Source organism: Streptomyces zaomyceticus (genome assembly GCF_014656215.1).
Classification (GTDB): domain Bacteria; phylum Actinomycetota; class Actinomycetes; order Streptomycetales; family Streptomycetaceae; genus Streptomyces; species Streptomyces zaomyceticus.
The window spans coordinates 342,334-457,676 of the sequence record NZ_BNBZ01000001.1 but is presented as its reverse complement, the minus strand read 5'-3'; the positions used below and the strand labels follow the sequence as shown (position 1 = coordinate 457,676).

Here is a 115,343-nt window from a genome sequence, read left to right as displayed (position 1 = left end):
TCCAGATCGAGGCCGACGCCGGAAAGCTGGAGTCCAACCACCCGGCGCTCGGCATCCACGCCGACGCCCGCCTCGCCCTCCAGGCCCTCCTGGAGACGGCCCCGGAGCGCCGGGACCCGACGGCCCCGGAGCGGGTCTCGGCCGTCCTCACCAAGGTGCGGGACCGCATCGCCGCCCAGGACCTGGACCTGGAGCAGCAGATCGTGGCAGCCGTGCGGGCAGCGCTCCCGGACCGCGCCCCGAGCTTCTGGGACATGACGATCCTGGCGTACTGGGCCTGGTCCGCCTTCGACGCCAGGCACCCGAACACCATGCACTCCGCCCAGGGCGCCGGCGGCCTCGGCTACGCCTTCCCCGCCGCCCTCGGCGCCGCCGCCGCCGACCCGAGCCACCCGGTCCTCGCGGTCTCCGGCGACGGCGGCGCGATGTACTCGATCGCGGAGCTGGCCACGGCGAAGCAGTACGACCTCGACGTGACCTGGCTGATCGTCGACGACGGCGGCTACGGCATCCTGCGCGAGTACATGACGGACGCCTTCGGTGAGGCCACGGCCACCGAGCTCGCCCGCCCGGACTTCGTGGCCCTGTCGGAGTCCTTCGGCGTGCCCGCGACCCTCGCCACCCCGGAGACCCTGACGGCGAACCTCGCGAAGGCCCTCGCCACCCCCGGCCCCTCCGTCGTCGTCCTCCCGGCGCTCCTGAGGATGTTCGAGCCGACGCACCTGTGACGGGCCCGGGCGCCGCGCCCCTCTCCCGGGAGGGGCGCGGAACCCGCGTCAGGGCACGATGCTCTCCCACGCCTTCCGGTACTCGGCGACCTGATCCGCGTGCCCCCGCCGGAACTCGGCGATCTGCCGCTCGTCCAGGCTCTTGTCGTACATCCGCTGCGGGCCCGTGAGCCGCACGATGTCCCCGAAGACCGCCTCGACGGCCCTGGCGTGGTCCCCGCCCTTCTCCCGGGTGACGAGCAGCAGCAGCCCGGCTCCCCGCAGCAGCTCCACGAAGTGGTTGCGCGGGGTGTTCGTCGTCCTCCTCAGCCCCGCCGGAGTCCCCAGAACGGTCCGCCCGACCGCCAGCACCTCCAGTACCTGAAACGCCGCGTGCAGCCGCCCCCACCCGTACGGCGTCCCGCTCTCGACCCGTGTCACACGCTCTCCGTCCGCTCGGCAACCCGGGCCCGCCCGGCGGCGGCCCCCGGATTCCCTACCCACCGCCGCACGCCCCGAGCCCGCCCGGCGGGTCCTAGGACCACGGTCCCCCCCACCCGGGACCTCCGGCCGAACCCGCGTGCGGATCTGTTGCGGCGGGATGAAATCGCAGCCCAGCCGTGTTGGGGCTTCCGGTAGAGCAGGACGAACGGGAGGCCACTCGTGGCGGCGGTCGGGGAGAAACAGCAGGGCTGGGCGCGCAGGCTGGCCGGGTACGCGTGGCGGTACAGGACCAACACGGTGCTCGCGCTCGGGTCCTCGCTCGTCGGCATGGCCGTGCTCGCCCTCGTGCCGCTGGTCACCAAGGTGATCATCGACGACGTCATCGGGACGAAGACCCGCGACCTCGGCGTCTGGACCGGGCTGCTCATAGCGGCCGCCGTGCTCGTCTACGCGCTCACCTACGTCCGCCGCTACTACGGCGGCCGCCTCGCCCTCGACGTCCAGCACGACCTGCGCACCGACATGTACGCCACCATCACCCGGCTCGACGGGCGACGGCAGGACGAACTGTCCACCGGGCAGGTCGTGGGGCGGGCCACCAGCGACCTCCAGCTGATCCAGGGCCTCCTCTTCATGCTCCCGATGACCGTCGGGAACGTGCTGCTCTTCCTCATCTCGCTGGGCGTCATGGCCTGGCTGTCCCTCCCGCTGACCCTCGTCGCCCTCGCCGTCGCCCCCGCCCTCTGGTTCATCGCCAAACGCAGCCGCACCCGCCTCCACCCCGCCACCTGGCACGCCCAGCAGCAGGCCGCGGTCGTCGCCGGGGTCGTCGACGGGGCCGTGAGCGGCGTCCGGGTCGTCAAGGGCTTCGGCCAGGAGGACCAGGAGACCGGCAAGATCCGGGAGGCCGGGCGGAAGCTCTTCGCCGGACGCCTGCGCACGATCCGGCTGAACTCGCGGTACACCCCGGCCCTCCAGGCCGTCCCCGCCCTCGGCCAGGTCGCGGTCCTCGCCCTCGGCGGCTGGCTCGCCTACCGCGGCCAGATCACCCTCGGCACCTTCGTCGCCTTCTCCTCGTACCTGGCCTCGCTCGTCGGCCCGGTCCGGATGCTCGCCATGGTCCTCACCGTCGGCCAGCAGGCCCGCGCCGGCGTCGAGCGGGTCCTCGACCTCGTCGACACCGAGCCGGTCATCAAGGACGGCACCAAGGAACTCCCGGCCGACGCGCCCGCGACGGTCGAGTTCGACGACGTGTCCTTCGCGTACGACGAGGGGCGGCCCGTCCTCGACGGGTTCTCGCTGGAGATCCGGCCCGGTGAGACCGTCGCCGTCGTCGGTTCCTCCGGCTCCGGGAAGTCCACCGTCTCGCTGCTCCTGCCCCGCTTCTACGACGTCGGCCACGGCGCCGTCCTCGTCGGCGGCCACGACGTCCGCGAACTCACCCTCGACTCCCTGCGCGCCGCCGTCGGACTCGTCCCCGAGGACTCCTTCCTCTTCTCCGACACCGTCCGCGCCAACATCGCCTACGGCTTCCCGGACGCCACCCAGGAGCAGATCGAGACCGCCGCCCGCGCCGCCCAGGCCGACCGGTTCATCGCCGAGCTGCCCGAGGGCTACGACACCAAGGTCGGCGAGCACGGCCTCACCCTCTCCGGCGGCCAGCGCCAGCGCGTCGCACTGGCCCGGGCGATCCTCACCGACCCCCGGCTCCTCCTCCTCGACGACGCCACCTCCGCCGTCGACGCCAAGGTCGAGCACGAGATCCACGAGGCCCTGAAGTCGGTGATGGCGGGCCGTACGACCCTGCTGATCGCACACCGCCGCTCCACCCTCGGCCTCGCCGACCGCATCGCCGTCCTGGAGGACGGCCGGCTCGCCGACATCGGCACCCACGCCGAGCTGGAGGAGCGCTCACCGCTCTTCCGGCGGCTGCTCACCGACCCCGAGGAGCTGGGCGCCGTCTCGCCCGGCCACGTCACGCCGCCCGAGCTCCCCGAGGACCGCACGCTGCGGGCCGAGCTGGACGCCGAGTTCGACGCCGAGCGGGGCATCACCCCCACCCTGTGGGTACGGGACGGGAGCGCCGACCGGGAGAGCGAGGCGCCCGGGGCCACCCCCGAGCTGCTCGCCGCCGTCGAGGCCCTGCCGCCCGCCGTCGACACCCCCGGGATCGACGAGGCCCGCGCGGTGTCGCCCGAGGACGCCTACGGGCTGCGCCGGCTGCTCCGCGGCTTCGGTGTCCCGCTGCTGATCAGCCTCGGTCTGGTGGCCCTGGACGCGGGCGCGGGGCTGCTGCTGCCGGTCCTGATCCGGCACGGTATCGACGAGGGCGTGAACCGGCTCGCGATCGGGGCCGTCTGGGCGGCCTCCGCGCTGGCCCTGGTCACGGTGCTGGTGCAGTGGGTCGCGCAGACCGCGGAGACGCGGATGACCGGCCTCACCGGCGAGCGGGTCCTCTACGCGCTGCGCCTGAAGATCTTCGCCCAGCTCCAGCGGCTCGGCCTCGACTACTACGAGCGCGAGCTGACCGGCCGGATCATGACCCGGATGACCACGGACGTGGACGCCCTGTCCACCTTCCTGCAGACGGGCCTGGTCACCGCGTTCGTCTCGGTCGTGACCTTCTTCGGGATCATGGTCGCGCTGCTGGTGCTCGACCTCCAGCTCGCCCTGGTCGTCTTCGCGACGCTGCCGGTCCTCGCCGTGGCCACGTACTACTTCCGCCGCTCCAGCGTGAAGGCGTACGAGCTGGCGCGCGAGCGGATCAGCGTGGTCAACGCCGACCTCCAGGAGTCGGTCGCCGGTCTCCGGATCGTGCAGGCCTTCCGCCGCGAGCGGTCGGGAGCGGCCCGGTTCGCCGAGCGCAGCGACCACTACCGCGAGGCGCGCGTCCGGGGCCAGTGGCTGATCTCGGTCTACTTCCCGTTCGTGACGCTGCTGTCCTCGGCCGCCGCCGCGGCCGTCATGATCGTCGGCGCGAACCGGATCGAGGCGGGCACGCTCACCACCGGCGCGCTGGTCGCCTACCTCCTCTACATCGACCTGTTCTTCGCCCCCGTGCAGCAGCTGTCGCAGGTCTTCGACGGCTACCAGCAGGCCGCCGTCTCGCTGAAGCGGATGCAGGAGCTCCTCCAGGAGCCGACGTCGACGGCCGCCGCCGACGCGCCGCTGGACGTGCTGTCGCTGCGCGGCGAGATCGCCTTCGAGGACGTCTCCTTCGCGTACGGGGGAGAGGACGGCACCGCGAAGGACGAGACCGCCCTCACCGGTATCGACCTGCGCATCCCGGCCGGCCAGACGGTCGCCTTCGTCGGCGAGACCGGCGCGGGCAAGTCCACCCTGGTCAAGATGGTCGCCCGGTTCTACGACCCGACGGCCGGGCGGGTCACCGCCGACGGCGTCGATCTGCGGGACCTCGACCTCACCGCGTACCGGCACCGGCTCGGTGTCGTCCCGCAGGAGGCGTACCTCTTCGCCGGGACGGTCCGCGACGCGATCGCCTACGGCCGTCCCGACGCGGGCGACGCCGAGGTGGAGGCGGCGGCCCGCGCGGTCGGCGCCCACGACATGATCGCGACCCTGGACGGCGGCTACCTCCACGAGGTCGCCGAGCGGGGCCGCAATCTCTCCGCCGGTCAGCGCCAGCTCATCGCGCTGGCCCGCGCCGAACTCGTCGACCCGGACATCCTGCTCCTCGACGAGGCGACGGCGGCCCTGGACCTGGCCACCGAGGCGCAGGTCAACCAGGCCACCGACCGGCTGGCGGGCCGCCGGACGACGCTGGTCGTCGCCCACCGGCTGACCACGGCGGCCCGGGCGGACCGGGTGGTCGTGATGGACCACGGCCGGGTCGCGGAGGACGGCACCCACGAGGAGCTCCTCGCTCTGGGCGGCCGGTACGCGACGCTGTGGAGCACGTTCATCGGGGAGCCGGTGGACGAGGAGGAGCCGGAGCGGGTGTGAGCGGCGGGGCCGCGGCGGTGCGAGCCGTGGGGGCCCGGCGCGGCCGCCGGGCGCCGGAGTGAGTACGGGCCGCCCGGCGGACTGAGTACCCGGGCGGATGTCCGGACCGCCGCCGGGCGGCTGGGATGGGGCCATGAGCGACGACTCCCGTACCCACGTCCGTACCCGCGCGGCCTCTCCCGTGCCCATCACCCCGCCGGACGTCGAGGGTGCCCGGCTGCGGAAGCGGTCCATGGTCTGGGCGGGGATGTTCCTGCCCGCGAGTCTGCTCGCCGGCGTCCTGGTGCTCGCCCGTGAGAACACCGCCGACTGCCTCACTCACGGGCAGTCCTGCGACGGCACCCCCGGCTTCGTGTACGTCGCCGCCCTGGTGGTCCTCGTCGCGGCCCTGGTGACCGTGCAGAGCACCTCCCGGCCAGGGGTCCGCCGGGTGGCGTTCCGGACCCAGCTCGGTGCCGAGGGCGTCTTCCTTCTCCTCCTCCTGACGGCGTTCGCGTAGCGACCCACAGCGGAAGCAACCATTCCGGAGGCGGGTGCGTCGTACGTCCGTACGCCGGTACACCCGTACGGCGCTCCACGCGGGAGGGGAACACATGCCCACGGACACGAAGGACGCACGACGTGGCCGCCGGCGGCCGGCCCGTGTCCTGGCGCCACTCCTCGCCGCCCTCGTCCTGCTCCTGACCCCCGCCACCCTGGTGCCCGGTCTCGGCGCCGCCACCGCCGAAGCGGCCTCCGTCTGCCAGGGCCGCCCCACCCGCACGATCCCCTTCGCCACCGGCGAGCTGCGCCTCTACAAGACCCGCCACTACGCCTGCGCCGTCACCGTCGCCAAGCGTCCCGGCGCCCGACGGGCGATGTCCGTCTCGCTCCAGCCACGCGGCGCCAGGCCCGCGGTCCGGGCCGGACGCTTCGACCGGCAGGCCGGTCCCGTCACCGTCCACGCCCTCAACCGCTGCGTCCGGGCGGCCGGTTCGGTGGCCGGCCGGGGCACGACCACCGGCTGGATCCTGTGCTGATACGAAGGAAAGTCCAAGGGTAAGGACCAACTGGGTCTGGCGGTCCACACGTTGCCCCCGCTAGGTTCGCGTGACCGTTGTGAACCAAGGGGAGGGTGAATGCGCAAGTCGCTGAGATGGGCGCTGTCGCTTTCGGTGCTCATAGGCACCGTGGCACCGACCGGCGTGGCTACCGCCGCGGAAACGGACACGGGCAGCACGGCCGTCGTCGACTCGCAGAGCACGGACATCAAGGACCGCATCCTGGCGATCCCCGGGATGAGCCTGATCGAGGAGAAGCCGTACGCGGGCTACCGCTTCTTCGTCCTGAACTACAAGCAGCCGATCGACCACCGGCGCCCGTGGGCCGGTACGTTCGACCAGCGGATCTCCGTCCTCCACAAGGACACGGGCCGCCCCACCGTCTTCCGCACCAGCGGGTACTCGCTCAGCACCACCCCGAGCCGTGCCGAGCCGACCCGGATCATCGACGGCAACCAGGTCTCCATGGAGTACCGCTTCTTCACGCCGTCCCGGCCGCAGCCCGCCGACTGGTCCAAGCTCGACATCTGGCAGGCGGCGAGCGACCAGCACCGGATCTTCACCGCCCTCAAGAAGATCTACGGCGAGAAGTGGCTCTCCACCGGCGCCTCCAAGGGCGGCATGACCGCCACCTACTTCGAGCGCTTCTACCCGCGTGACATGGACGGTGTCGTTGCCTACGTCGCCCCGAACGACGTGGTCAACAAGGAGGACTCGGCCTACGACCGGTTCTTCGCGACCGTCGGCACCAAGGAGTGCCGCGACCGCCTGAACAACCTCCAGCGCGAGGCCCTCGTCCGCCGCGCGCCCCTCGAGGCCAAGTACCAGGCGTGGGCCGAGTCGGAGGGCGCCACCTTCCATACGGTCGGCACGCTCGACAAGGCCTTCGAGGCCGTCGTCCTCGACTTCGTGTGGGGCTTCTGGCAGTACTACGGCGAGGACGTCTGCGACCAGATCCCGGTGGCGAAGACCGCCACCGACGACGAGGTCTACAACACGATCGACGCCTACTCCGGCTGGGCCGCCTACACCGACCAGGGCCTGGAGCCGTACACCCCGTACTACTACCAGGCGGCGACCGAGCTCGGCTCGCCCACCATCCAGCAGCCCCACCTCAAGGGCCTGAGCCGCTACGGCTACCAGCCGGCGAGCAACTTCGTGCCCCGCGAGATCCCCATGAAGTTCAAGCAGCACGCCATGCGCGACGTCGACAACTGGGTTCGCAAGAACGCGAACAAGATGCTCTTCGTCTACGGCGGCAACGACCCGTGGGGTTCCGAGAAGTTCCACCTCGGCAAGGGCGCGCGCGACAGCTACGTGTACGTGGCCCCGGGCGCCAACCACGGCGCGAACGTCGCCGGGCTCGTCGAGGCCGAGCGGAACAACGCCACCGCCCGCATCCTCGCCTGGGCCGGCGTCCCCGCCCCGGCCGTCCAGGCGGCGCAGCCGCTGGCCCGCTTCGACGCGCGGCTCGACAAGCCGGTCGACGAGGACGCGACGAAGGAGCACGGCCTGCGGCCGTGACGCCCCGAGACGGCTGAGGTGGGGTGCGTCCGGCGCGGACGCACCCCACCTCCGCGTCAGCGGTACGACAGACCGTGACCGACCGGGTAGAGCACCTTCGCGGGATCGTCCGCGTGCTGTACGGGGACCGGCAGCCGGCCACGGGGCCGCGCCCGCCCGGCCAGGACCCGTACCGCCGCCCGCAGTTCGACGTCGGTCCAGGAGTAGGTGGCGAGCGTCGCCCGCTGGCCGCCGATCCGGGCGATGTCGTACGGGTTGCGGATCGCGAGCGTCACCACGGGCACCCCGGTCGCGACGAGCCGGGCCACCAGCGTGCGCTGCGGACTGGTCGCGGTGACGTTGTACGTACCGACGACGACCACGTCCTTGCCCGCCGCGGCCGCCACCGCCTCCTCGATCCGCGCGGCCGTCGGGGTGATCCCGGTGGAGAGCGCGGTCGCGGTGAAGCCCAGCTCCGTCAGGGCGGTCGCGAGCGTCGTGGTCGGCGGACCCGTCGTCCCCGACGGCGAGGCCGGATCGGCTCCGACGACGAGCACCGAGCCGTGGCGTGCCGGGCTCAGCGGCAGGAAACCGCCCTCGTTGAGCAGCAGGGTCGTGGTCGCCTCGGCGATCCGGTCGGCCTGGGCGAGGTGGGCGGCGGTGCCGACCTTCCGCTCGACGCCGGCCCGGGTGACGTACGCGTTCCGGAACAGGCCGAGCTTCGCCTTGAGCCGCAGGATGCGCAGGATCGATTCGTCGAGCCGGTCCTCCGTCAGTTCGCCGCTCCTGACGGCCTTCAGGACCGCGTTCCACGCCACGTCCAGCTTCGGCGGGTTGAGCAGCTGGTCCACACCCGCCTTCAGGGCGAGGACCGGGACGCGCTCGTCGCCGTACTTGGTGCGCACCCCCTCCATGCCGAGCGCGTCGGTGACCACCACACCGTCGTAGCCGAGCTCCTCGCGCAGGATGCCGGTGAGGATCGGCCGGGACAGCGTCGCCGGGTCCTCGCTCGGATCGAGCGCGGGGACCACGATGTGCGCGGTCATGATCGAGTCGATCCCGGCGGCGACCGCCGACCGGAAGGGCGGGGCGTCCAGCTCGCTCCACTCCGCCCGCGTGTGGGTGATCGTCGGCAGCCCGTGGTGACTGTCGACGGCGGTGTCGCCGTGGCCCGGGAAGTGCTTGGAGGTGGCCGCGACCCCGGCCCGCTGATAGCCCTTGACCTGCGCGGCGACCAGACCGGCGACCGCCGCCGGGTCGGAGCCGAAGGACCGGACGCCGATGACCGGATTGGCCGGGTTGACGTTGACGTCCGCCACCGGGGCGTAGTTCTGCCGGATGCCCACGGCCGCGAGTTCCTCGCCCGCGATCTGCGCCGCCCTGCGGGCGTCCGCGTGCGAGCCGCCGGCGCCGAGGGCCATCGCCCCGGGCACCAGGGTGGCGGGCTCGCCCACCCGGCAGACGATGCCGTGCTCCTGGTCGGTGGAGATGAGCGCGGGGATCGGCGTGGGCTGCGCGAGCGCCGCCTGCTGGATGCCGTTGGAGAGCGCGGCGATCTGCTGCGGGTCGCGGGTGTTGTGGGCCCAGGTGAAGTAGATGACACCGCCCACGTGGTAGCGCTCGACCAGCTCGGCGGCCGTACGGACACCGATCTCCTGGAGGTTGGCCTCGATGTCGGCCTGGTCGGGTGCGGTCGCGGAGTGGCCGTACACCCGCATCACGAAGAGCTGGCCGACCTTCTCCTCGAGGGACATGCGGTCGATGATCCGCCGGAGCTTCCGGTCGGCGTGCCGGTCCTTCTCGGCATGGGCGGGGGTGCCCACCCCGGTGACGGCGGCCGCTGCCGCGGCGGCGGTCACCGTGAGGAGGGTGCGTCGGGAGGGGGCGGGGGCGCGGTGGTGCACTGATGCTCCTTCCGGCCGTGCGAGGTTGGAGGAAACGTGCGGAAGAACCCTTCCGACCCTTCTGAAGGAAACTTCCAAGGAGTCACGGATAGCCCGAAAGTAACTGCCAGGTCAAGGACCCGCGCACGAATCACCCACGGCGGCGATTCCGGGCCAGAGCTCCTGGAGCGTACGGACCGTCTCCCGGATCGCCGGGCGCCGCGCCGCCCCGGTCCGCCACATGGCGTGCAAGCGGCGCATCGGCATCGGGTCGAGCCGCACCGGCACCACCTCCGGCGGCAGCGCCCCCCGCCCGAGACGCGGTACGAGCGCGATCCCCAGGCCTGCCGCCACCAGGGCCAGCTGGGTGTGGTTCTCCTCCGCCTGATGCACGATCAGCGGCTCGAAGCCCGTCGCCCGCAGGGTCCGTACCAGCCAGTCGTGACAGACCGTCCCCGGCGGCTGCGAGATCCACCGCTCCGCCGCCAGCTCCTCCCGGCGCACCGCCGACCGCGCCGCGAGCGGATGGTCCCGGTGCACCAGGATGTCGCACAGATCGTCGCCGATGACCACCTGCTCCACCCCCGGCGGCACCGGCAGCGGCGCGATGTCCCAGTCGTGCGCCACCGCCAGATCGATCACACCCCGAGCCACCAGATCGACCGACAGATGCGGGTCCACCTCCGAGAGACGGGCGTCGAGCTCGGGATGGAGCCGGGTCAGCTCGGCGAGCGCCCGGGGCATCAGACCGCGCGCCGCGCTCGGGAAACAACCGATCGCCAGCCGCCCGGCGGGCCGCCCCCGACGCTCCTCCAGCCGCACCTCCGCCGCCTCGACCAGGGCCAGCAACTCCTGGGCCGTGGCGGCCAGCTGACGGGCCTCGTCGGTCAGCCGGATGCCCCGGCCGCTGCGTTCGACCAGGGTCGTCCGGGTCTCGCGCTCCAGCTTCGCGATCTGCTGGGAGACCGCCGACGGGGTGTAGCCGAGGGCGGTGGCGGCGGCGCCGACACTGCCGTGGACGGCGACGGCGTGCAGGGCGCGCAGACGGCCGAGATCCAGCACGGGTTCCTCCTCGGGGCGATCGCGGTGAGGCGAACGAAGCGGTGCTCCCTCCCGCCGTGATGCCCCGCGGGCGATCGCGACGGGATGAGTGAAGCGTTGCTACATCCCACCATGAAGAAACCCGTGCTGGTGCTACACGGTCGGCGGCGGCGATGCTCGACCCATGCGCCCCGCCCACCTCGCCCTCGCCGCCCTGGTCGCCGCCGTCTGGGGAGTCAACTTCGTCGTCATCGAGATCGGCCTCGACCACTTCCCGCCGCTGCTCTTCTCCGCCCTCCGCTTCCTCGCCGCCGCCCTGCCCGCGGTGTTCCTGGTGGGCCGGCCCACCGTGGCCTGGAAGTGGATCCTGGCGGTCGGGCTCGTCCTCGGCGTCGCCAAGTTCGGGCTGCTCTTCACCGGAATGGACCTCGGCGCCCCCGCCGGACTCTCCTCCCTCGTCCTCCAGGTCCAGGCCGTCTTCACCGCCCTCTTCGCCTTCGCCGCCCTCGGCGAACGCCCCGGCCGCCTCAAGGTGGCGGGCATGGGCGTCGCCCTGGCCGGCATCGGCGTCGCCGCGGCCGACGAGGGCGGGACCGGCTCCCTCACCGGCTTCGCCCTCGTGATCGCCGCGGCGGCCTGCTGGGGCGTCTCCAACGTCCTGACCCGCAAGGCCTCCCCGCCCGACGCGCTCAACTTCATGGTCTGGGTCAGCACCGTGCCCGTCCTGCCGCTGCTCGCCCTCTCCCTCCTCCTGGAGGGACCGGAACGCGACCTCGCCGCCCTGCGCGCACTCGACTGGACCGGCGCCGGAGTCATCCTCTACGTCGCCTGGGTCACCACCGTCTTCGGCTTCGGCGCCTGGGGCTGGCTGCTGCGCCGCTACCCGGCCTCGTCCGTCGCCCCCTTCTCCCTCCTCGTCCCCGTCTTCGGCATGTCCTCGGCGGCGCTCTTCCTCGGCGAGGGGGTGAGCCCGGCCCGCTGGTGCGCGGCGGCGCTCCTGGTCGGCGGAGTGGCCCTGACCTCCTTCGCGCCGGGCCGCCGGGCGCCAGGGAATTCCCTGGCGCCCGCCGAGCCCGTGGCCGTATCGTCGACCGGCCCCATCGGCGAGGAAAGGCCCGCATGACCTTCGAGAACATCACCGTCGACGCCCCCCGGCCCGCCCCCGGCGCCGTGCTGCTGGCCGGGATCCCCGGCAGCGGCAAGTCGACCGTCGCGGCCGCCCTCGCGGCCCGCTTCGACCGCTCCGCCCACATCGAGGTGGACCGGCTCCAGGAACTGATCGTCCGGGGCTGCCACTGGCCCACCCCGGACGGCGATCCCGAGGCGGACCGCCAGATCCTGCTGCGCGCCCGCAACGCCTGCCTCCTCGCGGACAGTCTCGCCGCGGCCGGCTTCCTCCCGGTCCTCGACGACGTGGTCGTACGCCGCTCCCACCTGGACTTCTACCGCGCCCACGCCAAGGCGGTCCCGCTGCACGCGGTGATCCTGGCCCCCGGCCCGGAGAAGGCCTGGGAACGCAACAACGCCCGCCACAAGCGGCTGACGACCAACTGGGCCTTCCTGGACGAGGCGATGCGGTCGGAACTGTCGGGCGAGGCCGTCTGGATCGACAACGCGGACCAGACGGTGGAGGAGACGGTGGAGGCGGTCCTGACGGCGACGGGCCTGAAGCCGGAGAAGTAGCCCCGGCCCTCAGCCCTCGGAGCGGGGGAATCCGTCGGTCTTGACGACGATCTCCCGCCCTTCGAGGGCGAGGATCAGGTCCTCGCCGAAGGCGATCTGCTCCTGCTCGTCGTAGGTGCCGCGGCGGGTGGGGCGGCTGTGGATCGTGCAGGTGTCGTCGGACGGGTCGATGATCACGTAGACCGGGATGGCGCACTCGGCGTACATCCGGAACTTTTTCGCGAAGTCGTTGTCGCGAGTGCTCTTCGAGATGACCTCGATGGCCGCTTCCAGTGTGTGCCACTCGAATCGTCCGCGACCGTTGCGTTCGGATCCGGGGGCGATGATGGCCAGGTCCGGAGCGTACCCGTAGAGGCTCGAAGGAAAGTCGATCATGACGTCCATGAGCAGCTTGCCGTGACCGGCGAGCTGCTTCTTGATCTGCGGCGCGGACTCGACGAGGATGTCCGACCGGCTCTCGCCCCGCGGCGTCATGATGATCTTTCCGTCCGTGATCTCCACGCGATAGCCGCCAGGCAGGTTGGCGTCGTCCAGCGCGTCCCAAGCGCTTCGAACGTCCATCTCTATGGTCGTCATGCCGGCCTCCGTGTGCCGTTGGTCACCACGATAGCCGTCCACTACCCCCGCGGACGCCCCGTCGACCCCCGTACCACCAGCTCCGCCGGGACCCGCTCCAGGCCGCCGGTGCGGGGTTCCTCCGTTCCCATCGCCAGGCGGCCCGCCCGCACCCCCGCCTCGTGCAGGGGGAGGTGGACCGTCGTCAGGGACGGGACCGCGTCGATCGAGAACGGCAGGTCGTCGAAGCCCGCCACGGACACGTCGCCCGGGATGTCGAGGCCCCGCTCCCGAAGGGCCGCGCAGACGCCGAGGGCCACCGTGTCGTTGGCGGCGACGACCGCCGTGAGGTCCGGGTCGCGGGCGAGGAGCTCGGCCGTGGCCGCGTGGCCGGCCTGCCGGTCGTAGGCGCCGTGGACCGTCGGGCCCTCCTCGACGCCCGCCGCCGCGAGCGCCGCGCGGTGGCCTTCGAGGCGGTGCCGGGTCGTCGTCCGGTCGGCCGGACCCGCCGCGTAGCCGATGCGCCGGTGGCCGAGTTCGAGGAGGTGCTCGGTGAGGCGTCGCGCGCCGGTCCGGTTGTCGAAGACGAGCGCCGCGGTGTTCGCGTCGCCGGTGACGGGCGGGCGGCCGCACAGCACGACCCGGGTCCCGGCCTCCGCCAGCTTGGCCAGCTTGGCCGCGGTGGCCGCCAGGTGTTCGGGGTCCTCCAGGGAGCCGCCCATGAGGACCACGGCCGCGGCCCGCTGCCGCTGGAGCAGGGTGAGGTAGGTCAGTTCGCGTTCGGGGGAGCCGCCGGTGTTGCAGACGACGGCGAGCTTCTCGCCCCCGCCGCGCCCCGAGCCGCCCTCTCCGATGGCGCTCTGCGCCGCGCTCGCCATGATCCCGAAGAAGGGGTCGGCGATGTCGTTGACGAGGACGCCGACCAGGTCGGAGGTGGCGGCGGCGAGCGAGCTCGCGGGGCCGTTGAGGACGTAGTCCAGCTCGTCCACGGCGCGCAGGACCCGTTCGCGGGTCGACGCGGCGACCGGGTAGTTGCCGTTCAGGACGCGGGAGACGGTGGCGGGGGAGACCCGTGCGCGGGCGGCCACGTCCGCCAGGGTGACGGTCATCGTGTGCGTACCTCCAGGGCCCTTGTCGACGGCGATGTCGGCAGGCTAGCGTCATCCGTGATGGAAAGCGCTTTCTATCGGAGCGCGGCACACCGCGGAGAGGAACCTTTCGTGACACGCAGGACAGTCCGCATCGCCATGAACGGCGTCACCGGACGCATGGGATACCGCCAGCACCTCGTCCGTTCGATCCTCGCCCTGCGCGAGCAGGGCGGCCTCGACCTCGGCAACGGCGAGACCCTCTGGCCCGAGCCGGTCCTCGTCGGCCGCCGCGAGCCCGCCCTGCGCGCACTCGCCGAGCGCCACGGCCTCACCGAGTGGTCCACCGACCTCGACGCCGTCCTCGCCGACGACACGATCGACATCTACTTCGACGCCCAGGTCACCTCCGCCCGCGCCGAGGCGATCACCAAGGCCGTCCGGGCCGGCAAGCACGTCTACACCGAGAAGCCCACGGCCGCCGACCTCGCCGGCGCCCTGGAGCTCGCCCGGCTCGCCACCGAGAAGGGCGTCAAGCACGGCGTCGTCCAGGACAAGCTGTTCCTGCCGGGCCTGCTCAAGCTCAAGCGCCTCATCGACGGCGGCTTCTTCGGCGAGATCCTCTCCGTACGCGGCGAGTTCGGCTACTGGGTCTTCGAGGGCGACTGGCAGGACGCCCAGCGCCCCAGCTGGAACTACCGCGCCGAGGACGGCGGCGGCATCGTCGTCGACATGTTCCCGCACTGGGAGTACGTGCTCCACGAGCTCTTCGGCCGGGTCACCTCCGTCACCGCCCAGGTCGCCACCCACGTCCCGCGCCGCTGGGACGAGCAGGGCAAGCCGTACGAGGCCACCGCCGACGACGCCGCCTACGGCATCTTCCGGCTGGAGGGCGGCGCCATCGCCCAGATCAACTCCTCCTGGACCGTCCGCGTCAACCGCGACGAACTCGTCGAGTTCCAGGTCGACGGCACCCACGGCTCCGCGGTCGCCGGACTCCGCAACTGCCGCGTCCAGCACCGCTCCGCCACCCCCAAGCCCGTCTGGAACCCGGACATCCCGGCGACCGAGCCCTTCCGCGACCAGTGGCAGGAGGTCCCCGACAACGCCGAGTTCGACAACGGCTTCAAGGCCCAGTGGGAGCTCTTCCTGCGGCACGTCGCCCTCGACGAGGCGTACCACTGGGACCTCCTCGCGGGCGCCCGCGGCGTCCAGCTCGCCGAACTCGGCCTGAAGTCCGCCGCCGAGGGCCGCCGCCTCGACGTCCCGGAGGTCGGCCTGTGATCCGCCTGCCCGAGATCGGCGGAGGCGTACGGGAGTACGCGCCCCGCGGCGAGCCCCTGGCCCCTGCCGGGGGCGGCGCCCTGACCTCCCGTACGGTCTACTCCGCCGCCCACGTCGTCGCCGACCCTTACGCCGACACCACCCCCGACTCGCCGGCCGCCGTCGACTGGGACGCCACCCTCGCCTTCCGCCGCCACCTGTGGTCCCACGGCCTCGGGGTCGCCGAGGCCATGGACACCGCGCAGCGGGGGATGGGCCTCGACTGGACGGGAGCGGCCGAGCTGATCCGCCGCTCCGCCGCCGAGGCGAAGGCCGTCGGCGGGCGGATCGCCTGCGGCGTCGGCACCGACCAGCTCGCCGAACCGGAGCGCCTCACCGGCCCCGCCGGCCTGGCGGCGGTCCGCAAGGCGTACGAGGAGCAGCTCGCGCTCGTCGAGGAGACCGGCTCCCGGGCCGTCCTGATGGCCTCCCGCGCCCTCGCCGCGGCGGCCTCGGGCCCGGAGGACTACCTGGACCTGTACGGACACCTCCTCCGCCAGGCGAGCGAGCCGGTGATCCTGCACTGGCTCGGCCCGATGTTCGACCCGGCGCTCGACGGGTACTGGGGATCGGCCGACCTGGACACCGCGACCGAGACCTTCCTCGAGGTCATCGCAGCGCACCCCGACAAGGTCGACGGCATCAAGGTCTCCCTCCTGGACGCCCGGCGCGAGGTCGAACTGCGCCGCCGCCTCCCGGAGGGGGTGCGCTGCTACACGGGCGACGACTTCCACTACCCGGAGCTGATCGCGGGCGACGAACAGGGCTTCAGCCACGCCCTGCTGGGCATCTTCGACCCGCTGGCACCCCTCGCGGCGGAGGCGGTCCGCACCCTGGACACCGGCGACACGGACGGCTTCCGCGCGATCCTCGACCCGACGGTCGCCCTGTCCCGGCACCTCTTCCGGTCGCCCACCCGCTTCTACAAGACGGGAGTGGTCCTGCTGGCCTGGCTCGCCGGCCACCAGGACCACTTCACGATGGTCGGCGGGCTGCAGTCCGCGCGCTCGCTTCCGCACCTCGCGAAGGCGTACGAACTGGCCGACGGCCTGGGTCTGTTCCCCGACCCGGCGCTCGCGGAATCGCGCATGCGCTCCCTCCTGACGGTCCAGGGGGGCCTGGGATGAACCTCGACCGCTTCAGCGTCAACCAGATGACGGTCAAGCAGCTGTCCCTCCCCGACCTCGTCGCCCACTGCGTGCGGCTCGGCATCCCGGGCGTCGGACTGTGGCGCGAGCCGGTCCAGGAGTACGGGGTCGAGGCGGCGGCCGACCTGGTGCGGGACGCGGGCCTCACCGTCACCACCCTCTGCCGCGGCGGCTTCTTCACCTCGGACGGCTGGGAGGCGGAGAACCGGGCGGCGATCGACGAGGCGGTCGCGCTCGGCACGGACACCGTCGTGCTGGTCTCCGGCGGCCTCACCCCCGCCTTCCCGGACCTGCCCTCGGCCCGCGCCCGCATCACCGAGGCGATCGGCGAGCTGGCCCCCTACGCGGGCGAACGCGGAATCCGGCTGGCCGTCGAACCCCTCCACCCCATGTACGCCGCCGACCGCTGCGCGGTCTCCACCCTGGACCAGGCGCTGGCCGTCGCCGAGCGCTTCCCGCCCGAGCAGGTCGGCGTGGTGGTCGACACGTACCACCTCTGGTGGGACGACCGGGCCCCGGCGGCGGTGGCACGCGCGGGCGCGTCGGGCCGCATCCACTCCTTCCAGCTCGCCGACTGGACGACCCCCCTCCCGGCGGGCGTCCTGACCGGCCGGGGCCAGCTGGGCGACGGCGCGATCGACCTCCGTGCCTGGGCGGACCTGACGGAGAAGGCGGGCTGGACGGGCCCGGTGGAGGTGGAGATCTTCAACGACGACCTGTGGTCGAGGGACGGCGCCGAGGTCCTGGAGGAGACGCTGGAGAGGTTCCTGGCGGTCTGAGGACCTGCGGCGGCCGGCCGGTCACTCGCCCAGGTGCCGCACGTCCTGCTGCTCGACCTCCTTGAGGACGCGGGCGACCGCGGCGAAGTCGTTGTCCCGGTGCAGGAGGGTCAGCCCGTGATGGACGGCGGTGGCGCAGAGCAGCAGGTCCACGACACCCGCCGCGCGGTGCTGTCCCCTCTGCGTCAGCTTGTACTGGGCGGTTTCCACCCATCGCCACGCGTCCTTCGGGACGCGCACCGGCGCGAACATGGCAACGAGGTCCTCATCGATCTCGTCGCGGTCCTCCGCGTTCACGGCACTGAAAAGGATCTCCGTCCGGGTGGCCTCGCACATGCCGATAGCGCCTGTCTCGATCTCGGCGTCCCAGCGCCGCTGTGCGGCGGGATCGGTGCCGAGGTGGACGTACGCGCCGGTGTCGATGAGGTACGTGATCACTCGCCGTCCCCAGCCCGCTGGGCGGCCTTGCGCGCTTCCCAGTCCCGGCGGGTGCGCTCCAACGCCCCGCGCGCGCCACGCTCTGCGAGCCGCTGGAACGCCTCCCGGCGGTGATGCCGCCTTATGACCTCTTCCAGGGCCGTGTTGATCGTGTCCTTCTTCGTGGTCGTACCGAGGAGCCTCGCGGCCTCGGCGAGCACATCGTCGTCCACATCCACGTTGGTCACACCCATGATCACCCTCCATGTGGGTCATGTGGGAAGAAAGCACACCTCTCATACATCGTAGCCCCGTGCAGCGTCCCCGGCGCCGCGAGCGCTCCGCCCGCCGGCCCCGCCCCCGGCGCCCCGGAGGGGAGTTGTCCACGGGGCCGCCCGCGCTGTCCGACCGGTTCGCTACCTTCGGGGCATGTCCAACGAAGGTCGCGGGCCGGGGTCGGCCGTGCTCGAAGGGGTCCTGGAGCGGATCACCTACGCCAACGAGGAGAGCGGGTACACGGTCGCCCGCGTCGACACCGGGCGCGGGGCCGGGGACCTGCTCACCGTGGTCGGGGCGCTGCTCGGGGCGCAGCCGGGGGAGTCGCTGCGGATGGAGGGCCGTTGGGGCTCGCATCCGCAGTACGGCAAGCAGTTCACCGTCGAGAACTACACGACGCTGCTGCCCGCCACGATCCAGGGCATCCGCCGCTATCTCGGCTCGGGTCTCGTCAAGGGCATCGGCCCCGTCTTCGCCGACCGCATCACCCAGCACTTCGGTCTGGACACCCTCCAGATCCTGGAGGAGGCCCCCGGCAGGCTGATCGAGGTCCCGGGCCTGGGTCCCAAGCGCACGAAGAAGATCAGCGCGGCCTGGGAGGAGCAGAAGGCGATCAAGGAGGTGATGGTCTTCCTCCAGGGCGTCGGTGTCTCCACCTCCATCGCGGTCCGGATCTACAAGAAGTACGGGGACGCCTCGATCTCGATCGTGCGGAACCAGCCGTACCGGCTCGCCGCCGACGTCTGGGGCATCGGCTTCCTCACCGCCGACAAGATCGCCCAGGCCGTGGGCATACCCCACGACAGCCCCGACCGGGTGAAGGCCGGGCTCCAGTACGCCCTCTCGCAGTCCAGCGACCAGGGGCACTGCTTCCTCCCCGAGGAGCGGTTGATCGCCGACGCGGTGAAGCTCCTCCAGGTCGACACCGGGCTCGTCATCGAGTGCCTCGCCGAGCTGGCGGAGGATCCCGAGGGGGTCGTACGGGAGACCGTTCCCGGCCCGGAGGGGGCGCCCGTCACCGCCGTGTACCTGATCCCCTTCCACCGGGCCGAGCTGTCGCTCGCCGGGCAGCTCAGGCGGCTGCTGCGGGCCGAGGAGGACCGGATGCCGGGCTTCCGGGACGTGGCCTGGGACAAGGCCCTCGCCTGGCTCGCGGACCGGACGGGGGCCTCGCTCGCGCCCGAGCAGGAGGAGGCCGTACGGCTCGCGCTCACCCGGAAGGTCGCGGTGCTCACCGGCGGCCCCGGCTGCGGCAAGTCGTTCACGGTTCGCTCCATCGTGGAGCTGGCCCGCGCCAAGAAGGCCAAGGTGGTCCTCGCCGCCCCCACCGGCCGGGCGGCCAAGCGGCTCGCGGAGCTGACCGGCGCGGAGGCGTCCACCGTCCACCGCCTCCTCGAACTCAAGCCGGGCGGCGACGCGGCCTATGACCGGGACCGGCCCCTGGACGCGGACCTGGTCGTGGTCGACGAGGCGTCCATGCTCGACCTGCTGCTGGCGAACAAGCTGGTGAAGGCGGTGGCGCCGGGGGCCCACCTGCTCCTCGTGGGCGATGTGGACCAGCTTCCGTCGGTCGGCGCGGGCGAGGTCCTCGGCGATCTGCTCGCCCCGGGAAGCCCCGTGCCGGCGGTCCGGCTGACCCGGATCTTCCGCCAGGCGCAGGAGTCCGGCGTCGTCGTCAACGCGCACCGGATCAACGCCGGCACCCCGCCGAAGACCGAGGGACTGCCGGACTTCTTCCTCTTCGTCGAGGAGGAGACCGAGGACGCCGCCCGGGTCGCCGTGGATGTCGCGGCCCGGCGGATTCCGGCCAAGTTCGGCCTCGACCCCCGCCGTGACGTGCAGGTCCTCGCCCCCATGCACCGGGGTCCGGCCGGCGCGGGCTCGCTGAACGGACTGCTGCAGCAGGTCATCACCCCGGCCCGCCCCGATCTTCCGGAGAAGCGGTTCGGCGGCCGGGTCTTCCGTGTCGGCGACAAGGTCACTCAGATCAGGAACAATTACGACAAAGGGGCCAATGGTGTCTTCAATGGCACCGTGGGCGTCGTGACGCAGCTGGACCTCGTCGAGCAGAAGCTGACCGTACGGACGGACGAGGACGAGGAGGTGCTCTACGACTTCGACGAGCTGGACGAGCTCGCCCACGCGTACGCGGTCACCATCCACCGTTCGCAGGGCAGCGAGTATCCGGCCGTGGTGATCCCGGTCACCATGAGCGCCTGGATGATGCTTCAGCGGAACCTGCTCTACACGGCCGTGACCCGCGCGAAGAAGCTCGTGGTCCTCGTCGGCTCCCGCCGGGCGATCGCCCAGGCGGTCCGTACGGTCTCCGCGGGCAGGCGCTTTACCGCACTCGCGTTTCGGCTCACAGGGACGGCCCTCGTGTGAAAGATCACGGAGGACTACCGGAACCGGGGCGAAGGGGGCAGGATATGAAGGTTGGCGGCACTGAGTGCCGCCGATTGGCCCAATGGTCGACCCCGAGTGCACTCTCCTGAGCCAAATGGGGGATGGTAGAGACAGTCAGGGCACCTCGAAGAAGAGGCACTACGTCGGTGAGGGATGACGTGAGCGACAACTCTGTAGTACTGCGGTACGCGGACGGTGAATACACCTACCCGGTGGTCGAGAGCACCGTCGGCGACAAGGGCTTCGACATCGGGAAACTCCGAGCCCAGACCGGTCTGGTCACCCTGGACAGCGGATACGGCAACACCGCCGCCTATAAATCCGCGATCACCTACCTCGACGGTGAGCAGGGGATTCTGCGGTACCGCGGTTACCCCATCGAGCAGCTGGCCGAGCGCTCCACCTTCCTTGAGGTGGCGTACCTGCTGATCAACGGCGAGCTGCCCAAGGTCGACGAGCTGGCGACCTTCAAGAACGAGATCACGCAGCACACGCTGGTCCACGAGGACGTCAAGAACTTCTTCCGCGGCTTCCCGCGGGACGCCCACCCGATGGCGATGCTGTCCTCGGTGGTCTCCGCGCTGTCCACCTTCTACCAGGACAGCCACAACCCGTTCGACGAGGAACAGCGCCACCTCTCCACGATCCGGCTGCTCGCCAAGCTGCCGACGATCGCGGCGTACGCGTACAAGAAGTCGATCGGTCACCCCTTCGTCTACCCGCGCAACGACCTCGGGTACGTCGAGAACTTCCTGCGCATGACCTTCTCGGTCCCGGCGCAGGAGTACGACCTGGACCCGGTCGTCGTCAACGCGCTCGACAAGCTGCTGATCCTGCACGCGGACCACGAGCAGAACTGCTCGACCTCCACCGTGCGTCTGGTCGGCTCCTCGCAGGCGAACATGTTCGCCTCGATCTCCGCCGGCATCTCGGCCCTGTGGGGCCCCCTGCACGGTGGCGCCAACCAGTCGGTCCTGGAGATGCTCGAGGGCATCAAGGCCAACGGCGGCGATGTCGACTCCTTCATCCGCAAGGTGAAGAACAAGGAGGACGGCGTCCGCCTGATGGGCTTCGGCCACCGGGTGTACAAGTCCTTCGACCCGCGCGCCAAGATCATCAAGGCGGCGGCGCACGACGTCCTCTCGGCCCTCGGCAAGTCCGACGAGCTGCTGGACATCGCGCTCAAGCTGGAGGAGCACGCGCTCTCCGACGAGTACTTCGTCTCGCGCAACCTCTACCCCAACGTGGACTTCTACACGGGTCTCATCTACCGCGCGATGGGCTTCCCGACCGAGATGTTCACCGTGCTCTTCGCGCTCGGCCGGCTGCCCGGCTGGATCGCCCAGTGGCACGAGATGATCAAGGAGCCCGGCTCCCGCATCGGCCGCCCGCGCCAGATCTACACGGGTGAGGTCCTCCGCGACTTCGTCCCGGTCGAGGCCCGCTAGTCACGACCGCGTTGACGCAGGGGCATCCCTGGTCGGTTACCTCTCGACCGGTGGTGCCCCTTCCGCGTCCCCGGAGGCGAGCCGCGCCTCGGCGGAAATGCGAGAAGCGCCCCGCTACCGATCCCCCCACGGGTCGATAGTCGGGGCGCTTCCCATATCCCGGTGCGGATTCCCCCCACGGGATCCGGGCCGGGCGTCTGCCGTGTCAGCAGAAGCTACGCGGGTCGGGCGCGACGCGGTCTGCCGGGGTACGTACGGGAGGGCCGCTCAAAGCTCCCCGGTGCACGTGCCCCGGCCAACGCTTGCCTGGAACATCCCCCAAGACATTCCATGAACGTCCCCCAAGACGTTCTCGGCATCGCCCACTTAGACTCGCGAACAGCCCAGATGGTTACCCCCCAATATCTGTGATCTAGGTCTCCTTGTGAAGGTCCTGTGCGTCACGTGTAGGTGAATTCAGGCGAAGCGCCGTAGACGAAGGCTGTTGGATACGACGAAGACGGACGAAAAGGCCATGGCGAGACCGGCGATCATCGGGTCGAGAAGTCCGGCCGCCGCGAGCGGCAGCGCCGCCAGGTTGTAGCCGAAGGCCCAGCCGAGGTTGCCCTTGATCGTCGCCAGGGTCCGGCGGGAGAGCCGGATCGCGTCCGCGGCGACCCGCAGGTCGCCCCGTACCAGGGTCAGATCGCTCGCCTCTATGGCCGCGTCCGTGCCCGTGCCCATCGCCAGGCCCAGGTCGGCGGTGGCCAGGGCGGCCGCGTCGTTCACCCCGTCGCCGACCATCGCGACCGTCCGGCCCTCCGCCTGGAGCCGCCGGACCACCTCGGCCTTCTCCTCCGGCAGCACCTCGGCGATCACCTCGTCGATGCCCACCTCCGCCGCCACGGCCTCGGCCACCGCCTGGTGGTCCCCGGTGAGGAGGACCGGCCGCAGTCCGAGGCCGCGCAGCCGGGCGACGGCCTCGGCGCTGGTGTCCTTGACGCTGTCCGCGACGGTCAGGGTGCCGCGGGCGACCCCGTCCCAGGCAACGTGGACGGCGCCGGGCCCGGCGCCCGCGGGCACGTCGACGCCCTCCGCCGCCAGCAGCGCGGCGCGGCCGACGAGGACCAGGTGGCCGTCGACCGAGCCGCGTACGCCGAGCCCGGGGACGTTCTCGAAGGTCTTCGGTACGGGGAGCTCCCCGCAGCGTTCGAGGGCGCCGGCCGCGACGGCGCGGGCCACCGGGTGCTCGGAGGCGTGCTCCAGGGCCCCGGCCAGTCGCAGCAGCTCGGACTCGTCGGTGGCGTCGGTGCCGTACTTCCCGCCGTACACGTGCACACCGGCCAGCCGCATCCGGCCCGTGGTGACCGTCCCCGTCTTGTCGAGGACGATCGTGTCGACCCGGCGGGTGGACTCCAGGACCTCGGGGCCCTTGATCAGGATGCCGAGCTGGGCGCCCCGCCCGGTGCCGACCATGAGGGCGGTCGGGGTGGCCAGGCCGAGGGCGCAGGGGCAGGCGATGATCAGGACGGCGACGGCGGCGGTGAAGGAGGCCGTCGGGTCGTCGGTGACGAGCAGCCAGGTGACGAGGGTGGCGAGTGCGATGAGCAGCACCACCGGGACGAAGACGGCGGAGATCCGGTCGGCGAGCCGCTGCACCTGCGCCTTGCCGTTCTGGGCGTCCTCGACGAGCTTCGCGATGTGGGCGAGCCGGGTGTCGGCGCCGACCCGGGTGGCCCGGACGACGAGCCGGCCGGAGACGTTGACGCAGCCGCCGGTGACGTCGTCGCCCACGCCCGCGTCCAGCGGCAACGACTCGCCGGTCAGCAGGGAGGCGTCGACGGCGGACGCGCCCTCGGTGACGGTGCCGTCGGTGGCGATCTTCTCCCCGGGGCGGACGACGAACCGGTCTCCGGCCCGCAGCGAGGCGACCGGGATCCGCACCTCGGTGCCTCTGCGCAGCACGGCCACGTCCTTGGCGCCGAGGTCCATCAGGGCCCGGAGCGCCGCACCGGCCTTCCGCTTGGCCCGGGCCTCCAGATAGCGGCCGAGCAGGATGAAGGTGACGACCCCGGCCGCGACCTCCAGATAGATGGTGGAGGAGGAGGCGTGGCGGTCCGCGGTCAGATCGAAGTCGTGCCGCATGCCGGGCATGCCCGCGTCGCCGAGGAACAGGGCCCAGAGCGACCAGCCGAAGGCGGCGAGGGTGCCGACCGAGACGAGGGTGTCCATGGTGGCGGCGCCGTGCCGGAGGTTGGTCCAGGCGGCCCGGTGGAAGGGCAGCCCGCCCCAGACGACGACGGGGGCGGCGAGGGTGAGCGAGAGCCACTGCCAGTTGTCGAACTGGAGCGCGGGGACCATGGCGAGCAGGACGACGGGCGCGGCGAGGAGCGCGGAGACGGTCAGGCGCTGCCGGAGGGCCGCGAGTTCGGGGTCCTGCGCGGGGGGCGCGGCCCCGGCCTCCGCGTCCGCCGGGGTGTCCGGGAGCGGTTCCGGCTCGGGCGGTGGCGGGGGTTCCTCGGCGGTGTAGCCGGTCTTGACGACGGTGGCGATCAGCGCGTCGACCCCGACCTCGGGGGCGTGCTCGATCCGCGCCTTCTCCGTGGCGTAGTTGACGGTCGCGGTCACCCCGTCCATGCGGTTGAGCTTCTTCTCGACGCGGGCCGCGCACGAGGCGCAGGTCATCCCGCCGATCGTCAGCTCGGTGACGGTCGGGTGCGGAGGGGTTTCCGTGACGCTGGAGGTCATGTGCCGTTCCAAAAAGGGGAGCAGGGCCGTACCGGTAACGGTACGGCCCTGCGGGGCGTCGAGGGGGAGCGGTCAGACCAGCTCGTAGCCGGCCTCGTCGACGGCGGCGCGCACGGCCTCCTCGTCGAGCGGGGCGGCGGAGACGACGGTCACCTGTCCGGTGGAGGCGACGGCCGTGACGGAGGAGACCCCGGCCAGCTCGGAGATCTCGCCGGAGACCGCGCCCTCGCAGTGGCCGCAGGTCATGCCCTTGACCTGGTAGACGGTGGTGAGTTCGGTCTTCGTCTCTGCGGTCATGGCGCTCTCCTCGTGGGTTCAGGACCGTACACCGGCAGATTATACCCCTAGGGGGTATAAATTCCAGTCGAGGCGTCGCCATGTCCGGTCGATGCCTATGGTAAACACCCGATATGTCGCAATCGGGGACCACGCTCATCCTGATCATGGCGATCGCCGTCCTGGCGCCGCTGCTCGCCTACGGGGTCGGTCGCAAGCTCCCCGTCCCCCTCGTCATCTTCGAGATCCTGCTCGGCATCCTCGTCGGCCCCGACGTCCTGGACTGGGCCCACACCGACGCGCTGATCGACGGACTCTCCCAACTCGGCCTCACCATGCTGATCTTCCTCGCGGGGTACGAGATCGAGTTCGGCAAGGTCCGCGGCGACACCCTCCGGCGCTCCGTGTGGGCCTGGCTGATCGCCCTCGCGCTCGGACTGGCCACCGGCGTCCTGCTCGGCGGCGGCTACACCGACGGCGTCTTCATCGGGGTGGCGCTCACCAGCACCGCGCTCGGCACCGTCCTGCCCGTGCTCCGCGACGCAGGGGACCTCCGCGGACGGTTCGGCTCGGTCGTCATGGCCTTCGGCGCGGTCGGCGAGTTCGGCCCGATCATCGCGATGGCGCTGCTGCTCAGCGGGCGCGGCGCGGGCGAGTCGACCGCCCTCCTCGCGGTGTTCGCCGCGCTCACCGCCGGGGCCGTCCACTGGGCGCTGCGACCGCGTCCGCCCTGGTTCTCCCGGATCATCGCCAAGACCCTGCACACCAGTGGGCAGTTCGCGGTCCGCTTCGTCTTCCTGCTGCTCGCCGTGATGCTGGGCGCCTCCCAGGCCCTCGGGCTCGACATCCTGCTCGGCGCCTTCGCCGCCGGGCTCATCACCCGGCTCGTGCTGACCGGGGCCGCGCCCGAGTCGGGTCCGGAGATCCTGGAGAAGATCGAGGGGGTCGGCTTCGGCTTCCTCGTCCCGGTCTTCTTCGTCGTCACCGGGATCGAGTTCGACCTGGCCTCGCTCCTCGACGGCGGCCGGACCCTGCTCCTGCTCCCGGTCTTCCTGCTGCTGTTCCTCGTGGTGCGCGGCGGGCCGATCTGGTTCCTCGCCCCGCGCGACCTCGACCGGAAGGACCGGGGCGGACTCGTCCTCTACGGCTCCACCGCACTGCCGCTCGTCGTCGCGATCACGACCATCGGCGTGGACGACAAGGCGATGACGGCCGGTGAGGCGGCGGCCCTCGTCGGGGCCGGCATGGTCTCCGTCCTCGTCTTCCCGCTGATCGCGCTGAAGTCGCGGTCGGGCGCGAAGGCGCGCCCCGTCGAGGCGATCGGCGGTTCGGAGTCGTGGTGACCGGAGTCGCGGCGGAGGCGGGGGAGGGCGGGGCGGAGGCGGGCCGGGGTGGAGGCGGGCCGGGTGGGCGTGGGTGAGGCGGGCGGGGCGGGCGAGGGGGGGGTGCCGCCTCGTCGGTCAGCGGGGCGGGGCGGGTGCCGCCTCCTCGGTCAGCGGGGCGAGGTAGCGCAGCAGGAGGGTCTTCAGCTCGGCGATCGTCGCGTCCCGCTCGGGGCCCTCGGGCGCGGCGAGTACGAGGTCCAGGCCGCCCTTGAAGGTCGCGAAGGTCATGTCGGCGACGCGGGCACGGTCCGGCGCGGGCAGCCCGGGGGCGTAGTGGGCGATCACCTCCTGCACGCGCGCGAGGAGCGAGGCGTGCAGGGCGTCGTGCTCCTCGGCGATCCGGCCGGGCACCTCGGAGCCGTGCATCAGGGCCAGGAACACGGGGTTCGCGCAGTTGAACTCGATCATCGGGTCGACCACGGCGTCGAGCAGCCGGGGCAGCGGCAGGGCGAGGTTCTCCGGGACGAACACCTGGCCGTGGGCCTCCCGCATCTCGTGCAGGAGGCGCTCGCCGAGCTCGATCGCGATGGCTTCCTTGTTCGGGAAGTACTGGTAGAGCGTGCCCGGTGAGACATGGGCCTCGCGGGCGATCGCGTTGGTGCTGGACGCCGTGTAGCCGTTCGCGCAGAAGACGCTCGCGGCGGCCTGGAGCAGCTGCGCGATACGGCGCTCGCCGCGGGCCTGGCGGCGGCGCGGCTTCGGCTCTTCGGACCTGTCCTCGGACATGGCTGTCCCCAGCTTTCCTCTACACGTTTGACAAACACGAGAGGTCGCTCGCATTCTTGTGAAACGCGAGTGATCACTCGTGTTTGCCAGTCTATGGCAATGGGCGACCCATGTGACCTGCCGGGAAGCGAGCACATGGGTCAGGTGAAGGGGACACCTCGTCATGGCCGAAGTCAAGAAATCAGCACCCGGTGGGGGCGGACGCGGGGCCGAAGCCCCAGGTCGGGCCGCGAAGGCGGCCGGTGGCCCGGGAGGCGGCGGGTGGACGCGGTTCGTGACCGCGCGGCCGCGTCTCACCCTCCTCGTCGCCCTCGTCCTCACGGCCCTCGCCGTGCTGGCCGGCGGCGGGGTCGCCGACCGGATGGGCAGTGGCGGCTGGGAGGACCCGGCCGCCGAATCCACCTACGCGACGGAGGCCCTGGAGCGCCGGTTCCCCGGCTCCCAGCCCAATCTGCTCCTGCTCGTCGACGCCGGAGCGGCCGGCGCCGACGCCCCGGCGGTCGTCGCCGAGGCCAGGAGGCTCGCCGAGCGGCTGGACGCCGAGCCGGGCGTCGACGGCGTCGGCTCCTACTGGTCCACCGGCTCGCCCGCCCTCCGTTCCGAGGACGGCCGGAAGGCCGTGATCGCCGCCCGTATCGCCGGGGAGGAGAAGGACGCCGCCGCCGTCCTCGACCGGATCGCCCCCGAGTACCGGGGCACCCACGGCCCCGTCGAGGTCTCCCTCGGCGGCGGACTCACGGTGCGCCACGAGATGCAGACGGTCATCCAGGAGGACCTGCTGCGGGCCGAACTCATCGCCCTGCCGCTCACCCTCGTGCTGCTCGTCATGGTCTTCGGCAGCGCCGTCGCCGCCCTGCTGCCGCTCGGCGTCGGCATCGTCGCCATCCTCGGCACCAACGCCGTCCTGCGGGGCATCACCGAGTTCACGGACGTCTCCGTCTTCGCGCAGAACCTGACGACGGCCCTCGGGCTCGGACTCGCCATCGACTACGCCCTGTTCGTCGTCCGCCGCTACCGCGAGGAACTCGCCACCGGGGCCGACACCCACGCCGCCGTCCGTGCCACCCTGCGCACCGCCGGACGGACCGTGCTGTTCTCCGCCCTCACCGTCGCCGTCTCGCTCGCCGCGATGCTGCTCTTCCCGCAGTACTTCCTGCGCTCCTTCGCGTACGCCGGGATAGCCGTGGTCCTGCTCGCCGCGACCGCGGCCCTCACCCTGCTCCCGGCGGCCCTGGTCCTGCTCGGAGACCGGGTCAACGCGCTCGACCTGCGCAAGCTCGTCCGCCGGGGCCGGCCGCCCCGGGAGACCGCCGCCGAAGGCGCGGGCTGGGGGCGGGTCGCCGCGCTCGTGATGCGCAGGGCACCGGTCTTCGCCGTCCTCACCACCGCCGGTCTCGTCCTCCTCGGGCTGCCCTTCCTCGGCGTGAAGTTCGGCACCGCCGACGATCGCCAGCTGCCCGTCACCGCCTCCTCCCGGGTCGTCCAGGACGAGCTGAGGGACGGCTTCCCCGGAGACCCCGGCGGCGGGATCACCGTGCTCGCCGAGGGAGAGGCCACCCCCGCGCAGTACGCGGCCTACCGCGAGCGGATCGGCGCCCTCGACGGCGTGGTCCGGGTCGACGGACCCGTGACCGCACCCGGCGGCCACGCCTACTTCACCGTCGTCCCCGAGGGCGAGACCGTCGGCGCGGACGCCCAGCGGGCCGTGGCCGAACTGCGGGCCGCGCCGGCCCCGTTCGACACCTCCGTCACCGGACAGGCCGCCGTCCTCGTCGACTCCAAGGACGCCCTCGCCGAGCGGCTGCCGTGGGCCGCGGGCATCATCGTCGTCGTCACGCTGCTCCTCGTCTTCCTGCTCACCGGCAGCGTCCTCATCCCGGTCCAGGCCGTCGTCCTCAACGCCCTCAGCCTCACGGCGATGTTCGGGGCGGTGGTCTGGGTCTTCCAGGACGGAAACCTCGCGGGACTCCTCGGCTTCACCGCCACCGGCGACATCGAGACCACGCTGCCCGTGCTCATGTTCTGCGTGGCCTTCGGGCTCTCCATGGACTACGGGGTGTTCCTGCTGTCCCGCATCAAGGAGGAGTACGACGCCACCGGCGACCACGAGCACTCGGTCCGCTTCGGCCTGCGCCACACCGGCGGGCTCATCACCGCGGCCGCCGTGATCCTCGCCGTCGTCATGGTCGCCATCGGCACCTCCCGCGTCACCAACACCAAGATGCTCGGCCTCGGCATCGCCCTCGCCGTCCTGATGGACGCCATGGTGGTCCGCAGCCTCCTGGTGCCCTCGGTGATGAAGCTGACCGGCCGCCTCACCTGGTGGGCCCCGGGCCCGCTGCGGCGCTTCCACGACCGCTTCGGCGTCAGTGAGTCGGACGCGTACAACCCTGGGGGGAGTTCGGGTGTCGAAGAGGTGTCAGAGGAGGTGCGGGAGACCGCTTCCTCACGTCCCTGACGCACGGAGCCCGTCGCCCGGGAACCCGACGGTCGGCACGGCGGTCCGACATCTCTCCGAGGGGGATCCATGAGACCCACCCGTACGTTCCTGGTCGCGGCGAGCGCCCTGCTCGCCGCTCTGATCCCCCCGGCCGCCGGTGCGGCGCAGGCACTTGCCGCGCACCGCACGGCGGGCACGCCCGGCCCGGTCGCCGCGGCGCCCGAGCCCGGCACCGTCGTCCAGCGGGACGGCACCTCCGTCGTCCCCGCGGGCGAGGAGGGCCCCGTCACCAGCTACCTGCTTGCCACCCTCCCGTCCGGTGCCACCGGACAGGTGTCGGCCCGGATCGACTGGGCGAACCTCGAATGGTGGAACAGCGAACGGCCCGGCTGGCTCTCCTACCTCACCTGGTCGTGCTCCGTGAACGGCGGCGCGTTCACGCCGTGCCCGCTCAACGGCCCTCACGACGGGGAGCATCCCTACACCCAACTCCCGACGACCACCGCCGCACCCACCATCACCTACGCCGTCCGGGTCGACGCGGCCACATACGGCTCCGTGGGCGTCCCCACCTGGGGCACCGTCTCGGTCACCGCGGCGGGCGAGAAACTCGCCGACGGGCCCGTCGAGTTCCAGTTCGTCGACGGTACCCCGGAGGCCTACCGGCGCACGGCGCTGCACGCCCGCGACCGGAGCGGCGTGCTCTGGCAGTACGAGGGGACGAGCAAGGCCCGGGCGCCCTTCAAGCCGCGCACGCGAGTCGGTGGCGGCTGGGGCGTCTACACGGCGCTCACCAAGCTCGGCCCCTCGACGGCGGACGGCGGCGGCGACCTCGTCGCCCGGGACGGCGCCGGCACCCTCTGGTACTACTCCGGCTCGGGCGACCCGGCCGCACCGTACCGGCCGCGCGTCCGCGTCGGCGGCGGCTGGAACGCCTTCACCTCTCTCGCCGGTACGCCGACGGGACTGCTCGCCCGGGACCGTGCCGGTGTCCTCCGGCACTACGCGCGCTCCCACCAGGACCCGTCCGCGGCCCCCTTCGAAGCGCCCGTCCGGGTCGGCGGCGGCTGGAACGCCTACACCGCGATGACCGCGCTCGGCGACGGCCTCGTGGCCAGGGACACGAGCGGAGTGCTCTGGCTCTACCGGCACAAGCGGGGGAACCCCGCCGTCCCGTTCGCGCCGCGCGTGCGCGTCGGCGGCGGGTGGAACGTCTACTCCGGCCTCGTGGGCACCGGAGACCTCGAGCGCCTCGGCCCGCCGGACCTCGTGGCCCGCGACAGGGACGGCTACCTGTGGACGTACGAGGGCACCTACTACGCGCCCCCGGGACCGAACCGGAAGCGGGTCGGTTGGGGCTGGAACATCTATGACGCCCTCCTCTGACGGACCCGACGGAACCACGAACATGACGCACCAACGGCACCGACGGAACTGGGTGATGCCATGAGACACCTGCGAAGAGTCCTGGTCGCGACGGGAGCCGTTCTCGCCGTCGTGACCACCCCGGCGGCGGCCGCCGCGTCCGCGCAGTCCATCGCGCCGCCCGTGAGCGTGGCCGACGCCGCCGTCGAACCGGGGACGATCGTCCAGGAGGGCGGTCCGCCGGTCGTGCCCGCCGGCGAGGAGGGGCCGGTCACCACCCGGCTCACCGTCACCCTGCCGCCCGGCGTCACCGGCCCCCTGCTGCCGGAACGGCTCGCCTTCCGGGGGCCGGAGCGGGAGGACCCGGGCCGCCCCGGCCGGCTGCTCACCTCCACCTGCGCGGTGAACGGCGGGCCGTCGAAGCCGTGCGCGTGGGACTCCCCCGACCCGGAGACGGGCGACGGCGTCTGGCTCGTCCTCGACCTGCCCGGGGCCGAGGTGCCCGCCGGGTCCTCGACCGTCACCTACGACATCACCCTCGACGTCCCCTCGGGTGCCGAGTGGCTCGGCACCCTCTCCACCACCGTCGAACTGGACACCGCCGCCGGTGTCGTGGCGCGCGGCGAGCTCTCCTTCCAGCTGGTCACGGGCACCCCCGAGGCCTACCGGCGCGCCTCGCTGCACGCCCGCGACCGCGACGGCGTGCTCTGGCAGTACGACGCCACCGGGAGGAACGAGCCGCTGCTCAAGGCCCGCAAGCGGGTCGGCGGCGGCTGGAACGTGTACACGGCGCTCACCAAGCTGGGCACCACCACCGCGTCGGGCTCGGGGGACATGGTGGCCCGCGACCGGGACGGTGTCCTCTGGTACTACCGGGGCGGCGGCGTGAAGCCGTTCGCGCCACGGGTACGGGTCGGCGGCGGCTGGAACGTCTACACCGGCCTCACCGGACTGCCCGGCGGCGACCTCGTCGCCCGCGACCGGGACGGCGTCCTGTGGCGCTACCCCGGCCCCGGCACGCCCCAGCGCCCGTTCGGGTCCCGGGTGCGGGTGGGCGGCGGCTGGAACGTCTACACGAGCGTGGTCGCCTTCGGGGACGGCCTCGTCGCCCGCACGGCGGACGGCAGGCAGTGGCGCTACGAGAAGGCCGACGGCCGGAACCCCGCCGTACCCTTCGAGCCCCGGCGACCGGTCGGCGGCGGCTGGAACGCCTTCACCGCCCTCGCCGGTACGGGCCTCGTCGGCGGCCAGGACACCTCCCTGGCGGCGAGGACGAAGGACGGCAGGCTGCTGATGTACGGCGTGCTGCGGTGGGGCGAGCGGAACGAGAACAGCGAGCCGTACCACCCGCGTCCGGCCGGCCACGGCTGGAACATCTACGACCTGATCGTCTGAGCCCGACGCATGACGCACGGGAAGTGCCCGACGCACGACGCCCGGGAACGGCGTACGGCGCACGGGGACGGCGCCGGGCCCGGAGGGATCCGGGCCCGGCGCCGTGTGCGTGCGGGGCGGGGGTCGCCCCGGCCCCGGGGCGGCGCGTCGGGTCAGTCGCGGCGGCCCCGGTTGCCGGGGCGGTTGGCGACCCAGGCGCGGATCGTGTCCGCGTACCAGTAGGGCTTGCCCGACTCCACATGGTCGGGGGCCGGCAGCAGTCCGTGCTTCCGGTAGGAGCGGACCGTGTCGGGCTGCACCTTGATGTGTGCGGCGATGTCCTTGTACGACCAGAGCCTGCTGTCCGTCATGCCTGGTACCTCCCTGCGCACCGCGCAGCGGCGGCGGGGGTGCCGTTCGGGGGCGCTGCGGGCGGGCGTTGGCGATCACTGAGCCATTGCCCCCTGCAACGACCCCTCCAGACCGGAGGAGAGCGCCTGTCGAGCGCCTGTGACGGAAACCCCGCGTAACGGAGACATGCGTGACGGCGAAGGGACATGCGTGACGAAAGCGGGGCATGGGGACATCGGTGTGTCCCCGTGCGTCACCCCTGGTCAGGAAGGTATGCGCCGGGTCACACGCCGCAGGAACGCAGGAAGCGCCGGGTGCGGAGCGCGATCGGGTACGGGACGTCCGCCTCGCACGGGTACATGTCCTGCTCGACGATCGCGAACAGGTCCACGTCCAGCGCCGCCGCGGCGGCGAGCACCGGTTCGAGGGCGGGCACCCCCGACGGCGGCTCGCACATCACGCCGCGCGCCACCGCCGGACCGAACGGCACCCCCTCGGCGACCACCCCGGCCAGGATCTCCGGGTCGACCTGCTTGAGGTGGAGGTAGCCGATCCGCTCGCCGTACGTCTCGATCAGCTTGAGGCTGTCCCCGCCGGCGTACGCGTAGTGCCCGGTGTCCAGACAGAGGGACACCGCCTCCGGGTCGGTGGCGTCGAGGAACCGCGCCACGCTCTCCTCGTCGTCGACATGGGTGTCGGCGTGCGGATGGACGACGATCCGCAGCCCGTACCGCTCGCGCACCTCCCGTCCCAGCCGCTCGGTGAGCCCCGTCAGGTCCCGCCACTGGTCGGCGGTGAGGGTCCGGTCCTCCAGGACCTCGCCCGTGCGGTCGTCCCGCCAGAACGACGGGATGACCACGAGATGCTCCGCGCCCACGGCCTGTGCCAGGGCCGCGTTCTCCGCGACGTGCGCCCAGGTCCGGTCCCAGACGTCCGGCCCGTGGTGGAGGGAGGTGAAGACCGTTCCTGCCGAGACCCGCAGGCCGCGCCGCGCGGTCTCCTCCGTCAGGACGGCCGGATCCGTGGGCAGATAGCCGTACGGGCCGAGCTCGATCCACTCGTAGCCGGCGCCGGACACCTCGTCGAGGAAGCGCTGCCAGGGCACCTGCCGGGGATCGTCGGGGAACCACACCCCCCAGGAGTCGGGGGCGGAGCCGATCCGGATGCGGGGTGGGGACGACGGCCGTGATGACGGCGAGGACGGCTGCGGCGACGGCGAGGACGGCTGCGGTGACGTCATGCCTGCCACCTTCGCCGCGGTCCGAGAGCAGCGTCAAGCACGCCGCACCGGCCCGGTCGGGCCGTCCGAATGTCCGGACATATCGTTGACACGCCTCCGGGCCGACGACTAGACCTGGGTGCGGACAGACCTGGGCGCGGAAGCCGGACGCGAGAGGTGGCGCGGGTGGAGTCGGAGCCGTACGACCTGATCACCATGGGGCGCCTCGGCGTGGACCTCTATCCGCTCCAGGCCGGGGTCGGGCTCGACCGGGTCGACACCTTCGCCAAGTTCCTCGGCGGCTCCCCGGCCAACGTCGCCGTCGCCGCCGCCCGCCTCGGCCGCCGCACCGCACTCCTCTCCCGCACCGGGGCCGACCCCTTCGGCACCTATCTGCGCCGCGAGCTGAAGGGCTTCGGGGTGGACGACCGCTGGGTGACCGAGGTCGAGGAGTACCCCACCCCCGTCACCTTCTGCGCCCTCTTCCCGCCCGACGACTTCCCCCTCACCTTCTACCGCCGCCCCAAGGCCCCCGACCTGGAGATCCGCCCGCACGAGCTGGACCTCGACGCCGTCCGCGCCGCCCGGGTCTTCTGGGCGACCGGCACCGGCCTGTCCGCCGAGCCCAGCCGCACCGCGACCCTGACGGCGCTGCGCGCCCGCTCCGGGCGTGAGGTGACGGTCCTCGACCTGGACTGGCGGCCGATGTTCTGGGCGGACCCGGCGGCGGCCCGCCCGTACTACGCCGAGGCGCTGCGGCACGCGACCGTCGCCGTCGGCAACCTCGACGAGTGCGAGGTGGCGACGGGGGAGCGCGAACCGTACGCGGCCGCCCGCGCGCTGCTGGCCGCCGGGGGCGACGGCGGGCCGCGGCTCGCCGTGGTCAAGCGGGGACCCGAGGGCGTCCTCGCGCTCGCCGCCGACGGGACGAGCGCCGAGGTGCCGCCGCTGCCCGTGGAGGTCGTCAACGGCCTCGGAGCGGGAGACGCGTTCGGCGGGGCGCTCGTCGACGGACTGCTCGCCGGACGGGACCTCGACACGACCCTGCGCCACGCCAACGCCGCCGGCGCGATCGTCGCGGGCCGCCTCGCCTGCTCGTCCGCCATGCCGTACGCCGCCGAGATCGCCGAGGCGCTGGCGAGCGGAAGCGGCACCCTCCCGGAGAAGGGGTAGGGATCGGCCATGAACACCGACCGCCCCCCGTCCCTCCCGCACCCTCCGCCCCGGAGCCGATTCCCGTCCCTCCACATCCCCGCGGGAACCGCCGCCCGCGGCCCCTACGCGCTCGACATCGACCCCGAGCGGGCCGGATGGACGTACTCCGCTCTCCGGGTCCTCACCCTCGGACCGGGGGAGATTCACTCCTTCGGGAGCGGGGATTGCGAATGGGTCGTGCTTCCCCTCTCCGGTGCCTGTAGCGTGCGCGTCGACGGCGAGATCCTCGAACTCCTGGGCCGCGCGAGCGTGTTCGAAGGAGTGACCGACTTCGCCTATGTACCGCGCGACGCCCACGCCCAGATCGCCTCCGGTGCGGGAGGCCGCTTCGCTTTGGCAGGAGCGAAGTGCGAGCGACGACTCCCCGCCCGCTACGGCCCCGCGCCGGAGGTTCCCGTCGAGACCCGCGGCAGCGGCAACCGCGCACGCCAGGTGCGGAACTTCGCCTCGGCCGACGCTTTCGACTGCGACCGGCTCATCGCCGTCGAGGTCGTGACGCCCGGCGGCAACTGGTCCTCCTACCCGCCGCACAAGCACGACGAGCACCGCCCCGGCGCCGAGTCCGTCCTCGAGGAGATCTACTACTACGAGACCGAGGGCCCGGCCGCCGTCGGCTACCAGCGGATCTCGCCCTCCCGCCCCGGCGGGTCCGACCTCCTCGCCGAGGTCGGGACGGGCGACGCCGTCCTCGTCCCCGACGGCTGGCACGGCCCCTCGATCGCCCAGCCGGGTCACGCCCTCTTCTATCTCAACGTCATGGCGGGCCCCGGACCCGAGCGGGAGTGGAAGATCTGTTTCCACCCGGACCACACGGAGGGATACGCATGAGCATCCGGCTGACCGTCGCCCAGGCCCTCGTGCGCTTCCTCGCCGCCCAGTACACGGAACGCGACGGGGAACGGCAGCGGCTCGTCGCCGCCACCTGGGGCATCTTCGGCCACGGGAACGTCGCCGGAATCGGCCAGGCCCTCGTCGAGAGCCCCGCGCTCATGCCCTTCCACCAGGGCCGCAACGAACAGGCCATGGTCCATGCCGCAGTCGGCTACGCCCGCCAGTCCAACCGGCTCTCCGCCCACGCCGTCACCACCTCCATCGGACCCGGCGCCACCAACCTCGTCACCGGCGCCGCCCTCGCCACCGTCAACCATCTGCCGGTCCTGCTCCTCCCCGGCGACACCTTCGCGGGCCGCCCCGCCGACCCCGTACTCCAGCAGCTCGAAGTCCCCTACGCGGGCGACGTGTCGGTCAACGACTGCCTGCGGCCCGTCTCGAGGTACTTCGACCGCGTCGGGCGCCCCGCGGCCCTGGTCCCCGCCGCGCTCGCCGCGATGCGGGTCCTCGCCGACCCCGTGGAGACCGGCGCGGTGACCCTCGCACTGCCCCAGGACGTCCAGGCGGAGGCGTACGACTGGCCGGAGGAGTTCTTCGCCGAGCGGGTCTGGCGGGTCCGCCGCCCCCGCCCCGACACCGCCGAACTCGACGCCGCCGTACGGGCCGTCGGGGCGGCGGAACGTCCGCTGATCGTCGCCGGCGGCGGGGTGAGGCACAGCCGGGCCGAGGACGCCCTGCGCACCCTCGCCGAGCGGACCGGCATCCCCGTCGCCACCACCCAGGCCGGCAAGGGCGTCCTGCCGTACGACCATCCCTGCGAGACCGGCGGCATCGGCCACACCGGCAGCTCCACCGCGAACTCCCTGGCCCGGACCAGCGATCTGATCCTCGGCGTCGGCACCCGGTACACCGACTTCACCACCGCGTCCGGCACCCTCTTCCCCGACGGCGTCCGCTTCGTCAACCTCAACATCGCCGGCTTCGACGCCCACAAGCTGGCGGCGCTCCCGCTCGTCGCCGACGCGCGCGAGGGCCTCACGGCGCTCACGGACGCCCTCGCCGGCCGGGCGCCCGCCCCGGACCGGTGGCGCACGGCCAAGAGCGACTGGCAGGAGCGCGTCGACGCCGCGTACGCCGTCCCCGACGAGGACGCCCGCCCCACCCAGGCCCAGGTCCTCGGCGTACTCGACACTCTGGTCGACGACACCGACATCCTGATCAACGCCGCCGGATCGCTCCCCGGCGACCTCCACAAGCTGTGGCGGACCCGGTCGCCCGACCAGTACCACGTCGAATACGGGTACTCCTGCATGGGATACGAGATCCCTGCCGCCCTCGGTGTGCTGCTCGCCGCGCCCCACCGGCCCGTCTGGGCACTCGTCGGAGACGGTACGTATCTGATGAACCCCACCGAAATCGTCACCGCCGTGCAGGAGCGCCTCCCCCTTCGGCTGATCGTCCTCCAGAACCACGGCTACGCCTCGATCGGCGGACTCTCGGAGGCGGTCGGCGCCGAGCGCCACGGCACCGACTACCGCCACCGGGACGCGGACGGCGGTTTCACCGGACCGCCGCTCCCCGTCGACCTCGGCGCCAACGCCGCCTCGCTCGGCATGCGGGTCCTGCGCCCCCGCACCGTGCGTGACCTGCGGGAAGCCCTCGCGGACGCGCGGAGGGCGACGGTTCCCACATGTGTCTACGTCGAGACCGAAACGGCAGACACTGTGTCGGGCCCGCCCCCGGCCGATGCATGGTGGGATGTGCCCGTGGCCGAGACCTCGACCCGCCCGTCGGCGGTCAAGGCCCGGGAGGAGTACGACCGGCACGTCACCGCCCGACGCCGCCATCTCTGAAGGAGCATTTCGTCATGACGAACACCGTCAAGACCGTCAACCACTGGATCGGTGGCAAGACCGTCGAGGGCACGTCGGGCAACTGGGGCCCGGTCACCGACCCGGCCACCGGCGCCGTGACCACGAAGGTCGCGCTCGCCTCCGTCGAGGAGGTCGACGCCGCCGTCGCCGCCGCCAAGGACGCCTGGGCGACCTGGGGCACCTCCTCGCTCGCCCAGCGCACCACCATCCTCTTCAAGTTCCGCGCGCTGCTCGACGCCAACCGCGACGCCATCGCCGAGCTGATCGTCGCCGAGCACGGCAAGGTCCACTCCGACGCCCTCGGCGAGGTCGCCCGCGGCCTGGAGATCGTCGACCTGGCCTGCGGCATCACCACCCAGCTCAAGGGCGAGCTCTCCACCCAGGTGTCGAACCGGGTGGACGTGGCGTCCATCCGCCAGCCCGTCGGCGTCGTCGCCGGCATCACGCCCTTCAACTTCCCGGCCATGGTGCCGATGTGGATGTTCCCGATCGCCATCGCGACCGGCAACACCTTCATCCTCAAGCCGAGCGAGAAGGACCCCTCGCCCTCCCTGAAGATCGCCGAGCTGCTCGCCGAGGCGGGCCTCCCGGACGGCGTCTTCAACGTCCTGCACGGCGACAAGGTGGCCGTGGACCGCCTCCTGGAGCACCCGGACGTCTCCGCGATCTCCTTCGTCGGCTCGACCCCGATCGCCCGGTACATCCACACCACCGCCTCCGCCAACGGCAAGCGCGTCCAGGCGCTCGGCGGCGCGAAGAACCACATGCTGGTCCTCCCGGACGCCGACCTCGACGCGGCGGCCGACGCGGCCGTCTCGGCGGCGTACGGCTCCGCCGGCGAGCGCTGCATGGCCATCTCGGCCGTCGTGGCCGTCGGCTCCATCGCCGACGAGCTCGTCCAGAAGATCCGCGAGCGCGCCGAGAAGATCAAGATCGGCCCCGGCACCGACCCCACCTCCGAGATGGGCCCGCTCATCACGGCCGTCCACCGCGACAAGGTCGCCTCCTACGTCCACGGCGCGGCCGACGAGGGCTGCGAGGTCGTCCTCGACGGCACCGGCTACACGGTCGAGGGCCACGAGGACGGCCACTGGATCGGCCTCTCCCTCCTGGACCACGTGCCGACCACGGCCAAGGCCTACCAGGACGAGATCTTCGGCCCGGTGCTCTGTGTGCTGCGCACCGAGTCGTACGAGGAGGGCCTCGCCCTCATCAACGCCTCCCCGTTCGGCAACGGCACCGCGATCTTCACCCGCGACGGCGGCGCCGCCCGCCGCTTCCAGCTGGAGGTCGAGGCCGGCATGGTCGGCGTGAACGTGCCGATCCCGGTGCCCGTCGGCTACCACTCCTTCGGTGGCTGGAAGGACTCGCTCTTCGGCGACCACCACATCTACGGCAACGACGGCGTGCACTTCTACACCCGCGGCAAGGTCGTCACCACCCGCTGGCCGGACCCGTCGGACGCCCCGGCCGGTGTCGACCTGGGCTTCCCGCGCAACCACTGACAGCACCGGAACGAACCGGCCCCCGGGACACGCGACCGCGCGCCCCGGGGGCCGCTTCCGTCCCGCCTCCGTCGGCCGGCGGCTTCGCGCGCGCCTCGCGGGCACGGCCCGTGGACACGCCCGTGGACACCGGTGGCGGACACCGGCGGCGGCGTGCGGATACCGCAGCCGTGGTACGCCGACCCGGCACCGTACGACTCCAGGAGGGCGGGCGGCTCCGTCCTCGGACAGCCGAGGTCCGCGGCGGGCCCGCTTAGGCTCGACACCATGCGACTCCGACTTCCCCGGTGGGCCGCGGTCACCGCCGTCCTCGCCGTTCTCGCGGGTGCCGGCACCTGGACCGCCGTCGCCTCGGACGATCCGCCGCCCGTGCACCGGGCGGACCGGATGATCGACCTCGACGGCGCCCGGCTCGACACCTCGTACTTCACCGGCGACGGTGACGGGCGACGGCCGGCCGTCCTCCTCGGCCACGGCTTCGGCGGCTCCAAGGACGACGTCCGCGCCCAGGCCGAGCAGCTCGCCCGGGACGGCTACGCCGTCCTCACGTGGTCCGCGCGCGGCTTCGGCGCCTCCACCGGCGAGATCGGTCTCAACGACCCCGACCACGAGGTCGAGGACGCCCGGAAGCTGATCGACTGGCTCGCCGCCCGGCCCGAGGTCCTCCTCGACAAGGCCGGCGACCCGCGGGTCGGCGTCACCGGCGCCTCCTACGGCGGGGCGATCTCCCTGCTCGCCGCCGGACACGACCCGCGGGTCGACGCCATCGCCCCCCAGATCACCTACTGGAACCTCGCCGACGCGCTGTTCCCCGAGGGCGTCTTCAAGAAGCTCTGGGCCGGGATCTTCTTCTCCGCCGGGAACGGGGCGGGAGCCGGTCCGGGTTTCGTGACCGCGCCGAGCACCGGCACGGGCGAAGGGACCGGAACGGGGACGGGGACGGGGACCGGAAGCGGACCGAAGGGCGCCACCCGCCCGGGGACCGCGGCCGGGAAGCCCGCCTCCTGCGGGCGCTTCACCGCCGAACTCTGCTCCCTCTACCAGCGTGTCGCCGTCTCAGGGAAGCCCGACGCCGCCGCCCGCGCCCTTCTGGAGGCCCGCAGCCCCTCCGCCGTGGGGGCCCGCGTCAAGGTGCCCGCGCTCCTCGTCCAGGGCCAGACCGACTCCCTCTTCACCCTGGCCCAGTCCGACGCGATGGCCCGCACGATCACCGCCAACGGCGCCCCCGTCGCGGTCGACTGGATCGCCGGCGGCCACGACGGCGGCGACCGCGAGACCGAGCGCGTCGAGCGGCGCATCAGCACCTGGTTCGACCGCTGGCTCAAGCGCGACACCACCGTCGACACCGGCCCCGCCTTCCGGGTGAGCCGCACCGGTGGCGTCGACTCCACCGACGGCCGTGCCACCCTGCGCGCCGCCACCGCCGACCGCTATCCGGGCCTCAACGCCGGAGCCACGGCCGTCCCCCTCACCCGGGTGGCCGGGACCTTCGGCAACCCCGCCGGTGCCGCACCCCCCGCCGTCTCGGCCGTCCCCGGCCTCGGCGGCGGAGTCGCCGGGCTCTCCTCCCTCGGCGTCGGCCTCTCCCTCGACTTCCCCGGCCAGCACGCCAGGTTCGACGCCGAGCCGCAGAACGAGCCGCTGCGGATCACCGGTTCGCCGACCGTCCGCGTCAAGGTCACCTCCACCGCCCCCGACGGCTCCGCCGTCCTCTTCGCCAAGGTGTACGACGTCGGGCCCGACGGCCGGCAGCAGGTGCTGCCCGCCCAGCTCGTCGCCCCCGTCCGCGTCGAGGGCGCCAAGGCCGGGAAGAGCGTCACGCTCACCCTGCCCGCGATCGACCACGAGGTGGAGGCCGGGCACCGGCTCCGGCTCGTCGTCGCCGCCACCGACCTCGGCTACGCCTCCCCGGTCGTCCCCGCCGGCTACACCGTCGCCGTCGAGAGCCCGCTGACCGTCCCCACCGCGCCCGGCCTCGACACCCAGGCCGCCGCCCTGCCCTGGTGGGTCTGGGGCCTGCCGCTCCTCGGCCTGGCCGTCGCCGCCGCGCTTCTGCTCACGGCCCGCCGCCGCACCACCGCGCCCGCACCCGACCCCGAACTCGCCTCCGTGCCGCTCCGGATCACCGGGCTCTCCAAGAAGTACAAGGGCGGCGACCGGTACAGCGTCAAGGACCTGTCGTTCCACGTCGAGCGGGGCCAGGTGCTCGGTCTCCTCGGGCCCAACGGCGCGGGCAAGACCACCACCCTGCGCATGCTGATGGGCCTGATCACCCCCGACGAGGGCGAGATCCGGGTCTTCGGCCAGGCCATCCGGCCCGGCGCCCCGGTCCTCTCCCGGGTCGGCTCCTTCGTCGAGGGCGCGGGCTTCCTGCCGCACCTCAACGGCCGGGAGAACCTGGACCTGTACTGGAAGGCCACCGGCCGCCCCGCCGAGGACGCCCATGTCGAGGAGGCCCTGCGCATCGCGAACCTGGGCAGCGCCCTCGACCGCGCCGTCCGCACCTACTCCCAGGGCATGCGGCAGCGCCTCGCCCTCGCCCAGGCCATGCTCGGCCTGCCGGACCTGCTGATCCTGGACGAGCCCACCAACGGACTCGACCCGCCGCAGATCCGCGAGATGCGGGAGGTGATGATCCGGTACGCGGCCGGCGGCCGTACCGTCATCGTCTCCAGCCACCTCCTCGCGGAGGTCGAGCAGTCCTGCACCCACCTCGTCGTCATGGACCGGGGACAGCTCGTGCAGGCCGGACCCGTCGCCGAGATCACCGGCTCCGGCGACACCCTCCTGGTGACGCTCGGGGCGAGCGTCCCCGACGCCCTCGTGGAGAAGATCGGCGCCCTGCCGGGCGTCAGCTCGGCGACCCGCACCGACGGCGGGCTCCTCGTCCTCCTCGACGGCCTCGACCCGACCGCCCTCATCGGCGAACTCGTCGGTCTCGACGTGCCGCTGACCGGGGTCGGCCCGCACCGGCGTCTCGAGGACGCCTTCCTGACCCTGATCGGAGGAGGAGCCGCATGAGCCTGCTCGACACCCCCACGGCCCCGGCGGACTCCGCCCCCGGCTACCGCGCCGGACGCACCCTGCCGCTGCGCGTCGAGGCCCTGCGCCAGTGGAAGCGGCGCCGCACCCTCGTGATGGGCGGGATCCTGGTCGCCCTGCCGTTCGTCCTGATCATCGCCTTCGCGGTCGGCGGCGACCGGGACGGCGGCGGCAACGGCCGGATCACCCTGATGGACACGGCGACCGCCTCCGGCGCCAACTTCGCGGCCACCTGCCTCTTCGTCTCGGCCGGCTTCCTCCTCGTCATCCCGGTGGCGCTGTTCTGCGGGGACACCGTCGCCTCCGAGGCGAGCTGGTCCTCACTGCGCTACCTGCTGGCGGCGCCCGTACCCCGGGCGCGACTGCTCGCCTCCAAGCTGGCGGTCGCCCTCGGCTACAGCGCCGCCGCGATGGTGCTCCTTCCGCTCGTGGCCCTGGCCGCGGGCACGGTCGCCTACGGCTGGGGGCCGCTCCAGCTGCCCACCGGCGGCTCGGTGCCCGCCGGGGACGCGCTGTTCCGGATCGGTGTCGCCGTCGTCTTCGTCTTCGCCTCCCAACTCGTCACCGCGGGGCTGGCCTTCTGGCTCTCCACCCGCACCGACGCGCCCCTGGGCGCGGTGGGCGGAGCCGTCGGCCTGACCATCGTCGGCAACGTCCTGGACGCCGTCACCGCGCTCGGCGACTGGCGCGAGTACCTGCCCGCGCACTGGCAGTTCGCCTGGATCGACGCGCTCCAGCCGCAGCTGGAGTGGGGCGGCATGGTGAAGGGCACGGCGATCTCGCTGACCTACGCCCTCGTCCTCTTCGCGCTCGCCTTCCGAGGCTTCGCCCGCAAGGACATCGTGTCGTAGCCACCAGGAGGACCCCGGGGAGCCGCCGGGGGCTCGGGGTCTTCTCACAGCCACCCCCTTCGAGCCGCTTCCGCGCCCGCGCGGAAGCGGCTCGTCGTGCCCAGGGCCGCCATCAGTTCGCCCACCCGGCGGCTGTACGTCCGCGCGGACATGCCGAGCCTGGCCGCCGCCGTCTCGTCCGTGACCCCCGACAGAAGGGCGTCGAGCACCGGACGCAGCTGAGGTGGCAGATCGCACGGCGGCGGTGGGGGCACCTGCGCGTACGTCAGCTCCTCGGCCGTCACCCAGCAGGCCTGATGGGCCCGGGCCAGGGCCTGCACGACCACCGGGTCCCGGATCAGCAGCAGCCCGTTGTAGAGCAGCTCCAGGTCGAGCGGGACCGCGGCCACCGTCCGGTCGACGACGATCATCTTGAACGGGATCGACTCCGCGAGACGGGCCCGGCCGGGAATCCGCGGACCGCCCTCCAGTACGGACAGGGCATGGCGCGGCACGATCCGTCTGACCTCGCCGGCCCGCTCGGCCGCGGCCCGCATGCACGCTCCCGCGAGTTCCAGGAACGGCTCGGGGATCGCGCAGCCCGCCGACGCGACCGGGTCGTCGAAGGTCAACAGCTCGTACCGGGTGGAAGCGGCCAGCCCGGCGAGCGCCGCGCTGATGCGCCGCGCACCCCGGACCGGGCGCCCCGCGGGCCGCTGTCCCTCGGTCGCGGCCCGGTTCATCGCCGAACGGGCGAGCATCACGGAGCCCGCGCTCTCTGCCACCGCTGACCACCCCCGCCCGATCGATGTCCACTCCATGTACGCATGCGACTGCACACGGTGACAACCCCTGTTGAGAAGGATGGCGAATCCATGCCACCGGTTGTCGCGGCGATCACCGTTGCCGCATCGAGATCCATCCGCAACCCCTTCGACTGCTCCCAGCGGGCCGCTCGTTCGTCACATTCACAAGTGCCTTACCAAGAGGGGGAGATGACATGGAACGACACACCCAGAGGGTGGACGTGCGCCGCCGTGGCCGGTTCTCGGTCACCGTGGCGGGTCTGCTCGCGGCCGGACTCGCCGTCGGAGGCTGTGGCGCGGGGAACGACGCGGGCACCGCCGACCGGTCGGCACGCGAGACCGGCCGCACCGCCCCGGCGGCCCCCGACGGAGCGGGCAGCGCGAACCCGGAGGGCGTACGGGAGGACGCCAGGCCCTCCGCGGCACCCGCCCCCGACTACCTGTCCACCTTCGCCCTGGACGTGGACACCGCCTCGTACGGCTACGCCCGCCGCACCCTCGCCGAGGGGCGGCTGCCCGACCCGGCGACCGTACGGCCCGAGGAGTTCGTCAACAGCTTCCGTCCCGACTATCCGCGCCCGTCGGACAACGGTTTCAGCGTGACCCTCGACGGGGCCCGGGCCGACCGGGACGGCTGGTCCCTCGTCCGGGTCGGACTCGCCACCCGCGCTGCGGACAGGAAGGGCGAACGCCCGCCCGCCGCCCTCACCTTCGTCGTCGACGTCTCCGGATCGATGGACGAGCCGGGCCGGCTCGACCTGGTCAAGGAATCCCTCGGTCTGCTCACCGACGAGCTCCGCGACGACGACTCGATCGCCCTCGTCACCTTCAGCGACACGGCCGAGACCCGGCTGCCCATGACCCGGGTGGGGGAGGCCCGCGGCCGGATCCGCGAGGTCGTGAACTCCCTCGCGACGAGCTCCTCCACCAATGTCGAGGCGGGCGTCCGCACCGGTTACGACGTCGCCGTCGACGGTCACCGGAAGGGCGCCACCAACCGGGTCGTCCTGCTCTCCGACGCGCTCGCCAACACCGGTGCCACCGAGGCGGGGACGATCCTCGAACGCATCGACGCGGAGCGGCGGAAGTACGGCATCACCCTCTTCGGCGTCGGGGTGGGCAGCGAGTTCGGCGACGCGTTCATGGAGCGGCTCGCCGACCGGGGCGACGGCCAGACCACGTACGTCTCCACCTCCGCGCAGGCCCGCAAGGTCTTCGTCGACCAGCTGCCCGCCCATGTCGAGCTGCGCGCCCGCGACGCCAAGGCGCAGGTCTCCTTCGACCGGCGGACCGTCGAGAAGTTCCGGCTGATCGGCTACGAGAACCGGGAGGTCGCCGACGAGGACTTCCGGAACGACGGGGTCGACGGCGGCGAGGTCGGCGCCGGGCACACCGTCACCGCGCTGTACGCGGTGCGGACCAGGCCCGGCGCGACCGGCCCGGTGGCCACCGCCACCGTCCGCTGGCTGGACCCGGCGACCCGCGCCCCGCACGAGCGGTCCGGCACGGTCGGGACGGCAGGTCTCACCGCCGACATCTGGGGCGGCGGGCACGACAGTCTGCAACTGACGGCGATCAGCGCCTACTTCGCGGACACGCTGCGGGGCGGCGGGCTGCCGGGCGCCCCGGGGCTCCCGGCGCTCGCGGAGCGCGCCGAGTCGATCGCCGGCCGGTCGGGTTCGGCGGTGGTCCGGGAGCTGGCCGAGGCCGTGCGGCAGGCCGACCGGTTGCTCGGACGGTCCGAGGGGCCGGGTCGGGCGCCGGACGGAGAGCCCACGCGCGAGGGCGAGTTGAAGTCGGGTGACCCCTACAGCTGACGCGGGCGGCGGTTCGCGGGGGCGGGCCCGGGGCGGCGGGCCTCGGGTGGCAGGCCTCGGGCGGTGGGCGGCAGGCCGGCGCGGGCCGGCCGCGGCCCCCGTGCTGCGGTCGGCGGGCGACGGGCGGGCCGGACCGGAACCGGTCGTGTGCGGGTCACGGCGGCCGTTCGCGGGTCAGAATGGCCGCATGGCCTCCCTGTTGCTCGCCCTCGCCGTCGGATGCACCGGCCTGTACGCCGGATTCATGCTCATCTTCCAGACCGGGATCATGCCCGCGCTCGCCCGTCTGACGGACGCCGAGTTCGTCACCGTGATGCGCCGGATCAACGAAGCCGTGCCCAGGGGCGTGTTCCTGGTCGTCTTCCTCGGTGTGATCGCCTTCCCCGTCGCCGCGTTCTTCGTCCCCGGCGACGGGCGTACGGACACCCAGAAGTGGCTGGTCCTCGGGGGCCTCGTGTGCGCGGCCCTCAACCACGCGGTCACCCTCGGCGGGAACATCCCGCTCAACAACGCCCTCGCCGCCTCGGAGGCCACCGGTGACCGGCCGGCGGCCGTCCGCGCCGCGTTCGAGAAGCGCTGGAACGGTTTCCACGGGATCCGTACGCCGCTGATCGTCGTCGCGTTCGGCCTGCTGACCGCCGCCGCCGTCCTGTAGCTCCGCAGCCGCCGCCGTCGCGTAGCCCCGCGGCCGCCGCCGCACGGCCGTCCGCCGCACAGTCGGCCTCGACGGCGCCGTCCGCCGTGAAGCCCTCCGCCGGACAGGTGTCGGCCCCGCAGCGCTCGGGGTATTTGTCCGGACTGTCCCGGAGGGGCCGCTTCCGGAACCGTACCCGGCGGGCGGTTTCTGGCGTGAACTCGCGCGTGTCGGCCTCTCCCGCATCCGCAAGGACCCTGCGAAAGCGTACCTACGAGTCCGGAAACAGTCTTCCGGCATGTACTGGTCTGCGCCAGTGACGAAAATCCTCCGCCCTTATACCCCTACAAAGGGGGTGAATGACCCCGATATCCGGGGTTGGGTTTCCGTACCCTCCGGTTTCTTATTGACATGCCTACGGGGGTCTTTTCTAATCATCGAGAGTCAACCCGCGCGCTGACACCGCACAGACACTGAGGGGGCAAGGTGGACGTCCGGATTCTGGGGGGACTGTCGGTACGTGAGCAGGGGGTGTCGATCACCCCGACATCGGCCGCGCCCCGGCAGCTCCTCGCCCTGCTCACCGCCAGTGCCGACCAGGTCGTCCCCGTGACGGTGCTCACCGAGGAGCTCTGGCCGTCCGGCGCTCCATGGGGCGCCCGCGCCGAACTCCAGTCCTACATAGCCGAGTTGCGCACCCTCATCGCGAGTGCGCTGCGCGGTGCCGCTCCGGCGGACCCCGCCCCCGGCTGGTCCGACCGGCGCACCGCCGACGCGATCCTCGTCTCTCAGCCCGGCGGCTACCGGCTCGACACCGGTGGCGGGGTCAACGACGTCTGGCAGTTCGAGCGCGCGGCGGGCGCCGGCTACCGCGCCATGGAGGCGGGCGACCTTCCGCGCGCCGCGCTCCGACTCGGCGAGGCGCTCGCCCTGTGGCGCGGCGAACCCTACGCGGGCGTCGCCGCCGGGCCCCGGCTCCGCAGAGAGATCGAACGCCTCGAAACCTCCCGGCTGAGCGTCCTCGACCAGTGGGTCGAAGCGCAGTTGGGCCTCGGCCGGCACGCCGATCTCGTCTCCGAGCTCTCCGGGCTCGTCGCCCGCTACCGCACCAACGAGCCGCTCCACGCCCACTACATGGTGGCCCTGCTGCGCTGCGGACAGTACGACGAGGCCCTCACCGTGTACGAGCGGCTGCGCGCGGCCCTGAAGGGGGAGACCGGCATGGAGCCCTCCGCGCGGCTCCGCCGCCTCCAGCGCTCGGTCCTCGCCGTGCGGAACACCACGGTCCGTCCCGTGTACGCGCCCCGCGTCCCCGCCCAGTACAGCCCGGTCAGGGCCGGGCTCGTACCCGCGGGTTCCGTCGGCTGACCACCTGACGGAACGCCGGTACCGCCATGCGGACCGCGGTGGGAACCGCGCCGTCACGGCGGGGCCGTGACGGGGAATGAAGTGCGGCAACTCACCGTTGACCGACTCCCGAAGCCGAATTAGTTTCGGCGAGCAGGACGGGTTTCCTCCCAGGTGCCCGATTTCGCTCGACCACGGGGGTATGGGGCCATGACGTTGCACGGCGCGGACGGAGCCGGTGGTGCCGACGCGCTGCTCACGGTCCTCGAACTGCTCGCCCGGCAGGCCCCGCCCGCCCACTTCGACACCCTCCTCGCCGAGGCCCGGACCGCCGGACTCCCCGACACGGAACTCGCCCGCCTCGAACGGGCCGTCGCCCTCGCCGACGAGGTCCGGGAAGGCCGGGAGCGGGACGCCCGCGAACAGGACGCCCGTCGCGAGGCCGGAATCGCCGCCCTCACCGACACCGCCCGCGACCTGACCTTCTCCTACGACCTCGACAGCCTGCTGCGCGTCATCACCCGCCGCGCCCGCCGGCTCCTCGGCCTCGACCTCGCGTACGTGACCCTCCGCGGCCCGCACGGAGCCTGCTACGTCCACACCACCGAAGGCTCCCGCGCCGGTCACGGCACCGAGGGGCCGCGGCTCGCCCCCGGGCTCAGGATCGCGGAGGGATACGGACTCGGCGGCGCCGTCCAGGCCCACGGCGAGCCCGTCTGGACCGCCGACTACCTCGCGGACGAGCGCTTCGCCCCCTCCGGTTCACTCGACGCGGGCGTCCACGCGCCGGCCTTCGACGAGGCCGCCGAAGCAGCCCTGCGCGGCGAGGACCTGCACGCGATCATGGCCGCCCCGCTGCGCAGCGGCGACACCGTCATCGGCGCCCTGCACGGCGCCGACCGGCGCGTCCGCGACCACACCGCCGAGGAGATCGGGCTCCTCGCCGCGCTCGCCGACCTCGCCGCCCTCGCCGTCGAGAAGGCCGGACTCCTCGACCGGACCCGGGCCGAGGTCTCCGAACTGGAACGGGACAGCTCCCGGGTGCGCACCAGCCTGACCCGGATGCGGCACGTCAGCGAGGCCCACGGCCGCATCATGAACCTCGTCCTCTCCGGCGGCGACCTGTGCAACGTCGCCAAGGCCGCCGCCGACGCCCTCGACGCGACCGTGATGATCCGCGACCAGGGCGGCCGTCTCCTCGCCACCGCCGGAGACATACCCGGCTTCGACGAGGAGGCCGTCGCCAAGGCCTCGCTCGACGCGCACGCCCGGCGCCGCCCCGTCCTCGCCGACGACGACACCTGGGTCGCCCCCGTCCTCGCCGGCTCCGAGGACCTCGGCGGCCTCGTCATCCGTGCCGCCGGCGGCCTCACCGGCGAGGACGAGAGGCTCCTCGAACTCGCCGCCCAGTCCGTCGCCTTCCTCCTCCTCATGCGGCGCTCCACGGCCGTCGCCGAGGGACCCGTACGCGACGAACTCCTCGACGACCTCATCGCCGACCCGCCGCACGCACCGCAGCAGATGGCCCAGCGCGCCCGCCGTCTCGGCGTCGACCTGCGCAAACCGCATGTGCTCGTCCTCGCGCGGCCGGAGGGCGGCGAGCAGGGCCGGGCCGTGGTGTGGGCGTCCTCGTACGCGTACCGCCTCACCGGTCTGAAGACCGTGCAGGGCGGCTGCATCGTGCTGCTGCTCCCCGGCATCGACGCCTCCGCCGCGGCGAAGGCCGTCGCCGCCGAACTCTCCCCGCTGCTCGGCCACCCCGTCTCGGTCGCCGCCGCCGGACCCGGCTGGAGCCCGGACGGTGTCGCCCGGATGCACCAGGAGGCCGGGCGCTGCCTGGACGCGATGAGCGCGCTCGGCGGCACCGGCTCGGCCGCCTCCGTGCAGGACCTGGGCTTCCTCGGGCTGCTGCTCTCCGACGACAACGACGTGGACGGCTTCGTCGAGGCGGCGATAGGACCCGTACTGGACTACGACGCCGAGCGGTTCACCGACCTCACCCACACCCTGGAGGCGTACTTCGCCTCCGGCGGCAGCCCGACCAACGCGGCCGAGGCACTGCACGTCCACCCCAACACCGTCTCGCGCCGCCTGGAGCGGATCGGCGAACTCCTCGGCCCCGAGTGGCAGAAGCCGGGCCAGGTCCTGGAGGTCCAGCTGGCGCTGCGCCTCCAGCGCACCCGGGAGGTGCTGGCCAGGGGCCGCGCGACGGCGGACCCGACGCGTCAGCTGCCGGGCCCGCCGGAGCGGGGGAACTGAGAGAGCCTCAGCTCGCCGAGCGCCCCGAGCCGTAGCCGGAGCCGTAGGACGACTCCCAGTCGCTGGCGGCCAGGACCGTCGCCGCGTGGGCCGCCGACGCCAGCGTGATGTGCCGGTGCCAGCCGCGGAACGAGCGGCCCACGAAGTCCCGCAGCCCCGCCCCCTCGCCGACCTCGACGAAGTCCCGCTCCACCCGGCGGGCCAGCTTCGTCAGCCGCAGCAGGGAGCCGACCGGCGAACCGGTCAGATCGCTGATCCACACCCGGGACGGCGCACGCCGGGGGTCGTCCCACTCACCGAGCAGCACCAGCGGCCGCATCCGCTCCCCGCCCGGCGTGGGCAGCGCCACCCGGACGGCGGTGGCGAGCGAGGTCCGCGAAGTCCGCGCGCCGGCCACGGTGTCCACCCAGCTCACCGGCCTGCGCAGCCCCTTGAGCGACTCCAGGATCTGGACGGCGGACAGCGGCCCCGCCCCGAAACCGGGCAGCGAACGGTCGGCGATCGCGAGCCGGGACCCCGGACCGATCCGGGCCACGACCGGCACCCCGGCCCCGGCGAGCCGGGTGAGGGCCGCCCGCCCCGCACCGCCCCGGATGTCCAGCAGCACCGGCTTGCGGCTGACGTCGGACCAGCGGGCCGTGTCCAGCGCCGCGGCGACCGCGCACTCCTCGAGGGTCTCCTCGCCGGCCTCCTGGGGAACCTCCGCACGATCGCGCCTCGTGCGGTCGTTCACCCAGGGATCCGGCAGGAACAGACGCCAGTTGACGGGCACGCTCAGCTCGTCGCTCGCGAACCACACCCCGAAGGCCTGCTGACCGTGGAAGACCTGGCCGCGCTCCGGGTCGAAGCGCCGGTCCACGCCCACCGAGTGCTCCCCGGCCTTCGGGATCGGCATGGGCCGCACCACCCAGGCCTGCGGGCAGCTGTTCCGCTCCAGATACCGGGCGAGCGACGCCCGCATCGGCTGCCAGTCCCAGGTGGAGCTGGAGACGAAGTGGTGCAGGCTCTGCTCGGCCGCGGGACCACCTATCTGCGCGGCGATGTTGCGGATGGACTTGCGGCCCTGCGCGGTGAGCAGGCCGTGCAGGTACTGCTCGGCCTTGAGGCGCTGGTCACGGCGCGGGAAGCCGGAGAACAGCGCGCCACACAGCTCGGCGTAGACGTCCTCGCGCGAGCCGGCCGCGCCGACGGACCTGACGACGCCCAGGGGAACGGCCGGGGAGACAGCCCCGGTGACGGCCCTGCGCTTGGTTGCGACGGATGTACTCACGACACTCCTGCCCGAAGGTTGCGCAGCTCCCTCCCGCTGCTCCACCACCGTCGCCCGTACCCGCCCCCGGGGACGAGGTGTACCCGGCACCCGAATCGGCCGCCGGATGGTGGCCGGACCACCTCTCGTCGTGTCGTCGCAGGTCGAAGCCGTCTTCACCCGCCCCGCGGGGACCCCGGGGAAGGCCTTCCCGAATACCCCTCGGGGGATCTGACAGACTCTCCGGCCCGGCTTTGACCCGTCGCAGGGCGTGGCCGGACCATCGCAGAGCGAGGCTGCACGGGCCGGACTCCGGTTAATGCCCCAGGCCGGGGTTCGTGCCTGTGCGCCTCGCCTTGATCCGTCCCTCGTAGGCTGGGGTGATGCGACTCCGCGCCGAACTGCCGGTCGCCGGGGTGGTGGCCGCCGGCGGCGCCCTCGGCGCGACCGCCCGCTACGGCGCGGGGCTGCTGTGGCCGACCCCCGAAGGCGCCTTCCCCTGGACGACGTTCACGGTGAACGTGCTCGGCTGCGCCCTGCTGGGTGTGCTGATGGTCCTCCTGACGGAGCGGCCGGCCGAGTGGTCGTCCGAGCCCCCGCACCCGCTCCTCCGCCCCTTCCTCGGCACCGGGTTCTGCGGCGGGTTCACCACCTTCTCCACGTACAGCCTCGAAACGGAGCGGCTGCTGAGCGCGGGCGACCCGACGCGCGGTCTGCTCTACCTCGGCGCGACCGCGGTCACCGCGCTCCTCGGCGTGGGTGCCGGGGTCGCCGTCACCAGGGCCGTGCACCCGAGGAGGGGGCGGGCGTGAACTGGCTGCTCGTGATCGCCGGAGCCTCCGTCGGCGCGCCCCTGCGCTACCTCACGGACCGCGCGGCGCGGGCCCGGTTCGGCCCCGGCTTCCCCTGGGGCACGTTCCTCGTGAACGTCGTCGGCTCCTTCGTCCTCGGGCTGCTCACCGGGGTGACCTCGGCCCAGGTCCATCTGCTGCTCGGCACGGGCCTGTGTGGGGCGCTGACCACGTACTCGACCTTCTCGTACGAGACGCTGAAGCTGTACGAGGACGGGGCGAAGGGGTACGCGGCGCTCAACGTCGCCGGGAGCCTGGCCGCCGGGCTCGGAGCCGTATGGCTGGGAGTGGAGACGGCCGGGCTGTGGTGATCCGCCGCCTCAGGCGGTGATCCAGTCGCTGGTCGCGATCACCGGCTGCACGCCGTCCCGGTGGATGGTGCCTTCGATGAGGCCGTACATCCGGTCCGCGGCGAAGTAGACCTCGTTGTCGTTCTCGAGGCCGAAGGGCTCCAGGTCCACCAGGAAGTGGTGCTTGTTCGGCAGGTTGAGCCGGACCTCGTTGACCGTGGAGACGTTGTCGAGGACCCGGTCGGCCATCGCGTGCAGCGTCTGCTGGAGCGAGTAGCTGTACGTCTCCGCGAACGCCTCCAGCATGTGACGGCGCACCTTCTGGTAGGAGCGGTCCCAGTCGTGCTCCTCGTCCGCGGCCGCCGGCGCCGAGTTCGCCCAGCGGGCGGTCACCTTGGTGGCGAGGATCCGGTCGTACGCCTCCTGGAGCGTCGTGTACCTGTCCTTGATGAAGCCGTGGAACTCGGAGTTCGTCGAGTTCATGACGGTGAGGTCCTTGAGGCCCGAGAGGACCTGGAGCCCGGTGTTCGCCGAGTAGGTGATCTGCGCGGTGCGGACCTCCTGGCCCTTGCGGGCGAAGGAGTGCTGCTCCTTGCGGGTGGGGACGGATATCCGCTCCCAGGCGTACTCCTCCACCCGGATCTGCGCCTCGTGGATCACCGCCTGCGAGGTCACGAAGTGCTTGGCCAGGAGGATGCCGAAGGCCTCGGGGGAGGCCACGCCGTGCTCCTTGGCGAAGGCGTAGACCGTGTTCTTGGTGGTGTCGGTCGGCAGGCAGTTGCCGTTGTCGCCGGTCAGATGGACGTCGCGGTACTCGCCGCGCAGCGCCACCGACACGTTCAGGTCGCGGATCTCGTGCCACGCGCCGTCGTTGCCCTTGCGGGTCACGGCGACGATGCGGTTCTCGGCCTTGCCGTACTGGTTCTGCGCCAGGACGTGCTTGCTCATGTGCTGCTCAGCTCCTGCGGGTACGTGGATACGGATATCCCGTACGCCCGGCGTCCAGCGTCCCCGTCGTCCCCGAGGGTTCCGCTCCCCGCCGTCCGGCCCGTGAACGGCGGGCCGCCCCGGGACTGACGAGCATCCCGGTCCGTAGGTGTCGCTCGAAGATATGTCCCCTTCCGGCCAGTGGCAATGGGTGGGCGCCGAACCCGGGGGAGCCCGGAACCTGTGGGCCGGGTCACCCGGACGTACGGGACGCGTCAAGACGGGCTCGGGCGGCGTTAGGGGCACGTCAACGGAGGCGGCGAGGCGGCCGGGGAGAGGTTTCCTCATCTCGTCCGAGAATCCGTTTCTCGTCCGAGAACCCTTTCTTCCTTCTTCCTGCATCCGGGAGCTCACGATGGCCGACGTGGCCTTCGTCGTCACCACGATCGCGGTCTTCGCGCTGGTGGCCTTCATCGCCAAGGGGGTGGCCAAGCTGTGAGTGCCGAGAACATCGTCGGTCTGCTGGTGGCCGCCGCCCTCCTGGGCTACCTCGTCCTCGCCCTCGTCAAGCCCGAGAGGTTCTGAGGCCGATCATGAGTCCCGTTCTTGCCGGCGTCCTCCAGCTCCTCGCCCTTCTGGTCGCGCTCGGCCTGTCGTACCGCCCGCTGGGTGACCACATGGCCCGGGTCTACTCCTCCGAGAAGCACCTCCGGGTGGAGAAGTGGATCTACAAGGGCATCGGTGCCGACCCGTCGGTGGAGATGCGCTGGCCCGCGTACCTGCGCGGTGTCCTCGCCTTCTCCGCGGCCGGCCTCCTCTTCCTCTATCTGCTCCAGCGGGTGCAGGGTTCGCTGCCCGGCTCGCTCGGCTTCGTGTCGATCGACCCGGACCAGGCCTTCAACACGGCCGCCTCCTTCGTCGCGAACACCAACTGGCAGTCGTACTACGGCGAGCAGGCCATGGGCCACGTCGTGCAGACCGGCGGCCTGGCGGTGCAGAACTTCCTGTCGGCGGCGGTGGGCATCGCCGTCGCGGTCGCCCTCGTCCGCGGCTTCGCCCGGTCCCGTACGGGTGAGCTGGGCAACTTCTGGGCCGACCTGGTCCGGGGCACGATCCGCATCCTGCTGCCGATCTCCGTGATCGGCGCCCTCGTCCTCGTCGCCTGCGGCGCGATCCAGAACTTCGCCGGCATCCACGAGGTCGGGCAGTTCACGGGCGGTGCGCAGCAGTGGAACGGCGGGGCGGTGGCCTCGCAGGAGGTCATCAAGGAGCTGGGAACGAACGGCGGCGGTTACTTCAACGCCAACTCGGCCCACCCCTTCGAGAACCCCAACGGTCTCTCCAACCTCTTCGAGATCTACCTGATCCTGGTGATCCCCTTCGCGCTGACGCGGACCTTCGGCCGCATGGTCGGCTCACTGAAGCAGGGGTACGCGATCCTCGGCACGATGGCCACGATCTGGGTCGGCTTCACCGCACTGATGATGTGGACCGAGTTCGCCCACCACGGCCCGGCCTTCGACCTCGCCGGCGGCGCGATGGAGGGCAAGGAGACCCGGTTCGGCATCGCCGGCTCGTCGATCTTCGCGGTCGCCACCACGCTCACCTCGACGGGAGCGGTGAACTCCTTCCACTCCTCGTACACCGGCTTCGGCGGCGGCATCACGATGCTGGGCATGCAGCTCGGCGAGATCGCGCCCGGCGGCGTCGGCTCCGGCCTCTACGGCATGCTGATCATGGCGATCATCGCGGTGTTCATCGCCGGCCTGATGGTCGGCCGCACGCCCGAGTACCTGGGCAAGAAGATCGGCACCCGCGAGATCAAGTTCGCCGCCTGCTACATCCTCGTCACCCCGGCGCTCGTCCTCGGCTTCACCGCCGTCGCGATGGCGCTGGACACACCGTCGCACTCGATGACCAACTCCGGTGCGCACGGCTTCTCCGAGATCCTCTACGCCTACACCTCGGGCGCCAACAACAACGGCTCGGCCTTCGCCGGTCTGAACGCGGACACCCAGTGGTTCAACACGACCATCGGCATCGCGATGCTCCTCGGCCGGTTCCTGCCCATGGTGTTCGTCCTCGCGCTGGCCGGTTCGCTGGCCGAGCAGAAGCCCGTCCCGGAGACGGCAGGCACCCTGCGGACGGAGAAGCCGCTGTTCACCGGCCTGCTGGTCGGCACGATCCTCATCGTCACCGGTCTCACCTACTTCCCGGCGCTCGCGCTGGGACCGCTCGCCGAAGGGCTCGCAGCATGAGCGCCATCACTCCCACCCGGCCCCCGCAGTCCGGGGCGCCCAGCGGCCGGCCGGCCGAGACCGGACGCGTCGGCGGCGGACTGTTCGACCCGAAGCAGCTGGTCACGTCCTTCCCGGACGCGATCAGGAAGCTCGACCCGCGGGTCATGGTCAAGTCCCCCGTCATGTTCGTGGTGCTGATCGGCTCGATCGTGACCACGGTGCTCGCGGTCATGAACCCGGGGGACTGGTTCGGCTGGGCGATCACCGCCTGGCTGTGGCTGACCACGGTCTTCGCCAACCTGGCGGAGGCGGTCGCCGAGGGCCGCGGCAAGGCCCAGGCCGACACCCTGCGCAAGGCCAAGACGGACACGGTCGCCCGCCGGATCACCGGCACGGACGAGGAGAGGGTCCCGGGTACGGAGCTGCGCATCGGCGACCTGGTCGTCTGCGAGGCCGGCGACATCATCCCCGGCGACGGCGACGTCGTCGAGGGTGTGGCCTCGGTCGACGAGTCCGCCATCACCGGTGAGTCCGCCCCCGTGATCCGAGAGTCCGGTGGCGACCGCTGCGCGGTGACGGGCGGCACGAAGGTGCTGTCCGACCGGATCGTCGTCAAGATCACGACGAAGCCCGGCGAGACCTTCATCGACCGCATGATCAACCTGGTCGAGGGCGCGGCCCGGCAGAAGACGCCGAACGAGATCGCCCTCAACATCCTGCTCGCCTCGCTGACCATCGTCTTCCTGCTCGCGGTCGTCACCCTGAAGCCCTTCGCGATCTACGCCGGGGCCGACAAGCAGACCTCCCTCATCGTCCTCACGGCCCTGCTGGTGTGCCTGATCCCGACGACGATCGGCGCGCTGCTCTCCGCGATCGGCATCGCCGGCATGGACCGGCTCGTGCAGCGCAACGTCCTGGCGATGTCCGGCCGCGCGGTGGAGGCGGCCGGCGACGTGTCGACCCTGCTCCTCGACAAGACGGGCACCATTACCCTCGGCAACCGCCAGGCCGCGGAGTTCGCCCCGGTGGCCGGGACGACGGAGGCCGAACTGGCCGACGCCGCCCAGCTCTCCTCGCTCGCCGACGAGACGCCCGAGGGCCGCTCGATCGTGGTCCTGGCGAAGGAGAGGTACGGCCTCCGGGAGCGCCACCAGGGCGAACTCGCCGGCGCCGAGTGGGTCGAGTTCACCGCCCAGACCCGTATGTCGGGCGTCGACCTCGTCGAGCACGGGGCCGGACGCAAGGTGCGCAAGGGTGCGACCGGTTCGGTCGTGGCCTGGGTGCAGGAGCGGGGCGGCAGTGTCTCCGAGGACGCGCAGACGCTCACGGACCGGATCTCCCAGGCCGGCGGCACGCCGCTCCTGGTGGCTCTGGAGGACGACGGGGGCGCGCGTGTCCTCGGTGTCATCCACCTGAAGGACGTCGTGAAGGAGGGCATGCGGGAGCGGTTCGACGAGCTGCGCCGCATGGGCATCCGCACGGTCATGATCACGGGTGACAACCCGCTGACCGCGAAGGCCATCGCCGAGGAGGCGGGCGTCGACGACTTCCTCGCCGAGGCCACCCCCGAGGACAAGATGGCCCTCATCAAGCGCGAGCAGGCGGGCGGGAAGCTGGTCGCGATGACCGGCGACGGCACGAACGACGCACCCGCGCTCGCCCAGGCGGACGTCGGTGTCGCGATGAACACGGGCACGTCGGCCGCGAAGGAGGCCGGCAACATGGTCGACCTCGACTCCAACCCGACCAAGCTCATTGAGATCGTCGAGATCGGCAAGCAACTCCTGATCACCCGGGGCGCGTTGACGACGTTCTCGATCGCCAACGATGTGGCGAAGTACTTCGCGATCATCCCCGCGATGTTCGCCGTCGCCTACCCGAGCCTCGACAAGCTCAACATCATGGGCCTGACCTCGCCCGAGTCCGCGATCCTCTCGGCCGTCGTCTTCAACGCGCTGATCATCGTCGCGCTCGTGCCCCTCGCCCTCAAGGGCGTGCGCTACCGGCCGTCCAGCGCGGACTCGATGCTGCGGCGGAACCTCGGGATCTACGGCCTCGGCGGCCTGATCGCCCCGTTCATCGGCATCAAGATCATCGACCTCCTTCTCTCCCTCATCCCCGGGATCGGCTGACGATCATGAACAACTCCGTAGGAAGCACCGGACGCCTGCTCTGGGCCGGCCTCCGCGCCCTCCTCGTCCTCACCGTCGTGTGCGGCGTCCTCTACCCGCTCGCCGTCACCGGCATCGCCCAAGTGGCCTTCCCCGGCAAGGCGAACGGCTCCGAGGTCACCGACGCGAGCGGCCGGGTCGTCGGCTCCGAACTCATCGGCCAGACCTACCGCCTGCCGCTGAAGGAGGGCGAGGAGACGGCTGCGCCGGACCTGAGGTGGTTCCAGCCGCGCCCGTCGAACGGCCTGGGCTCCAACAGCGTCAACACCCGGTACTCGATCATCCTCTCCGGTGCCACGAACCGCGCGGGCGACAACGCGGAGCTGATCGGGTGGGTCAAGGACGCGAAGGCCACCGTGATCAAGGACAACTCGACGGCCTCGTACGAGGTGAAGCCCTCGGACGTCCCCGCCGACGCGGTCACCTCCTCCGGCTCCGGCCTGGACCCGCACATCTCCCCGGAGTACGCGAAGCTCCAGGTCCACCGGATCGCCGAGAGGAACCGGCTGGACGTCGCGGCGGTCGACCGGCTGGTCGCCGACCACACCGACGCCCGCATCCTCGGCTTCGTCGGCGAGCCCCGCGTCAACGTCCTGCGGCTCAACATCGCGCTGAAGGAGCTGGTGGCGGCGAAGGGGTGATCCGCGGCGGCGGGAAGGGCGCGGCGCCGGGGTGATCCGCGGCCGGGAAGGGCGCCGCGCACGGCCGGTCCGCGACCGTCAGAGGGCGGGGAGCACCCGGGTCTCGGCCACCGGCAGCCCCTTCACCCACCAGTGGTCGTACCGGCTGTAGACGCGGGGGTCCCGGGCCGCGAGGAAGCCGCCGAGCGCCCCGGCCTCGCCCGCGAGCTCCTCCCACACCCGTGCGGGCAGCGGGTGGAAGGCCGCGACCTCGACACCTCCCTCGACGGGACGCCAGACCCCGGCCACGTACCCGTCGACGAGCAGCGTCGGCAGCGTGTCGCCGTTCACACGGATCACCTGCTTGCGGTACGCGGCCGGGATGACGCGGCCGCGGTCCGCGTAGGCCAGCAGGACGCTGTCCCACATCGCCATCAGCCGGGGCGGCGCCGGGACGTCCTCGTCGGGGAGCGGCGCCCCGGGCACGTCGTAGAGCACCACCCCGTCGGGCCCCTCCAGCCGCTCGAGCTCGCCCTCGACGAGCCGTACCGCCTCGCGCACCTTCCCCCGCGGCGCCAGCGTGAACTGCGCCATGTCCGGTACGGACGCCGGTCCGAAGCCCTCCAGATAGCGCCGGATCAGGACGGCGAGCCCGGCCGCCGCCGCCTCCGGATCACCGAGCACGGGCAGCGGCGCGCTCGCCGTCACGAACGACTGCGCCGCACCGAAGGACCACGGCGGGCCGGTCGGCGCGTGCCACAGTGGTGCGTACTGCCGCATCATCCGCCAGACCGCGGACTCCACCGGCCCGCCCCGCGCCGCCTCCAGACGCTCCCGCATCAGGGCGCCCGTCCGCGCCTCCCCGGCGTACTCCAGGAGGTCGGGCAGCAGCGCGTCGGCGTCGGCGGCCGTGAATCCCGCCGCCTTGTACCGGGGGTCGTGGAGCCGCGAGCCGCGCAGGGTCGGCTCCATGCCCTCCCGGAAGGCCCGGTAGTCCTCGGCGTGCACCATGTGCAGCGTGAGCCGCATCAGGGTCGATCTGACCAACTCGTAACTCTCCACGGCCTTGTCGAGCCGAGCCGGGTCGAAGTCCACGACGCGGTTCCACAACGCGACATAGGGCGAGCCCGGTTGCTGCGCCTGCAACGCCACCACTCGCCGCACGGCGTCCTCGACGCCGATCGTCTCCCGGTCGAGCAGCAACTGCCGGGCCAGAGTGGAACGGTTGAGTCCGCGCGCGGTGATCCCCATGGCGTCGATTCTCCCTCCCGGGTACGACACGAGGTCCCCCGAGGTCCCCTGCGGCGCCCGACGCTCACCGCAGGGGCGTGGCCGCGGGGGCGGAGGCGCGTCGCACGGCGCGGAGATGCGGTGCACGGCGCGGAGGGCATCGCGCTGCGCGGAGGCGCGTCGCACGGGCGCGGGCGCGTTCTGGACGTCGCCGGTTCACCGAACCCACGTCCGGGGGACACGCGGACCTCACCCGCCCTCGTGACCATCGCCGCATGACCTTCACCTCCCGGGCCACGCGCCCGGCCGCCGCCGGTTCCGCCGTCGCGCTCGCCGTCGCCGTCGCGCTCCTCGCCCCGACCTCGCCCGCGTACGCCGCCAGCAACGCCGTCCCGACGTACGAGGTGAAGATCAACCTCACCGCTGCGGCGCTCGACGCCTCCCACGCCCCGAGCGCGGCGGTCAGGTCCGCGTTCGGGATCACCGGTTCGGCCAAGGCCCGCTCGTACAGCTACTACGACACCGACGCCCTGGCGCTCGACGCCGAGGGGTGGAGCGTCCGCCTCCGCCACAAGGACGGCTCCTCCTTCGAGGAGACGTACAAGAAGCGTTTCCCCGTCACCGGCGGAGACATCGACGCCGCGCTCACCACGGCCAACGCCGCCGGATTCGACAGCGGCGACACCAACTACGAGGCCGAGGTCGACTGGGGCTACGCCAAGCAGACGCTCAGCTTCAGCAACGAGAAGAGCCACAGCGCCAAGGGCTACTCGGGCACCTCGCTGCCGACGAGCACCACCGGCCGCGGCTGGCTGGTCAACGACATCCCCGGCAAGCTGGAGGACTGGCGCGGCGCCGGCTGGGGCGCGGACACCCTCCAGGCCTCGCGCGCGCACGGCCCGGTGACCGCGAAGGTGTACGGCGGCGCCTGGGGAGCCTCGGACGACGCGAGCATCGAGGTGCTGCCTGTCGTCGGCGCGAGCGGGACGGGCACGGAGTACGTGGTCGAGCTGTCGCTCAAGACCGACTCGTACGCCGACGCGGCCGACCTGCACGGGGACGCGATCGCCGTCGCCGAGGCCAACGGCTGGTTGTACCACGGGGACATCCTCAAGACGCAGCTGATCCTCGACCGCTACTGAGCGCACCGAAGTCACCGAGGTCACGGTCATCGAGGACACCGACCGGACCGGGAGGCGCACCGGGCGCGGGCGGGCGCACCGGGCGCGGGCGTGCGCCCGGCTCGGTCGGTTCGGCCGCCCCGAGTCACCCGTTCACCCAGGACTCCCCTCGCCGTCGCACACAGGACGCCCACCGTTGTGGCCGGAATTGGACCATGAGGCGCCTCCACGGGCGACATCCATGTGTTCAAAGGGAGTTCAGATGAATCCGCGCCTCCTGCGCCGGCCTGCCGTCGTGGTCCTGCCGCTGTCCACCGCGCTCGCGCTCTCGGTGGTCATGGGTACGGCCGAGGCGGAGCCGGCGCGGCACCACTCCGCAGCCCGGGTCGTCTCCACCTCGACCCTGCCGGACATCCCGCTGGCCGGCTTCAGCAACCGCCTGCTGCCCGGAAGCGTCGCCGACGACCGGAACGTCGACCTGGGCGGCATCGGCAGCGACCTGTACCCGGCCGAGCGGCGCGGCGAGTACTGGACGGTCACCGACCGGGGTCCCAACGGCCAGATAGCGGTGGGCAAGGACAAGCGGCGCACCTTCCCGGTCCCCGGCTTCGACCCGGCGATCGTGAAGGTCCGCGCGGTCGGCGGCCGCATCGAGGTCCTGAAGTCCATCCCGCTCACCACGGCCTCCGGCGCCCCCGTCACCGGCCTGCCGAACCAGCCGGGCCGCGACGAGGCCCCGTACGACTACAGCGCCACGACCCCGCTCGCGTACAACCCGAACGGCCTCGACACCGAGGGTCTCGTACGGGACAGGGACGGCGGCTTCTGGCTGGTGGACGAGTACGGCCCCTCGCTCGTGCACGTCTCCGCCAAGGGCCGGGTCCTGGCCCGCCACGTCCCCGCGGGACTCGGTCTGACCGGCACCGACTACCCGGTGATCGAGTCGCTCCCGGCGGTCTTCCTCAAGCGCAAGGTCAACCGCGGCTTCGAGGGCCTCGCGCTGCTCCCCGACGGCGACCTGGTCATGGCGCTGCAGAGCCCGCTGCTCAACCCCGACAAGACCGCGGGCGAGGACTCCCGCACGACCCGGCTGCTGCGCTTCTCGCCCCGCAAGAACCGGGTCACGGCCGAGTACGCCTACGGCTTCGACCCGGTCGGCGTCGTCGAGCCCGGCCAGACGAAGACGTCCGAACTGAAGATCTCCTCGATCGTGGCACTCGGCGGCGACCGCCTCCTCGTCCAGGAGCGCACCGACAAGTCCTCCCGCGTCTACGAGGTACGCCTCCGCCGCGGCGCCGACATCCTCGGCTCGCCCTGGGACACCACGGCCACCCCCACGCTGGAACAGGCCACCGACGCGCCGCTCCTGAGCAAGCGCCTGGTGATCGACTTCAACACGGTCGAGGGAGTCCCCGGCAAGATCGAGGGAATCGCGCTGGAAGGCTCCTCGACCCTGGCCCTCCTCAACGACAACGACTTCGGCATGACGGATGGCCCCGGGGCCTTCGACGCGAACGGCCGCCTCGTCGACAGCGACGTGGAGACCACCCTGGTCCGGGTAAGTCTCCCGCGCCCGCTCCGCTGACAACCTGACGGCCCCCGCCGCCGGCGGGGGCCGTCACTCGTTCGCGGCGTCGTACAGCTCGTCGTCGTCGGGGATCCAGGGGAACGCGATCCAGGGGTAGGCGGTCGAGCGGTCCCGGAGGTCGAAGGCGAGGACGGCGTCGATGAACTCCCGGGGCGGCAGGTAGCTGTGGTCGAGGACGTAGTGCCCGATCAGAGAGGGGGCCGCGTAGGCCGTTCCCGGCGCCCCGGGCACCCGTATCTCGCCCGTGCCGGCGCTCGCGCGCCGGTGCCCCGGCCGGGGCACGTCCCAGGGGTGGGCGTCGTCGAGCGGTTCGGCGCACAGGTCGCACTCGTGGAGACCGAGGGTCTCGTTCACGCCCTGCGTCTTCAGCACCGTCAGCAGCTTGGAGGTGAACTCCGCGGGTGCCGGACCGGCCGTCCAGGGCCGTCCCGTCTCCAGCCAGCCGACGTTGAGACGCTGGTAGGCGCACCGGGCGGTGACGAACCGCGTGCCGGTCTCGACTTCGGTGAAGTTGTCGCCCTCCTCCGGGGTGGAGTAGGCGTAGGGGCTGAGGTCGCCGTAGTACATGACCGCATCCCATCAGAGGGAGGACCTGCGAGCCGACCGACTATTCGGGCAGCAACCGGTCCAGCATGAACCGTGTGTTCGGGTCGGGATCGATGGTGAGGGACTGGACGCGGTAGCGGCCCGGTGGCAGTTCGACACGAAGTGCCTCCGCCGGTCGGTGCGCGTCCCGCAGCGAGGCGAGGATCCTGTCCGCCTCGTAGGCGGCGTCGGCCAGTACGTATCGGCCTCCGAGTGTCAGGGAGAGGACGTCCTTCCAGCCGTCCGCGGTCGCGGCGGCGTGGACGGCCGGGATCAGCCCCGTGTCGTCGTCGGCATGGCACCAGCGTGCGAACGTGAGGGACTCGGCGATCCAGGTGACGGACAGGGGCTCGGCGCCGAGAGTGAGGATGTCGTGGCCCGCCGGCCGCAGCGCCGAGACGTACGCGTCGATCACCTCGTCCGCCTCGGTCCCTTCCCATGCCGGAAGGATCTCCTCCGGGATGAGCGCGTAGCGGGCGAAGTCGGTGCTGTGCAGCCAGGTGGTCATGCGGCGGATCATCACATCCGTGTCCGACACCTCGGCGGGCAGTGCTCGGCGCTCTCGTCGACGAAGCCGCACAGTTCGTCGATGGCTCCGCGATAGTTGTCCGGGGTGGTGTGGTGCTCCTTGTGGGGCGGTCCGTCGATCCACTGGTGCCAGAGGCCGTCCGCAGCCAGGAATCGGGAGGCCCGATCGGCGCCCAGCCGGGCGTCGAGGTGCATGAGCGCGCCGATGGCGGAGGGCTGGTCGTAGGAGAGGTCGGGGCGTCGCATGACCGCATCCTGGCCCGGGCGAAGCCGTTCGAACAGTGCTTTTCATGGAGAGGGAAGCGCCCACCCGGTACGAGTTCGGGCCCCCGCTCGGGCGGCGCGTGGACGATCTCCGGCACACCTGCCTGACGAACCGGCTCGACGCCGACGCCCCGGCGGCGACCGCGGCCGAGGCCGAGAGGGCGGGGGAGCCGCCCAGCCCTGCCGTCTCCGGAACAGGTCCCGGAGCGCGCCCCCGACCAGCAAAAAGACCCTCCCGAAGGAGGGTCTATCGCGGAGCGCCCCCGGCAGGACTCGAACCTGCGGCCAAGTGCTTAGAAGGCACCTGCTCTATCCACTGAGCTACGGGGGCCGGGTGGTGGCCGTGTGGCCAGGAGCCCCTTTTGGGTGGGGTGTGGCCTGTCGGGACAAGGATAGGGCTCCGATCCCCTTGGCCCGGTTGCTTCACCTGCGTGGCACGATGTGGAGGTTCGGTGAAGCGGAACGATAATCGCAGGCAGGTGCGATTCGCGCAGCGCTTTTCGCACCGCTCGGGGCGGGTGTTGTGCACTCGTTATGCCTGAGCTTCCGGTCACCACCCCTCTCTTCGGCGCGCAGGGCCGTAATAGGCTTCAAAAACACTCATAAATTGGGCATTCTTCGCATGTGGTGACCTTGGACGAACGGCCTCAGCTGATCGACGCACTCTCCGCCCTGCGCGACCGTGTCGCCGCCGTGCGTCTCCCCCTGCCCCTTCCCGACACACCACGCGCCCGGCAGACCAGAGCCGAGCTGCTCGCCCAGCTCGACGACTACCTGGTGCCCAGGCTCAAGGATCCCGACGCCCCGCTCCTCGCCGTCATCGGCGGATCCACCGGGGCCGGCAAGTCCACACTCGTCAACTCCCTTGTGGGACGGCGCGTCAGCGAGTCGGGCGTGCTCCGGCCCACCACCCGCACACCTGTGCTCGTCTGCCACCCCGAGGACCACCACTGGTTCGCCGGGATGCGCGTCCTTCCCCAGCTCACCCGCGTCTGGCTGCCCCAGGCCGACCAGGACCACCCCGCCGACGAGCCGCTCCCCGAGGAGAACGCCCTGCGCGTCGAGACGGCCTCCTCCATGCCCCGGGGACTCGCCCTCCTCGACGCGCCCGACATCGACTCCCTCGTCGTCGAGAACCGGCTCCTCGCCTCCGAGTTGATCTGCGCCGCCGACATCTGGGTGATGGTCACGACCGCGTCGCGGTACGCCGACGCCGTGCCCTGGCACCTCCTCCGTACCGCCAAGGAGTACGACGCCACCCTCGTCACCGTCCTCGACCGCGTCCCCCACCAGGTCATCGGCGAGGTCTCCCGCCAGTACGAGGCGCTGCTCGACAAGGCGGGCCTCGGCGACGTTCCCCGCTTCACCATCCCCGAGCTCCCCGAGTCCGCCGACGGCGGCAGCGGGTTGCTCCCCGACTCCGCCGTCGCCGCCCTGCGCGGCTGGCTCGCCCACCGCGCCCAGGATCCCGCCGCCCGCCAGCAGGCCGCCGACCGGACCGCCACCGGCGTCATCGACTCCCTCGACACCCGACTCCCCGAGCTCGCCGCCGCGGTCGCCACGCAGTACGCCGCCGCCGTCCGTCTCGGCGGCGCCGTCGAGGCCGCGTACGGCGAACAGGCCAAGCGGGTCCGCAAGGAGCTGGGCCGCGGCGCCGTCCTCGCCGGGGACGCCCGCACCCGCTGGCGCGGCTACCCCCGCGACAGCACCGCCGACGAACTCCTCGACGCCATCGTCGAGTCCCTCGCGGCCCTCCTCCACTGCGCCGTCTCCGCCGCCGAGGAGCAGGTCCGGGAGAAGTGGCGCCGCGAGCCCGCCTCCGAGGCCCTCGGCCCCGTGCCGCCCGGCGGCGACCGCGAGGCGGCGGAGCGGATCGGCGTGGAGGTGCGGCGCTGGCGCCGCGTCCTCGAAGAACTGGCCGAGGAGGAGGTGCGGACCGTGGAGCGCCCCTCCACCTCCCGTACGGCCCTGCCCGACGCCGACACCGTCGCCGCCCTCCTTGCCGCCGCCCTCCTCGGCGGCCGGCGCACCCGGCCCGCGGGCGAACGCCTCGCCGAACTCCTCGGCGCCCAGGCGGCCCTGCGGCTGCGCGACAAGGGCGGCGAACTCGTCCTCATGTACGTCGACCGTGTCCTGCACGCCGAACGCGACCGGCGCCTCGCGCCCCTCCAGGCGCTCGACGTGACCCCCGAGCCGCAGGCGGAGCTGATCGCCGCGCTCTCCGTACTGCAGAAGGAGAAGTGACGTGGTGAACGTCGAAGGCGATGCCGGTCCGGGTGCGGACGGCGGCAGGAGGCGGCGGGGCGACGGAGACCGCGAGAGCGGAGCCGACCGGGGGGACGGCCGTGCGGACGGCCGTGGGATCGATCGGGACCGGGAGAGCAGTCGGGGTCGGGAGGGTGGGCCGGGCCCCGGGTCCGAGCAGGGCCGACCGGGCCCCGGGTCCCAGCACGGCGGACCCGGTCCCGGGCCCGAGCAGGGCGGCGACCGCGTCCCCTGGGACGACGGGCTCATCGCGCGCCGCGTGAGCCGTCGGGCCGCCGTCGCCGACTCCCCTCCGGAGGAGACCGGCCCGCGCGAGGAGGACACCCTGCCGCCCCTCGGCGGGCACTACGGCGGACCCCTCCGCAGCCGCCTCGACGCCCTCCACGAACTCGTCGGACTCTCCCGCACGAGAGTCGAGAGCGAGGCCCTCGCCGAGGCAGGGCGGGTGCTCGACGAGGCCGCCGCGCGACAGCGGCTCTCCTCCCGGCACACCGTGATCGCCATCGCCGGCGCCACCGGCAGCGGCAAGTCCACCCTCTTCAACGCCCTCGCCGGCGTCCCCGTCTCCGAGACCGGACTCCGCCGCCCCACCACCTCCGCGCCCATCGCTCTCAGCTGGTCCGAGGGCGCCGCCGGGCTGCTCGACCGGCTCGCCGTCCCCGGCCGGCTGCGGCGCCGCCCCCTCGCGGGCGGCGCCGCCGACACCGAACTCCAGGGACTCGTCCTCATCGACCTGCCCGACCACGACTCGGCGGTCACCGCCCACCGCGACCAGGTCGACCGGGTCCTCGGCCTCGTCGACGCCGTCATCTGGGTCGTCGACCCCGAGAAGTACGCGGACGCCGCCCTCCACGAGCGCTACCTCCGACCGCTCGCCGGGCACGCCGAGGTCACCTTCGTCGTCCTCAACCAGATCGACCGGCTCGGTACGGAGGCCGCCGACCTGGTCCTCGACGACCTGCGCCGCCTCCTCGACGAGGACGGCGTCGCGCTCGGCGAGCACGGCGAACCCGGCGCCACCGTCCTCGCGGTCTCCGCGCTGACCGGCGACGGCGTCCCCGAACTGCGGGACATGGTCGCCGGATTCGTCCAGGAACGCACCGCTCCCGAACGCCGGCTCGCCGCCGATGTCGACGCCGCCGCCGCCCGGCTGCGCCCCGCCTATCTCGCCGACGGACGGCCCGGCCTCGACGAGCGGGCCCGGGACGCCTTCGCGGACCGGCTCGCGGTCGCCGTCGGCGCCCAGGCCGCGGGCGAGGCCGCCGAACGGGTCTGGCGCCGCGGCGCCATCCGCGCCTGCGGCACCCCCTGGCTACGGCTCTACCGCTGGTACGAGCGGATCCGCGAGCACGGCTCCACGGACCCGCACCTCACCACCCCGGCCGAGGACGAGCTGACGGCACGCCAGCGGGTGGAGCAGGCCGTACGGATCGTCGCCGACGAGGCCTCGCGCGGACTGCCGACGCCCTGGGCGCAGGCGGTGCGCGAGGCGGCGGCGCGCGGGGCCGAGGGGCTCCCCGAGGCCCTGGACGAGCTGACGGTCACCATCGGCGACGCGGCGGCCCGCCCGCCCCGGCCCGCCTGGTGGCCCGCCGCCGTCCTCGCCCAGGTCGTGATGACGCTCCTGCAGATCTTCGGCGCGCTGTGGCTGGTGGGGCAGATCATCGGCCTCGTCGAACCGGGGCTGCTCCCGCCGGTCCTGGTGATGGTCGGCGGCATCATCGGCGGGCCGCTCGTCGAATGGGCCTGCGAGGGAGCCGTCAAGGGCCCGGCACGGCGGTACGGGCAGGAGGCCGAACGCCGCCTGCGCGAGGCGGCGGCGGCCTGTGGCCGGGCCCGGGTGCTCGACCCGGTGGCCGCGGAACTGATGCGCTACCGGGAGGTGCGCGAGCAGTACGCGACGGTGGTCGGTACGCGGCCCTCGGCACGGATCGTCGGCGGGGGCCGTGCCGGGGCGGGCCGACCGGGTGCGACCCGGACGGGGATTCGGGGGAGGTAGCCGGGCGGTGGGGTGGTGGGTCGCGATGCCCGCCGCCTCAGCCTGCCTTGCCGGGCCTGTCGTCTCGGCCCGCAGTGCGGGCCTGTCGTCCCAGCCTGCCGCCTCACCCTGCCGCCTCACCCTGCCGCCTCACCCTTCCGCCTCACCCTGCCGCCTCACCCTTCCGGTTCACCCTTCCGGGTGGGGGAGTTGTCCACTTCTCCGTGGCCGTCCACAGCCCCCGGCGGGATTCTCCTTTCCGTTCCACGATGGTGCGGACCGGTCGTGAACCGGTTGCGAAACGGAAGAAGACAGCAGACCGAACGCAGGGTGGGGGACGGGACCATGAACGACACGACGGTGACGCTCGTCGGCAATGTGGCGACGGCGGTGGAGTACCGGGACACGGCCACGGGCGGGGTGGCCCGGTTCCGCTTCGCGGTGTCGGCGCGTCGCTGGGACCGGGAGAAGAGTCTCTGGTCCGACGGGCCGACCAGTTTTTACACGGTGTCGGCCTGGCGCTCACTGGGAGCCAATCTCGCGGCCTCGGTCTCGGTCGGGGAACCGCTCGTGGTGCACGGCCGCTTGAGGGTGCGTGAGGACGAAAGGGACGGGCAGCGCAAGACCTTCGTCGACGTGGCGGCGCTGGCCGTGGGCCATGACCTGAGCAGGGGGACGGCGGCCTTCCGGCGCGCGGCGAAGATGGAATCCAGGTCGGATTTCCGGTCCGATCCCAGGTCAGAGCCCTGGTCGGAGCCAAGGAAGGACCCCGGTTCGGAGCCCGCGTCAGATGCGGGTGGAGGGCGCGGGACACTGTGGGACGAGGGGCGGGACGCGGGGCCGGAGCTCGGCCCGGCACCGGGGCGGGACCCGTGGACGGTGGCGGCCGCGGACGCCGCCACCGAGGGGACAACTCGGTTGGTGACCGTTCCCTGACCATGAGTTGTGCCGATTTGTCGACCAACTCGCCCTGCCGGATAACGATTACGAGTCGGAATGGTTATCTGACCGTATGGCCGGGCACCGGGGGGTTCCGCATCCCTAGGATTCCCGGGTACTCATGTGGCACGTGAGCCCATCGGGTCTGTGATCTGCTGGCGTGCGCTCCCCCCACGCGAATCGACCAAGTTCGCGGAGCTGCCCGCCTCGGAGGGGAATGCAATGTTTTCAGTTCGTGGGCGAGGCGTTGCTCGCCTTGCCGCCGCCACGCTTGTCTCCGGCCTTGTCATGGCCGGAGCGATAGCGACCGCCGGTCCCGCGCTGGCCGACGACGGTGCCCCGGGCACCGGAGGTGTGACGGCGAAGCTCGGCGGAATGACCGATCGTGACTCGGTCGAGATCGTCGAGAAGAACGGTTCGAAGTGGGGCGTCCAGGGCGGCCTCTTCAAGATGCAGGTCGAGGGCGGGGGAACTCTCCAGACCTACTGCATCGACCTTCGGACGCCGGCCAAGCACGACTTCGACTACAAGGAAGTCGGCTGGGACGAGTCCTCCCTGCACAACAACGACAACGCCGGAAAGATCCTCTGGATCCTGGAGAACGGCTACCCGAAGCTCTCCGCCGAGACCCTCGGTGAGAAGCTCGGCGTCGACCTCTCGAAGAACGAGGCCGCGGCGGCCACCCAGGCCGCCATCTGGACCCTCTCCGACGACGTCACGGCGACCCCGAAGAGCGACGACGCCAAGAAGCTGACCGAGCAGCTGCTGAAGGACGCGGTCAAGCTCGAGGAGCCGAAGGCCTCCCTCTCGCTCTCCCCGTCCTCGGTCGCGGGCAAGGCCGGTGACCGGCTCGGCCCGATCACCGTCTCCACCAACGCCCAGATCGCCAAGCTGACGACCGCCCCGGGCACCCCGGCCGGCGTCAAGATCGTGGACAAGGACGGCAAGCCCGTCACCGAGGCCAAGAACGGCGACCAGGTCTACTTCGACGTTGCCGCCGGCACCGCCGACGGCACCGCCGCTCTGACCGCCGAAGCCGCCACCAAGGTCTCCCTGGGCCGCGCGTTCGTCTCCATCGACGGCCCGTCCCAGACCCTGATCCTGGCCGGCTCCAGCGAGTCGACCGTCACCGCCGAGGCCTCGGCCACGTGGGCGAAGAAGGGTGCTGTCCCGGCCGTCACGGTCGCCAAGGACTGCGCCAAGGGCGGCCTGGAGATCATCGCCTCCAACAAGGGCGACGAGGCCTGGACCTTCGACCTGAAGGGCACCTCGTACTCCATCGCCCCCGGTGAGACGAAGACCGTGACGGTCCCGCTCGCCGAGGACGAGGCGTACAAGTTCACCATCACCGGCCCGAACGGCTTCGAGGAGACCTTCGAGGGCGTCCTGGACTGCAAGACGGCCACCCCCGGCCCGAAGCCGTCCGAGACCCCCACCACGGAGCCCTCGACCGAGCCCTCCCCGTCGACCTCCGGTCCCACGACCGGTGACACCACGGGCGGCACGACCGGCACCACCGGTGGCGGCGACCTCGCCGAGACCGGCAGCTCCAACGCCACCCCGATGATCGCCGGCATCGCCGCCGCGCTCGTCGTGGTCGGTGGCGGCGCGGTGTTCTTCCTCCGCAAGAAGAAGACCGCCGGCGCCTGAGGCCCGACCCCCGGTGCCGGCCCCGCCGGCACCGGGAAGGCGCCCGACCTCACCGAGTGATCCGCGTCACACCGTGATCACCGCGTGAACCCCGCACGACCCCGGACCGCATCCGCGTCCGGGGTCGTCGCACGTCCGGGCCCCGATTCCGCCCCCTACCGCCCGGTACGCCGCCGCCGCGGACCTCGCGGACCCGCCGTCGGCCCCTTGCCGGTTTCCGCCCGGGGGCGCCGGTCAGGCAAGATGGGTGTATCTGCCCACTCACTCCTAGCCGGACGGTTTCTCTTGGCTGAGTACATCTACACGATGCGCAAGACGCGCAAGGCGCACGGCGACAAGGTCATCCTCGATGACGTGACGCTGAGCTTCCTGCCGGGTGCGAAGATCGGTGTGGTCGGCCCGAACGGTGCCGGTAAGTCCACCGTTCTCAAGATCATGGCCGGCCTCGAGCAGCCGTCCAACGGTGACGCGTTCCTGACGCCGGGCTTCAGCGTCGGCATCCTCATGCAGGAGCCGAAGCTGGACGAGGCCAAGACGGTTCTGGAGAACGTCCAGGACGGCGCCGCCGAGATCATGGGGAAGCTCAAGCGCTTCAACGAGGTCGCGGAGCTCATGGCGACCGACTACTCGGACGCGCTCATGGACGAGATGGGCAAGCTCCAGGAGGACCTGGACCACGCCAACGCCTGGGACCTCGACGCGCAGCTCGAGCAGGCCATGGACGCGCTGGGCTGCCCGCCCGGCGACTGGCCGGTCACCAACCTCTCCGGTGGCGAGAAGCGCCGGGTGGCGCTCTGCAAGCTGCTGATCGAGGCCCCGGACCTGCTCCTCCTCGACGAGCCCACCAACCACCTCGACGCCGAGTCGGTGAACTGGCTGGAGCAGCACCTCTCGAAGTACGCGGGCGCCGTCGTCGCCGTCACGCACGACCGGTACTTCCTGAACAACGTCGCCGAGTGGATCCTCGAGCTCGACCGCGGCCGCGCGATCCCGTACGAGGGCAACTACTCCACGTACCTGGACAAGAAGGCCGCCCGCCTCAAGGTCGAGGGCCGCAAGGACGAGAAGCGCGCCAAGCGCCTCAAGGAAGAGCTGGAGTGGGTCCGCTCCAACGCCAAGGGCCGGCAGACCAAGTCCAAGGCGCGCCTCGCCCGCTACGAGGAGATGGCCGCCGAGGCCGACAAGATGCGGAAGCTGGACTTCGAGGAGATCCAGATCCCGCCGGGCCCGCGTCTGGGCTCCATCGTCGTCGAGGTCACCAACCTCTCCAAGGCGTTCGGTGACAAGGTCCTCGTCGACGACCTGTCCTTCACCCTGCCCCGTAACGGCATCGTCGGCATCATCGGCCCGAACGGCGCGGGCAAGACCACGCTGTTCAAGATGATCCAGGGCCTGGAGGCCCCGGACTCGGGCACGGTCAAGATCGGCGAGACCGTCAAGATCAGCTACGTCGACCAGACCCGTTCCAACATCGACCCCAAGAAGACCCTCTGGGCCGTCGTGTCGGACGAGCTGGACTACATCAACGTCGGCCACGTCGAGATGCCGTCGCGCGCGTACGTCAGCGCCTTCGGCTTCAAGGGCCCGGACCAGCAGAAGCCGGCCGGTGTCCTCTCCGGTGGTGAGCGCAACCGCCTGAACCTGGCGCTCACGCTCAAGGAGGGCGGCAACCTGCTGCTCCTCGACGAGCCCACCAACGACCTCGACGTCGAGACCCTCTCCTCGCTGGAGAACGCGCTGCTCGAGTTCCCGGGTGCGGCCGTGGTCATCTCCCACGACCGCTGGTTCCTGGACCGGGTGGCGACGCACATCCTCGCGTACGAGGGTGAGTCGAAGTGGTACTGGTTCGAGGGCAACTTCGAGTCGTACGAGAAGAACAAGGTCGAGCGTCTCGGCCCGGACGCGGCCCGTCCGCACCGTGCCACGTACAAGAAGCTGACCCGAGGCTGAGCGTGCGCCACATCTACAGCTGTCCCCTGCGCTGGTCGGACATGGACGCCTTCGGGCATGTCAACAACGTCGTCTTCCTGCGGTACCTGGAAGAGGCGCGGATCGACTTCATGTTCCGGCTCGCGCCGGGGGACGGTTCCCCCTCGTTCTCCGGCGGGTCCGTCGTGGCCCGGCACGAGATCGACTACGTGCGACCGCTGGTCCACCGGCACCAGCCGGTGACCATCGAGTCGTGGGTCACGAAGATAGGCGCGGCGTCGCTGACGATCGCGTACGAGATCAAGGACCCCGAGGTCACCTACGTACGGGCGTCCACGGTCGTCGTGCCCTTCGATCTGGAGGCGCAGCGACCGCGCCGGATCTCCGCCGAGGAGCGCGAGTTCCTCCAGGAGTACGTCGACGACGGGATGACGTCCGCAGCATGACCGTGCTCGCGCCGCTGCACTTCGCAGACGCCAGGGAGGCGGCGGCCCTCGCCGCCTTCCTGACCCGGCTGGTCCACTACGACCGGGCCGCCGCCGTCCGCCTCCGGGCGGGCGGCGGAGCGCTGGCCGTCTTCGGCCGGCCGCCGTCCTTCGACGTGCTCGCGATCCGTACGGCGCGACTCGTCGACGCCGTGGACCTCGACGTCACCGTCTCCGCCGGTGAACTCCTCGAAGGCATCGAGGAGTCGGCGGGCAAGGCGGTCGTCCCCGACTCCGTGACCGGGCCGCCGTGGGCGGGCGTCCTCCCGCCGCAGGCCGGCTGGCGGCCCGTCGACGGGCTGCCGGACGCCGCCGAGATGCGCGGCGCGGTCGCCGCGGCCGTCGCCGAGTTCCGGGCGCGGGACGAGGAACTGTCCGAGGACCGGCGCACCAGGGCCGAGCGCGACCGCATCGGCCGCGAGATCTGGTCCAGGACTCTCGGCCCCACCGGACTGCCGCTGCGCGCCGTGCACGCGGCCCAGTCCCTCGGGTTCCTGCCGCCGGCCGAGACCGGCGCGCCCGTCGCCCTGTTCGCCTCCGGGCCCTGGCTGCGGCTCCGCACCCCGTACGGCTCGATCGCCCTCCGTACGGTGCCCATGTCGCTGAGCGTCACCCCCGGTCCTTCCGCGTGACGGACACGGTCGTCGAGGTCGACGGGCCGCTCACCGGCGAGGAGCTCAACGTCCTCTTCCGCGCCGCCTGGCCCGGGCACCGGGACACCGACTTCGGTCCCGTCCTCGCCCGCAGCCTCCTCCGGGTCACCGCCCGCCGCGCCGGAACCCTCGTGGGGTACGTGAACGTCGTCGGCGACGGCGGCGTGCACGCCTTCCTCCTCGACACCACCGTCCACCCCGACGAACGCCGGCGGGGGCTCGGCGTCACCCTCGTACGGGCCGCCGCGGAGGCCGCCCGGCAGCGCGGCGCGCACTGGCTGCACGTGGACTTCGAACCCCACCTCACCGCGTTCCACGAGCGGTGCGGCTTCCGGCCCACCGCCGCCGGGCTCATGGCCCTGCGGGAGCCTCCCGGTCCCACCGGCCCGCTCGGCTGAACCGCCGCGCCCCCGCCGTCGCGACGGCGAGCAGCAGCACGGCGAGGAATCCCTGGCCCCACGGCAGGGACGCGCCCTCCACCGCCGGTGCCACCCGGCGCCGCGGATCGTAGGCGATCCGGACCTCCCCGCCGTCCGGGGCGACCCGGCGGTCCTCCGCGAGGTCCGACGGATAGCCGCCGGGACAGCGCAGGGTGTGGCGGTACACGGTCCGCTCGCCGCCTCCCTCGCCGACCGACACGTGCCGCTCCTCGTGGACCTTCACGACGACACAGTCCGCGACCGCCCCGCGCGAGGCCGTGCGGTCGGCGACGCCGACCGTCAGCAGCAGCGCGCCGACCAGCGCCAGCGCGCCCCAGAGACCCATGACCCCGTCGACGAGCAGGTAGTACGCGACCGCCGCGACGAGGACGACCGCCCCGCCGACCGAGACCGCGACGGTGGTGGACGGCGCCGACGCGGACCCGAAGGACCAGGCCGCCCAGGCGTAGACCGCCACCACGCCGACCGCGGGCAGGGCCGTGGCCGCCCAGGTTCCGGCGCCCGCGGGACTCCCCGTACCGCCGGGACTCCCCGCACCGCGGGTACGCCCCGTACCGCCGGAACGCCCCGCACCCGTAGATGACATGGACATCACCCCCTCATGGGTGGGACGTCCCGGGCGCCTCCCCGGTTGCTCAGCGCTCCGCGTCGTCCGGCCACACCCCGATGTGGTCCTGTTCGAGCTCCAGGGCCACCCGGTGCTCCATGCCGAGGGACTGCGTGTACTCGGCCGGGAGCTGGAGCCTGCCCGCGCGGTCGAGCATCGCGTACTCCCGCGCCACCAGCGACTCCATGCCCTGCTCGTCGACCTCCGTACGGCGCAGGACCTCCGAGGAGGTGCGCCCGTCGCGGATGGCGACCGTGCGGCGCACCTCGGAGGCGACCGCCTGGTCATGGGTGACGATCACGATCGTCGTGCCCAGTTCCTCGTTGGCGCGGCGGAAGGCCGCGAAGACCTGCTCGCCGGTGGCCGAGTCCAGCTCGCCCGTCGGCTCGTCGGCGAGGAGCACCGAGGGGTTGTTGGCGAGGGCCACCGCGATCGCCACCCGCTGCTGCTGGCCGCCGGAGAGCTGGTGCGGCCGCCGGTCGCGGGCGTCCGCGATGCCCAGCATCGCCAGGAGCTCCTCGGCGCGCTCCGCCTTCCGCTTCGCGCGGCCCTTCAACTGCATCGGGAGGGCCACGTTCTGGGCGGCCGTCAGATAGGGGAGGAGATTGCGCGCGGTCTGCTGCCAGACGAAGCCGACGACCTCGCGGCGGTAGCGCAGCCGCGCCTTGCCGTCCATGGCGAGCAGGTCGCAGCCGGCGACCCGGGCCGCGCCGGCGGTCGGCACGTCCAGACCCGCCAGGATGTTCATGAGCGTCGACTTGCCGGAGCCCGACGCTCCGACCAGCGCCATCAACTCGCCCTCCTTCACCAGGAGGTCGAGCCCCTGGAGGGCCTGTACCTCCACCCCGTCCGTGGTGAAGATCCGGACGAGCCGGTCGCAGGCGATCAGCGCGTCATGACCGTACGAGGGCCGGTCGCGGTGCGCCGTCGCCCGCCGCTCCAGCTCCTCCAGGGTGGTGGTGTCCGCGGCGGCCCGCGCCGCACCGGACCGGCTCGACGTGTCGGTCTTCGTCATCGTGCGTCTCCTGCCCTGAGTTCCTTGATCGAGCCCCTGCGCCCCGCCCACCAGGCCTGTCCGGCCGCCGCCACCGCCGTGATCAGGACGACCGCGATCGCGGGTACCACCAGCGACCACGGGTCGGCCCGCAGGGGCGCGCTGTCCAGCGGCGCGAAGCCCGGCGTCGTCGCCAGCGCGAGCCGGAACAGGTCGATGCCCGGGGCGAGCAGCGGCACCGTCGCCCAGCCGACGAGCGTGCCGCCGATCGCGGCGAGCACCGCCTGCGGCAGCGCTTCCAGACCGAGCAGCCGCCGGCCCTGCGCGCGGGTCAGGCCCATCGTCCGCAGCCGGGCGAGGAGCGTGGTCCGCTCCGGCGCGCTCTGCATGAGCGAGAGGAGCACGGCCACCACGGCGAACCCGGCGCCCGCGCCGATCGCGCCGAGGTACATCCGTTCGGCGCCCGACTGGAGCGGCGAGTCCACGTAGCCGGCCCGCTCCTCGGTCCGCATCGACACCAGGAGGTCGTCGGACTTCGCCCGCACCGCGGCCCGCAGCGTGGCGCCGTCCTCCGGGCCCGTGACGAGCAGTGCCGTGTTCGCCCGGTGGGTGAGATCGGCGCCGTTGACGAGGAGGAAGTCGGCGCCGGACAGGGCCGGGGTGTTCGACCGGACCGCGACGACCTTCACCCGGAACACTCCGGCGGCCGTCACGACCTCCTGCGGTTCGCCGCCGAGCCGCTCGGCGACCGACGGCGAGGCGATCGCGGGCAGCACCCGCTCCGTGTCCGCCGCGACCTCCTTGCCGCCCTTGCCCGTCGAGGCGAGCAGCGCCGCGGGGAACGGGCCGAAACCGGTCCGCTGCGCGAGCCGGGTGTACGAGTCGGGCTCGACGCCCACGAGCGCCGAGCTCATCGGCTGGGCCGAAGTGCTGTGGGGGGACGGCAACGACACCCCGTACTCGATCTGCAGCGGTGCCACGTCCCGTACGCCCGCCGTCCCGCGCACCGCCTCGGTGAGGCCGGCCGGCAGCGGGGTCCACTCGGCCGAGCCGTCGATCCGGGCGTCCGCGCCGGTCGCCAGGAGCGCGGCCCGGTCGCGGGCGTCGGCGACGCCGGCCAGGACGGAGCCGCCGAAGGCCGCCGTGGTCAGCGCGAGGACGAGTGCGAGCAGGGGCAGTGTGCCCGCCGACGAGGTGCGTCCGGCGCGGGCCAGGGCCAGCGGGCCGACGGCCCCGCGCAACCGGCGGGCCGGGCGGGCCGCCCAGCGCAGGGGCAGCGGATAGATCCGTACGAGCACCATGGCGGCGATCAGGCCGACGAGCACCGGGGCGGCGCTCACCAGATGGTCCCCGGAGTCCCCGGTGCCACGGAGCCGCAGCGAGGCGACCGCGCCCACGGCCAGGACGAGCAGGGTGAGTTCGACGACCGTGCGGCGCCGGGAGGGGCGGGCGGTGAGCAGGTCGTCGCGACCGCCGTGCAGCCGCGGGCGGCGGTGCACGACGACGGCCCGCAGCGGCAGGACCAGCATCGCGACGAGGGCGACGGCGGAGGCGGCGAGGACCGAGGGGAGCAGTGGTGTCCCACCGGACCCGCCGTCGGGCCCCCGTACCGTCACCACCGCGAGTCCCAGTGCGAGCGCCGCGGCCGGCACGGCGACCGCGGAGGTCTCGCCGAGCAGCCGCAGCCCGATGCCGGTGAGCGAGGCGCCGCGGGAGCGGATCAGGGCCAGCTCGCTGTCCCGGCGGGCGACGAAGAGTCCACCGGTCATGGCCAGGACGACCGCGGCGACCGCGCCGATGCCGAAGACGGCGACGGCCACGACCGGTTCGATCGCCCCGCGCATCGAGCCGTAGGAGTCGACGATCGAGTCGAGCTCGGTGGTCAGGGCGCCGGTGGGTCCCACGACCTGGCGCAGCCTGACCAGATCGGGGCCGCCGGCCGCCGAGTCGAGCGCCGCGCCGAGCCGGTCGGCGTCCCGCCCGGTGAGGTGCCCGACGGTGGGCAGGTACCGGAAGAAGACCTCCGGTTCACCGGTGGTGGAGAGAACCGCCGGTGCCGAGGTGGGGGAGAGCAGCAGCGCTCCTTGCCAGTAGTACTTGATCTCGTCGCCGACCAGGGGGGCGAGCACCGGGGTGCGGAGCAGCGGCTCCACCGCCCAGTAAGGGCTCTCGGGGCTGCGGGGCTCGACGATCCCGGTGACCGTCAGGGCGATGGGTTCGGCGCTGACCCGGCCGGGCACGTGCACGACGGAGCCGGGCTTCAGGTGCAGGGCCTCGGCGGTCTTGACGGTCACCACCGCTTCCGGGGCACGGGCCGTGCCCGCGGGAAGGCGGCCCTCGCGCAGCGCGGTGTGTTCCGTCAGGCCCGACGGGGAGGAGAGCACGAGCTCGGGGGAGATGCCGTCCGGCCGCGGCAGCCACGGGTCGAGCCCGTCGACCCGCTTCACCGTGCGCAGGCCGTGGACGGTCTGCTCCGGGTCGGTTCGCAGCGGCTCGGGCAGCAGGGCGCGCGCCTCGTCCCGCTGTTTCCGGAGCACGGCCGGGGCCAGGCCCGCCTCGCGTACGGGCAGGTCGAGTTCGAGGCCCGGCGGCTCGGCGGTCAGTTCGAGGACGCTGTTGCGGGGTGCGGCGGTCCGGATGTCGTGCCGCAGCCCCTCGGTCTCGTACGCGTCCACGGCGCGTGGCAGCGCGGCCGCGAGATAGGCGGTGGCGAGGACGAGGGCGGCGAGGGAGGCGGCGGCCCAGGGCGCGGTCCGCAGCCGGGTCCGCACCCAGGGTGCGACGGCGCGGGCAGGCTTCTCGGACCGGGGCGACCGGGACCGGGACATGTCGGGTGCCTTCCTGCGTACGGCGGGGGTGTCGGGGGTCTTCTTCCGGTGCGGGCCCTCGTCCGGGTGCTCCCCGGCGGTGCCCGACATCAGTTCTCCCCCTGGTGGCGCAGGGTCACGGCCGGGTCGGTACGCCGCAGGGCGATCGCGGCGACCATGGCGAGCGGCAGCGTGGCGACCCCGGCGAGCAGCAGCCCCACCTGACCGAGGGGCAGTTCGACCAGGACCGGTGGTACGGGCCGGGCGGCCTGGCCGGTCAGGACCACGAGCGGGACGACGGCTCTGACGAGGACGGCGCCGAGCCCGATGCCGACGAGCAGGCCGATGACGATGAGGAGCCCCTGTTCGGCGGCGATCAGCCGGGCGAGGCGGCGGCGCGGTGCGCCCAGCGCCCGCAGGACGCCGAACTCGGCGGACCGTTCCCGCATCGCGCCTGCCGAGCCGACCGCGAAGCCGACGGCGGCGAGCGCGGCGGCGGCGGCCGCGACCGCCATCAGGGCGGCGTTGGGGCCCGCGCCGAGCGGGTCGCCGAGCAGTTCGGCGGCGATCTCGTCCCGTACGAGGACCTGGGAGGGGTCCGCGTTGGGCCGGGCGCGCAGGGCGACGGCGACGTCGTCGGCACGGCCGGGTTCGACGGTCAGCCACCACTCGCTCGCGGCCACGGTCGAGGCCTCGTCGGTGGACAGGTACCGGTTGACGGAGGCCAGGTCGAGGAGGAGCGTGCCGCCGTCCTCGGGGGTGGCGACCGGGCTGGTCGCGGACGCGGTCTGCGCGCCGGGGCCGGTGGTGGGCAGTTCGTCGACGACGCGGTCGACGGTGACGTCGACGCGACGGCCGCCGAGGGGGACCTCGATCAGGTCGCCGGGCGCGGCGCCGGCCGCCGTCATGAAGGTCCGGGTGGCGACCGCCGAGAGGTGGCCCGGCGGCTTGGGCCCGGGCGCCTTCATACGGACGACGTACTCCTCCGCCGACCAGAACATCTCGCTCAGGGGCGTGCCGGAGACGGCGAAGGTGAGGACGTACGGGGCGGGGCGGCCGCCCGGGCCGGCGGCGCCGGGCACGCCGGAGGTGGGGACGGGGTTCTGGGGGTCGCCCTGCTCGGTCTGCTCGAAGGAGTGCGTCCAGGGCTCGAGGACCGTCCCGGGGGCGTGGACCTTCTCGCCGCCGTCCGCGCCGACGACACCGAACCGCTCCACGCGGAGGGTCTGGGTGCCCTTCGCGTCGGCGGTGATCTCTCCGGAGAACTCAAGACCGACGAGGGTGAGCAGCCCGCCGGAGCCCCGGTCGCCCCCGGTGCCGCCGGGGTCCGCGGTCATGGCGCCGACGTCCAGGGTCAGCCGGTGCGTCCGGTCGTCGGCGGGCAGCGGTCCCATGGACCGGCGGTAGGGGACGCCGTTCGGGTCCTCCAGGACCGCCGTGACCCGGGCCGCGACCTTCGGTTCGGCGAGCCGCAGATCGGCGGTGAGCGTCCGGGTGCCGGCGGGCAGCGGGAGGCCGGGGCGGGTGGTGGCCCTGGGGGCGAGCGGGGAGAGGAGGGAGCGGGCGGGGACCTCGGTGAGGTCGGAGCGGAGGAGCATGCCGTCGGCGGCGTTGCGGGTGTCCACGGCCAGGACGGTCGCGTTCTTCCCGGTCAGGTCCATCGTGGTGCGGTGCACGGGGGCCACGGCGCGGACGCCGGGAATCCTCCCCAGCTGTTCGGTCTCGGTGGGCTCGCCGGGGCCGGCGGCGAGGACGCGGACGGCCGCGCCGACGCGGAAGTCGGCCTGGTCGCGCTGCGAACGCTCCCACGAGCCGCTCTGTCCGATGGCCAGCATGCCCATCGCCACGGCGAGGACGAGCAGCAGGACCGGTCCCGCGCCGCGCAGCGGACGGCGGCTGAACTGCCAGCCGGCGAGGGCGGCGGAGAGACCGCGCCCGCCGGCCGCGCGCCGCTCGGCCAGCTTGGCGGCGGGCGGCAGCAGACGGAGCGTCAGCACGGTCCCGGCGAGCAGGGCGAGGGCGGGCGCGGCGACGAGCACCGGGTCGATGGAGCCTCCGCCGTCCCCGTCCGCGCCGAGGGTGCCGCCCGAGGCACCAGGCCGCTGAAGCTGCCAGTAGGCGACGGCGGCGACGGCGAGCAGACCGAGGTCCGCGCCGGCCCGTACGGGACCGGGGAGCGAGGCCGAGCGGGCCTTGCGCAGGGAGACGACGGAGCCGTCCCCGGCGGCGAGGGCCGGCGCGACGACGGCCGCGGCGCAGCACAGGGCCACGGCGGCGGCGACCAGCCACACCTGGAGCGACGGGGCGGCGTCGAGCCGTACGCCGAGGGAGGAGAGCTCGGACCGCTCGGCGAACAGCCGGGTCAGCGGTTCGGACAGGAGCGGGGCGGCGATCGCGGCGGGCAGGGCCAGCAGCAGCGCCTCGGCGGCGGCGAGCCCGGCGATCCGGCGGCGCGAACCGCCGCGCGCCCTCAGCAGCGCGGTCTCCCCGGACCGCTCGGTGCTGAGCAGCCGGGCGACGAGCAGCAGCGCGTACGCGGCGAGGAGGATCAGCTGGACGGCGACGATCAGCAGGGTGGAGCGGGAGACGAGCAGGGACCTCTGGGTCTGTTCCAGGACGGCCGGGAGCGCGGTGGACGCGGTGATCGTCGTACCGAACCGGTCGGTTGCGTCGGCCAGCGCCTTCGGGCCCTCGGTCGCGGTGGCGCGCAGGGCGTCGATGCGGTCGGTGGTGAAGCCGGTGAAGTCGGCGGAACCCAGCCAGGACGTCTCGCCGGTGGTCAGCGCGCCGGCTGTCATGACGGCCGGGTCGACGAGCAGCGGCCCGTACCTGGTGAACGCGACCGTCCGTACCCCGCGGCCCCCGGCCGGATCCAGCTGCCAGTACAGGTCGGCGGTGTCGGTGGGCCGGTAGACGCCGGTGACCCGGGCCTTCACCTTCTTGGCGTCGAGCCGGTCGACGAGGTCGAGCACGGCCCCGGGAGCGACCTTCAGCCGTCGGGCGGCCTCCTCGGGCAGCGCCGTCTCGACCACGCCGGCGGTCAGGGCGGCCGAGGGCCAGGCGCCCTTGACGAGGGAGAGCCGGGAGCGGTCGAGCGCGGCGAAGTGGGTGAGGTCGGGGTCGCCCTTACGGGCGGCGGGCGGCTGGAGACTCCGGGGCAGGGCGTACGGCCCCGAGCGTTCGAGGCGCCGTACGGTCACGGGCAGCCCGTCGAAGCTCTTCCGCATCCCCTCGCGGACGGTCTCCTCGGCACCGGCCCGCTTGGCGGGGGGCACCTGCCCGCTGACGAGCAGCGAGGCCGCAACGGCCGACCTGCCCCGCAGGCCGGCCTGGAGCGCGGCGTCCCCGATCGCCCCGGAGAACGAGGCGAGGGTGGCGAGCACCGAGGTCGTCAGGAGCACGGCGAGCAGCGCCGCGGAGAGCAGCAGCCGGTGCGCCCTGACACGCAGAAATACGAACCCCGTCACCCATCCCCCTGGCCACCCTGATCACGGTGCGCACGTCGAACGCGTACCGAACGCTCCCGAAACTTCTCTCGGATGCTTTCAGAGTGCATGTGCCGCTGGAAACCGCTTGCGGGCCCACCTTGATGGGATCGTGACCGATATTCGGGGTTCCGGCTCCGGAATGTGTCCGTCCGAGGGGTGAGGGGCCGTCAGCCGGCCGTGTTCACCATCGAGCCCGCCGCGTAGGTCAGGTAGCGCCAGAGCTCCTTCTCGTGCTCGGCGGCCAGGCCGAGCTCGTCCAGGGCGGTGCGCATGTGGAGGAGCCAGGCGTCGTGGGCCGCCTGGTCCACGGTGAACGGTGCGTGGCGCATCCGCAGGCGGGGGTGGCCGCGGTGGTCGCTGTACGTGCGGGGGCCGCCCCAGTACTGCATCAGGAAGAGCACGAGACGCTCCTCGGCCGGTCCGAGGTCCTCCTCCGGGTACATCGGGCGCAGCAGCGGGTCCCCCGCGACACCCTCGTAGAAACGGTGGACCAGACGGCGGAAGGTCTCCTCGCCGCCGACCTGCTCGTAGAAGGTCTGCTCCTGCACTGTTTCCCCGGGAATCTCGTTCACCGTTCCATCGTCTCAGATGACCCGTCCTAGGACTTGAGGCCCAGGACCGCTCGCCGGGGCCGCCGGGCGGCGGCAGAGTGGAGGCATGGGTGAGCCGCGGGACGAGTTCGCCGAGGCCGGTGCGCGGGAGCGACGGGCGCTCGTGCGGGTGATCGAGGCGGACGGTGAGCTGACCGACCCCGCCTGGCGGGACGCCTTCGCCGAGGTCCCGCGCCATCTCTTCGTGCCGTACTACTACGTCCCCGGGACCGGCGGCTACGAGCGGCTCTGGTCCGGCGACCCCGATCCCGCACGGCGGGACCAGTGGCTGCGCGGGGCGTACGAGGACACCGCGATCGCCACCCGGGTACGGGACGGGGACCTGGTCTCCTCCGCCAGCCAGCCCTCCCTGATGGCGCTGATGCTCCGGGCCCTGGACGTCCGCGACGGCCACCGCGTCCTGGAGATCGGTGCCGGGACCGGCTATCACGCGGCCCTGCTCTGCCACCGCCTCGGCGAGGAGCACGTCACCACCGTCGATCTGGACGAGGAGATCGCCGAGTCCGCCCGGACCCATCTGGCCGCCGCCGGATACCGGCCCGCGGTGATCGCCGCCGACGGCGCCCGCGGCTGTCCTGAGCGCGCCCCCTACGACCGGATCGTGGCCACCTGCGCGGTCCCCTCGGTCCCGTACCCCTGGCTCGCCCAGTGCGCGGCCGGTGCCCTCGTCCTCACCCCGCTCTCCACCGGGCTCCTGCTGCTGCGGGTGGACGACGTCACCCACGCGGAGGGACGGTTCCTGGAGACCTCGGCCTACTTCGTGGCGCTCCGGGGCGTCGCCGGCCGGGTCCCGCGCCACGGTCCCGCGGGGGACGAGCGCTTCCGCTTCTGCTGGGGCCTGGTCGACCGGGCCCTGGACAGGAACGAAGCGCTCTCGCTCTGGCTGCGCGAGGGGCGGCCGGAGCGGGAGCGCTTCGGTGTGACGGTCGGGGGCGACCGCCAGTGGGCCTGGCTGGACGACCCCGAGGGGCCGTACGCCTGGCCACTGGCCGGTGCGTGAGGCGTGCCGCGGCTCAGCCCCGACGGATGGTGATCGTGGTCCAGGCGCCGACGTGCACCCGGTCGCCCTCCTGGAGCTGGACCGGCACGTAGGGCTGGATCGGCTCCTCGCCGCCGTTGATCGTGGTGCCGTTGGTGGAGTTCTGGTCCACCACCGCCCACGAGCCGTCCGGCTGCTGCACCAGCACGGCGTGCTGGTGCGAGACGCCCGGGTCCTCCGGCGGCACCGACAGGTCGATGTCGGGGGACTCGCCGGTGGAATGCCGGCGGCGGCCGATGGAGATCTGGTTGCCCTGGAGCGGCAGGTGCTTGTCCGGCGAGTACGCGGGCAGGTTCAGGCCCCCGGCCTCGGGACCGCTGCGCTGCATCATCGCCATGAAGTAGTCACGGTCCGGGCCGATGACCGCGGTCCACGACAGCGGCTGCTGCGGAGGCTGGAACTGCTGCTGCGGGGGCGGCGGTCCCTGCTGCTGGTACGGCCCCTGCCCCTGGTGCTGCTGGGGCGGCGGACCCATGTGCTGCGGGGGCGGCCCCTGGTGCTGAGGGGGCTGCGGCGGTGCCTGGTGCTGCGGGGGCGCCTGGTGCTGGGACGGCGGCGGCAGGAGCCAGTCGTCGTCCGCGCGGGGTCCCGGCGGCGCGGGCGGCGCCGGGGCCTGGGCCGGTGCGGCCGGCGGAGCCGCCGGGGCCTGGAGGTACGCCGGGGGCGCAGGCGGCTGCTGCACGGGGGGCTGCTGCGCAGGCGGGCGCTGCGGCGGCGCCTGGTGGTGCGTGGGGTCGCCGCCCAGCGGCTCCGCCGGGCGGTTCACCTGCGAGGGCCGCGAACCCTGGTAGTCGAACGACTCGTGCGGCGGCTGCTGCCCGCCCTGCGGGGGCGGCGGCGTGGACTGGAAGCCCGGCGGCAGGTTGAGACCGGGCGGCGGGCCCGGCTGGCGCTGCGCGGAGGGGACGTTCTGCGGGGCCACCGGCGTGTAGGAGGTGGCCGTGTTCGTGAGGAAGTTCCAGCGGCACTCCTCGCAGAACGGCGCCATGTGCTCACGCGGGGTACGGCACTGCGGGCAGAGCTCCGCCTGGGCCGTCGCGTTCGGGTCGCCGCCGGGACCGAAGCCGCCGGGAGCGGGCGGGGCACCGTGGCCACCGGGACCACCCGGGCCGCCGTAGCCTCCGGGGGCGTCGGGGGCGCCGTAGCCACCGGGCGCACCGGGCGCACCGGGGCCGCCGTAGCCGCCGGGACCGTCGGGCGCGCCGGGCGGCGGGCCCGACGAGGGCCGGCCGGGGCCGGGATATCCGTACGCGGGGGGCGGCGGCGGGGGAGGCGGCGGTACGGCACCCGTCGGCGCACCCGCCCCGGCCATGCGATGGCCGCAGACCTCGCACCAGTCGTCGGAGACCGACTGGTGTCCGTTCGGGCAGGTAGGCATGTCGGTGCTTCCCCCTCTCGTCGTCCGGCCCGCTGGCCGGGCTACCTCTTGACGCGAACGGTCTTGGTGGAGCGGGTCTCGAGTGTCATCTCGTCCGCTTCCGCGACCTTCGCCTTCAAACGCACAGTACCGGTCGCCGCATCGACCACGTCGACCACCTTCGAAAGCAATTTCGCCGTATCGGCGTTGCCGGACGCCGCCGCCAGCTGCACGGCGCGGCCCAATTTGGCCGTCGCGCCGTCGTGATCGCCCGATTTGCGGGCATCGAGACCCTGCTGGATGACATCGGCGAGCTCGGCCTGACCCGTGTAGTGCGCGACCTGCGGGTTGATCGAGGTCGACATCGCCAGGTCGTCCGTCCACACCGCCCGTACCAGTCCTTGGGACAGCGGCTTCGGGTCGCCGCCCAGCGGGTCCGGCGCGATCAGGGAGACCCGGGCGGCGAGCATCTCCTGGCCGACCACGGCCTGCGGCACCCGGACGCTCACGTGGTAGTCGCGGGACTCGTCGCCCCACGAGCCCGTCGGGTAGTCCCCGGCGCGGGGTCCGGCCTCCGTGCGCCGCCCGGTCAGGTCCTCGACCGTCGGCGCCACCTGCTTCACGAAGGCGATCTCCACCCCGACGGGAGTCCACAGGCGCAGGGCGACGTCCGCGACGCCCTTGCCCATCGCCTTCTCCATCATCGTGGTGAAGTCGTCGGCGAGGGCGGACGGGTCGGCGACGATGTCGGCGGTGCCGAGGAGCGCCGAGGCGATCCCGGTGACCTCCTTGACCTCCCAGTCGGCGCCGACCCCGCGCGCGTCGCAGGTGAAGCGGCCCGCGCAGCTGTCGAGCGCGGCCCGCAGCTCCTCCGGCGACTCGTGCTCGTTGCGGCCGTCGGTCAGCAGGATGCCGTGCCGGATGGTGAGCTCGGCGGAGGAGAGCAGCCGGTCCGCGAGCCGCAGCCAGGTGCCGATGGCCGTGCCGCCGCCGGCGCTCAGCCGGCGCAGCGACTCCTTGGCCTCGGCCCGGGTACGGGCGTCGGCGACGGCGAGCCGGCCGTTCCCCGGGTAGACCTCCTTCGCCACGTGCGTACCGGCGACGACGGCGAAGGACGTGCCGTCGCGCAGGGTGTCGACGGCGGCGGCCGTCGCCTCCCGGGCGCCCCGCATCTTGGTGGAGGGATAGTCCATCGAGCCGGAGCAGTCGACCATGATCACGACCCCGGCCGCGCCGGCGCCCGCCGGGGCGAGCGGCCGCAGGCCGCCGGTGCCGCCCCCGGTGGAGGTGACCGTGACGATCGCGCTCACGTCCCGGCCGCCCTCGGGCAGGAACTCGTTCTGGTAGACGTCCACCGAGAACTGCGGCACGGTCGACTTGGAGAACTTCGCCATCTGTTACTGCTCCTCGGACAACAGCGGTGAAGGGGACGGGGATCGGCGGCCGCTCAGGCGGATCCTGCCCCTTGGGGATCGACGGTGAACGGCACGAGCGCGACCGTGATGTTGTCGTGGCCTCCGCCGTCCAGGGCGTGTCCGACCAGGACCTGGGCGCTGTGCAGCGGGCGGCCCGACGCGTCGGCCGGGACGACCCGCGCCATGTCGTCGGCGCCCTCCGCGTAGTTCCACAGGCCATCGGTGCAGACCACCACCACACCGGACCGGTCCGGCTTGAACGCGGCCGTGTGCGGCTCCAGTTCGTACGCGTCGGCGCCGAGCCAGCCGGTGATCGCGTGCGCCCGCTCGTCCGCGTACGCCTCCGCCTCGTTCATCAGGCCCGCCGCGACCATCTGCGCGGCCCACGAGTCGTCCTCGGTGAGCCGGGCGGCCGGGGTGGCCCGGTCGTCCGGCACCCAGTAGACACGGCTGTCGCCGACCCAGCCCACGATCAGCAGGCCGTCGGCGACGACGGAGCCGACGATGGTGCAGGCCGGGGCGTTGCGGTGGCGGTGCGGATCGTGCTCCGACCCGTCCTGACCGGGTTCCTCCGCGAGGGAGTTGACGGCCTCGGCGGCGGCCACGATGGCCTCGTGCATCGCCTGCTGCGGGTGGACGCCCCGGGGCAGCGCGGCGAGCAGCGAGGCGCCGGCCGCCTCGGCCGCGGCGGCGGAGGCCTCGTCGGGGCGGGTCGCCGAGGACACGCCGTCGCAGACGATGGCGAGGGTGGCGGGGGAGCCGTCGGGGAGCGTGGTCGCCGAGACGGCGAACGCGTCCTCGTTGCGGTGATGGCGCAGCCCCCGGTCACTGACGGCGGCGACCCCTTCGAGCTCCCGCTCCATGTGGTCGCGCTCGCGGGGCTGCGCGTGTCCGCAGTTCTCGCAGTAGCCGTCGGTGTCCACCCGCCCGGCCCGGCAGGCCACGCACAGCGCGGAACCGGAATCGGAAGCGGAACCGGACGCGGGAGCGGGTTCGACGGCCGGTGCCGGTGCCGGTGCTTGTGCCGGTGCGGCGGGCGCGGCCGGAGCCGCCGGTGCCGGAGCCGCGGGGGCCGGGGGCACGGGGTGCGCCGGGGCTGCGGGGGGCGGAGGGGCCGGGTCCGTCCGTACGGCCGCGCGCGGGTCCGGAGCGGCCAGCTCGAAGTCCCCGCTGCCCGTCGTCGTCTCCCCGGCGGCGACGGGCGGCACGGACGGCCCGTCCGTGCGGACCGCCATCGTGGGCAGGTCACGGCCACCGGAGTCGGTGCCCGGGAGGTCACCCGGATGCTGGGTCAGGGTCGACAGCGAACCGGGGTCCCGGGGAGGGGCGTCCGGCCAGGCGACAGGGGCGCCGATGACCACGGTGGGGCGGTCCGGCTCGGCCTCGGCGACCGGTACGGCCGTCAGGTCGTAGCCGCAGGCCCCGCAGAACCTGTCACCCGGCTCAAGGGGTTCCGTGCAGTCCGGGCAGGCGGTGAGACCGTGCGACGGCTTCGGCTTCTGGGACATCCTCACACCCACGTCCGGGGACGGAAGCGGTTGGCCCGCTCCACCAGTTCGATCCTCTCCTCGCCCTGCTGGGCGAGCCGGGCCAGCACCCGGTACGAGCGTTCGAGGCCGAAGCGCAGTCCGCGCTCGTCCAGTTCACTCCCGAGCAGCAGCGCGCCGCCGCCCGGTTCCGCACCGGGACTCCCGGAGAGTACCCAGTCGAGAGCCGTCCCGAGGACCTCCGTCGACAACTGCTCCCGGCGCACCGGGTCGAGACCGAAGCCCTGGAGCGCGGAGACCTGCGCGGCGGCGGCCGTCAGATCGGCACCGAGCGGCTCCCACGCCGGGCGCCGCCGCAGCCGCGCCCGTACGGTCGCCACCCGGGCCGCGGTGTAGTGGATCGAGGCCTCCGGCACGGATTCCAGGGTCCGTACGGCTCCGGTACGGTCGCCCGCCGCGAGCTGGACCCGGGCGAGCCCGAAGGCCGCGCTGACGAAACTCGGGTCGGTGGCCCACACCAGGCGGTAGTACTCGGCGGCGTTGTCCAGCTGGCCGAGCACCTCGGCGCAGATCCCGAGGGCCAGCTTCGGCGACGGCTCGCCCGGGAAGGCGTCGTACACCGCGTCGAAGGCGAGGGCCGCGTGCTCGTGGTCACCGGTGACCAGGGACGTGACGCCCCGGTACCAGACGACCCGCCAGTCGTCCGCGTCCCGCTCCTCCAGACCGGCCAGGGTCCGGACGGCGGACGGCAGGTCGCGCAGCTCCAGCTGGGCCCGCAGGGTGCGCAGCCGCAGCTCGGTGGAGGGCGCGGGCGCGGCCTGGAGCGCGGCGAGCAGTTCACCGGGCGCCGCGGCGGCCAGACCGGCGAGGAAGCCGGCGTTGGGGTCGCCCGTGTCGACGCGCGGGACGGGCAGCGCGAGCGCGGTGCCGGGCGCGTCGAGCGGCGCGAGCAGCTCCCCGAGCCCCGGCCCCCCGCCGGAAAGCCCTCCGCCCGAAAGCCCCGAGCCGGAAGGCCCTGCTCCGGAAGACCCCGCTCCGGAAGACCTCGCTCCGGGCCCCGTGGAGGGAGCCGCGCCGGGAACGGGCCCCGGCAGTGCGGGCTGCCTGCGGCCCCTGCGGGCCCTGCGGGCCCCGAGCAGCGACACGTCCTCCGTCAGCTCGGCGAACAGGGCCGTGTCCGTGACCCGTACCTCCGTGCCGAACAGCGTCGACAGCGCCGGGCGCGGCCGCCCCGACTGCAGCGCCACCACCTCCCGCAGCACACCGGTCAGCTGCTCCGCCATCTCCTGGGCGGAGGCGAACCGGCGCGCCGGGTCGGGGTCGGTGGCGCGGACCAGGAAGCGGTAGAAGGACTCGTACGTCCGGAAGACCGCGATGTTGTCGGGGTCGGGCAGCGAGTCCACGAAGACGTTCGTGTAGCCCTGGAAGTCGAAGGCCATCACCGCGAGCGTGCGCGCCACCGTGTACAGGTCGCTCGCCACCGAGGGGCCGACCTCCGCCACCTCCGGCGCCTGATAGCCGACCGTGCCGTAGATCGCGGACTCGTCGTCGTCCATCCGCCGGACCGCGCCCATGTCGATGAGCTTCAACTGGTCCTCGGACTGGATGGCGTTGTCGACCTTGAAGTCGCAGTACAGCAGGTTCCTGCTGTGCAGGTGTCCGAGCGCCTCGAGGGCCTCGATCCCGTACGCGCAGGCCTGCTCGACCGGCAGGGGATCGCGCCGGCCGTCCGGGGTGCGCCGGTCGTTGGCGATCTCCTTGAGCGACTTGCCGCCCACGTACTCCATGACGATGTACCCGTCCATGGAGCCGGTGCGCTGGTCGAGGTGCTCGACGAAGTTGTAGATGCGGACGATGTTGGAGTGCTCGATCTCGGCGAGGAAGCGGCGCTCGGAGATCGCGGCGGCCATGGCGTCCTGGTCACCGGTGTCGAGGAGGCCCTTGAGGACGACCCACCGGTCGGAGACGGCCCGGTCGACGGCGAGGTAGATCCAGCCGAGACCGCCGTGCGCGAGGCAGCCCGCGACCTCGTACTGGCCGTGGACGATGTCGCCGCCGCGCAGCTTCGGCACGAAGGAGTAGGGGTGCCCGCACTTGGTGCAGAAGCCCTCCGTGCGGCCCGGCCGCTCGCCCCGCGAACGCCCCACCGGGGCCCCGCAGTCGGAGCGGGAGCAGAATCGCTTCCGCTCGGGAACCTCGGGCTTCTCCATCACCGCGGCACGCGGGTCGGGACGCGGCACCTCCGGAATCGACACCAGGCCCGCGCCCAGCCGGTTCCTGGCGGACTGACCGGTCGACTTCCCCGAGCTGCGGACCGACACCGAGCGGGACGTGGAGCCCCCGGACAGGGAGCGCGAAAGCCGCCCGGAGACCGAACGACGAGACGTCGACGAGCGCGACGAGCGCGACGAGCGCGACGAGCGCGACGAGGCCCGCGAGGACGCCCGCGAACCGCTCCGCGCGGAGCTGGAGTCCGGCCCCCCGACACCGGCCGCACCCTTGCCGGGCACGGCGATGCCCGTCGGCGTCGAGGCGATGAGCCCTTCCCCGGGCTCCCGGCTCCGCTCGGGCCGGGGAGACCCCGAGGGCGCGACCACCGGGGCGAGCCCGCAGGTGTCGCAGTACAGCTCGCCGCCTCCCATGTCCTCGTACGAACCCTCGCACGAAGGACGCTGACAGCTCCCCACGCCCGTCTCCCCGCTCACCACTGAACCCCGCTCACCACTGTCGTCCTCCCGCGTCTCTCGGGCCGGACAGCACGTCCGCCGCCGCCTGCTGGTAGCGCAGGACGGCCTGTTCCGCGACCCGCAGATCGCAGGGCGCGCTCCACAGCATCCGGCGGGCCGCGTCGTACCGCTCCACGAGCAGCGGGTCCTCCGCCGCGCCCAGCCGTGCCACCTTCGCCTTGTACGCGTCGAGCCGGCCGCGCAGCTCGGCCCGGACCGCGAGCGGCGCCGTCACCGCGGTCAGCGACTCCCGGGCCCGCAGCAGCTCCTCCTCCGCCTCCCGCTCCAGGGACTCCAGGAGCGGGGAGAGCCGGTGCCACTGGGCGTGCCTGCGGTACTCGGCGGCGGCCGCGAGCCGCTCCTGGAGCACGGTCGGCGGCCCGCTGACGGCCGGCACCTCGGAGGCGGCGATCTTCGCCAGGACCTCGCCGCGCGCGGACCGCGCCTCGGCCAGCGTGCGGTCCGCGCGCGAGAGCACGTCACGCAGCCGGAGCAGCCGGTCCTCGGAGTCCTGGCGGACCGCGAGCACCGCCTCGATCTCCCGCCGGATGTCCTCGAGGGCCAGCGCCGCCCGGTCGTACCGCGCGGTGTCGGGGCGGCCCCCGCCCGGCGCGGAACTCCCCACGGCCGGACGCCAGAAGGCCAGCGGATCCGACACCACCTGCGAGCGGAGCGCGGTCAGCTCGACGGTGATGTCCTGGAGTTCGTCGCCGGCCGGGTGCTCCCCGGGCCGCACACCGACGGAGTGGGCGAGCGAACGCGTCCGGCCCAGCTCGGCGGCGAGAAGGTCTATCCGGGCGGGCAGCGCCGACCAGACGGCGTCGGAGGTCACCACCATGTCGAGCGAAGAGGCGTACAGCTCGTTCATCCTCCGGACGAGGCCCTCCAGCGTGAACCGCTCGGAGAGCAGCCCCTGCTCACCCGCCCCGCCCGCGACGAGCACGCTCTCGCCGCGCAGCCGGTCGGTCAGCTCCACGAGCTCCTCCCGGCCGGGCCAGCGGCGCCGGGCGCGCACCTCACGGGCCTCCCGCAGGGCGCCGGTGTACACGTCGAAGCAGGTCCAGAGCAGGGTGATGGTCCGCTCGGTCGCCACCCAGCGGTCCCGGGTCGTGCCGGTCAGCTCCGCCCCTTCGAGCAGTCTGCGGCCCGCGTGGTCCTGGAGCGCGAAGAGCGAGTCCTCGATCGCCTTGTGCTCGGCCCCGAGGCGCGCCAGCGCACGGTCCACCTCGTCCCGGTCCATCACCGGCCCAGGGGGTCCCGTGACGCCCATCGATCACCTCTTCCTCTCCGTGTACAGGGCTCGTGCGTACGGGGCTGCCCGTACGGGGGCGTGTACGGGGCTACTTGTACAGAGGAGGGGGCGGCCCGGTTATCCCGGGCAGGTCCTTCTCCAGCCAGTCCTTGTACGCCCGCTGCCAGGGGCCCTGGCGGTAGCGCACGAGGACCTGGTTGACCCGGCGGACCAGGTCGTCGTTGCCGAGCTTGGCGGCCACTCCGTAGAACTCGGTGGTGAACGGGCGGCCCTTGAGCTCGACGGCGGGGTCCTGGGCGGCCTGTCCGGCCGCCAGGGCGTTGTCCGTGACGACGGCGTCGACCTCGCCCATCTGGAGCCTGGCCAGGCAGTCCAGCTGGTTGGGGACGGTGAGCAGGTCCTTGTCGTCCTTGGTGCCGTCGCCCTCGTCCTTGAAGAGCGCGCCGAAGGAGTTCTCCTCCAGGGCCTCGTAGGCCGTGGAGCCCTCGGCGGTGCAGACCCGCTTGCCCTTCAGCGAGGTGTCGTAGCCGGTGATGTCCTTGGCGAGCTTGGGCGCCAGGACCTGCTGTCCCGCCTGGAAGTAGGCGGTGGAGAAGGCGACCTGCTGGATCCGCTTGCAGTTGATCGTCATGGTGCGCACGACGAGGTCGACCTTGCCGCTGTCGAGGGCGGCGATCCGCTGGTTGGTGGGGATCGCCCGGAAGATGACGGCGTCCTCGCTGCCCAGGATGTCCTTGGCGACGGCCCGCGCCAGCTCGATGTCGAAGCCTTCGAGGGCGCGGGTTTCCGGGTTCCGGTAGCCCCAGCGGTAGCTGGACTGGTCGACGCCGACGACGAGCTTCCCGCGCTGCTTGATCGCCTCGATCGAGGGTCCGTCCGCCGACGAGGGGGTGAGGGAGGCCCAGGGCTTCTCGCAGGTGTCCGCCTTGATCTGGACCCCGGTGCCGATGCCGGCGCCGCCGTGCGTCCCGGGCACGGCCGCCGCGTCGCCGCCGTGAGCAAGCGGAAGCAGGGTGAGCGAGGCGGTGAGCCCGCAGGCCACGGCCATGGCGGCCACCCCGCCCCAGCCCCGGAACCGCTGTGCCGTCCGCCGCACCAGCGGGTACGCGCCGTTCGGCATCCCGCCCCCTCTCACCGGTACTCCGACAGTCTGCGGTTGATGCCCAGCACGGCGCCGGCCGCGCCCAGGATCCCGAGTGCGGCCGCGCCCAGGGGCAGCGCCGTCAGCGCGTCCCTCGCGTCCGCCGCGGAGCGGGTGAACTCGGCCTGCTCGTGCGCGAGGGCGCGCTCCAGGGCCGCGTCGACCTGGTCGAAGGACTGCCCCGTCGACCGCCCGGACTCCTTCGAGCCGACGATCAGACCGAGGGCGCCGTCGAAGTCGCCGGCCTCGTCCTTGGCGCGGGCGTCCTTGTGGCGCTGCTTCCACTCGGCGGTGCGGGTGGCGGCCTCGTCGACCGGGCCGCGGCCGGCGTCGTCGTCGGCCCACTCCCGTGCCGTGGCGAGCGCGTCCGTGAGGGCGCCCATGCTCGACGTGTACTCGGCCTCGTACTTGTCGTTCTTGCCGTCCTCGGTGAGGACGGCGCCCCGGGCGACCAGCGTCAGGTTCTCGTTGGCGCGGGCCGTGAGCGAGCTGATCCGGGCGGAGTTGAGGACCTGGAGGGACTCCTGCCCGTGGGCGCGCGCGCTGTCGAGTCCGGCGCGCGCGATCGTGTGCGCGGCGAGGAGCCAGAGCACGACGACGACCGCGGCGGCGCTCGCGGCGAGCAGTCCGTGGTTGAAGACCCGGTGCGTCCTGGTGTAGTTGCGGCGCTGGGCCCAGACGAGGGCGGCGAGGACGAGCAGGCCGAGGCCGAGGGAGAGGAACGGCCAGGTGCGGGCCGACTCGTCGTCCTCCTGGAGGTGCACCGTCTCGGCCGCGTAGAGCCGCTCGGCCGCGGGGAGCAGGGTGCTGGTCATCTGCTGGCTGGCGTACCGCAGATAGGCGCCGCCCAGCGGCAGGCCCTGCCGGTTGGCGGCCCGCGCGCGCTCGATCAGGCCCGTGTAGCGCGGCAGCTGTTCGTTGAGGGTGGCGATCTCGCGGGCCGACTCGCCCGAACCGTCGGTGCTCGCGGCGGCCTTGACGAGGAGCCGGGCGGCGGTGGCGATGTCCCGGTCGTACCGCTTGCGGGACTCCTCGGGCTCCAGGGTGCCCGCGAGGAAGCCGCTGGCGGCGGTGGTGTCGGCGTCCGCGAGGGAGCGGTAGATCGCGGCGGCGTCGGCGGACAGCGGCTGGCTGCGGCTGACGACGTCGTCGGCGGCGGTGGCCCGGTCGTCGACCTGGAGGGCGGTGACGGCCCCGAACGCGACGACGAGCAGCGCGAGGACGGCCCCGAGGATCTGGAGCCGGCCCGGCTCGGTCGTCGTGGCGACCCGCAGCCGCTCCCGTCCCACGGCCCAGGCCCCACGCCCCGCGGCCGGGGCGGCGGCGGGCGCGGCGGCCGGCTGCGCGGGCACGCCGGCCGGGCGTGCGGGCGCGCGCGCCGGGCCCGGCGCCGCCGGGGCGGCGGGCGCGTTCGGCGGGTGTGTCACGTGACCTCCCCCTGTGGTCGCAGACTTCGGCCGGTCCGGCCTGCAGTATGGCCGCAGGGGACCTTCCGCACACCGGGATTGACCCGATCTTGTTCCTATCGTGCCGCATGCCCCCGGCACATCCGTGGGCGAACCCCCTCACTCTGAATACGTCGCCGGGCCGTGATCGGTTCCGTCCCTGACATCGCTCGAACAGGTGAACATGGCGGCGGGGCGCCTCCTCGTGTCGAGAAAGCGCCCCGGGGACCGCCTCGTTCAGGCCCCGTAGTGCTCCCGCAGCCGTCTCGTCGCCTCCGGACCGGCCGCCACCTCGTCCAGGGCGAGCAGTGCCGCCCCGAGGACCGGCGGCGCCGTCACGAAGCCGATGACGGCCTTCGGCGCCCGCTCGGCGAGGAGCGCGCGGATCCTCTCCTCCAGCTGCGGATGACGCGCGGCGAGCACACTGCCGCCCAGCATCACCGGAGCCTCCTCCTCCAGCAGCCCGAGCCGTCCGAGCGCGACCGCCGACAGCGCCGCGACCTCCTCGGCGAGCCGGTGCACCAGGGCGAGCGCGACCGGGTCGCCCGCCGCGCTCACCCGGAACAGGACGGGCGTCAGCTCGTGCCGCCGCAGCCAGGGCACGTGCCCAAGGTGCAGCGCCTCGATCAACGCGTACATCGTCTCCAGACCGAAGTGCGCGGGCAGCGCGCGCGCCAGCTCGGACGGCTCGCCGCGCCCGTCCTCGGCGCGCGCCGCGTACCAGAGCGCCTCCTCGGCCATGGCGCTGCCGCCGCCCCAGTCGCCCGAGATCTTCCCGATCGCGGGGAAGCGCGCGGTCCGCCCGTCCGGGGTCATGCCGACGCAGTTGATCCCCGCCCCGCACACCACCGCGACCCCGCGCGGCTCGTCGATCCCGGCCCGCAGGATGGCGAAGGTGTCGTTGTGCACCCGCACCGACCGGCTCCAGCCCCTGCCGAGGAGCTCGGCCTGGAGCGCGGTCTCCTCGACGGGCAGGTCGGCATTGGCGAGACAGGCCGTGACATGGGCGAACGTGGGGCGAAGACCGGCGCCGCCGGCCTTCGCCCAGGCCCGCCCGACGATCTCCGCCAGCGTGTCGACGGCCGTCGACACCCCCACCACCGGCGGCTGGAACCCGCCGCCGCGGGCCTCTCCCAGGACGGTGCCGCCCGGGGAGAGGACCGCGACGTCGGTCTTGCTGTTCCCCGCGTCGACCGCGAGGAGGACGCCGTTCAGGTTCACGCCCACGGGAGGTGCTCCCGGTTGTGCGCGATCAGCCGGTCGGTGAGCCCGTCGGCGTACGCGTACTGCCCCACCAGCGGATGCGCGAGCAGCGCCTTGAACACCCGGTCCCGGCCGCCGCGCAGCGCCGCTTCGAGCGCGAGGTCCTCGTAGGCCGTCACGTTCGCGATCAGACCGGCGTACAGCGGGTCCACCGGCGCGACCGGCAGCGGCGTCGCGCCCCGGGCGCCGACCGCGGCCTGCGTCTCGATGACGGCGTCGTCCGGCAGGAACGGCAGCGTGCCGTTGTTGTACGTGTTCACCACCTGGTACGGCGAGCCGCCGCCGCCCAGGAGGGAGGCGGCCAGGTCCACGGCCGCCTCCGAGTAGAAGGCGCCGCCGCGCTTGGCGAGCAGGGCCGGCTTCTCGTCGAGCGCCGGGTCCCCGTACATGGCCAGGAGTTCCTTCTCCATGGCGGCCACCTCGGCGGCCCGCGAGGGCTTCGTGCCGAGCTCCCGGACGACCTCGTCGTGGGCGTAGAAGTAGCGCAGGTAGTACGAGGGGACGACGCCGAGCCGGTCCAGGACCGGGCGCGGCAGGCGCAGGTCGTCGGCGATCGCGTCGCCGTGCTCGGCGAGCAGCCGGGGGAGCACGTTCTCGCCCTCGGGGCCCCCGAGGCGTACCGCCCGCTCCCAGGTCAGGTGGTTGAGCCCGACGTGGTCGAGGTGGACCTCGGACGGGGTCACGCCGAGGAGCCCGGCGAACTTCCGCTGGAAGCCGATGGCGACGTTGCACAGGCCGACGGCCTTGTGCCCGGCCTGGAGCAGCGCGCGCGTGACGATGCCGACGGGGTTGGTGAAGTCGATGATCCAGGCGTCCGGGTTGGTCCGCCGGACCCGCTCGGCGATGTCGAGGACCACCGGGACGGTCCTGAGCGCCTTGGCGAGCCCGCCGGCGCCGGTGGTCTCCTGGCCGACGCAGCCGCACTCCAGCGGCCAGGTCTCGTCCTGCTGACGGGCGGCCTGGCCGCCGACCCGCAGCTGGAGCAGGACGGCGTCGGCGCCCTCGACCCCGGCGTCGAGGTCGGTGGTGGTGACGATCCTCCCCGCGTGGTCCTGCTTGGCGAAGATGCGGCGGGCGAGTCCGCCGACCAGGTCGAGCCGCTCGGCGGCGGGGTCGACGAGGACGAGTTCGGTGATGGGCAGGGTGTCGCGCAGCCGCGCGAAGCCGTCGATCAGTTCGGGGGTGTAGGTGGAACCGCCCCCCACGACAGTGAGCTTCATGGTGTGATTCAGCCCTTCACTCCGGTCAGTGTGACTCCCTCGACGAACGCCTTCTGGGCGAAGAAGAAGACGAGGATCACAGGGGCCATGACCAGGACGGTCGCGGCCATGGTCAGATTCCAGTCGGTGTGGTGCGCGCCCTTGAAGGACTCCAGGCCGTAACTGAGCGTCCAGGCGCCCGGGTTCTCCGAGGCGTAGATCTGCGGCCCGAAGTAGTCGTTCCAGCAGTAGAAGAACTGGAACAGGGCGACGGCGGCGATGCCCGGCTTCGCCATGGGCAGGACGACCCGGATCAGGGTGCGGAACTCGCCGCACCCGTCGATCCGCGCGGCCTCGACGTACTCGTTCGGGATCGTCAGCAGGAACTGGCGCAGCAGGAAGATGGCGAACGCGTCACCGAAGACCATCGGGATGATCAGCGGCCACAGCGTGCCGGAGAGGTCCATCTGCTTGGCCCAGAACAGGTACATCGGGATGATGACGACCTGCGGCGGCAGCATCATCATCGAGATGACGAGCAGCAGCGACAGGTGCCGGCCGCGGAAGCGGAACTTGGCGAGCGCGTACGCCACGGGTATCGAGGACACCACGACGAGGACGGTGCCGAGACCCGCGTACAGCAGGGAGTTCTTCCACCAGGTGAGGAAGCCGGGCGTCTCGAGGACCCGGACGTAGTTGTCCCAGTGCCAGGAGTTCGGCGTCAGGTCCCGGGTGAGCGCCTGCTGGTCGCTCATCAGGGAGGTCAGGAGGACGAAGACGAACGGGAGCACGAAGAACAGGGCCGCGGCGATGCCGAGCGAGTGCACGGCGATCCAGTGCAGCAGCGATCTGCGGCGGGCCTTCTTTTCGGCGGGGCTCGCCGCGAGGCGGGCGGGGTCGGGAGCGGTTGCGGTCGTCATGTGTCAGTCACCCGAGCCGATCAGGCCGCCGCGCCGGCGCATCAGGAGCGCGGTGAAGGCCATGGAGAAGGCGAAGAGCACCAGCGCCACGACGCAGGCGGCGCCGTAGTTGAACTGGCTGAAGCCGAGGTTGTAGACCAGCTGCGGGAGGGTCAGCGTGGAGTCGTCCGGGTAGCCGGGGACGAAGACCTCGCCGGAGCCGCCCATCTTCCCCGAGGCGACCTTCGCGGCCACGATCGGCTGCGTGTAGTACTGCATCGCGCCGATGACCCCGGTGACGACCGCGAAGAGCACGATCGGCGAGATGTTCGGCAGGGTGATGAAGCGGAACCGCTGCCAGGGGGACGCGCCGTCGAGTTCGGCGGCCTCGTACTGCTCCTTGGGTACGTCGAGCAGGGCGGCCATGAAGATGACCATGAGGTCCCCGACGCCCCACACGGCGAGGACGGTCAGCGCGGGCTTGGACCAGTCGGCGTCGTTGAACCAGGAGGGGGCGGGGACGCCGACCGCCTCCAGGAGCGAGTTGACCGGTCCGGTGCCGGGGTTGAGCAGGAAGACGAAGGCCAGTGTGGCGGCCACCGGCGGTGCCAGGTACGGCAGGTAGAAGAGGGTGCGGAAGACTCCGGCGCCCGTCTTGATCTTGGTGATCAGCATGCCGACGCCGAGGCCGAAGAGCACCCGGCAGGCGACCATGACGACGCCGAGCCAGAGGGTGTTCCGCAGGGCCGGCCAGAACTGCGGGAACTCGGTGAAGACGTACGTCCAGTTCCCCACGCCCCGCCATTCCGGCGGGTTGAGGCCGTCGTACTTCATGAAGGAGAAGTACAGCGTGGAGACGAGCGGATAGGCGAAGAAGACGCCGAATCCGATCAGCCAGGGCGACATGAACGCCAGGGTGCGGAGCGCGTTGCGCCGGCGCTTGTGCCGCAGCGTGTTGCGTCCCCCGGGAGAGGGGGCGGCCGGGGCGGCCGCCTCCTTCGCGGGCAGGGTGTCCGTGCTCATGGGTGGGTTCCGGCCGTCACTTCGCCGCGGCGATGTCGCGGTCGATCTGGGCCGCGGTGTCGGCGAGACCCTTCTTCAGGTCCGTGACCTGCCCCTTCTCGTACTGCTGGGCGAACTTCTGGAGGGTGTCCTGGTAGGCGGAGCCGTTGACCGCGCCGTCCGAGGTGGTGGAGGCGGGGTGCCGGGCGATGTCCAGGAAGGTCTTGAAGCGCTCGTCGAACTTCAGGTTCGGCGACTTCAGCGCCTCCAGGGTGGAGGGGACGTTGCCGATGCCGTTGGCGAAGCTCACCACGGCGTCGGTGTCCGTGGTCATGTACTTGACCAGCTCCCAGGCCGCGTTCTGCTTCTTGCTCTGCGGGGCGATGCCCATGATCGTGCCGGAGAGGTAGCCCTTGCCGTACTCGGCGATCTCGTCGTCGGCGACCGGCAGCGGCGCGACGCCGACGTCGAACGTCACCTTCGCCTCCTTGACGAAGTTCAGCCGCCACTCGCCGTCCAGCTGCATGGCGACCTGGCCGGTGTGGAAGGGGTGCTTGGCGCCCCACTCGTCACCGAAGGAGGTGCGGTACCTGTCGAGCTTCTGGAACCCGCCCAGGGCGTTCACCAGGGACTTCTGGTACGTCATCATCTCGGCGAACGCCGGGTCCTTCGCGACGTTCGACGAACCGTCGGCGCCGAAGTACCCGCCGTGCTTCCACTGCGACATGTAGTGGGAGACGACGGTCTCGTAGCCGAGGTAGTTCGGCATGAAGCCGACCTGCTCGTAGGAGTCGCCCTTGGCCTTGGTGAGTGCCTTGGCGACCTCGGTGAACTGGGACCAGGTCTTCGGCGGGGCCTCGGGGTCGAGGCCGGCCGCCTTGAACGCGTCCTTGTTGTAGAAGAGGCCGTACGCGTCGGAGAGCAGCGGCAGGGAGCAGCGCTTGCCCTCGAACTGCGTGTACGACTGGAGGACCTTCGGGAAGATCTTGTCCAGGTCCAGCTTGTCCTTCTCGATGAAGGGCTTGAGGTCGGCGAGGGCGCCCGAGGCGCAGAACTTGCCGACGTTGGCCGTCGTGAAGGAGGAGACGACGTCCGGGCCGTTCGACCCGCCCGCGCGCAGCGCCTGGCCCAGCTTGTCGTCGTTGATGTTGCCGACGACCTTCACCTTGATGTTCGGGTGGGCCTTCTCGAAGCGGGCGACGTTGTCCTGGATCGCCTTGACCTCGGCGGGCGCAGACCAGCCGTGCCAGAAGGTGATGGTGGTCTCGGCCTTGGGGTCGTCGGAGGCCGCGTTGTTCGCGGAGCCCGTACAGGCGGAGGCGAAGAGGGCGATCGAGGCGGTGGCGGCGAGCGCGGCGGCTGCTCTGCGCGGACGTACGGGCATGACGGTGTCTCCCTGTGGCGAGGGCTTGCGGGGCAAGGGGCGGGGCGTGGGGCGGGTGGTGGGTCAGCGCGAGGTGTCGAAGACCTCGTCGCGCGTGGTCGCGAGGGCGCTTTCGAGGGCGCCGCGCAGCACGGGGTGCCGGGACACCGCGGCGAGGACGAGCCGTGGCCGGGAGGCGGCGAGGTCGGCGAGTTCGGACTGGACGCGGGCGCGGAGCGGTTCGCCGCCGGCGACCAGGGCGGGGCCCGACAGCACGACGAGTTCGGGGTCGAGGACCGCGACGATCGAGGCGAGTCCGGTGGCGAGGCGCTCGGCGTACCGGTCGAGCAGCTCCGCGTACCGGGGGTCCTCGGTGTGCGCCTCGACGGCGTGGGCGAGCAGCCTGGCGGCGACCTCCACATAGGGCTGCTCGGGGGTGTCGATCCCGGCGGCGCGGGCGATCCGGGGCACGGCCTGGACGCCCGCGAGTTCCTGGAAGCCGCCGGAGTTGGCCTTGGTGACCTGTCGTACGAGCGGGGTTCCGGGCACGGGCAGGAAGCCGACCTCGCCGGCGCCGCCGGTGAAGCCGCGGTGCAGCCGGCCGCCGAGGACGAGGGCGGCGCCCATGCCCGCCTCGTTCCACAGCAGGGCGAAGTCCGCGTGGCCGCGGGCGGCGCCGACGCGCTGTTCGGCGACGGCGACGAGGTTGACGTCGTTCTCGTACTCGAACGGCATGGGCAGGACGGCGGCCAGCTCCTCCAGGAGGGTGGGGGAGTGCCAGCCGGGCAGGTGGGAGGCGTACCGCAGGCGCCCGGTCGCGGGATCGAAGGCGCCGGGGGTGCCGATGACCATGCGCCGGACGTCCTCGCGGGTGATCCCGGCCGCCTTGACTGCCCCGTCGAGGGCGTCGGTGACCTGACGTACGACGCCGGACGCGGTGCGGCCGGGGGTGCGGAGCTCGTATTCGCCGACGATCTCGCCCGTGATGTCGGCGACGGCGGCGTGGATACGGGACTGGTTGACGTCGAGTCCGGCGGCGTACGCGGCGCGCGCGTTCACCGTGTAGAGCTGGGCGTTCGGTCCTGGCCGGCCTTCGGTGGTGCCGGTGGCGACGACGAGCCCGGCCGCTTCGAGGCGGGCGAGCAGCTGGGAGGCGGTCGGCTTGGACAGGCCGGTGAGCTTGCCGATCCGGGTCCGTGAGAGGGGGCCGTGCTCCAGGAGCAGGTCCAGGGCGGCACGGTCGTTCATGGCGCGCAGGACGCGCGGGGTTCCGGGGGTTCCCGGAGTCGTACCGGCCATGAGGTCGCACCTGCCCTCGTACGGTGGAGCACTGTTAGGAAAGTTTCCTATTCGGTGGGAGGAAAATAAGGCGGCCGTCACGGGGGCGTCAATACCCGGGCACGCGAGACGCCCCCGAAGGCAACCAAAGCGTTACCCGCGGGGGCGTCAGGACGCGCGCGTCGTTACTTGTGGAGATCCGGCTTCGGCAGCGGGGTCGCCGCCGCGGACTGCGGCGAGGTCGCCGAGGAGAAGGCCGACGGGGCCGCCATGCCCGCGGTCGGGTCGGCGGGCGACTCCTCGGCCTGCGCCGGGAGCCCGCCGACGATCCGGATACCGGCCGCGTCCAGGCCCAGCTTGATCCGCCAGCGCAGCTCGCGCTCCACACCGAGCGCCTTCCCCGGCATCGTCTTCGCCGAGACCCGGACGGTCATCGAATCGAGGAGCACCTCGTTCAGCCCGAGCACCTCCACCGGGCCCCACAGACGCTCGTTCCACGGCTCTTCCTTCGCCATGGACTCCGCGGCCTCGACGATCACGGCCCGCACCCGCTCCAGGTCCTCCGTCGGCCGGACCGTCACGTCCACGCCCGCCGTCGCCCAGCCCTGGCTGAGATTTCCTATCCGCTTGATCTCGCCGTTGCGCACGTACCAGATCTCGCCGTCCACACCGCGCAGCTTGGTCACCCGCAGGCCGACCTCCACGACCTCGCCCGAGGCCACGCCGGCGTCGACCGAGTCACCCACGCCGTACTGGTCCTCCAGGATCATGAAGACGCCCGAAAGGAAGTCCGTCACCAGGTTCCGGGCACCGAAACCGATCGCCACACCGGCCACACCGGCCGAGGCGAGCAGCGGCGCCAGGTCGATCTTGAAGGCGCCCAGGATCATCAGCCCGGCGGTGCCCAGGATCAGGAACGACGCCACCGAACGCAGCACCGAGCCGATCGCCTCCGAGCGCTGCCGACGGCGCTCGGTGTTGACGAGGAGACCGCCCAGGGCAGTCCCCTCCACCGCCTGCGCCGAACGGTTCATCCGCTCGATCAGCTTCGTCAGGGCGCGGCGGACCGCCATCCGCAGGAGCAGCGCGACGATCAGGATCAGCAGGATGCGCAGACCGGTGTTCAGCCAGGTGGACCAGTTCTCCTCCACCCAGCTCGCCGCGTTCGTCGCCTTCTCCGCCGCCTCGTCCAGGGTCACCGGAATGGGCTCGGGTTCGGTGGCAGCCGCCAGGGCGGACCAGGACACGGGACAACCTCCAGGCATCGCGGACGCAGACCATCCACAGTAACGGGGCGTCGGACATGGTCCCGTTGTCCTGTTCGAGGGAGAGACGGACCTCACCCGGGCAAAGACAAGGGAGACATGCCGATGTGGTCGAGAACACGCCGGGCCCGTCACCCCGATCCCGGTACGTGGTGGCGGTCCGGCCAGGCATGAGGAGAGACTGAGAGCAGTTCGTCCCGGCGCGAGCCACGCGCCGCCGGCGTCATAGGAGGCATCCGTGCCGCATGTCCTGGTCCTCAACGCGTCGTACGAGCCGCTCGGCGTCGTACCGCTCCGCCGCGCACTCGTCCTCGTTCTGGAGAACAAGGCTCTCTGCCTCGAGGAATCCGGCGCCTTCCTGCACAGCGAGACCCAAGTCGTCCCCGCGCCCAGCGTGGTGCGACTGAAGCGCTTCGTGCGGGTCCCCTACCGGGGGCCCGTTCCCTTGACCCGCAGAGCCCTTTTCGCCCGTGACGGCGGGCGCTGCATGTACTGCGGGGGTGTCGCGACCAGCGTCGACCACGTCATCCCGCGCAGCCGCGGGGGTACGCACGCCTGGGAGAACGTGGTGGCGGCCTGCCGCCGCTGCAACCACGTCAAGGCGGACCGGCACCTGCGTGAGATCGGCTGGCGGCTGAGCCACCAACCGGCCCCGCCGACCGGCCTGGCCTGGCGGATCATCGGGACCGGACACCGGGACCCCCGCTGGCTGCCGTACCTCCAGCCGTACGGAGCCGAGGATGTGATGGCCCGGATCGACTCCGTCGCCGACGCCCCCGTGAGGGCGCTGACGACGGGTTGAGCCGGGCCTTTCGCGTACGCGGGGGCGGTACGGCACGGGAGCGGCGCACCCCTCAGGGGGCGGGCCGCTCCTCCGGTGTGCCCGCGCCGGCGCCGGACGGCTCCGCGGCGTCCCCCGCCGCGCTCCCCGGGGTGTCCTCCCGCGTGTCCTCCGAAGGCTGCTCCGCCGGCTTGTCGCCGGGCTTGTCCTCCGGCTTCTCCCGCGGGGCCACGGCATACGTCTCCACCGACCAGAGCGAGTAGCCGTACCGGGTCGCCCGCGTCTCCCCCTGCACCCGCAGGAAACGCGTGTCCGCCGCGTCCATCCGGACCGACTCCCGGCCGCCCCGGCCCTCCGCGACGGTCGCCGCCGTACGCCAGACCCGCCCGTCGGCCGAGACCTGGACCCGGTAGCGGGAGGCGTAGGCGTCCTGCCAGTGCAGCACCACCTGCCCTATCCGGGCCGGCTCGGACAGCTCCAGCTGCCACCAGGCGCCGTCCTCCGCCGGGGAGGACCAACGGGTGGCCGGATCGCCGTCCACCGCCGAGGCGGCCGGGAAGTCCGCCGTCTCGTCGCCCGAGGAGGAAGCCGTCGCGGTCCGCGCCAGGTCGGGGCCCGCCGTACGGGGGAAGGCCCGCACGGTCAGCACCCGCTCCTCGCCCGCGAAGGACACCGGCACCCGGTACTCGCCCGCGGGCGCGTCCGGCGCCACCGACACCTTCAGCGGCACGGTCGTCCGCGCGCCGCGCTCGACCACCGCCTGCTCCGGCAGTTCGACCGTGACGCCCTTCGGGGCCTTCGCCGTCAGCGGCCCGCGCACCTCGCCCGCGCGCAGGCCCGACAACTCCACGTCCACCCGCTGCGCCGGGCCGCCGATCTCCGCGTCCGTCTCCGCGCGGGCCAGGTCGAGCCCCGCGCGCGGCCCGTCGGCGAACCAGGGCACGAGCGAGCGCACCTCGGGCGCCGGCCCGTCGCCGCTCCACACGATCCGCAGCGCCTCGGCCCGCAGTCCCTTGAGTTCGGCCTGTGTCCAGCCGGACGCCGACAGCGGGCCGAGCGGCCGCCAGCCCTCGCCCTGGACGTACGCCTCCACGCGCGCGTCGCCGCCCGCGCCCGTCCCGGGCTCGGTCATCACCGTCAGCGCCTCGACGGGCCGCGCCCGGTCGAGCCGCACGGTGTACGAGTCGGTGGCGCGGTCGGCGGGGGCCGCCGGGGTCCGGTCGGCGCCGGTCCAGGCCGTCGCCCGGTCCACCGCGCGCGTGAGGAAGGGATCGAGCACGCCCGCCCCGACCGTCGCCCCGCTCGTGGCGAGCTCCTTCCGCAGCCCTTCGAGGCGCAACTGCGCACGCCAGGCCGCCGCGCCGTCGCCGGCCGTCTGGGCGAGCAGCATGTCGACCGCCGTCTCGCCGGCCAGGCCGTACCGGGAGAGCTGCGCCAGCCAGGGGCCGGTCTCGTCGTCGAGGGTGCCGCCGGCGGTGGCGGCGAGCCGCCCGGGGGCCTCGCGCATCACGGTGAACGCGGCCCGCAGTTCGCGCGCCGCCTTCTCCCGCCGCTCGTCCGCGCCGGCGCCCGTGCTCGTACGCGAGGACCAGAACGCCGTCAGGAGCGGCTTCAGATAGGCCGATTCGCTCCCGGGGTCGAGGACCGAGGAGGAGCCGTTCCCGGCGAGCGCCCGCAGCGCCTCACGGGCGCCCCGCTCCGGGCCCGCGAGGTCGTCGACGGCCGCCTGCCAGGACTCCGCGGGCCGGTAGCCGCGCGGGTTCCACGCGTAGTCGGCCGCGGTGAAGAGCGGGACGCGGGAGGCCGCGGGCTGCTCCATGGCGAGGGCGAGGAAGGCGGCGGAGCCGGCGGCCACGGCAGGCTCCCGGCCCGTGGCGGGGCCGAGGAACAGCCGGTCCTGCGCGTAGTCGTTGACCGGGTAGTTGTCCATGGTGACCAGCGGGTGGCGCAGGGCGCCGCGGGCCTTCGCCAGCTCGCCGCCGGTGATCGTGCGCGGCACGACGCCGACACCGGTCCACGCGACCCGCACGTCCGTGTCGAGGGCCTCGCCGAGCTTCGCGCGGTACGGGGTCGGGCCGTCCTGGTAGTACTCCGTCGGCATCACCGTCAGCGGCTCGGCGTCCGGGTGCCGCTCGGCGAGATGACGCGCGACGGTGTTCGCCACGCGCGCGTGGGCGGCGGCCGCCGCCTCGGGCCCGCGACCGAAGGTGTCGGCGTCCCGGTCGCAGTGCCACTCGTCGTACGAGGCGTCCTGGAACTGGAGCTGGAAGGAGCGCACCCCGAGCGCCCACATCGCGTCGATCTTCCGCGTCAGCGCCGCCATGTCGCCGGCCGAGGACAGACACATGGACTGGGCGGGTGCCACGGCCCAGCCGAGCGTCACATGGTTGGCGCGGGCGCGCGCCGCGAGCGCCCGGAACTCCTCCTGCTGCGCGGCCGGGTAGGGCTCGCGCCACTGCGCGCCCCGGTACGGGTCGTCGCCGGGCGCGTACAGATAGCGGTTCTGCTTGGTCCGGCCGAGGAAGTCGATCTGGGCGAGCCGCTGTTCCGCGGTCCAGGGACGGCCGTAGAAGCCCTCGGTGATCCCGCGTTCGGCCGTGCCCGGCCAGTCGCGGACGACGACACCGGGGATCTCCCGGCCGGTACCGAGGAGCTGACGCAGTGTCTGCGTGGCGTGGAACAGGCCGTCCTCGCCCACCCCGTCCAGGACGACGGTGTCCCGCCCCTGGAGGCGGCCCGTCGCGAGCCGGTAGCCACCGCGGGGCAGATCGATGCGGTCGGGCACGCGCAGGGCGCTCAGCGCGTCCTCGGCGGCCTCCCCGGAGGGTCCCGAGGCCCGGAAGACCGGCCCCCGGCCGGGGAGTCCGGTGTGGACGGTCCGTACCCCGGCGGCCCGCAGCAGCTCGCGCAGGGCGGCGAGGGCGTACGGATCGGCGTCCTCGTCCGCGAGCAGCGTCACCTCGTCCCCGAGGCGTACGGAGGGCCCCGTGGCGGTCAGGGACTGCGGGCGGGGCCAGACGGAGGGCACCCGCGCGGAGGCGGTGTCCGCCGCGGTGGGGGAGGGGGGCGCCGGTGTCGCCGGTGCCGCGGGAGAGGCCGGGGCCGTCGGTGCCCGCGGCGCCGTCGGGGCGAACGGCGCCGTCTTCGGGAGCGTCTGTGCCGAGCCCGGCACCGCGCCGCCGAGGAGGCCGCCGATGACGGCGGCGGCGACGGCCGTCGCGGTGCCCTTCCTGCGCCCCAGGTGCACGGGGTCTCCCTTCGGCCGGGCCGGCCGCTCCGCCGGATGGTAACGAGTGGGTCACGACCCCACCACCCGTCGCACTGAAGTGTCAATGCGACGGGGCGATGTGTCGGCTTTGCCCGGCGCGCCGTCGGCGAGGTGACGTCGCTTCGCCACATTCCGCCGGTAGAACGAGATGCCGTGGGTAGGTCTCAGTCGTTACCCAGGTCCCACCTGTCGAGACGAACCGGGAGACCCCCGTGACCACGACCGCCCCCCACCTCGGACGGATACGGATTCCGGAGCAGTCGGCCCCCGACGGCGAACCGCTGACCAGCGAGCCGCCGCTGCCCGACGCCGCCCCCCTCACCAGCGAACCGCCCCTGACGGTCGCGACCCCCCTCACCAGCGAGCCCACCGCCCCAGGAAGTGCGGGCGGCACGGAGTCCCCCGGAGTGTGAAGTGACCCTGGCCCGTCTCGCCGCCCGTCACGGCGTCGCCACCGCATACCGCCCCTCCGAAGGCGTCACCGTGCCCGTGCCGGACGCGACCGTGGTGGCCGTCCTCGGCGCCCTGGGTGTGGACGCGACCACGCCGGAAGCGGTCGCCGCCTCCCTCGCCGCCGCCGAACGTGCCGACGAGGAGCGGCTGTTGTCCCCGACCCTGGTCCGCCGGCACGGCGAGGAGGCCGTCCGCCCCCCGGCGGACCTGCCGCCCGGCACCCGGCTCCGGATCACCACCGAGGACGGCGACGTCGTCACCGGCCGGAACTGGGAGCGACTGCCCCTCGGCGTCCACACGGTCGAGGCCCAGGCCCCGGACGGCCGCGCGGCCATCGCCACCCTGATCGTGAGCCCCCCGCGCGTGCCCGGGCCCGAGCGGCGCGCGTACGGGCTGCTCGTCCAGCTCTACTCGCTGCTCTCCACCCGCTCCTGGGGGATGGGCGACCTCGGCGACCTTCGCGAACTCGCCACCTGGGCGGGCCGCACCCACGGCGCCGGGTTCATCCAGGTCAACCCGCTCCACGCGGGCGTGCCCGGGGCTCCGAGCGACCCCTCCCCGTACCGTCCCTCCTCGCGCCGCTTCCCGGACCCCGTCCATCTGCGGATCGAGGAGATCCCCGAGTACGCCCTGGTCGGACCCGAGCACCGCGAGGAGCTCGACCGGATCCTCACCGAGGCCGCCGAACTGCGCGAACGGGTCCTCGGCAAGGGGGCCGTGATCGACCGGGACGCGGTGTGGGAGGTCAAGCGGCGCGCCCTCGAACTCGTCGTCGGGAGCGTGGAGCTCGGCCCCGGACGGCGCGCCGACTTCCACGACTTCCTCGCCGCCCGGGGCCGCGCCCTGGAGGACCACGCCACCTACCAGGCCCTCGCCGAGCGGCACGGCCACCACTGGCGCGGCTGGCCCGCGGAACTGCGCACCCCGCGCGCGGCGGAGGCCGTCGTGCGCGACGACCCCGTCCTCGCCGCCCGGGTCGACTTCCACTGCCGGCTGGCCTGGCTGACGGACCGGCAGCTGGCCGACGCCGCCGCGGCCGCCCGCGCCGCCGGGATGGAGGTCGGGATCGTCCACGACCTGGCCGTCGGCGTCCATCCGGAGGGCTCCGACGCCTGGGCCCAGCAGGAGGCCTTCGCGGCCGGGATGTCGGTCGGCGCCCCGCCCGACGCCTTCAACTCCAGGGGTCAGGACTGGGGCCTGCCGCCCTGGCGCCCCGACGCGCTCGCCGCCGCGGGCTACGCCCCGTACCGCGGACTCCTGCGCGAACTCCTGCGCCACGCGGGCGCGCTGCGCATCGACCATGTGATGGGCCTGTTCCGGCTCTGGTGGGTGCCGGAGGGCCACGAGCCCACCGAGGGCACGTACGTCCGGTACGACGCCGAGGCCATGCTCGCCGTCCTGGTCCTGGAGGCCCACCGCGCCGGGGCCCTCGTCATCGGCGAGGACCTCGGCACGGTCGAGCCGGGCGTACGGGAGGAGCTGGCCGGGCGCGGGGTGTTCGGCACCTCCGTGCTCTGGTTCGAGCGGGACTGGGCGGGCACCGGCCGCCCGCTGTCCCCGGGCGACTGGCGCGCCGACTGCGTGGCCACCGCCACCACCCACGACCTGCCTCCGACCGCCGCCCGGCTCTCCGGCGACCACATCGCCCTGCGGCACCGGCTCGGCCTGCTCTCCGGCGACCTGGAGCGCGAACGGGCGGCGGACGCGGCCGAGACCGCCGAGTGGCTGGGCCTGTTCCAGCGGAGCGGGCTGCTCCCGGAGGGCCCGGGGGACGAGGAGACCGAGATCGGGGCCGTCCACCGGTTCCTGCTCGCCACTCCGGCCCGGATGGTGGGGGTGTGGCTGCCGGACGCGGTGGGGGACCGCAGACCGCAGAACCTGCCGGGCACCTGGGACGAGTACCCCAACTGGCGGCTGCCGCTCGCGGACGCGGACGGCCGGCCGCTCACCCTGGAGCGGCTCGCCGCCTCGCCCCGGGCGCACGCCCTGCTGCGCGAACTCCGGACCCGTACGAAGGGCCCCGACGCCCGTACGGCACCCCCGGGCGCGCGGGCCGATTAGGTGTTCGCTACGTTTGCACCGTGGACAAGAAGAACGCACTGCGCGCCGGCTCGCTCGCGGCCGGTACGACGCTGATGATGCTGCTCATGTCGTCCCCCGCGCTCGCGCTCACCCGCGACGACGGCGACGACCCGGCTCCCAAGCTGTCGGTCATCGAGACCCTCGGCCTGTTCGTGGCCGCACCGCTGGTGCTTTTCCTGGTCATCATCGGCCTGGTGATGGTGCTCGACAAGTCCAAGAAGGCCTGACCGCCTCCTCCTCCGCTTCGCCGAGGGCGCCGCACGGTACGACATACCGTGCGGCGCCCTCGCGTGCGTTCCCTCAGGCGGTCGTCGCGAGCAGCTTGCGCAGCAGTCCGGTCAGCTGTGCCGCCTCCTCGGCGGTGAGCGCGCCGTCGAGAGCCGCCCGCTGCTCCGCGAGGCCGGCCCCGACCGCCTGGTCCACCAGTTCCCTGCCGCGCTCGCTGAGGGTCACCCGCAGCCCGCGCCGGTCGTTCGGGTCGGGGCTGCGGGTGAGCAGCCCGGCCTTCTCCAGCTTGTCGAGCCGGCCGGTCATCCCGCCGGTGGTGATCATCAGCGTGGCGGTCAGCTCGCGGGGTGAGAGCGTGTACGGCTCCCCCGAACGGCGCAGGGTCGCGAGCACGTCGAACTCCCCGAGAGCCATGCCGTAGGGCGCGTACGCCTTGTCCACCTTGCCGCGCATGGCGTTGGACAGCCGGTAGATCCGCCCGAAGACCGCCATGGGGACGGTGTCCAGGTCCGGGCGTACGGCTGCCCACTGGTCGGCGATGGCATCGACGGCGTCGTGGGCGGGGGTCTTCGTGTCCATGGCTCCAGTGTTCCCTTCTCTCCTCCTCGATGGCAACCAAGCCACTTGCAAGTAAGTAGCTTAGTGGTAAGTTAATTACCGCCAAGCCAGTCCCGCACCCGCGGTACCGGCATCCGCATCGAGGGGGAACCGTCATGTCACGCAAGGCAGCCGTCGTCGCGCTGACCGCCCTGGCCCCGATCTCCTGGGGCTCCACCTACTTCGTCACCACGGAGTTCCTGCCGCCCGACCGGCCGCTCTTCACCGGCCTGATGCGCGCCCTGCCCGCCGGGCTCCTGCTCCTGGCGCTCACCCGCAAGCTCCCGCGGGGCGCCTGGTGGTGGAAGTCCGCCGTCCTCGGAGCCCTCAACATCGGCGCGTTCTTCCCGCTGCTCTTCCTCGCCGCCTACCGGCTCCCCGGCGGAATCGCCGCCGTCGTCGGCTCGGTCGGCCCGCTCTTCGTCGTCGGCCTCGCCGCCCTCCTCCTCGGTGAGAAGCCCACGGTGAGGACCCTGCTCACCGCCGTCGCCGCGGCCTTCGGCGTCAGCCTCGTGGTCCTCAAGGCCGGGGCGGCGTTCGACACGGTCGGTGTGCTCGCCGGACTGCTCTCCGCCCTGTCGATGTCGGCGGGCGTCGTCCTCACCAAGCGCTGGGGCCGCCCCGAGGGCGTCGGCGCCCTCGCGCTCACCGGCTGGCAGCTCACCGCGGGCGGCCTGGTCATCCTGCCGATCGCCTTCCTGGTCGAGGGTGCCCCGCCGGCCCTGACCGGCACCCACCTGGCCGGCTACGCCTACCTCGCCTTCGGCAACACCGCGATCTCGTACTTCCTCTGGTTCCGCGGCATCGAGCGGCTCGGCGCCTCCTCGGTCACCCTCCTCGGGCCGCTCTCGCCGATCGCCGCGGCGATCATCGGCTGGGCGGCGCTCGGCCAGGCGCTCGGCCCGGTGCAGCTGCTCGGCATGGCGATCGCCTTCGGCGCGACCCTGGTCGGTCAGACGGCGCCCCGTACTCCGAAGGGGTCAGGCGCGAAGGCCCCCGCTCCGGAAAGCATCAAACCGTTCAGCTCAGCTGAAAGGAACGGTCAGGAAGTTTCGATGGACCTGGAGGTTTCGGGGGTGCGACGGTAGGCGGCATGAGCCCGATCACCGCCCGCCACCCGACCGCGACCACCACCGGAACGACTGCCGAAACCGCCGCCGAAACCGCCTCGATCGCGACCACCGCCACCGCCACCGAGTCCGCCTCGACCGCGACCACCGGCACCGCCCCCGAATCCGCCACCGAAACCGTCACCCGGAAGCCGGCGCCCGTCCGAGGCGCCGGCTTCGGCGTGCTCCTCGCCCTGCTCGCCACCGTCGTCTGGTCCGGCAGCTTCGTCGCCGCCCGCGCCCTGCACGACACCGTCCCGCCCGTCCAGGCCGCCTTCTGGCGCTGGATCGTGGCGATCCTCGCCGTCACCCCCTTCGCCGCCCGCGCCACCTGGCGTCAACGGCGCCTGATCCGCCGTCACGCGGGCTTCGTCGTCCTCGCCTCGCTGCTCGGCATCACCGTCTACAACACCCTCGTCAACCAGGCCGGACTCACCACCTCCGCCGGCAACATGGGCATGATCATGGCCGCGTCGCCGGTGGTCATGGCACTCTTCGAGCGGATCGGCGGCGCCCGGCTCGGAGCCCGGCGCGTGACGGGCATGGTGATCGCCTGCACCGGTGTGCTGCTGCTGGTCGGCAAGGGCGCGCCACCGGTCCGGCTCGGCGCCGGAGACCTGTGGATGTTCGCCGCGGCGCTCAGCTTCGCCTCGTACAGCGCCCTGCTCAAGCGCCGTCCGGACGGGCTCGGCGGGTTCGTCTTCCTCTACGCGACCTTCCTCCTCGGTGCCCTGATGCTGCTTCCGTTGTACGTCGTCAGCCTCGCGACCCAGGGCGGCTTCGAGCCCACGACCGGCACCGTCGGCCCGCTCGTCTACGTCGGCGTGCTCTCCTCCGCCGTCGCCTTCTTCGCCTGGAACAAGGCCGTCTCCCTCGTCGGCGCGGCCCGCGCCGGGATCGTCTACTACCTCCAGCCCGTCTGCGTCGCCCTCCTCTCGTACGCCCTCCTCGGCGAACGGCTCGGCCTGCTCGGCGGCGCGAGCATGGCCCTGATCCTCGGCGGAGTGGCGCTGAGCTCGGCCCGATAGGTTGCGCCCCATGACCGAGTGGGACATCAAGAAGCTCCAGATCCTCCGCACCCTGCGTGACCGCGGCACCGTCACCGCGACCGCGGAGGCCCTGCTCATGACCCCCTCCGCCGTGTCGCAGCAGCTCACCAATCTCGCCAGGCAGCTCGGCGTGCGACTCCTGGAGGCCCAGGGGCGCCGGGTCCGGCTCACCGACGCCGCCCATCTGGTGCTGCGGCACGCCGAGGTGGTCTTCGCCCAGCTGGAGCGCGCCGACGCCGAGCTCGACGGCTATCTGCGGGGGGAGGCGGGTCAGGTGCGGGTGGCGGCGTTCTCGACGTCCGTGCCCGCGCTCCTCGTGCCCGCCGTACGGCAGTTGCGGAGCGCCCGTCCCGGGCTCGACGTCCGGATCCGGGAGGCCGAGGCGGCGGAGGCGTACGAGCTGCTCGCGGCCGGCGAGGTCGATCTCGCGCTCTCGCTCGCCGCCCACGCGCCCTCCGCGAACGATCCCAAGTTCAGCCGGGTCCCGCTGCTCGCCGACCCCCTCGACGTGGCGCTGCCCGCCGGGCACCCGCGCGCCGACGCGCCGGGGCTGCGGCTCGCCGACCTCGCGGCCGAGCCGTGGATCTTCGGCGGCTCGGGGCCCTGGTCGGAGATCACCACCGCGGCCTGCGAGGCGGCCGGTTTCGTGCCCGAGCAGGCCCACAGCGCGTCCGGCTGGACGGCGATCCTCGCCATGGTCGAGGCCGGGATGGGGGTCGCCCTGGTGCCCCGGATGGCCTCCGCCGAGCGCCGGGGCGGCGTCGGGGTCGTCATGCGCGTCCTCGCCGCCGACCAGCCGCGTCGCCATGTCGTCGCGGCGGTGCGGCGCGGCGCGGAGGAGGGCCCGGCGGTGGCGCGGGTGCTCGCCGCGCTCCGGCAGGCGGCGACCGAACGGGAAATCGTTCAGCAGAGCTGAAGGTACCTGTCGAAAACATTCGATGGACCCACCAGGTCCTGTGCGCGCACAGTCGACGCATGACCTTCGAGACGGACCAGGACCAGGACCCGCACGCCAACGACGCCGCCCCCTACGCCGGGGGCGACCCGTACGCCGACTACCGCACCGGTGACTTCCCCTTCACCGAGCTGGTCGACCTCGCGGACCGCCGTCTCGGCGCCGGGGTCGTCGCCGCGAACGACGAGTTCTTCGCCGAGCGGGAGAACCTCCTCGTCCGTGAACGGGCCGTCTTCGACCCGGAGCACTTCGGCCACAAGGGCAAGATCATGGACGGCTGGGAGACCCGCCGCCGTCGCGGCGCCGACGCCGAGAACGTCTTCCCTGCCCCCGAGGACCACGACTGGGCGATCGTCCGCCTCGGCGCCCCCGGAGTCATCCGCGGGATCGTCGTCGACACCGCCCACTTCCGGGGCAACTACCCGCAGCGGGTGAGCGTCCAGGCCACCGCCGCGGAAGGCTCGCCGAGCCCCGAGGAGCTGCTCGACGCCACGTGGGAGGAGCTCGTCCCGCCGACCCCCGTCCGGGGCCACGCCGCCAACGGCTTCACCGTCACCGCCGAGCGCCGCTGGACCCACGTCCGGGTCTGCCAGCACCCGGACGGCGGCATCGCCCGCCTCCGCGTCCACGGCGAGGTCGTGCCCGACCCCGAGTGGCTGGAGCTGCTCGGCACCCTCGACCTGATCTCCGTACTCAACGGCGGTTCGTACGAGGACGCCTCGGACAGGTTCTACTCCTCGCCGACGCAGATCATCCTGCCCGGCACCTCCCGCAAGATGGACGACGGCTGGGAGAACCGCCGCCGCCGGGTCCGCGGCACCAACGACTGGGTGCGCTTCCGGCTCGCCGCGCAGGGCGCCGTCCGCGCCGTCGAGATCGACACCGCCTATCTCAAGGGCAACTCGGCCGGCTGGATCGCGCTCCAGGGATGCAACGGCGATCCCTCGGGAGGCGCGGAGTGGTTCGAGATCGTCCCCCGGACCAAGCTCCAGCCCGACACCCTGCACCGCTTCAAGCTGCCCGCCCAGGCCGTCGTCACCCATGTCCGCCTCGACGCCTTCCCCGACGGCGGCGTCGCCCGGATGCGGCTGCACGGGGCGCTCACGGAGCAGGGCGCGGCCGATCTGCGCGCCCGGTTCACGGCGTTCGGCGGCTGACGCGCGGGATCCCCGGACTTCCGCCCGGCGGAGCGGCCGCGCGCCGACGCCCGCCCGCCGGGCGGACCTCACACGGGAGCGAAAGGGCCCCCGGACCGACGGTCCGGGGGCCCTTCCTCACCTCACGGCTGTCACACGGACGCGGCCGCGTCCGCCGCCTGCGCCCGGAGCGCGCGCTCGACGCCCGCGCGGCACTCCGTCACCAGACGCCGCAGCGCCGGGGCCGGGTTGTGCTCGGCGAGCCAGGCGTCCGTCGCGTCCAGCGTCTCCTGCGAGACCTGGAGCGTCGGGTAGAGGCCGACCACGATCTGCTGGACGATCTCGTGGCTGCGGGTCTCCGAGACACCCTTGATCGACGCGAAGTACTTCGCCGTGTAGGGGGCGAGCAGCTCGCGCTGGTCGGTCTGGACGAAGCCGCCGATGACGGCCTCCTGCACGGCGTTCGCCAGCTTGTCCTCCTCGACGACCGCGGTCCAGGCCTCCGCCTTCGCCGCCTCCGTCGGGCGGGCGGCGCGCGCGGTCGCCGCGTGGCGCTCGCCCGCGGCGGTGCGGTCGCGCTCCAGCTCGGCGGCGATCTCCGTCTCGTCGTAGACGCCGGTCGCCGCGAGCCGCTGCACGAAGACCCAGCGCAGCTCGGTGTCGACGGCCAGGCCCTCGATCGTCTCGCGGCCCTCGAGGAGGGCGGCGAGCAGGTCGAGCTGCTGCGGGGTGCGGGCGGTCGTCGCGAAGGCGCGCGCCCACGCCAGCTGGTGGTCGCTCGCCGGCTCGGCCGCCCGCAGGTGCGCCAGCGTCGCGTCGGTCCAGCGGGTCAGTCCGGCCTCGCGCCACTCCGGCGCCGCGTACAGGTCGAGGGCCGCCTTGACCTGGCCCTGGAGCGACTGGACCACGCCGATGTCGGACTCCTTGGCGACACCGGAGAGCACGAGCTCCAGGTAGTCGCGGGTGGCCAGCTCGCCGTCGCGGGTCATGTCCCAGGCCGAGGCCCAGCTCAGGGCGCGCGGCAGCGACTCGGCGAAGTCGCCGAGGTGCGCGGTGACGTTCTTCAGGGACACCTCGTCGAGGCGGACCTTGGCGTACGACAGGTCGTCGTCGTTGAGGAGGACGACCGCCGGGCGGGACGTGCCCACGAGCTGCGGTACGGCGGTCAGCTCGGCGGCCTCGATGTCGAGTTCGAGGCGCTCGGTGCGGACCAGCTTGCCGGCCGCGTCGAGGTCGTAGAAGCCGATCGCGATCCGGTGCGGGCGCAGGACGGCCTCGCCCTTGGCTCCGGCGGGCAGCGCCGGGGCCTCCTGCTTG

94 protein-coding genes and 1 tRNA gene (2 of these 95 only partly in view) are annotated in these 115,343 nt (G+C 72.8%); 53 read left to right on the top strand and 42 right to left on the bottom strand.

The window, feature by feature from the left end:
- Positions 1–728 carry the end of a thiamine pyrophosphate-binding protein gene (locus tag IE311_RS01970; RefSeq protein WP_189829728.1) on the top strand. The gene continues 955 nt to the left of window position 1, outside the view, so the window shows 728 of its 1,683 coding nt (coding positions 956–1,683); the start codon falls outside the window, past its left edge; its stop codon occupies positions 726–728.
- Positions 729–776: 48 nt separating this feature from the next.
- Here the strand turns inward: IE311_RS01970 and IE311_RS01965 are convergent, their stop codons facing one another.
- Positions 777–1,148, bottom strand: coding sequence for a hypothetical protein (locus IE311_RS01965; RefSeq protein ID WP_189829727.1), 372 nt, complete (start codon positions 1,146–1,148; stop codon positions 777–779).
- A 222-nt stretch (positions 1,149–1,370) separates the two neighbouring features.
- Here IE311_RS01965 and IE311_RS01960 point away from each other — a divergent pair, with 222 nt between their 5' ends.
- The 4 genes from IE311_RS01960 (at position 1,371) to IE311_RS01945 (ending at position 7,678) form a co-directional block, all read left to right on the top strand.
- On the top strand, positions 1,371–5,114 hold the full coding sequence (locus IE311_RS01960) for an ABC transporter ATP-binding protein (protein ID WP_189829726.1): 3,744 nt from the start codon (positions 1,371–1,373) through the stop codon (positions 5,112–5,114).
- Between the two features lie 133 nt (positions 5,115–5,247).
- Entirely contained in the window at positions 5,248–5,613 is a 366-nt protein-coding gene (locus tag IE311_RS01955) for a hypothetical protein (protein WP_189829725.1), read from the top strand.
- 94 nt (positions 5,614–5,707) lie between these two features.
- Positions 5,708–6,133 carry a hypothetical protein gene (locus IE311_RS01950; RefSeq protein ID WP_189829724.1) on the top strand — a complete coding sequence of 142 codons (426 nt, stop codon included), beginning with the start codon at positions 5,708–5,710 and terminating at the stop codon, positions 6,131–6,133.
- 99 nt (positions 6,134–6,232) lie between these two features.
- Positions 6,233–7,678, top strand: coding sequence for an alpha/beta hydrolase family protein (locus tag IE311_RS01945; RefSeq protein WP_189829723.1), 1,446 nt, complete (start codon positions 6,233–6,235; stop codon positions 7,676–7,678).
- A gap of 56 nt (positions 7,679–7,734) precedes the next feature.
- Here IE311_RS01945 and IE311_RS01940 read toward each other — a convergent pair whose 3' ends face one another.
- Positions 7,735–9,561, bottom strand: coding sequence for a glycoside hydrolase family 3 protein (locus IE311_RS01940; protein WP_189829722.1), 1,827 nt, complete (start codon positions 9,559–9,561; stop codon positions 7,735–7,737).
- A 111-nt stretch (positions 9,562–9,672) separates the two neighbouring features.
- Entirely contained in the window at positions 9,673–10,602 is a 930-nt protein-coding gene (locus IE311_RS01935; protein ID WP_189829721.1) for a LysR family transcriptional regulator, read from the bottom strand.
- Positions 10,603–10,765: 163 nt separating this feature from the next.
- On the opposite strand from IE311_RS01935, the gene IE311_RS01930 reads away from it, so the two are divergent.
- Positions 10,766–11,704, top strand: coding sequence for an EamA family transporter (locus IE311_RS01930; protein WP_189829720.1), 939 nt, complete (start codon positions 10,766–10,768; stop codon positions 11,702–11,704).
- Positions 11,701–12,264: an AAA family ATPase gene (locus tag IE311_RS01925; RefSeq protein ID WP_189829719.1), complete on the top strand. Its 564-nt coding sequence runs from the start codon at positions 11,701–11,703 to the stop codon at positions 12,262–12,264. Before IE311_RS01930 ends, IE311_RS01925 begins: the two co-directional genes overlap by 4 nt.
- A 9-nt stretch (positions 12,265–12,273) precedes the next feature.
- Here IE311_RS01925 and IE311_RS01920 read toward each other — a convergent pair whose 3' ends face one another.
- On the bottom strand, positions 12,274–12,840 hold the full coding sequence (locus tag IE311_RS01920; protein ID WP_189829718.1) for a Uma2 family endonuclease: 567 nt from the start codon (positions 12,838–12,840) through the stop codon (positions 12,274–12,276).
- 41 nt (positions 12,841–12,881) lie between these two features.
- On the bottom strand, positions 12,882–13,928 hold the full coding sequence (locus tag IE311_RS01915) for a LacI family DNA-binding transcriptional regulator (protein WP_189829717.1): 1,047 nt from the start codon (positions 13,926–13,928) through the stop codon (positions 12,882–12,884).
- A 111-nt stretch (positions 13,929–14,039) separates the two neighbouring features.
- On the opposite strand from IE311_RS01915, the gene IE311_RS01910 reads away from it, so the two are divergent.
- Genes IE311_RS01910 through IE311_RS01900 form a run of 3 tightly spaced genes read left to right on the top strand, consistent with a single transcriptional unit; the run spans position 14,040 to position 17,157 of the window.
- Positions 14,040–15,191, top strand: coding sequence for a Gfo/Idh/MocA family protein (locus tag IE311_RS01910; RefSeq protein ID WP_189829716.1), 1,152 nt, complete (start codon positions 14,040–14,042; stop codon positions 15,189–15,191).
- Positions 15,188–16,357 carry a dihydrodipicolinate synthase family protein gene (locus IE311_RS01905; RefSeq protein WP_189829715.1) on the top strand — a complete coding sequence of 390 codons (1,170 nt, stop codon included), beginning with the start codon at positions 15,188–15,190 and terminating at the stop codon, positions 16,355–16,357. The genes IE311_RS01910 and IE311_RS01905 overlap by 4 nt, the downstream gene beginning before the upstream one ends.
- Positions 16,354–17,157, top strand: coding sequence for a sugar phosphate isomerase/epimerase family protein (locus tag IE311_RS01900; protein ID WP_189829714.1), 804 nt, complete (start codon positions 16,354–16,356; stop codon positions 17,155–17,157). The genes IE311_RS01905 and IE311_RS01900 overlap by 4 nt, the downstream gene beginning before the upstream one ends.
- 21 nt (positions 17,158–17,178) lie before the next feature.
- Here IE311_RS01900 and IE311_RS01895 read toward each other — a convergent pair whose 3' ends face one another.
- Entirely contained in the window at positions 17,179–17,595 is a 417-nt protein-coding gene (locus tag IE311_RS01895) for a PIN domain nuclease (protein ID WP_189829713.1), read from the bottom strand.
- A complete protein-coding gene (locus tag IE311_RS01890) occupies positions 17,592–17,828 on the bottom strand; it encodes a type II toxin-antitoxin system VapB family antitoxin (RefSeq protein ID WP_189829712.1) in 237 nt (78 codons plus the stop codon). Before IE311_RS01890 ends, IE311_RS01895 begins: the two co-directional genes overlap by 4 nt.
- 175 nt (positions 17,829–18,003) lie before the next feature.
- Between IE311_RS01890 and recD2 the strand changes: the two genes are divergently transcribed.
- Both recD2 and IE311_RS01880 read left to right on the top strand, forming a co-directional pair.
- Positions 18,004–20,235 carry an SF1B family DNA helicase RecD2 gene (gene recD2, locus IE311_RS01885; RefSeq protein ID WP_189829711.1) on the top strand — a complete coding sequence of 744 codons (2,232 nt, stop codon included), beginning with the start codon at positions 18,004–18,006 and terminating at the stop codon, positions 20,233–20,235.
- A 179-nt stretch (positions 20,236–20,414) separates the two neighbouring features.
- Positions 20,415–21,704, top strand: coding sequence for a citrate synthase (locus IE311_RS01880; protein ID WP_026057844.1), 1,290 nt, complete (start codon positions 20,415–20,417; stop codon positions 21,702–21,704).
- 456 nt (positions 21,705–22,160) lie between these two features.
- On the opposite strand, the gene IE311_RS01875 is transcribed toward IE311_RS01880, so the two are convergent.
- Positions 22,161–24,431, bottom strand: coding sequence for a heavy metal translocating P-type ATPase (locus IE311_RS01875; RefSeq protein WP_189829710.1), 2,271 nt, complete (start codon positions 24,429–24,431; stop codon positions 22,161–22,163).
- A 72-nt stretch (positions 24,432–24,503) separates the two neighbouring features.
- Complete coding sequence (locus tag IE311_RS01870) at positions 24,504–24,728, bottom strand: heavy-metal-associated domain-containing protein (protein ID WP_189829709.1); 225 nt, start codon at positions 24,726–24,728, stop codon at positions 24,504–24,506.
- A 113-nt stretch (positions 24,729–24,841) separates the two neighbouring features.
- On the opposite strand from IE311_RS01870, the gene IE311_RS01865 reads away from it, so the two are divergent.
- Positions 24,842–26,050, top strand: a complete 1,209-nt coding sequence (locus tag IE311_RS01865; RefSeq protein ID WP_189829708.1) for a cation:proton antiporter — start codon at positions 24,842–24,844, stop codon at positions 26,048–26,050.
- Between the two features lie 117 nt (positions 26,051–26,167).
- Here IE311_RS01865 and IE311_RS01860 read toward each other — a convergent pair whose 3' ends face one another.
- Positions 26,168–26,818 (bottom strand): TetR/AcrR family transcriptional regulator, encoded by a 651-nt coding sequence (locus IE311_RS01860; RefSeq protein ID WP_189829707.1) that lies wholly within the window; start codon positions 26,816–26,818, stop codon positions 26,168–26,170.
- Positions 26,819–26,981: 163 nt separating this feature from the next.
- Between IE311_RS01860 and IE311_RS01855 the strand changes: the two genes are divergently transcribed.
- The 3 genes from IE311_RS01855 (at position 26,982) to IE311_RS01845 (ending at position 32,018) form a co-directional block, all read left to right on the top strand.
- Positions 26,982–29,276, top strand: a complete 2,295-nt coding sequence (locus tag IE311_RS01855) for an MMPL family transporter (RefSeq protein ID WP_189829706.1) — start codon at positions 26,982–26,984, stop codon at positions 29,274–29,276.
- 69 nt (positions 29,277–29,345) lie between these two features.
- Positions 29,346–30,644: a tachylectin-related carbohydrate-binding protein gene (locus tag IE311_RS01850; protein ID WP_189829705.1), complete on the top strand. Its 1,299-nt coding sequence runs from the start codon at positions 29,346–29,348 to the stop codon at positions 30,642–30,644.
- 60 nt (positions 30,645–30,704) lie between these two features.
- Positions 30,705–32,018 carry a tachylectin-related carbohydrate-binding protein gene (locus IE311_RS01845; RefSeq protein WP_189829704.1) on the top strand — a complete coding sequence of 438 codons (1,314 nt, stop codon included), beginning with the start codon at positions 30,705–30,707 and terminating at the stop codon, positions 32,016–32,018.
- Between the two features lie 152 nt (positions 32,019–32,170).
- Here the strand turns inward: IE311_RS01845 and IE311_RS01840 are convergent, their stop codons facing one another.
- On the bottom strand, positions 32,171–32,368 hold the full coding sequence (locus IE311_RS01840) for a helix-turn-helix transcriptional regulator (RefSeq protein WP_189829703.1): 198 nt from the start codon (positions 32,366–32,368) through the stop codon (positions 32,171–32,173).
- A gap of 263 nt (positions 32,369–32,631) precedes the next feature.
- The gene (locus IE311_RS01835) at positions 32,632–33,588 is read right to left on the bottom strand and encodes a sugar phosphate isomerase/epimerase family protein (RefSeq protein ID WP_189829702.1); all 957 of its coding nucleotides are present in this window, start codon (positions 33,586–33,588) and stop codon (positions 32,632–32,634) included.
- Positions 33,589–33,783: 195 nt separating this feature from the next.
- On the opposite strand from IE311_RS01835, the gene iolC reads away from it, so the two are divergent.
- From iolC to IE311_RS01805, 6 genes are all read left to right on the top strand, one after another.
- Positions 33,784–34,740 (top strand): 5-dehydro-2-deoxygluconokinase, encoded by a 957-nt coding sequence (iolC, locus tag IE311_RS01830; RefSeq protein WP_189829927.1) that lies wholly within the window; start codon positions 33,784–33,786, stop codon positions 34,738–34,740.
- Positions 34,741–34,749: 9 nt separating this feature from the next.
- A complete protein-coding gene (gene iolB / locus IE311_RS01825; RefSeq protein ID WP_189829701.1) occupies positions 34,750–35,610 on the top strand; it encodes a 5-deoxy-glucuronate isomerase in 861 nt (286 codons plus the stop codon).
- Positions 35,607–37,466: a 3D-(3,5/4)-trihydroxycyclohexane-1,2-dione acylhydrolase (decyclizing) gene (iolD, locus tag IE311_RS01820; RefSeq protein WP_189829700.1), complete on the top strand. Its 1,860-nt coding sequence runs from the start codon at positions 35,607–35,609 to the stop codon at positions 37,464–37,466. The genes iolB and iolD overlap by 4 nt, the downstream gene beginning before the upstream one ends.
- A 14-nt stretch (positions 37,467–37,480) precedes the next feature.
- Entirely contained in the window at positions 37,481–38,992 is a 1,512-nt protein-coding gene (mmsA, locus tag IE311_RS01815; protein WP_189829699.1) for a CoA-acylating methylmalonate-semialdehyde dehydrogenase, read from the top strand.
- A 267-nt stretch (positions 38,993–39,259) separates the two neighbouring features.
- Positions 39,260–42,013 carry a CocE/NonD family hydrolase gene (locus tag IE311_RS01810; protein ID WP_189829698.1) on the top strand — a complete coding sequence of 918 codons (2,754 nt, stop codon included), beginning with the start codon at positions 39,260–39,262 and terminating at the stop codon, positions 42,011–42,013.
- Complete coding sequence (locus IE311_RS01805) at positions 42,010–42,885, top strand: ABC transporter permease (RefSeq protein ID WP_189829697.1); 876 nt, start codon at positions 42,010–42,012, stop codon at positions 42,883–42,885. Before IE311_RS01810 ends, IE311_RS01805 begins: the two co-directional genes overlap by 4 nt.
- A 44-nt stretch (positions 42,886–42,929) precedes the next feature.
- Here IE311_RS01805 and IE311_RS01800 read toward each other — a convergent pair whose 3' ends face one another.
- Positions 42,930–43,649, bottom strand: coding sequence for a helix-turn-helix domain-containing protein (locus IE311_RS01800; protein WP_189829696.1), 720 nt, complete (start codon positions 43,647–43,649; stop codon positions 42,930–42,932).
- 215 nt (positions 43,650–43,864) lie between these two features.
- Here IE311_RS01800 and IE311_RS01795 point away from each other — a divergent pair, with 215 nt between their 5' ends.
- The 4 genes from IE311_RS01795 (at position 43,865) to IE311_RS01780 (ending at position 49,727) form a co-directional block, all read left to right on the top strand.
- Positions 43,865–45,487 (top strand): vWA domain-containing protein, encoded by a 1,623-nt coding sequence (locus IE311_RS01795; protein WP_189829695.1) that lies wholly within the window; start codon positions 43,865–43,867, stop codon positions 45,485–45,487.
- 187 nt (positions 45,488–45,674) lie between these two features.
- Positions 45,675–46,142, top strand: a complete 468-nt coding sequence (locus tag IE311_RS01790; RefSeq protein ID WP_189829694.1) for an anthrone oxygenase family protein — start codon at positions 45,675–45,677, stop codon at positions 46,140–46,142.
- 465 nt (positions 46,143–46,607) lie between these two features.
- Positions 46,608–47,489: an AfsR/SARP family transcriptional regulator gene (locus IE311_RS01785; protein ID WP_189829693.1), complete on the top strand. Its 882-nt coding sequence runs from the start codon at positions 46,608–46,610 to the stop codon at positions 47,487–47,489.
- A gap of 189 nt (positions 47,490–47,678) precedes the next feature.
- Entirely contained in the window at positions 47,679–49,727 is a 2,049-nt protein-coding gene (locus IE311_RS01780) for a helix-turn-helix domain-containing protein (protein WP_189829692.1), read from the top strand.
- Positions 49,728–49,734: 7 nt separating this feature from the next.
- On the opposite strand, the gene IE311_RS01775 is transcribed toward IE311_RS01780, so the two are convergent.
- Positions 49,735–50,997 (bottom strand): IS701 family transposase, encoded by a 1,263-nt coding sequence (locus IE311_RS01775; RefSeq protein ID WP_189829691.1) that lies wholly within the window; start codon positions 50,995–50,997, stop codon positions 49,735–49,737.
- Between the two features lie 362 nt (positions 50,998–51,359).
- Here IE311_RS01775 and IE311_RS01770 point away from each other — a divergent pair, with 362 nt between their 5' ends.
- Both IE311_RS01770 and crcB read left to right on the top strand, forming a co-directional pair.
- Positions 51,360–51,788, top strand: coding sequence for a fluoride efflux transporter FluC (locus IE311_RS01770; protein ID WP_189829690.1), 429 nt, complete (start codon positions 51,360–51,362; stop codon positions 51,786–51,788).
- Positions 51,785–52,138, top strand: coding sequence for a fluoride efflux transporter CrcB (gene crcB, locus IE311_RS01765; RefSeq protein ID WP_189829689.1), 354 nt, complete (start codon positions 51,785–51,787; stop codon positions 52,136–52,138). The genes IE311_RS01770 and crcB overlap by 4 nt, the downstream gene beginning before the upstream one ends.
- A gap of 9 nt (positions 52,139–52,147) precedes the next feature.
- On the opposite strand, the gene pucL is transcribed toward crcB, so the two are convergent.
- Positions 52,148–53,065: a factor-independent urate hydroxylase gene (gene pucL, locus IE311_RS01760; RefSeq protein ID WP_189829688.1), complete on the bottom strand. Its 918-nt coding sequence runs from the start codon at positions 53,063–53,065 to the stop codon at positions 52,148–52,150.
- A 148-nt stretch (positions 53,066–53,213) separates the two neighbouring features.
- Here pucL and IE311_RS01755 point away from each other — a divergent pair, with 148 nt between their 5' ends.
- Genes IE311_RS01755 through IE311_RS01735 form a run of 5 tightly spaced genes read left to right on the top strand, consistent with a single transcriptional unit; the run spans position 53,214 to position 58,096 of the window.
- Positions 53,214–53,543 (top strand): hypothetical protein, encoded by a 330-nt coding sequence (locus tag IE311_RS01755; RefSeq protein WP_189829948.1) that lies wholly within the window; start codon positions 53,214–53,216, stop codon positions 53,541–53,543.
- Positions 53,540–53,629, top strand: a complete 90-nt coding sequence (kdpF, locus tag IE311_RS01750) for a K(+)-transporting ATPase subunit F (protein ID WP_033204243.1) — start codon at positions 53,540–53,542, stop codon at positions 53,627–53,629. Before IE311_RS01755 ends, kdpF begins: the two co-directional genes overlap by 4 nt.
- Positions 53,630–53,637: 8 nt before the next feature.
- Positions 53,638–55,302, top strand: a complete 1,665-nt coding sequence (gene kdpA, locus IE311_RS01745) for a potassium-transporting ATPase subunit KdpA (RefSeq protein ID WP_189829687.1) — start codon at positions 53,638–53,640, stop codon at positions 55,300–55,302.
- Complete coding sequence (gene kdpB, locus IE311_RS01740) at positions 55,299–57,416, top strand: potassium-transporting ATPase subunit KdpB (protein WP_189829686.1); 2,118 nt, start codon at positions 55,299–55,301, stop codon at positions 57,414–57,416. The genes kdpA and kdpB overlap by 4 nt, the downstream gene beginning before the upstream one ends.
- A 5-nt stretch (positions 57,417–57,421) precedes the next feature.
- Complete coding sequence (locus IE311_RS01735; protein WP_189829685.1) at positions 57,422–58,096, top strand: potassium-transporting ATPase subunit C; 675 nt, start codon at positions 57,422–57,424, stop codon at positions 58,094–58,096.
- 78 nt (positions 58,097–58,174) lie between these two features.
- Here the strand turns inward: IE311_RS01735 and IE311_RS01730 are convergent, their stop codons facing one another.
- Complete coding sequence (locus IE311_RS01730) at positions 58,175–59,326, bottom strand: winged helix DNA-binding domain-containing protein (RefSeq protein WP_189829684.1); 1,152 nt, start codon at positions 59,324–59,326, stop codon at positions 58,175–58,177.
- Between the two features lie 254 nt (positions 59,327–59,580).
- On the opposite strand from IE311_RS01730, the gene IE311_RS01725 reads away from it, so the two are divergent.
- Both IE311_RS01725 and IE311_RS01720 read left to right on the top strand, forming a co-directional pair.
- Positions 59,581–60,447 carry a CYTH domain-containing protein gene (locus IE311_RS01725; protein WP_189829683.1) on the top strand — a complete coding sequence of 289 codons (867 nt, stop codon included), beginning with the start codon at positions 59,581–59,583 and terminating at the stop codon, positions 60,445–60,447.
- A gap of 241 nt (positions 60,448–60,688) precedes the next feature.
- Positions 60,689–62,011, top strand: coding sequence for an esterase-like activity of phytase family protein (locus tag IE311_RS01720; protein ID WP_189829682.1), 1,323 nt, complete (start codon positions 60,689–60,691; stop codon positions 62,009–62,011).
- A 33-nt stretch (positions 62,012–62,044) separates the two neighbouring features.
- Here IE311_RS01720 and IE311_RS01715 read toward each other — a convergent pair whose 3' ends face one another.
- The 4 genes from IE311_RS01715 to IE311_RS01700 form a co-directional block, all read right to left on the bottom strand.
- Entirely contained in the window at positions 62,045–62,581 is a 537-nt protein-coding gene (locus IE311_RS01715; protein ID WP_189829681.1) for a DUF7919 family protein, read from the bottom strand.
- Between the two features lie 40 nt (positions 62,582–62,621).
- Complete coding sequence (locus IE311_RS01710) at positions 62,622–63,107, bottom strand: Imm21 family immunity protein (RefSeq protein ID WP_189829680.1); 486 nt, start codon at positions 63,105–63,107, stop codon at positions 62,622–62,624.
- A gap of 11 nt (positions 63,108–63,118) precedes the next feature.
- Positions 63,119–63,373 (bottom strand): DUF6000 family protein, encoded by a 255-nt coding sequence (locus tag IE311_RS01705; protein ID WP_189829679.1) that lies wholly within the window; start codon positions 63,371–63,373, stop codon positions 63,119–63,121.
- A gap of 276 nt (positions 63,374–63,649) precedes the next feature.
- Positions 63,650–63,722: transfer RNA gene (locus IE311_RS01700), tRNA-Arg, on the bottom strand.
- Between the two features lie 302 nt (positions 63,723–64,024).
- Between IE311_RS01700 and IE311_RS01695 the strand changes: the two genes are divergently transcribed.
- The 8 genes from IE311_RS01695 (at position 64,025) to IE311_RS01660 (ending at position 73,688) form a co-directional block, all read left to right on the top strand.
- Positions 64,025–65,635: a dynamin family protein gene (locus IE311_RS01695; protein ID WP_189829926.1), complete on the top strand. Its 1,611-nt coding sequence runs from the start codon at positions 64,025–64,027 to the stop codon at positions 65,633–65,635.
- Between the two features lie 268 nt (positions 65,636–65,903).
- Positions 65,904–67,655, top strand: coding sequence for a GTP-binding protein (locus IE311_RS01690; protein WP_373313736.1), 1,752 nt, complete (start codon positions 65,904–65,906; stop codon positions 67,653–67,655).
- Between the two features lie 324 nt (positions 67,656–67,979).
- The gene (locus tag IE311_RS01685; RefSeq protein ID WP_189829678.1) at positions 67,980–68,570 is read left to right on the top strand and encodes a single-stranded DNA-binding protein; all 591 of its coding nucleotides are present in this window, start codon (positions 67,980–67,982) and stop codon (positions 68,568–68,570) included.
- Between the two features lie 225 nt (positions 68,571–68,795).
- Positions 68,796–70,223 carry an LAETG motif-containing sortase-dependent surface protein gene (locus IE311_RS01680; protein ID WP_189829677.1) on the top strand — a complete coding sequence of 476 codons (1,428 nt, stop codon included), beginning with the start codon at positions 68,796–68,798 and terminating at the stop codon, positions 70,221–70,223.
- Between the two features lie 285 nt (positions 70,224–70,508).
- Positions 70,509–72,173, top strand: a complete 1,665-nt coding sequence (gene ettA / locus IE311_RS01675) for an energy-dependent translational throttle protein EttA (RefSeq protein ID WP_189829676.1) — start codon at positions 70,509–70,511, stop codon at positions 72,171–72,173.
- Between the two features lie 2 nt (positions 72,174–72,175).
- Positions 72,176–72,598 (top strand): acyl-CoA thioesterase, encoded by a 423-nt coding sequence (locus IE311_RS01670; RefSeq protein WP_189829675.1) that lies wholly within the window; start codon positions 72,176–72,178, stop codon positions 72,596–72,598.
- Positions 72,595–73,269, top strand: a complete 675-nt coding sequence (locus IE311_RS01665) for a hypothetical protein (protein ID WP_189829674.1) — start codon at positions 72,595–72,597, stop codon at positions 73,267–73,269. Before IE311_RS01670 ends, IE311_RS01665 begins: the two co-directional genes overlap by 4 nt.
- On the top strand, positions 73,266–73,688 hold the full coding sequence (locus IE311_RS01660; RefSeq protein WP_189829673.1) for a GNAT family N-acetyltransferase: 423 nt from the start codon (positions 73,266–73,268) through the stop codon (positions 73,686–73,688). The genes IE311_RS01665 and IE311_RS01660 overlap by 4 nt, the downstream gene beginning before the upstream one ends.
- Here IE311_RS01660 and IE311_RS01655 read toward each other — a convergent pair.
- The 5 genes from IE311_RS01655 to IE311_RS01635 form a co-directional block, all read right to left on the bottom strand.
- The gene (locus IE311_RS01655; RefSeq protein WP_189829672.1) at positions 73,642–74,316 is read right to left on the bottom strand and encodes a hypothetical protein; all 675 of its coding nucleotides are present in this window, start codon (positions 74,314–74,316) and stop codon (positions 73,642–73,644) included. The genes IE311_RS01660 and IE311_RS01655 overlap by 47 nt on opposite strands.
- A 49-nt stretch (positions 74,317–74,365) precedes the next feature.
- Positions 74,366–75,352: an ABC transporter ATP-binding protein gene (locus IE311_RS01650; RefSeq protein WP_189829671.1), complete on the bottom strand. Its 987-nt coding sequence runs from the start codon at positions 75,350–75,352 to the stop codon at positions 74,366–74,368.
- A complete protein-coding gene (locus IE311_RS01645; protein ID WP_409351065.1) occupies positions 75,349–78,249 on the bottom strand; it encodes an FtsX-like permease family protein in 2,901 nt (966 codons plus the stop codon). Before IE311_RS01645 ends, IE311_RS01650 begins: the two co-directional genes overlap by 4 nt.
- Positions 78,249–81,605, bottom strand: coding sequence for an ABC transporter permease (locus tag IE311_RS01640; protein WP_189829670.1), 3,357 nt, complete (start codon positions 81,603–81,605; stop codon positions 78,249–78,251). Before IE311_RS01640 ends, IE311_RS01645 begins: the two co-directional genes overlap by 1 nt.
- A 188-nt stretch (positions 81,606–81,793) precedes the next feature.
- Entirely contained in the window at positions 81,794–82,198 is a 405-nt protein-coding gene (locus IE311_RS01635; protein WP_189829669.1) for a globin, read from the bottom strand.
- A gap of 85 nt (positions 82,199–82,283) precedes the next feature.
- On the opposite strand from IE311_RS01635, the gene IE311_RS01630 reads away from it, so the two are divergent.
- Entirely contained in the window at positions 82,284–83,237 is a 954-nt protein-coding gene (locus IE311_RS01630; protein WP_189829668.1) for a methyltransferase domain-containing protein, read from the top strand.
- 13 nt (positions 83,238–83,250) lie between these two features.
- On the opposite strand, the gene IE311_RS01625 is transcribed toward IE311_RS01630, so the two are convergent.
- The 4 genes from IE311_RS01625 to IE311_RS01610 are packed head-to-tail and all read right to left on the bottom strand — an operon-like array spanning position 83,251 to position 89,856.
- Entirely contained in the window at positions 83,251–84,654 is a 1,404-nt protein-coding gene (locus tag IE311_RS01625) for an FHA domain-containing protein (protein ID WP_189829667.1), read from the bottom strand.
- A gap of 41 nt (positions 84,655–84,695) precedes the next feature.
- The gene (locus tag IE311_RS01620) at positions 84,696–86,027 is read right to left on the bottom strand and encodes a vWA domain-containing protein (protein ID WP_189829666.1); all 1,332 of its coding nucleotides are present in this window, start codon (positions 86,025–86,027) and stop codon (positions 84,696–84,698) included.
- Positions 86,028–86,080: 53 nt separating this feature from the next.
- Positions 86,081–87,556, bottom strand: coding sequence for a PP2C family serine/threonine-protein phosphatase (locus tag IE311_RS01615; RefSeq protein ID WP_189829665.1), 1,476 nt, complete (start codon positions 87,554–87,556; stop codon positions 86,081–86,083).
- A gap of 2 nt (positions 87,557–87,558) precedes the next feature.
- Positions 87,559–89,856, bottom strand: a complete 2,298-nt coding sequence (locus IE311_RS01610; RefSeq protein WP_457853423.1) for a tetratricopeptide repeat protein — start codon at positions 89,854–89,856, stop codon at positions 87,559–87,561.
- Between the two features lie 10 nt (positions 89,857–89,866).
- Between IE311_RS01610 and IE311_RS37440 the strand changes: the two genes are divergently transcribed.
- Positions 89,867–90,211, top strand: a complete 345-nt coding sequence (locus IE311_RS37440) for a hypothetical protein (protein WP_457853422.1) — start codon at positions 89,867–89,869, stop codon at positions 90,209–90,211.
- Positions 90,212–90,253: 42 nt separating this feature from the next.
- Here IE311_RS37440 and IE311_RS01605 read toward each other — a convergent pair whose 3' ends face one another.
- From IE311_RS01605 to IE311_RS01560, 10 genes are all read right to left on the bottom strand, one after another.
- A complete protein-coding gene (locus IE311_RS01605; protein ID WP_189829663.1) occupies positions 90,254–91,531 on the bottom strand; it encodes a hypothetical protein in 1,278 nt (425 codons plus the stop codon).
- A gap of 70 nt (positions 91,532–91,601) precedes the next feature.
- Positions 91,602–92,633 (bottom strand): glutamate ABC transporter substrate-binding protein, encoded by a 1,032-nt coding sequence (locus tag IE311_RS01600; RefSeq protein ID WP_189829662.1) that lies wholly within the window; start codon positions 92,631–92,633, stop codon positions 91,602–91,604.
- Between the two features lie 11 nt (positions 92,634–92,644).
- A complete protein-coding gene (locus tag IE311_RS01595; protein ID WP_189829661.1) occupies positions 92,645–94,081 on the bottom strand; it encodes a hypothetical protein in 1,437 nt (478 codons plus the stop codon).
- A gap of 255 nt (positions 94,082–94,336) precedes the next feature.
- Positions 94,337–95,320: an N-acetylglucosamine kinase gene (locus IE311_RS01590; RefSeq protein WP_189829923.1), complete on the bottom strand. Its 984-nt coding sequence runs from the start codon at positions 95,318–95,320 to the stop codon at positions 94,337–94,339.
- On the bottom strand, positions 95,317–96,582 hold the full coding sequence (locus tag IE311_RS01585; RefSeq protein WP_189829660.1) for a 6-phospho-beta-glucosidase: 1,266 nt from the start codon (positions 96,580–96,582) through the stop codon (positions 95,317–95,319). The genes IE311_RS01590 and IE311_RS01585 overlap by 4 nt, the downstream gene beginning before the upstream one ends.
- 8 nt (positions 96,583–96,590) lie before the next feature.
- A complete protein-coding gene (locus tag IE311_RS01580; protein WP_189829659.1) occupies positions 96,591–97,481 on the bottom strand; it encodes a carbohydrate ABC transporter permease in 891 nt (296 codons plus the stop codon).
- Between the two features lie 3 nt (positions 97,482–97,484).
- On the bottom strand, positions 97,485–98,366 hold the full coding sequence (locus tag IE311_RS01575; protein ID WP_229901676.1) for a carbohydrate ABC transporter permease: 882 nt from the start codon (positions 98,364–98,366) through the stop codon (positions 97,485–97,487).
- A gap of 133 nt (positions 98,367–98,499) precedes the next feature.
- Entirely contained in the window at positions 98,500–99,846 is a 1,347-nt protein-coding gene (locus tag IE311_RS01570; RefSeq protein WP_189829657.1) for an ABC transporter substrate-binding protein, read from the bottom strand.
- 63 nt (positions 99,847–99,909) lie between these two features.
- Entirely contained in the window at positions 99,910–101,124 is a 1,215-nt protein-coding gene (locus IE311_RS01565; RefSeq protein ID WP_189829656.1) for an ROK family transcriptional regulator, read from the bottom strand.
- 164 nt (positions 101,125–101,288) lie between these two features.
- Positions 101,289–102,368, bottom strand: coding sequence for a mechanosensitive ion channel family protein (locus tag IE311_RS01560; RefSeq protein ID WP_373313722.1), 1,080 nt, complete (start codon positions 102,366–102,368; stop codon positions 101,289–101,291).
- A 238-nt stretch (positions 102,369–102,606) separates the two neighbouring features.
- Here IE311_RS01560 and IE311_RS01555 point away from each other — a divergent pair, with 238 nt between their 5' ends.
- Positions 102,607–103,170 (top strand): HNH endonuclease, encoded by a 564-nt coding sequence (locus IE311_RS01555; RefSeq protein WP_189829654.1) that lies wholly within the window; start codon positions 102,607–102,609, stop codon positions 103,168–103,170.
- Between the two features lie 52 nt (positions 103,171–103,222).
- On the opposite strand, the gene IE311_RS01550 is transcribed toward IE311_RS01555, so the two are convergent.
- On the bottom strand, positions 103,223–106,396 hold the full coding sequence (locus IE311_RS01550) for a beta-N-acetylglucosaminidase domain-containing protein (protein ID WP_189829653.1): 3,174 nt from the start codon (positions 106,394–106,396) through the stop codon (positions 103,223–103,225).
- A gap of 233 nt (positions 106,397–106,629) precedes the next feature.
- Between IE311_RS01550 and IE311_RS01545 the strand changes: the two genes are divergently transcribed.
- The 3 genes from IE311_RS01545 to IE311_RS01535 are packed head-to-tail and all read left to right on the top strand — an operon-like array spanning position 106,630 to position 109,179.
- The gene (locus IE311_RS01545) at positions 106,630–106,830 is read left to right on the top strand and encodes a hypothetical protein (RefSeq protein ID WP_189829652.1); all 201 of its coding nucleotides are present in this window, start codon (positions 106,630–106,632) and stop codon (positions 106,828–106,830) included.
- Between the two features lies 1 nt (position 106,831).
- The gene (gene malQ / locus IE311_RS01540; protein WP_189829651.1) at positions 106,832–108,931 is read left to right on the top strand and encodes a 4-alpha-glucanotransferase; all 2,100 of its coding nucleotides are present in this window, start codon (positions 106,832–106,834) and stop codon (positions 108,929–108,931) included.
- A gap of 20 nt (positions 108,932–108,951) precedes the next feature.
- A complete protein-coding gene (locus IE311_RS01535) occupies positions 108,952–109,179 on the top strand; it encodes a hypothetical protein (protein ID WP_189829650.1) in 228 nt (75 codons plus the stop codon).
- A gap of 73 nt (positions 109,180–109,252) precedes the next feature.
- Here IE311_RS01535 and IE311_RS01530 read toward each other — a convergent pair whose 3' ends face one another.
- Positions 109,253–109,759: a MarR family winged helix-turn-helix transcriptional regulator gene (locus tag IE311_RS01530; protein WP_189829649.1), complete on the bottom strand. Its 507-nt coding sequence runs from the start codon at positions 109,757–109,759 to the stop codon at positions 109,253–109,255.
- A gap of 134 nt (positions 109,760–109,893) precedes the next feature.
- Between IE311_RS01530 and IE311_RS01525 the strand changes: the two genes are divergently transcribed.
- The 4 genes from IE311_RS01525 to alc are packed head-to-tail and all read left to right on the top strand — an operon-like array spanning position 109,894 to position 114,047.
- Positions 109,894–110,865, top strand: a complete 972-nt coding sequence (locus tag IE311_RS01525) for an EamA family transporter (RefSeq protein ID WP_189829648.1) — start codon at positions 109,894–109,896, stop codon at positions 110,863–110,865.
- A 5-nt stretch (positions 110,866–110,870) separates the two neighbouring features.
- The gene (locus IE311_RS01520) at positions 110,871–111,914 is read left to right on the top strand and encodes a DMT family transporter (protein WP_229901659.1); all 1,044 of its coding nucleotides are present in this window, start codon (positions 110,871–110,873) and stop codon (positions 111,912–111,914) included.
- Positions 111,915–111,924: 10 nt separating this feature from the next.
- Entirely contained in the window at positions 111,925–112,851 is a 927-nt protein-coding gene (locus IE311_RS01515; RefSeq protein WP_189829647.1) for a LysR family transcriptional regulator, read from the top strand.
- Positions 112,852–112,910: 59 nt separating this feature from the next.
- Positions 112,911–114,047: an allantoicase gene (gene alc / locus IE311_RS01510; RefSeq protein WP_189829646.1), complete on the top strand. Its 1,137-nt coding sequence runs from the start codon at positions 112,911–112,913 to the stop codon at positions 114,045–114,047.
- A 131-nt stretch (positions 114,048–114,178) separates the two neighbouring features.
- Here the strand turns inward: alc and pepN are convergent, their stop codons facing one another.
- Positions 114,179–115,343, bottom strand: the 3' end of a protein-coding gene (gene pepN, locus IE311_RS01505) for an aminopeptidase N (protein WP_189829645.1). The gene runs 1,412 nt beyond the window's last position; the window shows 1,165 of its 2,577 coding nt (coding positions 1,413–2,577); its start codon lies off the right edge, out of view — the gene reads right to left on this strand; the stop codon is at positions 114,179–114,181.

Excerpts from the sequence above, each read along its gene's own strand:
- IE311_RS01925 (WP_189829719.1), top strand. The coding sequence starts at position 11,701 with ATGACCTTCGAGAACATCACCGTCGACGCCCCCCGGCCCGCCCCCGGC.
- IE311_RS01805 (WP_189829697.1), top strand. The coding sequence starts at position 42,010 with ATGAGCCTGCTCGACACCCCCACGGCCCCGGCGGACTCCGCCCCCGGC.
- IE311_RS01865 (WP_189829708.1), top strand. The coding sequence starts at position 24,842 with ATGTCGCAATCGGGGACCACGCTCATCCTGATCATGGCGATCGCCGTC.
- IE311_RS01585 (WP_189829660.1), bottom strand. The coding sequence starts at position 96,582 with ATGAAGCTCACTGTCGTGGGGGGCGGTTCCACCTACACCCCCGAACTG.
- IE311_RS01560 (WP_373313722.1), bottom strand. The coding sequence starts at position 102,368 with ATGCCTGGAGGTTGTCCCGTGTCCTGGTCCGCCCTGGCGGCTGCCACC.
- IE311_RS01705 (WP_189829679.1), bottom strand. The coding sequence starts at position 63,373 with ATGCGACGCCCCGACCTCTCCTACGACCAGCCCTCCGCCATCGGCGCG.
- IE311_RS01645 (WP_409351065.1), bottom strand. The coding sequence starts at position 78,249 with ATGTCGGGCACCGCCGGGGAGCACCCGGACGAGGGCCCGCACCGGAAG.
- IE311_RS01520 (WP_229901659.1), top strand. The coding sequence starts at position 110,871 with ATGAGCCCGATCACCGCCCGCCACCCGACCGCGACCACCACCGGAACG.
- IE311_RS01725 (WP_189829683.1), top strand. The coding sequence starts at position 59,581 with ATGACCTTCACCTCCCGGGCCACGCGCCCGGCCGCCGCCGGTTCCGCC.
- kdpB (WP_189829686.1), top strand. The coding sequence starts at position 55,299 with ATGAGCGCCATCACTCCCACCCGGCCCCCGCAGTCCGGGGCGCCCAGC.
- IE311_RS01850 (WP_189829705.1), top strand. The coding sequence starts at position 29,346 with ATGAGACCCACCCGTACGTTCCTGGTCGCGGCGAGCGCCCTGCTCGCC.
- IE311_RS01720 (WP_189829682.1), top strand. The coding sequence starts at position 60,689 with ATGAATCCGCGCCTCCTGCGCCGGCCTGCCGTCGTGGTCCTGCCGCTG.
- IE311_RS01530 (WP_189829649.1), bottom strand. The coding sequence starts at position 109,759 with ATGGACACGAAGACCCCCGCCCACGACGCCGTCGATGCCATCGCCGAC.
- IE311_RS01605 (WP_189829663.1), bottom strand. The coding sequence starts at position 91,531 with ATGGGCGTCACGGGACCCCCTGGGCCGGTGATGGACCGGGACGAGGTG.
- IE311_RS01570 (WP_189829657.1), bottom strand. The coding sequence starts at position 99,846 with ATGCCCGTACGTCCGCGCAGAGCAGCCGCCGCGCTCGCCGCCACCGCC.
- IE311_RS01950 (WP_189829724.1), top strand. The coding sequence starts at position 5,708 with ATGCCCACGGACACGAAGGACGCACGACGTGGCCGCCGGCGGCCGGCC.
- IE311_RS01770 (WP_189829690.1), top strand. The coding sequence starts at position 51,360 with ATGCGACTCCGCGCCGAACTGCCGGTCGCCGGGGTGGTGGCCGCCGGC.
- IE311_RS01565 (WP_189829656.1), bottom strand. The coding sequence starts at position 101,124 with ATGGCCGGTACGACTCCGGGAACCCCCGGAACCCCGCGCGTCCTGCGC.
- IE311_RS01710 (WP_189829680.1), bottom strand. The coding sequence starts at position 63,107 with ATGACCACCTGGCTGCACAGCACCGACTTCGCCCGCTACGCGCTCATC.
- alc (WP_189829646.1), top strand. The coding sequence starts at position 112,911 with ATGACCTTCGAGACGGACCAGGACCAGGACCCGCACGCCAACGACGCC.
- pucL (WP_189829688.1), bottom strand. The coding sequence starts at position 53,065 with ATGAGCAAGCACGTCCTGGCGCAGAACCAGTACGGCAAGGCCGAGAAC.
- IE311_RS01795 (WP_189829695.1), top strand. The coding sequence starts at position 43,865 with ATGGAACGACACACCCAGAGGGTGGACGTGCGCCGCCGTGGCCGGTTC.
- IE311_RS01920 (WP_189829718.1), bottom strand. The coding sequence starts at position 12,840 with ATGACGACCATAGAGATGGACGTTCGAAGCGCTTGGGACGCGCTGGAC.
- iolB (WP_189829701.1), top strand. The coding sequence starts at position 34,750 with ATGAACACCGACCGCCCCCCGTCCCTCCCGCACCCTCCGCCCCGGAGC.
- IE311_RS01600 (WP_189829662.1), bottom strand. The coding sequence starts at position 92,633 with ATGCCGAACGGCGCGTACCCGCTGGTGCGGCGGACGGCACAGCGGTTC.
- IE311_RS01790 (WP_189829694.1), top strand. The coding sequence starts at position 45,675 with ATGGCCTCCCTGTTGCTCGCCCTCGCCGTCGGATGCACCGGCCTGTAC.
- IE311_RS01860 (WP_189829707.1), bottom strand. The coding sequence starts at position 26,818 with ATGTCCGAGGACAGGTCCGAAGAGCCGAAGCCGCGCCGCCGCCAGGCC.
- mmsA (WP_189829699.1), top strand. The coding sequence starts at position 37,481 with ATGACGAACACCGTCAAGACCGTCAACCACTGGATCGGTGGCAAGACC.
- IE311_RS01650 (WP_189829671.1), bottom strand. The coding sequence starts at position 75,352 with ATGACGAAGACCGACACGTCGAGCCGGTCCGGTGCGGCGCGGGCCGCC.
- IE311_RS01955 (WP_189829725.1), top strand. The coding sequence starts at position 5,248 with ATGAGCGACGACTCCCGTACCCACGTCCGTACCCGCGCGGCCTCTCCC.
- IE311_RS01680 (WP_189829677.1), top strand. The coding sequence starts at position 68,796 with ATGTTTTCAGTTCGTGGGCGAGGCGTTGCTCGCCTTGCCGCCGCCACG.
- IE311_RS01515 (WP_189829647.1), top strand. The coding sequence starts at position 111,925 with ATGACCGAGTGGGACATCAAGAAGCTCCAGATCCTCCGCACCCTGCGT.
- IE311_RS01900 (WP_189829714.1), top strand. The coding sequence starts at position 16,354 with ATGAACCTCGACCGCTTCAGCGTCAACCAGATGACGGTCAAGCAGCTG.
- IE311_RS01810 (WP_189829698.1), top strand. The coding sequence starts at position 39,260 with ATGCGACTCCGACTTCCCCGGTGGGCCGCGGTCACCGCCGTCCTCGCC.
- IE311_RS01780 (WP_189829692.1), top strand. The coding sequence starts at position 47,679 with ATGACGTTGCACGGCGCGGACGGAGCCGGTGGTGCCGACGCGCTGCTC.
- IE311_RS01580 (WP_189829659.1), bottom strand. The coding sequence starts at position 97,481 with ATGACGACCGCAACCGCTCCCGACCCCGCCCGCCTCGCGGCGAGCCCC.
- IE311_RS01715 (WP_189829681.1), bottom strand. The coding sequence starts at position 62,581 with ATGTACTACGGCGACCTCAGCCCCTACGCCTACTCCACCCCGGAGGAG.
- IE311_RS01575 (WP_229901676.1), bottom strand. The coding sequence starts at position 98,366 with ATGTCGCCCTGGCTGATCGGATTCGGCGTCTTCTTCGCCTATCCGCTC.
- iolD (WP_189829700.1), top strand. The coding sequence starts at position 35,607 with ATGAGCATCCGGCTGACCGTCGCCCAGGCCCTCGTGCGCTTCCTCGCC.
- IE311_RS01665 (WP_189829674.1), top strand. The coding sequence starts at position 72,595 with ATGACCGTGCTCGCGCCGCTGCACTTCGCAGACGCCAGGGAGGCGGCG.
- IE311_RS01615 (WP_189829665.1), bottom strand. The coding sequence starts at position 87,556 with ATGTCCCAGAAGCCGAAGCCGTCGCACGGTCTCACCGCCTGCCCGGAC.
- IE311_RS01840 (WP_189829703.1), bottom strand. The coding sequence starts at position 32,368 with ATGACGGACAGCAGGCTCTGGTCGTACAAGGACATCGCCGCACACATC.
- IE311_RS01625 (WP_189829667.1), bottom strand. The coding sequence starts at position 84,654 with ATGCCTACCTGCCCGAACGGACACCAGTCGGTCTCCGACGACTGGTGC.
- IE311_RS01845 (WP_189829704.1), top strand. The coding sequence starts at position 30,705 with ATGAGACACCTGCGAAGAGTCCTGGTCGCGACGGGAGCCGTTCTCGCC.
- IE311_RS01930 (WP_189829720.1), top strand. The coding sequence starts at position 10,766 with ATGCGCCCCGCCCACCTCGCCCTCGCCGCCCTGGTCGCCGCCGTCTGG.
- IE311_RS01855 (WP_189829706.1), top strand. The coding sequence starts at position 26,982 with ATGGCCGAAGTCAAGAAATCAGCACCCGGTGGGGGCGGACGCGGGGCC.
- IE311_RS01835 (WP_189829702.1), bottom strand. The coding sequence starts at position 33,588 with ATGACGTCACCGCAGCCGTCCTCGCCGTCGCCGCAGCCGTCCTCGCCG.
- IE311_RS01630 (WP_189829668.1), top strand. The coding sequence starts at position 82,284 with ATGGGTGAGCCGCGGGACGAGTTCGCCGAGGCCGGTGCGCGGGAGCGA.
- IE311_RS01685 (WP_189829678.1), top strand. The coding sequence starts at position 67,980 with ATGAACGACACGACGGTGACGCTCGTCGGCAATGTGGCGACGGCGGTG.
- IE311_RS01525 (WP_189829648.1), top strand. The coding sequence starts at position 109,894 with ATGTCACGCAAGGCAGCCGTCGTCGCGCTGACCGCCCTGGCCCCGATC.
- IE311_RS01655 (WP_189829672.1), bottom strand. The coding sequence starts at position 74,316 with ATGTCATCTACGGGTGCGGGGCGTTCCGGCGGTACGGGGCGTACCCGC.
- IE311_RS01735 (WP_189829685.1), top strand. The coding sequence starts at position 57,422 with ATGAACAACTCCGTAGGAAGCACCGGACGCCTGCTCTGGGCCGGCCTC.
- IE311_RS01620 (WP_189829666.1), bottom strand. The coding sequence starts at position 86,027 with ATGGCGAAGTTCTCCAAGTCGACCGTGCCGCAGTTCTCGGTGGACGTC.
- IE311_RS01915 (WP_189829717.1), bottom strand. The coding sequence starts at position 13,928 with ATGACCGTCACCCTGGCGGACGTGGCCGCCCGCGCACGGGTCTCCCCC.
- iolC (WP_189829927.1), top strand. The coding sequence starts at position 33,784 with ATGGGGCGCCTCGGCGTGGACCTCTATCCGCTCCAGGCCGGGGTCGGG.
- IE311_RS01870 (WP_189829709.1), bottom strand. The coding sequence starts at position 24,728 with ATGACCGCAGAGACGAAGACCGAACTCACCACCGTCTACCAGGTCAAG.
- IE311_RS01890 (WP_189829712.1), bottom strand. The coding sequence starts at position 17,828 with ATGGGTGTGACCAACGTGGATGTGGACGACGATGTGCTCGCCGAGGCC.
- kdpA (WP_189829687.1), top strand. The coding sequence starts at position 53,638 with ATGAGTCCCGTTCTTGCCGGCGTCCTCCAGCTCCTCGCCCTTCTGGTC.
- recD2 (WP_189829711.1), top strand. The coding sequence starts at position 18,004 with ATGTCCAACGAAGGTCGCGGGCCGGGGTCGGCCGTGCTCGAAGGGGTC.
- IE311_RS01875 (WP_189829710.1), bottom strand. The coding sequence starts at position 24,431 with ATGACCTCCAGCGTCACGGAAACCCCTCCGCACCCGACCGTCACCGAG.
- IE311_RS01730 (WP_189829684.1), bottom strand. The coding sequence starts at position 59,326 with ATGGGGATCACCGCGCGCGGACTCAACCGTTCCACTCTGGCCCGGCAG.
- IE311_RS01945 (WP_189829723.1), top strand. The coding sequence starts at position 6,233 with ATGCGCAAGTCGCTGAGATGGGCGCTGTCGCTTTCGGTGCTCATAGGC.